This is a genomic window from Heterorhizobium halophytocola, assembly GCF_017873095.1.
In the GTDB taxonomy this organism is placed as follows: Bacteria; Pseudomonadota; Alphaproteobacteria; order Rhizobiales; family Rhizobiaceae; genus Allorhizobium; species Allorhizobium halophytocola.
Genome location: NZ_JAGGJU010000010.1, coordinates 165,858 through 263,504 on the forward strand (window position 1 = coordinate 165,858; position 97,647 = coordinate 263,504).

The 97,647-nt window shown below is 61.8% G+C and carries 86 protein-coding genes (1 of these 86 cut by a window edge); 27 read left to right on the top strand and 59 right to left on the bottom strand.

Annotation, left to right across the window (positions count from 1 at the left end):
• Nucleotides 1–1,894, top strand: partial view of a translocation/assembly module TamB domain-containing protein gene (locus J2Z17_RS18145; RefSeq protein WP_209947053.1) — the final stretch only. 2,279 nt of this gene lie to the left of the window's left edge; only the last 1,894 of its 4,173 coding nucleotides appear in the window; its start codon lies off the left edge, out of view; it ends in the stop codon at nucleotides 1,892–1,894.
• A gap of 9 nt (nucleotides 1,895–1,903) precedes the next feature.
• On the opposite strand, the gene J2Z17_RS18150 is transcribed toward J2Z17_RS18145, so the two are convergent.
• The gene (locus tag J2Z17_RS18150) at nucleotides 1,904–2,338 is read right to left on the bottom strand and encodes an Lrp/AsnC family transcriptional regulator (RefSeq protein WP_209947142.1); all 435 of its coding nucleotides are present in this window, start codon (nucleotides 2,336–2,338) and stop codon (nucleotides 1,904–1,906) included.
• 109 nt (nucleotides 2,339–2,447) lie between these two features.
• Here J2Z17_RS18150 and rocF point away from each other — a divergent pair, with 109 nt between their 5' ends.
• The 4 genes from rocF to J2Z17_RS18170 are packed head-to-tail and all read left to right on the top strand — an operon-like array spanning nucleotide 2,448 to nucleotide 5,375.
• Nucleotides 2,448–3,383, top strand: coding sequence for an arginase (gene rocF / locus J2Z17_RS18155; protein WP_209947054.1), 936 nt, complete (start codon nucleotides 2,448–2,450; stop codon nucleotides 3,381–3,383).
• A gap of 20 nt (nucleotides 3,384–3,403) precedes the next feature.
• Nucleotides 3,404–4,603 carry an ornithine--oxo-acid transaminase gene (rocD, locus tag J2Z17_RS18160; RefSeq protein ID WP_209947055.1) on the top strand — a complete coding sequence of 400 codons (1,200 nt, stop codon included), beginning with the start codon at nucleotides 3,404–3,406 and terminating at the stop codon, nucleotides 4,601–4,603.
• A gap of 35 nt (nucleotides 4,604–4,638) precedes the next feature.
• On the top strand, nucleotides 4,639–4,896 hold the full coding sequence (locus J2Z17_RS18165; protein WP_209947056.1) for a hypothetical protein: 258 nt from the start codon (nucleotides 4,639–4,641) through the stop codon (nucleotides 4,894–4,896).
• Nucleotides 4,896–5,375, top strand: coding sequence for a chemotaxis protein CheW (locus J2Z17_RS18170; RefSeq protein WP_209947057.1), 480 nt, complete (start codon nucleotides 4,896–4,898; stop codon nucleotides 5,373–5,375). Before J2Z17_RS18165 ends, J2Z17_RS18170 begins: the two co-directional genes overlap by 1 nt.
• A gap of 142 nt (nucleotides 5,376–5,517) precedes the next feature.
• Here the strand turns inward: J2Z17_RS18170 and J2Z17_RS25260 are convergent, their stop codons facing one another.
• From J2Z17_RS25260 to J2Z17_RS18230, 12 genes are all read right to left on the bottom strand, one after another.
• Nucleotides 5,518–7,185, bottom strand: coding sequence for an OFA family MFS transporter (locus tag J2Z17_RS25260; RefSeq protein WP_377300136.1), 1,668 nt, complete (start codon nucleotides 7,183–7,185; stop codon nucleotides 5,518–5,520).
• A 242-nt stretch (nucleotides 7,186–7,427) separates the two neighbouring features.
• Complete coding sequence (locus J2Z17_RS18180; protein WP_209947058.1) at nucleotides 7,428–7,757, bottom strand: formate dehydrogenase subunit delta; 330 nt, start codon at nucleotides 7,755–7,757, stop codon at nucleotides 7,428–7,430.
• Nucleotides 7,747–8,571 (bottom strand): formate dehydrogenase accessory sulfurtransferase FdhD, encoded by an 825-nt coding sequence (gene fdhD / locus J2Z17_RS18185; protein WP_377300135.1) that lies wholly within the window; start codon nucleotides 8,569–8,571, stop codon nucleotides 7,747–7,749. The genes J2Z17_RS18180 and fdhD overlap by 11 nt, the downstream gene beginning before the upstream one ends.
• 59 nt (nucleotides 8,572–8,630) lie before the next feature.
• Nucleotides 8,631–11,513: a formate dehydrogenase subunit alpha gene (gene fdhF, locus J2Z17_RS18190; RefSeq protein WP_209947059.1), complete on the bottom strand. Its 2,883-nt coding sequence runs from the start codon at nucleotides 11,511–11,513 to the stop codon at nucleotides 8,631–8,633.
• Nucleotides 11,514–11,518: 5 nt separating this feature from the next.
• On the bottom strand, nucleotides 11,519–13,075 hold the full coding sequence (locus J2Z17_RS18195; RefSeq protein ID WP_209947060.1) for a formate dehydrogenase beta subunit: 1,557 nt from the start codon (nucleotides 13,073–13,075) through the stop codon (nucleotides 11,519–11,521).
• Entirely contained in the window at nucleotides 13,072–13,551 is a 480-nt protein-coding gene (locus J2Z17_RS18200; RefSeq protein WP_209947061.1) for a formate dehydrogenase subunit gamma, read from the bottom strand. The genes J2Z17_RS18195 and J2Z17_RS18200 overlap by 4 nt, the downstream gene beginning before the upstream one ends.
• 187 nt (nucleotides 13,552–13,738) lie before the next feature.
• Nucleotides 13,739–14,635: a LysR family transcriptional regulator gene (locus J2Z17_RS18205; protein WP_209947062.1), complete on the bottom strand. Its 897-nt coding sequence runs from the start codon at nucleotides 14,633–14,635 to the stop codon at nucleotides 13,739–13,741.
• Between the two features lie 158 nt (nucleotides 14,636–14,793).
• Complete coding sequence (locus tag J2Z17_RS18210) at nucleotides 14,794–15,165, bottom strand: ArsR/SmtB family transcription factor (protein ID WP_209947063.1); 372 nt, start codon at nucleotides 15,163–15,165, stop codon at nucleotides 14,794–14,796.
• A 139-nt stretch (nucleotides 15,166–15,304) separates the two neighbouring features.
• Nucleotides 15,305–16,246, bottom strand: a complete 942-nt coding sequence (locus tag J2Z17_RS18215) for an L-lactate dehydrogenase (RefSeq protein WP_209947064.1) — start codon at nucleotides 16,244–16,246, stop codon at nucleotides 15,305–15,307.
• A 42-nt stretch (nucleotides 16,247–16,288) separates the two neighbouring features.
• Nucleotides 16,289–17,413, bottom strand: coding sequence for a mandelate racemase/muconate lactonizing enzyme family protein (locus tag J2Z17_RS18220; RefSeq protein WP_209947065.1), 1,125 nt, complete (start codon nucleotides 17,411–17,413; stop codon nucleotides 16,289–16,291).
• Nucleotides 17,414–17,424: 11 nt separating this feature from the next.
• Complete coding sequence (locus J2Z17_RS18225; RefSeq protein WP_209947066.1) at nucleotides 17,425–18,924, bottom strand: aldehyde dehydrogenase family protein; 1,500 nt, start codon at nucleotides 18,922–18,924, stop codon at nucleotides 17,425–17,427.
• A gap of 4 nt (nucleotides 18,925–18,928) precedes the next feature.
• Nucleotides 18,929–20,071 carry an iron-containing alcohol dehydrogenase gene (locus tag J2Z17_RS18230; protein ID WP_209947067.1) on the bottom strand — a complete coding sequence of 381 codons (1,143 nt, stop codon included), beginning with the start codon at nucleotides 20,069–20,071 and terminating at the stop codon, nucleotides 18,929–18,931.
• 112 nt (nucleotides 20,072–20,183) lie between these two features.
• Here J2Z17_RS18230 and J2Z17_RS18235 point away from each other — a divergent pair, with 112 nt between their 5' ends.
• Nucleotides 20,184–21,089, top strand: coding sequence for a LysR substrate-binding domain-containing protein (locus tag J2Z17_RS18235; protein ID WP_209947068.1), 906 nt, complete (start codon nucleotides 20,184–20,186; stop codon nucleotides 21,087–21,089).
• 62 nt (nucleotides 21,090–21,151) lie between these two features.
• Here J2Z17_RS18235 and J2Z17_RS18240 read toward each other — a convergent pair whose 3' ends face one another.
• The 8 genes from J2Z17_RS18240 to J2Z17_RS18275 form a co-directional block, all read right to left on the bottom strand.
• A complete protein-coding gene (locus J2Z17_RS18240) occupies nucleotides 21,152–21,559 on the bottom strand; it encodes a F0F1 ATP synthase subunit epsilon (RefSeq protein ID WP_209947069.1) in 408 nt (135 codons plus the stop codon).
• A 67-nt stretch (nucleotides 21,560–21,626) separates the two neighbouring features.
• Nucleotides 21,627–23,096: a F0F1 ATP synthase subunit beta gene (gene atpD / locus J2Z17_RS18245; RefSeq protein ID WP_209947070.1), complete on the bottom strand. Its 1,470-nt coding sequence runs from the start codon at nucleotides 23,094–23,096 to the stop codon at nucleotides 21,627–21,629.
• A gap of 21 nt (nucleotides 23,097–23,117) precedes the next feature.
• Nucleotides 23,118–24,002, bottom strand: coding sequence for a F0F1 ATP synthase subunit gamma (locus J2Z17_RS18250; RefSeq protein ID WP_209947071.1), 885 nt, complete (start codon nucleotides 24,000–24,002; stop codon nucleotides 23,118–23,120).
• A 29-nt stretch (nucleotides 24,003–24,031) separates the two neighbouring features.
• Entirely contained in the window at nucleotides 24,032–25,561 is a 1,530-nt protein-coding gene (atpA, locus tag J2Z17_RS18255; protein ID WP_209947072.1) for a F0F1 ATP synthase subunit alpha, read from the bottom strand.
• On the bottom strand, nucleotides 25,561–26,127 hold the full coding sequence (locus J2Z17_RS18260) for a F0F1 ATP synthase subunit delta (protein WP_209947073.1): 567 nt from the start codon (nucleotides 26,125–26,127) through the stop codon (nucleotides 25,561–25,563). The genes atpA and J2Z17_RS18260 overlap by 1 nt, the downstream gene beginning before the upstream one ends.
• 256 nt (nucleotides 26,128–26,383) lie before the next feature.
• Entirely contained in the window at nucleotides 26,384–26,767 is a 384-nt protein-coding gene (locus J2Z17_RS18265; protein WP_209947074.1) for an AGROH133_08824 family phage infection protein, read from the bottom strand.
• Between the two features lie 102 nt (nucleotides 26,768–26,869).
• Nucleotides 26,870–29,086 (bottom strand): primosomal protein N', encoded by a 2,217-nt coding sequence (locus tag J2Z17_RS18270; protein WP_209947075.1) that lies wholly within the window; start codon nucleotides 29,084–29,086, stop codon nucleotides 26,870–26,872.
• Between the two features lie 100 nt (nucleotides 29,087–29,186).
• Nucleotides 29,187–30,116 carry a GNAT family N-acetyltransferase gene (locus J2Z17_RS18275; RefSeq protein WP_209947076.1) on the bottom strand — a complete coding sequence of 310 codons (930 nt, stop codon included), beginning with the start codon at nucleotides 30,114–30,116 and terminating at the stop codon, nucleotides 29,187–29,189.
• A 146-nt stretch (nucleotides 30,117–30,262) separates the two neighbouring features.
• On the opposite strand from J2Z17_RS18275, the gene J2Z17_RS18280 reads away from it, so the two are divergent.
• Both J2Z17_RS18280 and J2Z17_RS18285 read left to right on the top strand, forming a co-directional pair.
• The gene (locus tag J2Z17_RS18280; protein ID WP_209947077.1) at nucleotides 30,263–31,198 is read left to right on the top strand and encodes a tyrosine recombinase XerC; all 936 of its coding nucleotides are present in this window, start codon (nucleotides 30,263–30,265) and stop codon (nucleotides 31,196–31,198) included.
• Between the two features lie 71 nt (nucleotides 31,199–31,269).
• On the top strand, nucleotides 31,270–32,352 hold the full coding sequence (locus J2Z17_RS18285; RefSeq protein WP_209947078.1) for a TraB/GumN family protein: 1,083 nt from the start codon (nucleotides 31,270–31,272) through the stop codon (nucleotides 32,350–32,352).
• A 17-nt stretch (nucleotides 32,353–32,369) separates the two neighbouring features.
• On the opposite strand, the gene J2Z17_RS18290 is transcribed toward J2Z17_RS18285, so the two are convergent.
• The 15 genes from J2Z17_RS18290 to sdhC all read right to left on the bottom strand — a co-directional run bounded on the left by J2Z17_RS18290 (nucleotide 32,370) and on the right by sdhC (nucleotide 48,701).
• Nucleotides 32,370–32,858 carry a cytochrome b gene (locus J2Z17_RS18290; RefSeq protein ID WP_209947079.1) on the bottom strand — a complete coding sequence of 163 codons (489 nt, stop codon included), beginning with the start codon at nucleotides 32,856–32,858 and terminating at the stop codon, nucleotides 32,370–32,372.
• A gap of 117 nt (nucleotides 32,859–32,975) precedes the next feature.
• The gene (lpdA, locus tag J2Z17_RS18295; RefSeq protein WP_209947080.1) at nucleotides 32,976–34,382 is read right to left on the bottom strand and encodes a dihydrolipoyl dehydrogenase; all 1,407 of its coding nucleotides are present in this window, start codon (nucleotides 34,380–34,382) and stop codon (nucleotides 32,976–32,978) included.
• A 26-nt stretch (nucleotides 34,383–34,408) separates the two neighbouring features.
• The gene (locus J2Z17_RS18300) at nucleotides 34,409–35,161 is read right to left on the bottom strand and encodes an SDR family oxidoreductase (RefSeq protein ID WP_209947081.1); all 753 of its coding nucleotides are present in this window, start codon (nucleotides 35,159–35,161) and stop codon (nucleotides 34,409–34,411) included.
• 30 nt (nucleotides 35,162–35,191) lie between these two features.
• Nucleotides 35,192–35,605 (bottom strand): MAPEG family protein, encoded by a 414-nt coding sequence (locus J2Z17_RS18305; protein ID WP_209947082.1) that lies wholly within the window; start codon nucleotides 35,603–35,605, stop codon nucleotides 35,192–35,194.
• An 11-nt stretch (nucleotides 35,606–35,616) separates the two neighbouring features.
• Nucleotides 35,617–36,837, bottom strand: a complete 1,221-nt coding sequence (gene odhB, locus J2Z17_RS18310; RefSeq protein WP_209947083.1) for a 2-oxoglutarate dehydrogenase complex dihydrolipoyllysine-residue succinyltransferase — start codon at nucleotides 36,835–36,837, stop codon at nucleotides 35,617–35,619.
• A gap of 51 nt (nucleotides 36,838–36,888) precedes the next feature.
• The gene (locus tag J2Z17_RS18315; RefSeq protein WP_209947084.1) at nucleotides 36,889–39,873 is read right to left on the bottom strand and encodes a 2-oxoglutarate dehydrogenase E1 component; all 2,985 of its coding nucleotides are present in this window, start codon (nucleotides 39,871–39,873) and stop codon (nucleotides 36,889–36,891) included.
• Nucleotides 39,874–40,032: 159 nt separating this feature from the next.
• Complete coding sequence (sucD, locus tag J2Z17_RS18320) at nucleotides 40,033–40,935, bottom strand: succinate--CoA ligase subunit alpha (RefSeq protein WP_209947085.1); 903 nt, start codon at nucleotides 40,933–40,935, stop codon at nucleotides 40,033–40,035.
• A gap of 17 nt (nucleotides 40,936–40,952) precedes the next feature.
• Nucleotides 40,953–42,146, bottom strand: a complete 1,194-nt coding sequence (gene sucC, locus J2Z17_RS18325; RefSeq protein ID WP_209947086.1) for an ADP-forming succinate--CoA ligase subunit beta — start codon at nucleotides 42,144–42,146, stop codon at nucleotides 40,953–40,955.
• Nucleotides 42,147–42,180: 34 nt separating this feature from the next.
• Entirely contained in the window at nucleotides 42,181–43,143 is a 963-nt protein-coding gene (gene mdh / locus J2Z17_RS18330) for a malate dehydrogenase (RefSeq protein WP_209947087.1), read from the bottom strand.
• A gap of 184 nt (nucleotides 43,144–43,327) precedes the next feature.
• Nucleotides 43,328–44,491 (bottom strand): cell division protein ZapE, encoded by a 1,164-nt coding sequence (gene zapE, locus J2Z17_RS18335; RefSeq protein WP_209947088.1) that lies wholly within the window; start codon nucleotides 44,489–44,491, stop codon nucleotides 43,328–43,330.
• Nucleotides 44,492–44,538: 47 nt separating this feature from the next.
• Nucleotides 44,539–45,063: a protease inhibitor Inh/omp19 family protein gene (locus J2Z17_RS18340; RefSeq protein WP_209947089.1), complete on the bottom strand. Its 525-nt coding sequence runs from the start codon at nucleotides 45,061–45,063 to the stop codon at nucleotides 44,539–44,541.
• A 206-nt stretch (nucleotides 45,064–45,269) separates the two neighbouring features.
• Complete coding sequence (locus J2Z17_RS18345; RefSeq protein ID WP_209947090.1) at nucleotides 45,270–46,049, bottom strand: succinate dehydrogenase iron-sulfur subunit; 780 nt, start codon at nucleotides 46,047–46,049, stop codon at nucleotides 45,270–45,272.
• An 18-nt stretch (nucleotides 46,050–46,067) separates the two neighbouring features.
• Nucleotides 46,068–47,909, bottom strand: coding sequence for a succinate dehydrogenase flavoprotein subunit (gene sdhA / locus J2Z17_RS18350; RefSeq protein WP_209947091.1), 1,842 nt, complete (start codon nucleotides 47,907–47,909; stop codon nucleotides 46,068–46,070).
• A gap of 5 nt (nucleotides 47,910–47,914) precedes the next feature.
• Entirely contained in the window at nucleotides 47,915–48,295 is a 381-nt protein-coding gene (gene sdhD / locus J2Z17_RS18355) for a succinate dehydrogenase, hydrophobic membrane anchor protein (RefSeq protein ID WP_209947092.1), read from the bottom strand.
• Nucleotides 48,296–48,308: 13 nt separating this feature from the next.
• Nucleotides 48,309–48,701, bottom strand: a complete 393-nt coding sequence (gene sdhC, locus J2Z17_RS18360; RefSeq protein ID WP_209947144.1) for a succinate dehydrogenase, cytochrome b556 subunit — start codon at nucleotides 48,699–48,701, stop codon at nucleotides 48,309–48,311.
• Between the two features lie 288 nt (nucleotides 48,702–48,989).
• Here sdhC and J2Z17_RS18365 point away from each other — a divergent pair, with 288 nt between their 5' ends.
• Nucleotides 48,990–49,457 (top strand): hypothetical protein, encoded by a 468-nt coding sequence (locus J2Z17_RS18365; RefSeq protein WP_209947093.1) that lies wholly within the window; start codon nucleotides 48,990–48,992, stop codon nucleotides 49,455–49,457.
• Nucleotides 49,458–49,479: 22 nt separating this feature from the next.
• Here the strand turns inward: J2Z17_RS18365 and J2Z17_RS18370 are convergent, their stop codons facing one another.
• The 5 genes from J2Z17_RS18370 to tsaD are packed head-to-tail and all read right to left on the bottom strand — an operon-like array spanning nucleotide 49,480 to nucleotide 52,977.
• Nucleotides 49,480–50,127, bottom strand: coding sequence for a class I SAM-dependent methyltransferase (locus J2Z17_RS18370; protein ID WP_342454428.1), 648 nt, complete (start codon nucleotides 50,125–50,127; stop codon nucleotides 49,480–49,482).
• Nucleotides 50,128–50,138: 11 nt separating this feature from the next.
• Complete coding sequence (locus tag J2Z17_RS18375; protein WP_209947094.1) at nucleotides 50,139–50,567, bottom strand: EVE domain-containing protein; 429 nt, start codon at nucleotides 50,565–50,567, stop codon at nucleotides 50,139–50,141.
• 8 nt (nucleotides 50,568–50,575) lie between these two features.
• Nucleotides 50,576–50,869 carry a YciI-like protein gene (locus tag J2Z17_RS18380; protein ID WP_209947095.1) on the bottom strand — a complete coding sequence of 98 codons (294 nt, stop codon included), beginning with the start codon at nucleotides 50,867–50,869 and terminating at the stop codon, nucleotides 50,576–50,578.
• Between the two features lie 24 nt (nucleotides 50,870–50,893).
• Nucleotides 50,894–51,883: an NAD(P)H-dependent glycerol-3-phosphate dehydrogenase gene (locus J2Z17_RS18385; RefSeq protein ID WP_209947096.1), complete on the bottom strand. Its 990-nt coding sequence runs from the start codon at nucleotides 51,881–51,883 to the stop codon at nucleotides 50,894–50,896.
• Nucleotides 51,880–52,977 carry a tRNA (adenosine(37)-N6)-threonylcarbamoyltransferase complex transferase subunit TsaD gene (tsaD, locus tag J2Z17_RS18390; protein WP_209947097.1) on the bottom strand — a complete coding sequence of 366 codons (1,098 nt, stop codon included), beginning with the start codon at nucleotides 52,975–52,977 and terminating at the stop codon, nucleotides 51,880–51,882. The genes J2Z17_RS18385 and tsaD overlap by 4 nt, the downstream gene beginning before the upstream one ends.
• A 73-nt stretch (nucleotides 52,978–53,050) precedes the next feature.
• Between tsaD and hemC the strand changes: the two genes are divergently transcribed.
• The 5 genes from hemC to J2Z17_RS18415 all read left to right on the top strand — a co-directional run bounded on the left by hemC (nucleotide 53,051) and on the right by J2Z17_RS18415 (nucleotide 58,354).
• The gene (gene hemC, locus J2Z17_RS18395) at nucleotides 53,051–53,980 is read left to right on the top strand and encodes a hydroxymethylbilane synthase (RefSeq protein ID WP_209947098.1); all 930 of its coding nucleotides are present in this window, start codon (nucleotides 53,051–53,053) and stop codon (nucleotides 53,978–53,980) included.
• 2 nt (nucleotides 53,981–53,982) lie between these two features.
• The gene (locus tag J2Z17_RS18400; protein WP_209947099.1) at nucleotides 53,983–54,720 is read left to right on the top strand and encodes a uroporphyrinogen-III synthase; all 738 of its coding nucleotides are present in this window, start codon (nucleotides 53,983–53,985) and stop codon (nucleotides 54,718–54,720) included.
• Nucleotides 54,721–54,826: 106 nt separating this feature from the next.
• Complete coding sequence (locus J2Z17_RS18405) at nucleotides 54,827–56,131, top strand: COG4223 family protein (protein ID WP_209947100.1); 1,305 nt, start codon at nucleotides 54,827–54,829, stop codon at nucleotides 56,129–56,131.
• 12 nt (nucleotides 56,132–56,143) lie between these two features.
• Nucleotides 56,144–57,853, top strand: a complete 1,710-nt coding sequence (locus J2Z17_RS18410) for a heme biosynthesis protein HemY (RefSeq protein WP_209947101.1) — start codon at nucleotides 56,144–56,146, stop codon at nucleotides 57,851–57,853.
• Nucleotides 57,854–57,868: 15 nt separating this feature from the next.
• Entirely contained in the window at nucleotides 57,869–58,354 is a 486-nt protein-coding gene (locus tag J2Z17_RS18415; protein ID WP_209947102.1) for a tellurite resistance TerB family protein, read from the top strand.
• 43 nt (nucleotides 58,355–58,397) lie between these two features.
• Here the strand turns inward: J2Z17_RS18415 and J2Z17_RS18420 are convergent, their stop codons facing one another.
• Nucleotides 58,398–59,633 carry an MFS transporter gene (locus tag J2Z17_RS18420; protein ID WP_209947103.1) on the bottom strand — a complete coding sequence of 412 codons (1,236 nt, stop codon included), beginning with the start codon at nucleotides 59,631–59,633 and terminating at the stop codon, nucleotides 58,398–58,400.
• Nucleotides 59,634–59,745: 112 nt separating this feature from the next.
• Here J2Z17_RS18420 and J2Z17_RS18425 point away from each other — a divergent pair, with 112 nt between their 5' ends.
• Complete coding sequence (locus tag J2Z17_RS18425) at nucleotides 59,746–60,066, top strand: YggT family protein (RefSeq protein WP_377300149.1); 321 nt, start codon at nucleotides 59,746–59,748, stop codon at nucleotides 60,064–60,066.
• The gene (locus J2Z17_RS18430; protein WP_209947105.1) at nucleotides 60,063–60,377 is read left to right on the top strand and encodes a DUF167 domain-containing protein; all 315 of its coding nucleotides are present in this window, start codon (nucleotides 60,063–60,065) and stop codon (nucleotides 60,375–60,377) included. The genes J2Z17_RS18425 and J2Z17_RS18430 overlap by 4 nt, the downstream gene beginning before the upstream one ends.
• 3 nt (nucleotides 60,378–60,380) lie before the next feature.
• On the opposite strand, the gene ppa is transcribed toward J2Z17_RS18430, so the two are convergent.
• Nucleotides 60,381–60,914: an inorganic diphosphatase gene (gene ppa / locus J2Z17_RS18435; protein ID WP_209947106.1), complete on the bottom strand. Its 534-nt coding sequence runs from the start codon at nucleotides 60,912–60,914 to the stop codon at nucleotides 60,381–60,383.
• Between the two features lie 161 nt (nucleotides 60,915–61,075).
• Here ppa and J2Z17_RS18440 point away from each other — a divergent pair, with 161 nt between their 5' ends.
• Nucleotides 61,076–61,714, top strand: coding sequence for a hypothetical protein (locus J2Z17_RS18440; protein WP_245224199.1), 639 nt, complete (start codon nucleotides 61,076–61,078; stop codon nucleotides 61,712–61,714).
• A 106-nt stretch (nucleotides 61,715–61,820) separates the two neighbouring features.
• Here J2Z17_RS18440 and J2Z17_RS18445 read toward each other — a convergent pair whose 3' ends face one another.
• The 5 genes from J2Z17_RS18445 to J2Z17_RS18465 all read right to left on the bottom strand — a co-directional run bounded on the left by J2Z17_RS18445 (nucleotide 61,821) and on the right by J2Z17_RS18465 (nucleotide 69,705).
• Entirely contained in the window at nucleotides 61,821–62,327 is a 507-nt protein-coding gene (locus J2Z17_RS18445; RefSeq protein ID WP_209947107.1) for a GNAT family N-acetyltransferase, read from the bottom strand.
• 201 nt (nucleotides 62,328–62,528) lie between these two features.
• Nucleotides 62,529–64,361, bottom strand: coding sequence for a translational GTPase TypA (gene typA / locus J2Z17_RS18450; protein ID WP_209947108.1), 1,833 nt, complete (start codon nucleotides 64,359–64,361; stop codon nucleotides 62,529–62,531).
• A gap of 181 nt (nucleotides 64,362–64,542) precedes the next feature.
• Entirely contained in the window at nucleotides 64,543–66,123 is a 1,581-nt protein-coding gene (locus J2Z17_RS18455; protein WP_209947109.1) for an alkaline phosphatase D family protein, read from the bottom strand.
• A 116-nt stretch (nucleotides 66,124–66,239) separates the two neighbouring features.
• The gene (locus tag J2Z17_RS18460; RefSeq protein ID WP_245224200.1) at nucleotides 66,240–68,300 is read right to left on the bottom strand and encodes a M3 family metallopeptidase; all 2,061 of its coding nucleotides are present in this window, start codon (nucleotides 68,298–68,300) and stop codon (nucleotides 66,240–66,242) included.
• A gap of 184 nt (nucleotides 68,301–68,484) precedes the next feature.
• Nucleotides 68,485–69,705 (bottom strand): argininosuccinate synthase, encoded by a 1,221-nt coding sequence (locus tag J2Z17_RS18465; protein WP_209947110.1) that lies wholly within the window; start codon nucleotides 69,703–69,705, stop codon nucleotides 68,485–68,487.
• Between the two features lie 213 nt (nucleotides 69,706–69,918).
• Between J2Z17_RS18465 and J2Z17_RS18470 the strand changes: the two genes are divergently transcribed.
• Entirely contained in the window at nucleotides 69,919–70,779 is an 861-nt protein-coding gene (locus J2Z17_RS18470; RefSeq protein WP_209947111.1) for an SDR family NAD(P)-dependent oxidoreductase, read from the top strand.
• 67 nt (nucleotides 70,780–70,846) lie between these two features.
• Nucleotides 70,847–71,488 carry a LysE family translocator gene (locus J2Z17_RS18475; protein ID WP_209947112.1) on the top strand — a complete coding sequence of 214 codons (642 nt, stop codon included), beginning with the start codon at nucleotides 70,847–70,849 and terminating at the stop codon, nucleotides 71,486–71,488.
• A gap of 33 nt (nucleotides 71,489–71,521) precedes the next feature.
• Here the strand turns inward: J2Z17_RS18475 and rlmN are convergent, their stop codons facing one another.
• The 4 genes from rlmN to J2Z17_RS18495 all read right to left on the bottom strand — a co-directional run bounded on the left by rlmN (nucleotide 71,522) and on the right by J2Z17_RS18495 (nucleotide 74,501).
• Nucleotides 71,522–72,706 (bottom strand): dual-specificity RNA methyltransferase RlmN, encoded by a 1,185-nt coding sequence (rlmN, locus tag J2Z17_RS18480; RefSeq protein WP_245224201.1) that lies wholly within the window; start codon nucleotides 72,704–72,706, stop codon nucleotides 71,522–71,524.
• A 286-nt stretch (nucleotides 72,707–72,992) separates the two neighbouring features.
• On the bottom strand, nucleotides 72,993–73,496 hold the full coding sequence (locus J2Z17_RS18485; protein WP_209947113.1) for an invasion associated locus B family protein: 504 nt from the start codon (nucleotides 73,494–73,496) through the stop codon (nucleotides 72,993–72,995).
• Between the two features lie 275 nt (nucleotides 73,497–73,771).
• Nucleotides 73,772–74,146 (bottom strand): YkvA family protein, encoded by a 375-nt coding sequence (locus J2Z17_RS18490; protein WP_209947114.1) that lies wholly within the window; start codon nucleotides 74,144–74,146, stop codon nucleotides 73,772–73,774.
• 52 nt (nucleotides 74,147–74,198) lie between these two features.
• Nucleotides 74,199–74,501: a 4a-hydroxytetrahydrobiopterin dehydratase gene (locus J2Z17_RS18495; protein ID WP_209947115.1), complete on the bottom strand. Its 303-nt coding sequence runs from the start codon at nucleotides 74,499–74,501 to the stop codon at nucleotides 74,199–74,201.
• Nucleotides 74,502–74,531: 30 nt separating this feature from the next.
• On the opposite strand from J2Z17_RS18495, the gene J2Z17_RS18500 reads away from it, so the two are divergent.
• Nucleotides 74,532–75,011, top strand: coding sequence for a low molecular weight protein-tyrosine-phosphatase (locus J2Z17_RS18500; RefSeq protein ID WP_209947116.1), 480 nt, complete (start codon nucleotides 74,532–74,534; stop codon nucleotides 75,009–75,011).
• Here the strand turns inward: J2Z17_RS18500 and thpR are convergent.
• Both thpR and J2Z17_RS18510 read right to left on the bottom strand, forming a co-directional pair.
• Entirely contained in the window at nucleotides 74,945–75,538 is a 594-nt protein-coding gene (gene thpR / locus J2Z17_RS18505; protein ID WP_209947117.1) for an RNA 2',3'-cyclic phosphodiesterase, read from the bottom strand. The two genes, J2Z17_RS18500 and thpR, sit on opposite strands and share 67 nt — an antisense overlap.
• 66 nt (nucleotides 75,539–75,604) lie before the next feature.
• The gene (locus J2Z17_RS18510; protein WP_209947118.1) at nucleotides 75,605–76,258 is read right to left on the bottom strand and encodes an arylesterase; all 654 of its coding nucleotides are present in this window, start codon (nucleotides 76,256–76,258) and stop codon (nucleotides 75,605–75,607) included.
• A 74-nt stretch (nucleotides 76,259–76,332) separates the two neighbouring features.
• On the opposite strand from J2Z17_RS18510, the gene J2Z17_RS18515 reads away from it, so the two are divergent.
• The 3 genes from J2Z17_RS18515 (at nucleotide 76,333) to J2Z17_RS18525 (ending at nucleotide 80,486) form a co-directional block, all read left to right on the top strand.
• Complete coding sequence (locus J2Z17_RS18515) at nucleotides 76,333–77,046, top strand: ABC transporter ATP-binding protein (RefSeq protein WP_209947119.1); 714 nt, start codon at nucleotides 76,333–76,335, stop codon at nucleotides 77,044–77,046.
• Nucleotides 77,043–79,595 carry an ABC transporter permease gene (locus tag J2Z17_RS18520; protein ID WP_209947120.1) on the top strand — a complete coding sequence of 851 codons (2,553 nt, stop codon included), beginning with the start codon at nucleotides 77,043–77,045 and terminating at the stop codon, nucleotides 79,593–79,595. The genes J2Z17_RS18515 and J2Z17_RS18520 overlap by 4 nt, the downstream gene beginning before the upstream one ends.
• 156 nt (nucleotides 79,596–79,751) lie before the next feature.
• On the top strand, nucleotides 79,752–80,486 hold the full coding sequence (locus tag J2Z17_RS18525; RefSeq protein ID WP_209947121.1) for a Bax inhibitor-1/YccA family protein: 735 nt from the start codon (nucleotides 79,752–79,754) through the stop codon (nucleotides 80,484–80,486).
• 115 nt (nucleotides 80,487–80,601) lie between these two features.
• On the opposite strand, the gene J2Z17_RS18530 is transcribed toward J2Z17_RS18525, so the two are convergent.
• Entirely contained in the window at nucleotides 80,602–81,771 is a 1,170-nt protein-coding gene (locus J2Z17_RS18530; protein ID WP_209947122.1) for a polysaccharide biosynthesis/export family protein, read from the bottom strand.
• Between the two features lie 141 nt (nucleotides 81,772–81,912).
• On the bottom strand, nucleotides 81,913–83,199 hold the full coding sequence (locus tag J2Z17_RS18535; RefSeq protein WP_209947123.1) for a capsule biosynthesis protein: 1,287 nt from the start codon (nucleotides 83,197–83,199) through the stop codon (nucleotides 81,913–81,915).
• Between the two features lie 169 nt (nucleotides 83,200–83,368).
• On the opposite strand from J2Z17_RS18535, the gene J2Z17_RS18540 reads away from it, so the two are divergent.
• Nucleotides 83,369–84,598 (top strand): capsular polysaccharide export protein, LipB/KpsS family, encoded by a 1,230-nt coding sequence (locus J2Z17_RS18540; RefSeq protein WP_342454429.1) that lies wholly within the window; start codon nucleotides 83,369–83,371, stop codon nucleotides 84,596–84,598.
• On the opposite strand, the gene J2Z17_RS18545 is transcribed toward J2Z17_RS18540, so the two are convergent.
• The 3 genes from J2Z17_RS18545 to J2Z17_RS18555 all read right to left on the bottom strand — a co-directional run bounded on the left by J2Z17_RS18545 (nucleotide 84,556) and on the right by J2Z17_RS18555 (nucleotide 94,423).
• The gene (locus tag J2Z17_RS18545; RefSeq protein ID WP_209947125.1) at nucleotides 84,556–85,413 is read right to left on the bottom strand and encodes an SDR family NAD(P)-dependent oxidoreductase; all 858 of its coding nucleotides are present in this window, start codon (nucleotides 85,411–85,413) and stop codon (nucleotides 84,556–84,558) included. The two genes, J2Z17_RS18540 and J2Z17_RS18545, sit on opposite strands and share 43 nt — an antisense overlap.
• Nucleotides 85,414–85,522: 109 nt before the next feature.
• On the bottom strand, nucleotides 85,523–86,908 hold the full coding sequence (locus J2Z17_RS18550) for an aminotransferase class I/II-fold pyridoxal phosphate-dependent enzyme (RefSeq protein ID WP_209947126.1): 1,386 nt from the start codon (nucleotides 86,906–86,908) through the stop codon (nucleotides 85,523–85,525).
• Between the two features lie 42 nt (nucleotides 86,909–86,950).
• The gene (locus J2Z17_RS18555; protein ID WP_209947127.1) at nucleotides 86,951–94,423 is read right to left on the bottom strand and encodes a type I polyketide synthase; all 7,473 of its coding nucleotides are present in this window, start codon (nucleotides 94,421–94,423) and stop codon (nucleotides 86,951–86,953) included.
• Nucleotides 94,424–94,727: 304 nt separating this feature from the next.
• On the opposite strand from J2Z17_RS18555, the gene J2Z17_RS18560 reads away from it, so the two are divergent.
• Genes J2Z17_RS18560 through J2Z17_RS18570 form a run of 3 tightly spaced genes read left to right on the top strand, consistent with a single transcriptional unit; the run spans nucleotide 94,728 to nucleotide 97,422 of the window.
• Nucleotides 94,728–95,495: an ABC transporter permease gene (locus J2Z17_RS18560; protein WP_209947128.1), complete on the top strand. Its 768-nt coding sequence runs from the start codon at nucleotides 94,728–94,730 to the stop codon at nucleotides 95,493–95,495.
• The gene (locus tag J2Z17_RS18565) at nucleotides 95,492–96,151 is read left to right on the top strand and encodes an ABC transporter ATP-binding protein (protein WP_209947129.1); all 660 of its coding nucleotides are present in this window, start codon (nucleotides 95,492–95,494) and stop codon (nucleotides 96,149–96,151) included. Before J2Z17_RS18560 ends, J2Z17_RS18565 begins: the two co-directional genes overlap by 4 nt.
• A complete protein-coding gene (locus J2Z17_RS18570; RefSeq protein WP_209947130.1) occupies nucleotides 96,151–97,422 on the top strand; it encodes a KpsE/RkpR family capsule polysaccharide export protein in 1,272 nt (423 codons plus the stop codon). The genes J2Z17_RS18565 and J2Z17_RS18570 overlap by 1 nt, the downstream gene beginning before the upstream one ends.
• Nucleotides 97,423–97,647 lie beyond the last annotated feature (225 nt).

Sequence of the window (97,647 nt, forward strand, 5' to 3'; positions counted from 1 at the left end):
CAGCAATGTGGTGTCGAACCCGAAAGTCGATTTCGCCCGGGACGGCAAGGCGACGACCTTCGATGCGACCGCGAATTACGACAACGCGCCGGTGAAGGCGACCGGCAAGGTGGTCGAATCCGGCAGCGCCATCGATGTCGTCATCGATCAGTTGAAGGCGTCTCCGAAGGGCATTCCCCTGGAGCTCGCCGCACCATCGACCGTCAAGATCGTCAATGGCAGTGCCTCCGTCGACGATCTCAGGATAAAAGCCGGCAGCGGCACGATCACGCTCAACGGCGATGCCGGCAGCAAACTCGACATGGACGCCCGGATCGACAAGCTTCCGGCCGGGCTTGCCAATACGGTCGTTCCCAATCTGGGCGCCGGCGGCTCGATTTCCGGCACGGTGTCTGCCAACGGGACGGCCAGCAATCCGAGCGTCGACTACAAGATGAGCTGGTCGGGCGCGGCGATCGCCCAGGCGCAGGCTGCTGGCCTGCCGCCGCTGACGGTGGAGGCCTCCGGACGCTTTGCCGACAGCAAGCTGACCGTCAACACCTCACTTTCCGGGGTAGCGGGCCTTTCGGCCAGCGGTGGCGGTTCGGTGACGATCTCGGGCGACAAGGCGCTTTCCTACAAGCTGAGTGGCCAGATCCCGCTGTCGCTCTTTGCCGGCCAGCTCGCCGCCAACGGTCTGATCCTCGAAGGCGCCGCCGATATCGATGCCAGCGTCAGCGGCAGCGCCTCGGCACCGGCGATCAACGGACGCGCCGTCGTCACCAAGGGCCGGCTGACCGATGTCCGTCACAACGTCACGATCGAGGACCTCACCACAACGCTCAGCATCGAAGGCGATCAGGCCCGCATCACCGGGTTGAAGGGCAGGCTTTCCGGCGGCGGCCTGGTATCCGGCGAAGGCACGATCAATCTCAAGGGTCCCGGCCTGCCGAGCGATATCGAGCTCAATCTCGACAAGGCGCAGTATTCCGATGGTGAGATGTTCACCACGTCGGCGACCGGCATGCTGGCGCTCAACGGCCCGCTGACCGCGGGCCCCAAGCTGTCCGGCAAGATCACACTGGGCGAAACCTCGGTTACCGTGCCGGAGAGCCTCCCGCGCTCCCTTCGTGACCTCGACATCACGCACCGCAATGCGCCCGCCGATGTCCGCCGCCAGACGGCGGCGATCCAGAAGAAGGAATCGAACGGCACCTCTTCGGATATAGGGCTCGATCTTGCCGTTTCGGCTCCCAACCGCATTTTCGTGCGCGGCCGCGGCATCGATGCCGAACTCGGCGGCGCGCTGAAAATCAGCGGCGGCGTCAGCAACCCGGTTGTCTCCGGCGCCTTCACGCTGAACCGCGGTCGCCTGTCGATCCTGACCAAGAGGCTGACTTTCACCAAGGGTACCATTACCTTTGGCGGCAATCTCATTCCGCTCCTGAACTTCGAGGCGACGACGACCTCGGGGGGCACCGCGATCACCATCACGATCTCCGGCCTTGCCAATGACCCGCAGGTCAGCTTCAGTTCGTCGCCGGCCTTGCCCCAGGACGAAATTCTCGCCCAGCTGATCTTCGGCCAGTCGATGTCGAAGCTGTCGCCGCTGCAAATCGCCCAGCTTGCCGATGCCGTCAGCCAGCTGGCCGGCGGCCGCTCCTCGTCGCTTCTGGAAAACCTGCGCTCCGGGCTTGGCATCGACAATCTGGACGTCACCACCGATGCCGAGGGCAATGCCGCCGTCAGTGCCGGCAAATATCTGAACGACCGGACCTATCTCGAACTGCAGAGTGGCGAAGATGGCGGCAAGGCCGTGATCAATCTCGACATCGGCAAGGGCCTGAAGCTGAAGGGCGAGGCCGGCGGCAACGGGTCGAGCGGCGGCGGCATCTTCTACGAAAAGGAATACTGAAGGACCGCCTCAGGCCAGCTTGACGGTCCGCAGAAGAATGTTCGACTCCGTCGTGTTGATCCCCTCGATCATCCGGATCTGCCTCAGGATCTCGTCGAACGCGGCGAGATCCGCCGTTTCGAGTTCGGCAATGAAATCCCATTGTCCGTTGGTGCTGTGCAGCGCACGCACCTGCGGGATGCCACGCAGGCGTAGGGCCACCTTGTCGGCGACCTTGCCGACAACCTCGATCAGGACGATCGCCCGCACGCCGCTTGTCGCAAGATCCGCAGCGGTGGTGATGGTGAAGCCGCCAATCGTGCCATTTTTGACCATGCGTTGAATGCGCGCGGCAATCGTCGCGCGCGACGCTCCGGTCGAGGCTGCAAGAGAGGCCACCGGTGTTCGTGCGTTTTGCCTTAGGGCAACGAGGAGATCGCGATCCAGATCGTCAAGCTTCGACATTCTGTTAAATACCCATGACATTATGCGTAGAATTTCCGACTTTTCGCCACTAATCCGGCTTTCTGTCAACGTTCATCTCAAACATTCTACCGACACAGGAGATCCATAAATGACGCAATCGCCCGCCAGCATCACCCTTATCGGCGTACCTTTCGAAGGCGGCGCCGGCCGCGGCGGCTGCGCCATGGGTCCTGCGGCATTAAGGTTGTCAGGCATCGCCGAAACCCTGGCCGATCTCGGCCACACGGTTGTCGATCAGGGGGATCTGGTTCTGGACGCCGCCTCCGAATTCGAGAGCACCGCGGCCGCGAAGGAACTGCCTCGCGTGGCAGGCATGACCCGGGTGCTTTCCGAGGCCACCTACGCGGCAGCGGCAAAGGGCACCCTGCCGGTGATGCTGGGCGGTGACCACAGCCTTTCCATGGGCAGCGTCTCGGGCATGGCACGCTATGCCGCCTCCGTTAAGCGCCCTCTCTTCGTCCTGTGGCTCGATGCCCATGCCGACTTCAACACGCCGACCTCGTCGCCGTCCGGCAACATGCACGGCATGCCGGTCGCCTTTTTCTGCGGCCTGGACGGTTTCCCGCAGATATTGCCGGCCGAGCGCGATCTGGTCATGCCGAAAAACGTCTTCCAGATCGGCATCCGCTCCGTCGATACCAATGAGCGCGACCTGATCGGCAAGCATGGTGTGCAGGTCTTCGACATGCGCGCGATCGACGAGAACGGCATTGCCGCCATCGTCCGGCAGGTGCTTCGCGCCGTGGTCGAAAGCGACGGATTGCTGCATGTCAGCCTCGACGTCGACTTCCTCGATCCCGAGGTGGCGCCGGGTGTCGGCACGACGGTGCCGGGCGGTGCGACGTTCCGCGAGGCGCATCTGATCATGGAAATGCTGCATGACAGCGGTGTCGTCGCCTCCCTCGACATCGTTGAACTCAATCCGTTTCTGGACGATCGCGGCAAAAGCGCCCGCGTCATGACCGAACTGACGGCAAGCCTGTTCGGCCGCCGTATCCTTGACCGCCAGACCCAGCCCGCCTGACCCCGACAAAGGAGAACACGATGAGCAATGCCGAGCAATTGATGGATGCGGAACGACGCCTCGGGGCTTCGAACTACAAACCGCTCGACGTCGTGCTCACACGCGGGGAAGGCGTGCATGTTTGGGACACCGACGGCAACCGCTACCTGGACTGTCTGTCTGCCTATTCCGCCGTCAACCAGGGCCATTGCCATCCGAAGATCCGCGAGGCCATGATCGAGCAGTCCGGTAAGCTCACCTTGACCTCCCGGGCATTCCGCAACGACCAGCTCGCACCGTTCTACGAGGAACTGGCGGCATTGACCGGCGCGCACAAGATCCTGCCGATGAATTCCGGTGCCGAAGCCGTCGAGACGGCGATCAAGGCGGTGCGAAAATGGGGATACGAGGTCAAGGGCGTCGCGCATGACAAGGCGGAGATCATCGTCTGTAGCGACAACTTCCATGGTCGCACCCTGTCCGTGGTCTCCTTTTCGACCGATCCCGATGCGCGCAACGATTTCGGCCCGTTCACGCCGGGCTTTCGCATCGTTCCCTTCGGTGACGCAGAGGCCTTCGAAGCGGCGATCAACGCGAACACGGTGGCCGCACTCATCGAGCCGATCCAGGGGGAAGCCGGCGTCGTCATTCCGCCAGCCGGTTATCTCAAGCGCGTGCGCGCGCTCTGCACCGAGCGGCAGGTGACCCTGATCCTCGACGAGATCCAGACCGGCCTCGGCCGCACCGGCAAACTTCTGGCGGAAGAACATGAGGGGGTCGAGGCGGACGTGACCCTGATCGGGAAAGCGCTGTCGGGCGGCTTCTATCCCGTTTCCGCCGTGCTCTCCAATTCCGAGGTGCTCGGCGTGTTGAAGCCCGGCCAGCACGGCTCGACCTTCGGCGGCAATCCGCTGGCCTGCGCCGTTGCCCGTGCCGCCCTCCGGGTGCTGGTCGAGGAAGACATGATCGGCAATGCGGAGCGCATGGGCGCCTATTTCCTCGAGGGCCTCGGCCAGTTGCGTTCCAACGCCATCCGCGAGGTGCGTGGACGCGGGCTGATGCTCGCCATCGAGCTCGATCCCGAGGCCGGCGGCGCCCGGCCCTATTGCCTTGCATTGAAGGAACACGGCGTGTTGGCAAAGGATACCCACGACCATACGATCCGGCTTGCCCCTCCGCTCGTCATCAACCGGGAACAGGTAGACTTCGCCCTCGAGCAATTGCGAAAGGTCCTCGGCTGATACTCGCCAGATGTGCCATCAAGGCCATCGCCCAGATGCACCAGCAGCATGCGGCCACGGTTGAAGAAACCAATGCCGCGCGCTGCAACCTCGATCACCGGATCGACGATTTGCGCAAGTTGCTCAATCAATTTAGGTTTGAGAAACATTCTTCTGCCAAAGTCAGGCAAGTCCGACCAGATGTGCGCCCAGTAAACAAGGCAGTCGCATCTCCGGCTCGCAATATTATGGCGAAGGCTGCTCGCGTCTTTGGCGGGGGAGCTGCCCGAGCGGAACACTGGGAAGAATTCTAATGGCTACCACCATAGGCTCGACAAATTTCGGCGGCGACACACTCGAAATTATCGCGTTTCGTCTTCATGATCAGGAATTCTGCGTGAAGACGACGACCATTCGCGAAATTCGCGGCTGGGCTCCGTCCACCCCGATCCCGCATTCGCCCGCCGACGTCATCGGCGTGATGAACCTGCGCGGCTCGGTCATCCCGATCATTGACCTCGCCTACAAGCTCGGCATGAAGAGCACCGTTGCCAACGAGCGCTCCGCCATCGTCGTGGCCGAGGTGCATAACATGGTCATCGGCATGCTGGTCGACCGCGTCTCGGACATCCTGACGATCCCGTCGAGCCAGGTTCAGCCGGTGCCGGAAGTGTCCGCATCCTTCGACAAGACCTTCTCGGAAGGCATCATCGCCACGGAAAACGGCATGATCTGTTTCCTGAACCTCTCCAAGATGTTCAAGGGTTCGGACCTGGAAGAACTCGCCGCCTGATCCACGGCGTTGGACCGGACAGTCAGGCCGCCGCCCGCAAGGGACGGCGGCTTTTGTCTGTCTGAGCACCTGCAACAGCACAGGAAAAAGGGCGGCCCATGAGCCGCCCTTTCCCTACCTCACAAAAGCCTTGAGGCCTCGATCAGCTTTCGGCCTTCGGCACGGCGCCCGCCATGCCGATAGGCTCGGCCTTCACATCGCCCTCGTCGCGCGCATCCATGTAGTGCTTTTCGGCGACCGGACGCACCAGAGCATTGGCAATCAGGCCAATGACCAGCAGACCAGCCATGGCATACATGGTGGTGTTGTAGAGGCTGGATGTCGGGTCGACGGTGCCCGCCGGCGCGATTTCCATCAGGCGTGCGATGGTCACCGTCTTGGCCGCTACCAGCTGGTCGAGCTGGTCGAGACCGGCACCGAACTTCTGCTGGAAGGCCGCCGGATCGATCTTCGACGCGAGTGCGCGGATTGATCCTGTTACCGAGGCATCACGCAGCTGCGTGATCGCCAGAGGCCCAAGAACGCCAGCCGTGCTCCAGGCCGTCAGCAGACGACCATGGATGCCACCGACATATTTGGTGCCGAAGATGTCGGCGAGATAGGCCGGGATCGTCGCGAAACCGCCGCCATACATCGTGAAGATGATCATGGTGGCTGCATAGAACAGCACCAGCCACATCACCGCCGGGTTGACGCTCACCTGCGCCGCGGCATAGGGCACGGAGAGATAGAGCGCGATCCCGAGAATGAAGAACACGAAATAGGTGTTCTTGCGGCCGATATAGTCCGACATAGACGCCCAGAAGAATCGGCCCCCCATGTTGAACACCGAGATCATGAAGACGTAGGTGGCGGCAAATGCTCCGTCGACGACACCTGGAAGCGTCGTGCCGAAGATTTCCGTCATCATCGTCTTTGCCACCGACAGCACGCCGATGCCGGCCGTGACGTTGAAGCAGAGCACGATCCACAGCAGGTAGAACTGCGGCGTCTTCAGCGACTCGTTGATATCGACATGGCGCCGTGTGATCATGCGCTTGGCCGCATCGTTGGCGGTTGGCGGTGTCCAGCCGGCCGGCAGCCAGCCTTCACGCGGAACGCGGTAGGAGAAGGCGGCAATCAGCATCACGACGAAATAGGCGATGCCGAGGGTGAAGAAGGTCATCGCCGCGCCGGTGTTACCGGTGCCGGCGACGTAGACGCCTTCCTGCAGCGGGATCGGTGCTGCCGCCAGCTGCTTGGCATTGGCAACGACGACTTCCACCATCTGGCCATTGACCTCGGCCATGCGGCGGCCGCCCTCGGTGACCAGGTTGATCGCCCCTTCGGCGCCCAGATATTGCGGGGCCTGGTAGTAGAGACCGAGCAGCCATTCCTTGATCGGCGTGGCGACCATGGCACCGCCGCCGAAGCCCATGATGGCAAGACCGGTCGCCATGCCGCGACGGTCCGGGAACCAGCGGATCAGGGTCGACACCGGCGATACATAGCCAAGGCCGAGACCACAGCCGCCGAGCACGCCGTAGCCCAGATAGAGAAGCCAGAGCTGGTGGCTGACAATGCCGAAGCCACCGACGAGGAAGCCGCCGCCCCAGAGAAATGCGGCCGTGACGCCCACCATGCGCGGGCCAACCTCTTCCAGCCACTTGCCGGCGAAAGCCGCGGCAAGGCCGAGGAAGACGATGGCAACGGAAAAGATCCAGACGACGGACGGCAGGGCCCAGTCACTGGACGAAGCCGCGACAACGCCGAATTCCTTGGTTAGCGGCGGATTGAAAATACTCCATGCATAGACGGAGCCGATGCACAAATGAATTGCGATGGAAGCTGGTGGAACCTTCCACCGGTTAAATCCCTCTTCCGCAACAATGTGTTCTTTCTTAAGTCGGTCGAACATAATACATCAGCCCTCCATAGCTGAAACACCGTACCCATACGTAAGAGATACCCCAGTATAGTGGGCGTCCCCCCTCCCCAGCCGCTTCGATCCCCCGGCAGGCGAGGCTGAAACCGGTCGCAATCCATGCGGGATCGATTGCGGCCGGAATTCTGTCATTCCGGAATGCTCGGTTCCGAGAGAGATTCGCCGGCAGCCGTTCCCTTGCCCGGCGACGCCGCGGCCGAGGCATCGTAACCGACGCCGACGCCGTCTTTTTCCTTGGGTCGCCGGATCAGCGGCGCAGCCTCCATCACCAGCGGAAGAAAGCCTTCGCCCCCGGCATCGACATGCTCGAAGAACTGCCGGCGCATGCGTGGCTCCCAGAACTTGTTGATATGGGTCGCCACCCCCTCCACCCGGACATCCGCCGGCTGCGACAGGAAAAAGGTCGCGATCTGGTTGGCCATGCGGATCAGTTTTTCGAGTGTCTGGTCATGCGACATCGGCAGAAGCTCCCGAAGTTATGCGCTGCGCTTGTGTGAAAATCTCAAAATCACTGCCGCGGGCAATGCCGACAAGCGTTATGCCGGCCCGCTCGGCAGTCTCGATGGCCAGCGCCGTGGGGGCGGAAATGGCCATCAGGATAGCGCTACCAAGCGCCGCCGTCTTCTGCACCATCTCGACGGAAAGACGGCTGGTCACAAGCACGGCCCCCTCTGAACCGGTACGCCCGGAGCCAAGTACCGCGCCGCAGAGCTTGTCGAGCGCATTGTGGCGACCGACATCCTCGCGGATGGCAAGAAGTCCTTCGTGCGGCACATAGAACCCGGCGCCGTGAACCGCCCGCGTCTGCCGGTTGAGCACCTGCGCGTCGCCCAGCATCTGCATGGCAGCGGCGATGTCCCTCTCGGAAAGCCGGATGCCGTCGCCGACCGAGGAAACATCCCGCATCGCCTGATCGATCGACTCGATGCCGCAAAGGCCGCAGCCGACCGGCCCGGCCATGCGGCGGCGGCGGGCCGTCAGCGCTTCGGCAGTGTCGTCTTTCAGGCTGATCTGGATGTCGATCCCGGGACCGGCCTCGATCGGCTCGATCGCCAGGATATCATCGGCGGTGACGATAATGCCTTCGGCCAGCGAGAAGCCGATGGCAAAATCCTCCAGATCGGCGGGCGTCGCCATCATCACGGCGTGGGTGCTGCCTCCGTAGGAAAAGGCGACCGGCACCTCTTCGGGCACGGCACGCGTCGCCGTCACCGGCGAGGCATTGTGTCGCCCGATCGTCTCCACGGAGCGAAACGTCTTCGCACGCAGCACTACCTTTACCCCCCACTCTTCGTCCTCAATAGAGATATTCCCTCGAGGCGAAACGCTCCTTACTCCGCCGCTTCCAGCTTGCCGGCGATCCGGCGCGACTGGCGCGACAACTCCTCGTAATCCTGCTGCCAGTCCGTCGGTCCATTCGACGGAGAAATCTGGACGGCGGTGACCTTGTATTCCGGACAATTGGTCGCCCAGTCCGAAAAATCGGTCGTGATGACATTGGCCTGCGTATCCGGGTGGTGGAAGGTCGTATAGACGACCCCCGGTGCCACACGGTCGGTGATCAGCGCCCGCAGCGTCGTTTCGCCCGAACGGCTGGCAAGCTTGATCCAGTCGCCATCCTTGATGCCGCGCTGCTCGGCGTCATGCGGATGCAGTTCCAGACGGTCTTCCTCATGCCATGCGGAGTTGGCGGTACGCCGCGTCTGCGCGCCCACATTGTACTGTGAGAGGATACGGCCGGTTGTCAACAGAAGCGGGAAGCGCGGACCCGTTCTCTCGTCGGTTGCAACATATTCGGTCCGGATGAACTTGCCCTTGCCGCGCACGAAGCCGTCGGCATGCATGATCGGCGAGCCTTCCGGATGGGCCTCGTTGCAAGGCCATTGCACCGAACCCATGCGATCGAGATAGGCATAGGTGACGCCGGCAAAGCTCGGCGTCGTGGCCGCGATCTCGGCCATGATTTCCGACGGGTGGCTATAGTTCCAGTCGATGCCCATGGCCTGGGCAATCAGCTGCGTCACTTCCCAGTCGGCATAGCCGTTTTTCGGCGTCATCACCTTGCGCACACGGTTTATGCGTCGCTCGGCATTGGTGAAGGTCCCGTCCTTTTCCAGGAAGGTCGAGCCCGGCAGGAAGACATGGGCGTAATTGGCCGTCTCGTTGAGGAACAGGTCGTGCACGACGACGCATTCCATGGCGGCAAGACCGGCCGACACATGCTTGGTATCCGGGTCGGACTGCAGGATATCTTCACCCTGGATGTAGATGCCGCGGAAAGTACCGTCGACGGCTGCATCCAGCATGTTGGGGATGCGCAGGCCCGGTTCGTTGTCGAGGGTCACGCCCCAGAGCTTCTCGAAGGTCTCGCGCGTCGCGTCGTCGGAGATATGGCGATAGCCGGGAAGCTCGTGCGGGAAGGATCCCATGTCGCAGGACCCCTGGACATTGTTCTGGCCACGCAGCGGATTCACGCCAACGCCGGGACGGCCGATATTGCCCGTCGCCATCGCCAGATTGGCGATCGCCATGACTGTCGTCGAGCCCTGGCTGTGTTCGGTGACGCCGAGACCGTAGTAGATCGCACCATTGCCGCCGGTGGCATAGAGCCTGGCAGCACCGCGCACGAGATCGGCGGGAACGCCGGTGAACTTTTCGGTTTCCTCGGGGCTATGCTGCGGCTCGGAAACGAAGGCGGCCCAGTCCTCGAACTCGGACCAATCGCAGCGCTCGCGGATGAAGGTCTCGTCCGCGAGGCCCTCGGTGACGATCACATGCGCCAGCGCGGTCAGCACGGCGACATTGGTGCCAGGCTGCAGCGGCAGGTGGAAGGCGGCTTCCACATGCGGGGTCCTGACGAGGTCGATGCGACGCGGGTCGATGACGATCAGCTTGGCGCCCTTGCGCAAGCGCTTCTTCAGACGCGAGCCGAAGACCGGATGACCGTCGGTCGGGTTGGCGCCGATGACGAGCACGACATCGGAATGTTCGACCGAATCGAAATCCTGCGTGCCGGCGGAGGTGCCGAAAGCCTGGCCGAGGCCGTAGCCGGTCGGGGAGTGGCAGACGCGGGCGCAGGTATCGACATTGTTGTTGCCGAAACCTGCACGGACCAGCTTCTGCACGAGAAAGGTTTCTTCATTGGTGCAGCGCGAGGATGTGATGCCACCAATCGATTCCCGGCCGAACTGATACTGGATGCGGCGGAATTCCGATGCGACGTAATTGAGTGCCTCTTCCCAGGACACTTCGCGCCAGGGATCGGAGATCTTTTCGCGGATCATCGGGTTGAGGATGCGATCCTTGTGGCTGGCATAGCCATAGGCAAAGCGGCCCTTGACGCAGGAATGACCACGATTGGCCTTGCCGTCCTTCCACGGCACCATGCGCACCAGTTCCTCGCCGCGCATTTCCGCCTTGAACGAGCAACCGACGCCGCAATAGGCGCAGGTGGTGACTTCCGAATGTTCCGGCTGGCCGATCTCGATCACCGACTTCTCCGTCAGCGTCGCGGTCGGACAGGCCTGCACGCAGGCGCCGCAGGAGACGCATTCCGACGACATGAAGGCCTCGTGTGCACCGGGCGAAACGCGGCTGTCGAAGCCGCGGCCCTCGATCGTCAGCGCGAACGTGCCCTGCACCTCCTCGCAGGCCCGCACGCAGCGCGAGCAGACGATGCATTTCGACGGATCATAGGTGAAATAGGGGTTGCTCTCGTCCTTCGGCATCCAGAGCGCATTGACCTCGCCAACGCCGTCCCGCGCCTTGACGTGGTTCTCGCCCTCATAGCCGTAGCGCACGTCGCGAAGCCCGACGGCACCGGCCATGTCCTGCAGCTCGCAATCACCATTGGCGGCACAGGTCAGACAGTCCAGCGGGTGGTCGGAGATATAGAGCTCCATCACCCCCTTGCGGATATTCTTCAGCCGGTCCGTCTGCGTGTGCACGACGAGCCCGGGGGCAACCGGCGTGGTGCAGGAGGCCGGGGTGCCATTGCGTCCCTCGACCTCCACCAGACAGAGCCGGCAGGAACCGAAGGCATCCACCATGTCGGTGGCGCAGAGTTTCGGCACCTGGATGCCGGCCTGCATCGAGGCACGCATGATCGAGGTGCCTTCGGGCACGGTGATTTCGCGACCGTCGATGGTCAGCGTCACGGTCTTCTCGGACGTGGATGCCGGCGTGCCGTAGTCGATTTCAGGGACGAGGGACATGGTTTTTACTCCGCCGCTTCGATGAGGGGGGTGGGCGCGAAATCCTCTGGGAAATGAGTGATCGCACTCATGACCGGATAAGGAGTGAAGCCGCCAAGAGCACAGAGCGAGCCGAACTTCATCGTGTTGCAAAGGTCGGTGAGCAGCGCCAGGTTCTTTTCCGGCTCGATGCCCCTTGCCAGCTTGTCGACGGTCTCGACGCCGCGGGTCGAGCCGATGCGGCAGGGCGTACACTTGCCGCAGCTTTCGATGGCGCAGAATTCCATCGCGAAACGCGCCTGCTGCACCATGTCGACGGTGTCGTCGAACACCACGATGCCGGCATGGCCGATCAGGCCGTCCTTGGAGGCAAAGGCTTCGTAATCGAAGATCGTGTCGAACAGCGAGACCGGGAAATAGGCCCCGAGCGGACCGCCGACCTGCACCGCCTTGACCGGTCGGCCGCTGGCAGTTCCGCCGCCGATCTCGTAGACGATCTGACCGAGCGTCAGGCCGAAAGCCGCCTCGTAAAGGCCGCCATGCTTGACGTTACCGGCAATCTGGATCGGAATAGTGCCGTGCGAACGGCCGACGCCATAGTTCTTGTAGAAGGCAGCGCCCCGGTCAAGGATGACCGGCACGGAGGCAAGCGACATGACATTGTTGACCACGGTCGGCTTACCGAACAGGCCCTCCAGTGCCGGCAGCGGCGGCTTGGCGCGCACGATGCCGCGCTTACCTTCCAGGCTGTTCAGCAGCGATGTTTCCTCGCCGCAGACATAGGCGCCGGCCCCCATGCGCACTTCCATGTCGAATGCGTGGTTCGAGCCGAGTACCGATGCCCCGAGAATGCCTTCGCTGCGGGCGATTTCAATCGCCCTTTCCATCATTCGCACGGCATGCGGATATTCCGACCGGGTATAGACATAGCCCTTGGTCGCGCCGGTCGCGATGCCGGCGATCGCCATGCCCTCGATCAACACGAAGGGATCGCCTTCCATGATCATCCGATCGGCGAAGGTCCCACTGTCGCCCTCGTCGGCATTGCAGACGATATATTTCTGATCGGCCTTGGCGCCGAGCACCGTGTTCCACTTGATGCCGGTCGGAAAGCCCGCGCCGCCGCGACCGCGAAGGCCGCTGTCGGTGACTTCCTTGACGATCTCGGCCGGCGTCATGGCGATCGCCTTCTCAAGCCCGGTCAGGCCCTTGTAGTGGCGATAGTCGGCAATCGAGAGCGGATCGGTGATGCCGCAGCGCGAGAAGGTGAGCCGCGTCTGGTTGGCGAGATAGGGCATGTCATGGGTTTCGCCATGCCCGAGCGGATGATGGCCGCCCTCAAGAAAACCGCCGTCGAAGAGGCTGGAAACATCCGAGGGCTTCACCGGACCGTAGGCAACGCGGCCGCTAGGCGTGCGAACCTCGACCAGCGGCTCGAGCCACAGCATGCCGCGCGAACCATTGCGCACGATCTCGACCTCGAGCCCGCGGGCGGTCGCCTCGCGCTCGATCGCGGCCACGACCTTGTCGGCGCCGACCGCAAGCGCTGCGGCATCGCAGGGAACGAAAACGGTGGTGCTCATCGGCGTGCCTCCGCAACGAGTTCGGGAAGACAGTCTTCGTCGAGACGGCCGTGCAGTTCGCCGTCGAGCATGGCGGCCGGCGCGGAGGCGCAGAGCCCGAGACAGTAGACCGGCTCCAGCGTCACGGCGCCATCGGCCGTCGTTTCATGAAACCCGATGCCGAGCAGCGTCTTGAGCTTTTCGGCGATCTGAGGCCCGCCCATCGACTGGCAGGCCTCGGCGCGACAGAGCTTCAGGACATGGCGACCGGCCGGCCGCGCACGAAAATCATGGTAGAAGCTGACCACGCCATGCACCTCGGCACGCGAAAGATTGAGCGCCGCGGCGATGACCGGCTTGGTTTCCTCGGGGACGTAGCCGAACTCCTCCTGGATCGCATGCAGGATCGGCAGAAGGGGGCCTTCGAGATGACGAAGGTCTTCGATGATGGCAAGCGTCCGCCCGGAGACATCTCCAGCGGTCATTCTGATGTTCATGTCTTCCTCCCGGGCCGGCCACAAACGATAGAAGTTTTCAATGACGGATGCGTTGTGACGGACGAAGAAATTGCGAATGGGCGCGGTCCACCAAGAGATTCGTCAGTTTTCCCCGCCAATGCCTTGAAAAAGAACGCGTTCAACCTAAAAGATCAATAAGCTTTTTTCGTCACGCGATAGCACATTTCTATTGAAACGCTTGATCCTCCGCCAGCCTGCGCACTTCCAGCAGGAGCGCGGTGACCAATGGCGTGTAAGGTTCGCGGTGCGTCACGACCATGCCGACGCGATGGGTGGCCGTCGGATCATCGATCGGGATGGTCCGGATATCATCGGATGTGCCGAAGGCATCCGCCATGCGCCTCGGCATGACGGATGCCCAGCGCCCGGTGCGAATATGAGAGAACAGCACGATCATCGAATTGGATTCCAGCGTCGGCTCCGGTGAAACGCCGGCCTGCGCCATGTGATGATTGATGATCCGGCGGTTCTGCATGTCCGCGGTCAGGAGACACAGGCTAAGTTCGGCGACCTCCGACCAGGTGACGCTTTCCCGGTCCGCCAGGGGCGAGCCGGCCACCGTGACCAGGTGATAATGCTCGGAATAGAGGGGCACACTCGTCACGCGGCCCAGGGGCTCGTCATCGAGATAGGTGATGCCGGCGTCGATCTCGAAATTTTCGAGATGCCCGAGCACCTGGAGCGAGGTGTTGGAACCGATCGAAAACGTGACATCCGGGTGCTTCTCCCGAAACGGCGCGGTGATCCGCGGCACCATGGAAAGGGCAGTCGGTATGACCCCGAGCCTTATGTGGCCGGCAAGCCCGCGCCGGACCGCCCGCATCTCCTCCCGCATCGACCGCGCATCACCGACGATACGCCGCGACCATTCGAGCACGCGCTGGCCTTCCGGCGTCAGCCCCTGGAAGCGCGAACCGCGCTGCACCAGCATGACGCCCAGTTGATCCTCCAGCTGCCGGATGGCGGCCGACAGCGTCGGCTGCGTGACGCCGCACTGCTCGGCCGCGCGACCGAAATGACGTTCGCGCGCCAAGGCCATGAACAGTTCGAGCTTGTCGATCATTGGTGCCTCCGTCCCCAAGCCCTAGCATTCCCGAAGCCGCAGGCAAACCTACCCGGCGAAGCATCTGCATCGCCGTCCGCCGGTGGATTTGGGGAGTGTCTCGGTCTATCGGACGCCATCGTCTCGACAGACGCCTGCCTTAAACCGAAATGGAACGCTTAGACCAACGGTGAGGCCTGCTCGTCCACGCCCGTCGCCGCATCGCCGCAATAGAGGCGATAGAGCAGCGAAACGACTTCGACGGCATTGGGATTGGCAATGCTGTAGTAGATCTGGCGGCCATCGCGGCGGGTCTGCACCAGCTGTTCCAGCCGAAGCCGCGCAAGCTGCTGCGAGACGACTGCCTGTTGCAGGCCGAGCATCGTCTCGATCTCGCCGACGGTCTTTTCGCCTTGGCTCAGGATACACAGGATCAGAAGGCGCGTTTCATGCGACAGTGCTTTCAACAGCTCGCTGGCCGCGCGGGCGCGATCCATAAAGCTGTCCAACTGGTCAGATGAGCTGAGCGCCTCGATATCTGTGGATTTCATCGCCGCTTTCTTTGCCGGGCGAAAGGGCCCAGGCCACAGGAGAAGACCGAAGAATAGGAATTTTCGTATAATCTACTTGAAGGGCTTTGTCCAACCTGACGGACAGATGTCCCGCAGCGCCATCACGGCCGCCGGGTTCCTAGCGCTTGTCGAAGACCAGACCTGCGCCGCGTTCCTTCAGGGTTCGGGCGCTCCTCGCCAGTGCATCAAGCTCGTCCGCATCCAGAGTGGGCATCAGGCTCGCGACGATACCGCGTCGCCCGACAATCCGGGGCAGCGAGAGTGCGACCTGGCCGACGCCCTGAACCTCCTCCATCAGCATGGAGACCGAAAGGATATCCCGCTGGTCGTTTAAAATGGCGCGAACGATGCGGGCCAGACCCGCGCCGATCCCGTAATAGGTTGCGCCCTTGCCCTGGATGATGCGGTAGGCGGCATTGCGCACGCCGTCGTCGATCGCCGCGCGGATCTCGGCCGTGATCGGCCGGCCCATCTGCTCGGCGAAATCCGTCACGGGCGACGAACCTGCTTGTGCGTTCGACCAGGCCAGCACCTCGCTGTCCCCGTGCTCGCCCAGCACATAGGCATGAACGGACTGGGGCGCGATATCGAGGTGCCGGCTGATGAGACTGCGAAACCGCGCCGAATCGAGGATGGTGCCCGAACCGATGACGCGTTCGGGCGGCAGGCCGGACAACCTGGTCGCGACCTCCGTCATGATATCGACGGGATTGGTGGCGACCAGCAGGATGGTGTCGGGAACGACGGCGAGCACGTCGTCGATGACGGCGCGGAACACCGCCACATTGCGCTCCAGCAATTCAAGCCGGCTTTCGCCCGGCTTTTGCCCGACGCCGGCAGCAAGGATCACCACCGCGGCATCACGCAGCGCCTGATAGGGACCGGCGCGGACGACGGTTGCCGAGACGAACGGCACGGCATGCGAAATGTCCTCTGCCTGCGCCGCGGCCAGGTCCGCGTTCCTGTCGCAGAACACGATCTCACTTGCCGCCCCTTGCATGGCGAGTGCATAGCCTGCGGCACTCCCGACCATGCCTGCACCGACGATACCAACCTTCATGGACGCACCTCCTGTCCCACTGCGGAGCCGTCCAGCGTTATGTCATCCGATGCGGGTGGCCTTCAACCTTTCCTCGTCAAGGCTGATTCCGAGACCGGGCTGTCCGCCGAGCACCAGCCAGCCCTTCTGATGGGCGAGCGCACTGGTCATCGGGTAATCGCGCCGCTCACTGCTCCATTCCGGATTGTCATAGGGATATTCGAGCCAGGGTGCCTCGCCGACGCCGGCCGTCAGATGGGCATTGGCGAGCACGCCGATGCCGTTGGTCCAGCTGTGCGGGGTAAAGCCGACCCCGGCCTCACGCGCCTGGTACACCAGACGCCGGCAGCCGGTAATGCCACCCACCAGCGCCACGTCGGGCTGGATGATATCGAGCGCGCGGTCCTCGATGATGTCGCGGAAGGCGTCGATTTCTCGGGTCATCTCGCCACCGGCTATCCGGACGGATGTCGCGGCTCTCAAATCACGCATGCCCTTGCGGTCGGCGCGATGCAGTGGCTCTTCCATCCAGTAGGCGCCAAGGCGCTCCAGCTCTTTGGCGACCGCCAGCGCATCCTTGAATGTCCATGCCATCGACGTATCCCAGGGCATGCGCCAACCCTGGTTGCAATCGACCATCAGTTCGAGCCGGTCTCCGACACGGCTGCGCACGGTCTCCAGCGCCTTCACGTCAGCCCGCCAACCGTCCCGGCCGCCGGCCGAAGACGAGAACCGGACCTTCATCGCCGGGAAGCCTTCGTCGATATAGCGCTCCGCCTGATCGGCCAGTGCTTCGGGTTCGCGCAGCACACCGGAGGAGGCATAGAGCCGCACACGATCGGAACGGCCGCCGAGCATGCGCCAGACCGGTTCCTCGGTGATCTTTCCGGCAAGATCCCAAAGCGCCAGATCCAGCGGCCAGCAGCGGCCATAGTGAAAACCGATATGGCTTATGACTTCGTAGTGCCGCTCCAGATGGCGCGGATCCTCGCCGATGAACAGGTCTTCATGGCCCTCGAAGCCCTTCATCAGGTCGCCGGAGCCGATGCCTTCGCGGCCCTCGTCGTCGCGCACCCGAACAATCGTCGCATCGAAATTTCGCCGCGCCCGGCCATCCCAGCTCGCCTTGAACGGTGGATCGAGCGGAAGACGGTGATGGGTGATCTCGATCGCTGTAATCTTGCTCATAGTCTCTTTCCTCAGCCGAACTGCTGCCAGATCGTCTTGTAATCGCAATATTTGTCGATCGCGTGGACCGAGCGGTCGCGCCCGGAACCGGACTGCTTGAAGCCGCCGAAGGGGGTCGCGAAATTTGCCATGTCATAGGTGTTGACCCAGACGGTGCCGGCATGGATGCCTTCCGACATGCGGTGTGCCCGCTCCATGTCGCGGGTGAAGACGGCGCCGGCCAGACCGTAAACGGTGTCATTGGCGATCGAAAGGGCCTCATCCTCGCTGTCGAACGGAATGGCGACCAACACGGGACCGAATATCTCGTTGCGGGCGATCGGCATGTCGTTCGTCACATCGGCGATGACACCCGGCGAGATGTAGTATCCGCCAGTTTCCGACAGCGTTCGCTCGGCGCCGAACACCCGGCGACCTCCAGAGCCCACGCCGTCATCGATCATGCCGAGGACCTTTTGCATATGGCTTTCCTCGATCAGCGCACCGATCTGGGCCGCGGGCTCCAGCGGATGGGCAAGCGCGATCTCGCGGCGCGTCACCGCTTCGATCTTGTCCAGCAGCGCGTCCTGCACGGAGCGCTGAACGATCAGGCGGGTCGAGGCATGGCAGGTTTCGCCGGCATTGTAGAAGCACCCCCAGGCGGCCGCCGAGGCCGCCGCATCGAGATCGGCATCCTCGAACACCACAATCGGCGACTTGCCGCCAAGCTCGAGCGCGACGCGCTTGATGTTCGACTGGGCCGCATAGCCCATGATCAGCTTGCCGACCTCGGTCGATCCGGTGAATGCGATCATGTCGACATCCATGTGCAGGGCAAGCGGCTTGCCGGTCTCCTCGCCGTAGCCGGTCACGACGTTCAGCACGCCGGCCGGCAGTCCCGCCTCATGCGCAAGGGCAGCCAGTCTCAGCGCCGAAAGCGAAGACTGCTCGGCCGGCTTCAGCACGACGGAATTGCCGGCCGCGATCGCCGGCCCGAGCTTCCAGGCATCGATGATCAGCGGATAATTCCACGGCGTGATGGCTCCGATGACGCCGAGCGGCACCTTGCGCACCAGGGCCCGCGCCTTCGGCCCCGTCGGCGCGATCTCGTCATAGAGTTTATCGATCATCTCAGCGTAATACTGGATGCCGTCGGCGCAGAGGCGGACATCGACATTCAGCGACGCCAGGATCGGCTTTCCGACATCGAGCGTCTCCAGCAGCGCCAGTTCCTCGGCGTGCTCGCGCACCAGGGCGGCCCAACGCAGCATGATCGCCTTTCGCTCTGCCGGCTCCATGTGACGCCACACCCCACTGTCAAAGGCGCGGCGCGCGGCCTTCACGGCCTTGTCGATATCGACACTGGTGCCGCGCGCGATCGCTGCCCCTTCCTGTCCGTCCATCGGTCGGGGGCGGGAAAAAGTCGCGCCATTCCCGGATGGCTGATAGGCACCGTCGATGAACAGCCGCCCCTCCGGCTGAAGCTGCGCAAGCGACCGCTCCCAATAGGCGCGTGTGGTCTGGGCTGTCATAGTCTCACTCCTTCGGCAGGGCCATGATACGGTCTGCAAGGGCTTCGAGGTCGGCGTCGGTGAGCTCGCATGCCGTCGCGCGGCGCATGGGTTGATTTTCAGGCGCCTTCATCTCGGCTGCGAGATCCTCGGCGGCGAATTGGCTAAAGACGGGCGGCAAGGCACGGCGGATACCGCATCGATCCATCAACTGTGCGACGAAATCCGGCAGTTCGGCTGTGCTGCGCAATCCGCAGACGCTGGCGGCCGCCTCGAGCGCCGGCGTCGGCTCCTCGCAAAGCCAGGCGATCGTCGCCTCGAAGCCGAGTGCCGTTGCCAGACCGTGATGAACCGGCCCGAGCCCGGCCAGCGCATGGCTGACATTGTGGGCAATCGCCGTTCCGCAATTATCGATGGCGATACCGGCAAGACAGGAGCCGACCAGCATGGCTTCCCGGGCGACGAGATCGTCGGGTGCGGACACCGCCCGCTCCAGATTGGCCGCGATCAACCGCATCGCCTGGTGGCCATAGACCTGCGCACCGGCATGGGTATTGCGGTTGGTCGAGGCCTCGAAGGCATGGATAAACGCATCTAGCCCGCACCATGCCGTCAGATGGGCCGGCAGGGAGACTGTGAGTTCCGCATCGAGGATTACCGCATCGGCCTTGGTTTCCGGCCCCCAGATCCAGAGCTTCTTGCCGGTCGGACCAGAGAAGATGTTTGTCGCCGAGGTCTCCGAACCGGTTCCGGCCGTCGTCGGCACCATAATCTTCAGGAGCGGCGCTGTCGGCAGGGGATGCGCGGCCAAGGCATAGTGCATCGGATCTTTACCGGAGACTGCCGTGCAGGCAGTGATCTTGGCGATGTCGAGTGCCGATCCGCCACCGATGCCGATCACGGCCCTTGCCCCTTCGGCAGCCGCCTGCGCCGCGCGCAGATGGGCGATCTTCGGTTCGCCGGCAAAATCGCTGAACAGCCGCGCCTCGATGCCGCGCTTGGCAAGCGCTGCGCGCACCAGGTCACCGATGCCATTGCCGTCGAGGAAGGTGTCGATGACGAGCAGCAGCGGTCCCGCGCCTGCCTTGGCAGCGACAACGTCGGCAAGCTTGGCGAGTGTGCCGGACCCCACGTGAATCTCGGGTATGGATGAGAGGCAATAGCTCAAGGTCTGCTCCATCGGCTGCGCGTTGATGCCCCATCCTCCACGACAATGCCAGCTATTCAAATATAGTGATTTCTAGGCTAGTTTGATGATCTGAGATCATGGAGAAGGCGATTTGCTCGACAAGATACCGCTGGAAGCGTTCCGCGTTTTCGATGCCGCCGCGCGGTTCATGAATTTCTCCAGGGCAGGGCGCGAACTTAATATCACCCAGGCAGCCGTATCCCGCCGCATCAAACTGCTCGAAGAGCATCTGGGCCGGGCGCTGTTTACCCGGCGCGGGCGCAATCTGGCGCTGACTGCCGACGGTGAAAAACTGTTCCAGCGGATAAGGGCCATGCTCGAATATCTGGAGGAGAGCATCGAGCCGTTTCTCAGCAAGACGTCGCCGACCGTCTCGATCGCCGCCAGCGGATCGATCTCCCACCTGTGGCTCGGGCACCGGCTGAAGAATTTCGCCAAACAGTCGCCGGAACTGACGATTCGGCTGATGACGACCGACAGTCCACTGGAACTGGCCGCGGAGACGAACGACCTCGTCATTCTCTACTCCACCGGCGAACATCCGCGGTGGCACCTGACCCTTCTCCTGCCGGAGGAATTGATCCCGGTCGCCTCCCCTGCCTATCTCGAGCAGCGCGGCCTCGACCCGCAGACGCTGACCGGAAATGACATCGCCGGCCTCGACCTGATCGACTACGAGCGTTTCAATGCGCACTGGATCTCCTATCGCCAGTGGTTTTCGCGTCTGGCGTCACCGCCGACCCGCAAGCCGGCGCGGCCGCGCCTGTCGTTCTCGACCTATGCCATGGCAATCGCCGCCGCCGTCGATGGCGACGGCGTGGCACTGGGCAGCGTCGCGATGCTTGCCGCCCAGATAGAGCGGGGCGAACTCGTCCCGCTCGGCAAGGAGACGGTGCAGTCCGGCTATGGCTATTATCTCGGCCTGCCCCGCTACAGAACGGTCGAGCCCCATGCCTTGCGGCTGCACCAGCATCTTCTGTCCGAGACGCCGGCATAGGCCAAACGCAAAAAAGCGGCCCCGCAGGACCGCTTTTTCAAATACGCGACATTGTCGACCAATCAGGCCGGCAGAATGGTGTGGTTGAGATGCGTCAACTGGTCGATGAAGCGCTCGATCTGCGTACGATCCTCATCCGATTCAGCATGCTCGAGATCGGCCCGGGCCTGCTCGATCCGCTTGACCAGCGTATCGCGATTGACGTCGCTCATGGCAACGGCCGACTCGGCCAGGATCGTGCAGCCGCTTGGCAGGATGTCCGCAAAGCCACCGAAGACCACATATTGGTGACGCTCACCGCCTGCGGTCTTCACCCGCACCACGCCTGGCATGATCGTGGTCATGGTCGGCGCATGCTTGGCCATCACGGTCATCTCGCCTTCCGTACCCGGAATGACCACTTCGCTGACCTCTTCGGAAAGCAGCAGGCGTTCGGGCGAAACGAGTTCGAAATTGAAGTTTTCGGCCATGGCTCTTCACTTTTTCAAAGGGAAGGAAAGGCGCACGCGTATCGGTCGCGCGCGCCCTATCCGTTTATCAGGCAGCTTCTGCAGTCAGCTTCTTGGCCTTGGCAACCGCTTCTTCCATCGTGCCGACCATGTAGAAGGCGGCTTCCGGCAGATCGTCGTACTCGCCTTCGACCAGACCCTTGAAGCCCTTGATCGTGTCTTCCAGTGCCACGAGCTTGCCCGGTGCGCCGGTGAAGACTTCGGCCACGAAGAACGGCTGCGACAGGAAGCGCTCGATCTTGCGGGCGCGGGCGACCGTGACCTTGTCGTCTTCCGACAGTTCGTCCATGCCGAGAATGGCGATGATATCCTGAAGCGACTTGTAACGCTGCAGGGTCGACTGCACCTTGCGGGCGATTTCGTAGTGCTCTTCGCCGACGATCATCGGGTCGAGCATGCGCGACGTGGAGTCGAGCGGGTCAACGGCCGGATAGATGCCCTTTTCGGCGATCGAACGCGACAGAACCGTCGTTGCATCCAGGTGGGCGAACGAGGTGGCGGGCGCCGGGTCGGTCAAGTCGTCGGCCGGAACGTAGATGGCCTGCACGGAGGTGATCGAACCCTTGGTAGTGGTCGTGATGCGCTCCTGCATCTGGCCCATGTCGGTTGCCAGCGTCGGCTGATAGCCCACGGCCGACGGAATACGACCGAGCAGAGCCGACACTTCCGAACCCGCCTGGGTGAAGCGGAAGATGTTGTCGACGAAGAACAGAACGTCCTGGCCCTTGTCGCGGAAGTCTTCGGCGATCGTCAGACCGGTGAGGGCGACGCGGGCACGGGCGCCCGGAGGCTCGTTCATCTGACCGTAGACGAGGGCCGCCTTGGAGCCTTCGCCGCCACCGAGCTTGTTCACGCCCGATTCGATCATTTCGTGGTAAAGGTCGTTGCCTTCACGGGTACGCTCACCAACGCCGGCGAACACGGAGTAACCGCCATGCGCCTTGGCGACGTTGTTGATCAGTTCCATGATGAGAACGGTCTTGCCAACGCCGGCGCCGCCGAACAGGCCGATCTTGCCGCCCTTGGCGTAAGGCGCCAGAAGGTCGACGACCTTGATGCCGGTGACCAGGATCTCGCCTTCGGTCGACTGCTCGACATAGGACGGCGCATCCTGGTGGATGGCGCGCAGCACGTCCGTGTTCAGCGGACCGGCTTCGTCGACCGGCTCGCCGATGACGTTCATGATACGGCCCAGAGTCTGCTCGCCGACGGGAACCGAGATCGGCGCACCGGTATCGGTAACCGGCTGGCCGCGAACCAGACCTTCGGTCGCGTCCATGGCGATCGTGCGGACCTGGTTTTCGCCGAGGTGCTGAGCAACTTCGAGCACAAGGCGATTGCCGTTGTTGTCGGTTTCCAGCGCGTTCAGGATCGGGGGAAGTTCGCCTTCAAAGGCCACGTCCACGACGGCACCGATGACCTGCGTCACCTTGCCGGCTGCGCCGGTTGCCGTTGCGGCATTTGCCGCCTTGGTTTTGGGGGTAGCTGCCCTAGCCATCTATCATACCCTCTTTCTTGCTCAGAGCGCCTCGGCGCCCGAAATGATTTCGATCAGTTCCTTGGTGATCTGCGCCTGACGCTGGCGGTTATAGCTCAGCGTCAGCTTGTTAATCATATCACCGGCATTGCGGGTCGCGTTGTCCATGGCGCTCATCTTGGCACCCATTTCGCCCGCGACATTTTCCAGCAGTGCCCGGAAAATCTGAACCGAGATGTTGCGCGGGATGAGATCCGCCAGGATCGACGCCGCATCAGGTTCGTATTCGTAGATCGCAGTTGAACCGCTCTGCTCGACAGCCGCACTGTTGCCAGCCGTTGCCGGGATCAGTTGCATGCCGGTCGGCACCTGGCTGATGACCGACTTGAACTCGGCATAGAACAGCGTGCAGACGTCGAACTCGCCCTTGTCGAACATGGCGATGACCTTGCGACCGATGTTGTCGGCCACCTCGAAGGTCACCTTCTTGACATCGCGAAGCTCGACGCGTTCGACGATCAGCGGGGCGAATTCGCGACGAAGGGCATCATAGCCCTTCTTGCCGACGCAGAAAATCTTGACGGTCTTGCCCGCCGCCAGAAGCTTGCGGGCATGTTCGCGTGCAGCCTTGGCGATCGAGGCGTTGAAACCACCGCACAGACCACGTTCCGCCGTGCAGACAACGAGCAGATGCACGTTGTCCTTGCCGGTGCCCGTCATCAGGCGCGGAGCACTGTCGTCGCTGCCGACCGCCTCAGCGATATTGGCAAGAACGGCGCCCATGCGCTGCGAATAGGGTCTGGCAGCCTCGGCGGCCTCCTGGGCACGACGCAGCTTCGCCGCGGCGACCATCTGCATCGCCTTGGTGATCTTCTGCGTCGCCTTGACGGAGGCGATCCGGTTTTTCAGATCCTTGAGTGAAGGCATCCGTTTTCCGTCCCTTCTACAACCTGGCTTTAGGCGAACGACTTCGCGTAGGTGTCGACTGCCGTCTTCAGCTTGCTCTTGACATCGTCGGTGAGCGCCTTCTCGGTGCGGATGGCATCGAGAACGTCCTTGCCGTCATTGCGCAGGTAGGAGAGCAGGCCCTGCTCGAACTTGCCGACCTGGGCAACCGTGATCTTGTCGAGATAGCCGTTGACGCCGGCATAGATCACCGCAACCTGCTCTTCGGTCTTGAGCGGCGAGAACTGCGGCTGCTTCAGAAGCTCGGTCAGACGCGCACCACGGTTCAGCAGGCGCTGGGTCGAGGCATCGAGGTCGGAACCGAACTGGGCGAAGGCGGCCATTTCGCGGTACTGGGCAAGCTCGCCCTTGATCGAACCGGCAACCTGCTTCATCGCCTTTACCTGTGCGGCCGAGCCGACGCGGGAGACCGACAGACCGACATTCACGGCCGGACGGACGCCCTGGTAGAACAGGTCGGTTTCAAGGAAGATCTGGCCGTCGGTGATCGAGATCACATTGGTCGGAATGAAGGCCGAGACGTCGTTACCCTGGGTTTCGATGACCGGCAGAGCCGTCAGCGAACCTGCGCCACGCTCGTCGGAGAGCTTTGCGGCGCGCTCGAGGAGACGCGAATGCAGGTAGAAGACGTCGCCCGGATAGGCTTCGCGGCCCGGCGGGCGGCGCAGCAGCAGGGACATCTGGCGATAGGCAACGGCCTGCTTGGACAGATCGTCATAGCCGATGAGGGCGTGCTGGCCATTGTCGCGGAAATATTCGCCCATGGCGCAACCGGCGAACGGAGCCAGATACTGCATCGGCGCCGGGTCGGATGCGGTTGCCGCGATCACGATCGAATACTGCAACGCGCCACGCTCTTCGAGAACCTTGACGAACTGGGCAACCGTCGAACGCTTCTGACCGATGGCAACATACACGCAGTAGAGCTTGTCGTTGTCCGGACCGTTGTCGTGGATCGGCTTCTGGTTGAGGAAGGTGTCGAGCAGGATCGCGGTCTTGCCGGTCTGACGGTCACCGATGACCAGCTCGCGCTGGCCGCGGCCAACCGGGATCAGGGCATCGATGGCCTTGAGGCCGGTCGACATCGGCTCGTGAACCGATTTGCGCGGAATGATGCCGGGCGCCTTGACGTCGACGCGCGAACGCTGCTTGGCATTGATCGGGCCCTTGCCGTCGATCGGGTTGCCGAGAGCGTCGACCACGCGGCCGAGCAGTTCCGGACCGACCGGAACGTCAACGATAGCGCCAGTCCGCTTGACGGTGTCGCCTTCCTTGATGTTGCGGTCCGAACCGAACAGAACGACGCCGACATTGTCGGATTCGAGGTTCAGCGCCATGCCGCGGATACCGCCCGGAAACTCGACCATTTCACCAGCCTGGACATTGTCGAGACCGTAAATGCGAGCAATACCGTCGCCGACCGAAAGAACCTGGCCGACTTCGGAAACTTCAGCTTCCTTGCCGAAATTCTTGATTTGATCTTTGAGAATTGCGGAAATTTCCGCGGCGCGGATATCCATCAGCCAACCTCTTTCAGTGAAAGCTTAAGAGTAGAGAGTTTCGTGCGAAGGGACGTATCGATCTGGCGCGAGCCAACCTTGACGATCAGTCCGCCCAGAATGGTCGGGTCGACTGTCACGTTGAGCGTCACGTCCTTGCCGATGACGGCCTTCAGTGCGTCCTTGAGTTCCTTGTCCTGCGCCGCGCTCAATGCATGCGCAGTCGTCACGTCGGCCGTGACCTCGCCGCGATGGCTCGCCGCCATCTGCCGAAAGGCGCTGACGATGCCCGGCACGGCGAAAAGCCGGCGATTGGACGCGACAACCTTGAGGAAGTTTCCGACGAGACCGCCAAGCGCGGCCTTCTCGGTCAATGCGGAAATGGCAGACAGCTGCTCTGCCGCCGAAAACACCGGGCTTTCGATCAGGCGCTTGAGGTCGGCACTGTCGTCGATCATAGCCTGGAAGCGGCTGAGGTCCGACGCCACCGCGTCGATTGCATTCTCCTCGAGCGAAAGCTCGAACAACGAGGATGCATAACGCTCAGCGACACCGGAAATGGGCTGGGTTGTGTCTGCCACGTGCAACGATTTCCCTGAGTTATCCCCAAGGCCACGTCAGCCCAAAAACGGCCATCGTATCGCCTTGAAATTGTTCATCTTCCCCCAGATACACGAGTTATCCACGCCCGTGTAATCCGTCCTTTGCGGACCGTCTAGCATAGGACGTACGGACTCGCAACACGCCGAACGTCGTATAAAGCTTAACATTAGCCGTTTCGGTGGAAATTCGAGCCTGATGGCGACCGAAACGCAGACCTACCCCTCCTGAAGGCTGTCGAATTCACACCAGCTGGAAGACATAGGCCAGCATCATTGCCGCCAGCGCAAGCTCCACCACCAGCATGGCGAGATTGATCACCGAGCCGGCGCGATCCGACAGGATGGAGAGAAAACGGCCGAAGGCCGCAAGCACATAGGCACCGCCAAGGGTCATGTAGATCGTTGGCTGCGCCAGCATGATTGCAGCAATGCCGCTGCCTGCGAAAAAGCCGCCGATACTCCGGAACAGGCCATAGCCGTCGCGGCAGCCTTCGATAGGCATCAGATTATAAATCCGGGCCGCATATCCGGGCACGAACATCAGCAGCAAGCCGATTGCGATCGTGACGCACCCTGCCACGAACGCCATCTGCTCACCGAACTCGGTTGGAAAATAGAATTCCATGATGTTCCTCTGAATTGCATGATCCCGACGCCATAGCATGCGCATCAAAAAAGGGAAGGACCATGACGCCGCGACGGAGGAAGGCCTTCTCCTGGCGTCGGCTCAGAGGAAGCTCTGCGGATCGATGTCGACCTGTACATGCAGGGATCGCCGTTCCTTCGGCCCCCGTTCCAGCATCGCCTTCAGGAAGGATTGAAGATCGGACTGGCGTGGTCCGTGCACCAGCAGCCGGAAGCGATAGCGCCCGCGGATCAGCGCCAGCGGCGCTTCGGCCGGTCCCAGCACCGAGATCGAGCCACCGACGGGGGCAGCCTGGCGCAGTTGGCGCGCATGGCCTTCCGCATCGATCCGGTTATCGGCCGAGACGATGATCGAGGCCAGACGACCGAATGGCGGCAACTGGCCGCGCTCGCGCTCGCCGATCTCGCGGTCGTAAAAGGCCTCGGCGTCGCCGAGTACAAGGGCCTGCATGACGGGATGCTGCGGCTGGAAGGTCTGCAGCAGGCCGTGGCTCTTGCGACCGGTGCGGCCGGCGCGACCCGTGACCTGCGACAGCAATTGGTAGGTTCGCTCGGCGGCGCGCGGATCCCCGTTGGCAAGGCCGATATCCGCATCGATGATCCCGACCAGCGTCATCAGCGGGAAATTATGGCCCTTGGCGACAAGCTGCGTGCCGATGACGATGTCGGCCTCCCCCTTGGCGACCGCTTCGAATTCGAGCCGCAGCCGCTTGACCCCGCCGATGTCGGAGGACAGCACCAGCGTGCGCGCATCGGGAAAATGCCTCTCCACCTCTTCGGCGATCCGCTCGACTCCTGGCCCGCAGGCAACCAGGTGATCGAAGGTCCCGCATTCCGGACAGGCCTCCGGCGTCCGTTCGGCATAGCCGCATTGATGGCACTGGATCTGCCCGCGAAACCGGTGCTCGACCAGCCAGCTGGAGCATTGCGGGCACTGGAATCGATGGCCGCAGACCCGGCAAAGCGTCAGCGGCGCATAGCCGCGCCGGTTGAGGAAGAGCAGCGACTGCTCCTTCTTTTCCAAGGTCTTGCCGACGGCGCGCAGCAGGATCGGCGACAGGAACCCGCCCCGTTCCGGCGCGTGGCGCCGCATGTCGACCAGATGCAGGTCCGGCAAGGCCGCATCGGCAAAGCGGGTCGGAAGATGAATGCGCGAATAACGGCCCTGCTGGCTGTTGACCTGGCTTTCCACCGAGGGCGTCGCCGACACGAGAATGACCGGAAAGCCGGCGATCCGGGCGCGTACGACCGCCATGTCGCGCGCATTGTAGAAGACCCGGTCTTCCTGCTTGTAGGCCGGATCGTGCTCCTCATCGACGATGATGAGGCCGAGATCCTCGAAGGGCAGGAACAGCGCCGAGCGCGCGCCGGCGACCACCCGAACATCGCCGGTGGCCGTCTGGCGCCAGACCTTTTCGCGGGTCTTGGTTGCCAGTTCCGAATGCCATTCGGCAGGCTTGGAACCGAAGCGATCCTGGAAGCGCTCGAGAAAATCGGCCGTCAGCGCGATTTCCGGCAGCAGGATCAGCACCTGCTTGCCGCGTCGCAAGGTCTCGGCAATCGCCTCGAAATAGACCTCCGTCTTGCCGGATCCCGTCACCCCGTCGATCAGGGTCACAGAGAACCTGTCGTCTATCGCGGTCTCGATGATGGTGTCGGCCGCCTCCTGCTGCTCGCCGGCAAGCCGCGAGGCGATGTAATCCGGGTCCGGTGCCGCAACCAGCGGCGGAGGCGGCAGGAACACCGTCTCGAACACCCCCTGCTTCGACAGGCCGTCCACCACGCTCAGCGATACGCCCGCCGCGTGGGCAAGGCCGCTTCGCGTCCAGCTCAGCCCGTCCTGGGAGAGGTCCAGCACCTTCTTGCGCGACGCCGTGAGCTTTTCCGGGGTCTGACCGGAAAACCTGAGCCCCTCGATCATCGGCTCGGGGTCGAAGGCAGCGGGCGCCCTCAGTGCCATACGTGCCACCAGGCCCGGTGGCGACAGCGTATAGGCCGCGACCCAGTCCAGAAACATGCGCATCTCCCGGGATAGCGGCGGGCAGTCGAAAACCTTCTCCAGCGGCCGCAGCTTCTTTTCGTCGACGGGATTTCCGCCCTGATCGTCCCAGACGACGCCCACAACCTTGCGCGACCCGAGGGGGATCTGCACGATCGAGCCGGGCTCGACGGCCATGCCGTCCGGTACCCTGTAGGAATAGGCGACCGGCGCCGGCATCGGCACCAGAACGGGTACGACGCGCGCCGGTTCGGGCGCTTCGATCAGATTGGCAAACAGGGAGGTCGAATCGTCTTTCATCACGCAGCAATCTGCCCCGCCGCGGGCCCAAAGGAAACCTCGGGTACCGATCGGAACGTGGAAGGCGCGATTGCCGACGCGCTCCAACTTCGGATAACGGCTATGCGGTCAAATGTGAGGAATGATCGCCCGGGATGCCGAACCTTGCGTCCGGGTCCCTGGCAAGACCATGCACGGTGTGGTGTTCCAGCGCCTGGGTCACGGCATTGAGATCGCCGTCGAGTTCCTCGGGCGAGATCATGTTGCCGACAGTGATGTCGAACCGGCCCTTCCGCTTGTTGAGCAGTTCGTGGAACACGGTCATGTCGCGCAATTCGTCGGCCAGCCGTGCAAACCAGTAGAACAGCCCGGAATTGCGCGCCGTCATGTGGATCGGCAAGACAGGCAGATTGTATTTGCGTGCCATGCCGACGGCCGAGCTTTTCCACGGGCGTTCATTCAGGCCGCCATCGGCCCAGTAGGCGATGCGCCCGGACGGAAACAGAACCGTCACCTTTTGCTCCTCGATCGAGCGATTGGTGATCTTCAGCGTTTCGCGGGCCTTGAGTTTGCTCTTGTGCTCCTCGCGCCATTCCACCGGGATCACCACCTCGACCAGTCGCGGATTGACCCGGATGGCATCGCGATTGGCGAAGAACATCATGTCCGGGCGGCAATCCTTCAGAAGGTCGTAGACGGCAACACCGTCGGCGATGCCGGTCGGGTGGTTGCTGACCAGCAGAAACGCGCCCGTCTCGGGAATGCGCTGCCTGTTCTTCACCTGCACATCGAGCGTCAGCGCTTTGCTCAGATAGTCGAACACGTCGAGTCCGCCGACATTGGCGACGTCGTCGGCAAACTGGATCGCCTTGTCATAGCGCAGGATCGTGTAGAGAAACGGCCGCAACAGCGGCCACAGCGGGTGCTTCATGATGCGACCGCCGCGCTCGGCGATCAAGGTGTCGACGATGTGACCTGGCTGCCCGTGGGAAACGAGCGCCAGGGTATCTGCCAACTGACCAAACGTCGTCATGGAATCACGTCGCGCCATGTACACTCCAGTTGGTAAGCGTTTCAACTTTGTATCGCAATTCAATATGATCACAGCATGACAGGGCGCCATGCGCATTTAGCTATTCTCTAACCAATCGGCGGCACACTGCCTCCACCTGATGGCATTGTAAAGGCGCAGAGATCTTGAACGGGTTGCTGACAATTGCGGCGGACGATCTGCGTCTGGAACGGGAAGTCTGGTTGCGCGGACTTGCCGGAGAACGCCGACTTGCCGACCACACGATCGATGCTTATGAGCGCGACACGCGTCAATTTCTGTCCTTTCTGACGATGCATATAGGTAAGCCTGCGGCCATCGTCGATATCCGCGAACTGCGTCCAGCCGATCTTCGTGCATTTCTGGCCTCCCGCCGCCGCGATGGCTCGGGCGCACGGTCGCTGGCCCGGCATATGGCCGGCATCCGCTCCTTCCTGCGCTTCCTGGAAAAGAGGGGGTTGGTCAACGCTGCCGGCGCCAATGCAATCCGCTCGCCGCGCCAACCGAAATCCCTGCCGAAACCGCTGTCCGACCATCAGGCTGTCGATCTTGTGAAAGCGCAGACGCAGTTGCAGGACGAACCCTGGCTGGCGGCGCGCGATGCCGCCGTCCTGACACTGCTCTACGGCTGCGGTCTGCGCATTTCCGAAGCGCTGGCCCTGACGACGAACGACCTGCCGGCCGGTGCGACCAGCCTGCGGATCGAGGGCAAGGGCCGCAAGACGCGGATCGTGCCCCTGCTGCCACTGGTGCACGGCGCCGTTGCAGATTACCTGAAGCTCTGCCCCTATCATCTGGAGGCCGACAAGCCGCTGTTTCGCGGCGCCAAGGGCGGGCCGCTGCAACCGGCGATCATCCAGCGCGGCATGCAGAAATTGCGCAGTGCGCTCGGCCTGCCGGATACCGCAACGCCGCATGCGCTTCGGCACTCCTTTGCAACCCATCTGCTGGCCGGCGGCGGTGATCTTCGTTCCATCCAGGAACTTCTGGGACATGCCAGCCTGTCGACGACGCAGATCTATACCGGTGTCGACTCCGCGCGCCTCCTGCAGGTCTACCGCAATGCGCATCCGAGGGCGTAAGCCTCAGGCAGTGTCAAGGGTCCAGGCTGGGACAGTCAGCCTGGAGATCGAATGGAACGGATGAGATCGCAATGAAATCCATGCTTTTGAACCGCTTCAAGCCCGGACGTCTCTCCCTTGTCGACCTCGGCCTCTTGTCGTTAGCCGCGCTCAACTGGATCGCGCTGCTGTCGCTCACAATCGTGCTGGCGACAGTCTCGTTGGCAAAGGCTGCCGAAGGCGGCTGCAAGGGCCATAGTCTGCTGCCCGATCTGGCGCGCACGCAGCCGGAACGCTATGCCCGCATGCTCGAAGAGGCGGCCAAGGTGCCGAACGGCAGGGGCCGTCTGTGGAAAATCGAAAAGCCGGGCACTGCACCGTCCTATCTTTTCGGAACCATGCACGTGACCGATCCGCGCGTGCTGGCCATGCCGCAGGCCGCACGGGACGCGATTGCTGCAGCACGTACGGTCGTGATCGAATCCGACGAGGTTCTCAACGAACGCCGGGCCAGCGCCTCTATTGCAGAACGTCCCGACCTGATGACCTTTACCGATGGTTCCTCGCTCACCGATCGCCTGAGCCCGGAGCAGCGGATCAACCTTGAAGCAGGGCTGCAGGCCCGCGGCATCAAGCTTGCGACGATCGCACAATTCCAGCCCTGGATCGTCTCCAGCTTCATCGCCATGCCCGCCTGCGAACAGATGCGCAAGGCGTCGGGCGCCGACTTCCTCGACAAGGCTATAGCGCAAAAGGCACTTGCCAACGGCAAGCAGGTCACGGGCCTGGAAACGCTTGTCGAGCAGCTGACGGCGCTCAGCGAACTTCCGGTGGAATTCCACGTCCAGTCGCTGTTGCAGACGCTCGCGATCGGCGACCGGATGAACGACATCATGGAGACGATGACGGCGCTCTATCTTTCCGGCGATATCGGCATGACTGCGCCGATGCTGAAGGCCGTAGCGCCGGCCGCTTCCGACGGGGATCAGGGTTACGCCGGTTTCGAGCAGCGCATGATCACCGACCGCAATCATGTCATGGCCGACCGCAGCGAACCCATTTTGAACGAGGGGGCAGCCTTTATCGCCGTCGGCGCCCTGCACCTGCCGGGCCCAGAAGGCGTAATCGCATTGCTGCGAGCGAAGGGCTTTTCCGTCACTCGCATCAAAGGTTGAGTGGGCGCGTTCAGGCCCTACGCCATCCGCCGGATCAGGTTGGTGCGCCAGAAGAACTGGTGCACCAGGACGCCAGCCACATGCACACCGATCAGGGCCCAGAGCACGACCTTCATCGGCCCGCTGTGCAGGTCGCCCATGGTTTCATTGCCGAAATAGTATTTCGCAACGCCTAGCGCCGGCATCAGGAAGAAGGCGACATAGAGTGCGGCGTGCGCGATCTTGGCACCAATCTGGGCGATCGCGGGCTCTTCGGCCGGCTCTGCCGGCACACCATGGGTGAAGCGCAAGGCAAGCCGGATGATGGCGAGCACGGCCACCGCGATCCCGAGATAGGCATGGACGTTGGCCCAGAACAGATCGCCTGCATCCGGCTGGTTGCCCTTTTCGATGGCATGGATCGTGTGCTCCATCCCGTCGGCAAACAGCAGGTTGTAGAAGATGAATGCCGCCATCACCCAATGAAGGAGTTTCTGCGAGAGACTGAAGGAGGTTGCCGAAGCCATAGCCGTGTCCTGATTCCATTGCCGCCAGCTAAATTACAAGGCGGACAGTAAAAGGCCGCCCCTTGCAGCGCAAGGAGCGACCCCCATCAAAAACCAAGCTTAGCCGGCCAAGCTGACTTACATATGAATGGGCTTGGCAAAGGTGGCGAGCGCCGCTTCCTTGACGGCTTCCGACATGGTCGGGTGCGCGTGGCAGGTGCGGCCGAGATCTTCCGAAGAGCCGCCGAACTCCATCAGCACCGCCGCCTCGTGGATCATCTCGCCGGCACCGAAGCCGACGATATGGGCGCCGAGCACCTTGTCGGTTTCCTTGTCGGCCAGGAACTTGACGAAGCCTTCGGTCACCAGCATCGCGCGGGCACGGCCATTGGCGGTGAACGGGAACTTGCCGACCTTGTAGGCAACGCCCGCAGCCTTCAGCTCTTCCTCGGTCTTGCCGACGGAAGCGACTTCCGGCTGGGTGTAGACCACGCCGGGAATGACGTCGTAGTTCACGTGGCCGTGCTGACCGGCGAGGATCTCGGCGAGTGCAACGCCCTCGTCCTCGGCCTTGTGCGCCAGCATCGGCCCCTTGACCACGTCACCGATGGCATAGATGCCGTCGACATTGGTCTTGAAGTGGCCATCGATCTCGACGCGTCCGCGGTTGTCGAGCGCCACACCGGCTTCCTCCAGACCGAGACCTGCGGTGAACGGCTTGCGGCCGGTGGCAACCAGGACGACGTCGGCTTCCAGCGTCTGCGCCTCGCCACCCTTGACCGGTTCGAAGGTGACCTTGGCGCCCTTGTCGGTCTTCTCGACGGCAGTGACCTTGGCTTCGGTCTTGATGTCCATGCCCTGCTTGGCCATCATCTTCTGGAACTGCTTGGACACTTCGCCGTCCATCGTGCCGAGCAGCTTGTCGAGGAATTCGACGACGGTAACCTTGGCGCCGAGGCGCGACCAGACCGAACCGAGTTCCATGCCGATGACGCCGCCGCCGACCACGATCATGTGTTCCGGCACCTTTTCCAGCGCGATGCCGCCGGTGGAGGAGACGATCACCTTCTCGTCGATCTCGACATTGACGCCCGGAATGCCGGCGACATCGGAGCCGGTGGCAATCACGATGTTCTTGGCTTCCAGTTCCTGGGCCTTGCCGTCGTCACCGGTGACCGACACCTTGCCGGCGGAGACGATCTTGCCGGTGCCCTGGAAGGCATCGATCTTGTTCTTCTTGAACAGGAAGGCGACGCCGTCGACGTTGGCCTTCACGGTGTTGTCCTTGTGGCCCATCATCTTGGCAAGATCGAGCGTCGGCTTGCCGACCTGAACGCCGAGTTCCTCGACACCGTGCGAGACATGCGCAAACATTTCGGATGCATGCAGCAGCGCCTTGGACGGGATGCAGCCGACATTGAGGCATGTGCCGCCATAGGTCGCGCGCTTTTCGATGACGGCGACCTTCATGCCGAGCTGAGCCGCCTTGATGGCGCAGACATAGCCGCCGGGGCCGGTGCCGATTACGATGAGATCATAGGCCATGATAATTTCCTTTTTCCTGTTCGGCGTTAGCGACCGCCGCTGGCATTGAGTATGGAGCCGGTGACGTAGGACGCACGCTCCGAGAGAAGATAGAGAATGCAGTCTGCAATTTCGTCCGGCGTACCCGGCCGGCCCATCGGGATGGCGGAGGCGAGTTCGTGAGCGCGGTCGGGCAGGCCACCCGACGCATGAATGTCGGTATCCGTTATGCCGGGCCGGACCGCATTGACCCGGATGCCCTCCTGCGCGACTTCGCGCGCTAGGCCGAGGGTAAACGTATCGATAGCGGCCTTCGAGGCGGCATAGTCCACATATTGTCCGGCGCTGCCGTGGATGGCGGCGATGGAGGAGACGTTGACGATGGCACCACCCTTGCCGCCGTGGCGTGTCGACATGCGCCGCACCGCTTCCGACGCGCAGCGGATCTTGCCGATCACGTTGATGGCGAACATCCGGTCCAGCCGCTCGCGGCTGAATTCGTCGACGCGTGCGGTATAGTCGACGACGCCGGCATTGTTCACAAGGCCGTCCAAGCGCCCATATCGGCTATCGACAGCGTCGAAAATCGCGGCGATGCCAGCTTCGTTCGACGTGTCACCCCTGACTGCCGAGGCCTCGCCGCCGGCAGAGGTTATCGCCGAAACGACGTCCTCGGCGGCTGCCTCGTTAGACAGATAATTGACGAGAACGCGCCAGCCCTGCTGCGCCGCCTTGCGGGCGACGGACGCGCCGATCCCGCGGCTGCCACCGGTTATAAGAAGGACAGGGTGATCGCTCATCGGCTATATACTTGATCCCCATGCATCGGCTCAAAAGGCCAGGGTTGCGAACATCATCGCCAGACCGGCCAGCGATCCGAGCCAGACGAGCGAACGGATATAGGGAATTCCGGCGAGATAGAGCGGGATATAGACAATGCGGCAGACGAACCACACCCACGCCCCGGTCAGGCCAAGGCCGCCATCGCTTCCCGCAATCGCCAGGCCCAACGCCAGACCGACAAAGGCGGCGTAGGTCTCGAGAAAGTTTCTGAGCGCCCGGTCGGCACGACCGGCAAGCTTGCCGGTCGGCTTCTTGTCGCCGTCACGCGGCCCCGCATTCCATTCGGGGCCGAACTCCTGCGTCACCGTCAGGCCCTGAAGCCCGATATGGATCAGCAGAAGAAGTGCGCTCCAAGCGACAAGCACCAGGAATGGGGAGCCTGCCATGACAGCCGTCTCCATCAGAGATCCCCTTACAGGTCGAGAACGAGACGTTCCGGATCTTCAAGGCTTTCCTTGACGCGAACCAGGAAGGTCACGGCTTCCTTGCCGTCGACGATCCGGTGGTCGTAGGACAGTGCCAGATACATCATCGGACGGATGACGACCTGACCGCCGATGGCCATCGGACGCTCCTGGATCTTGTGCATGCCGAGGATACCCGACTGCGGCGCGTTGAGGATCGGCGAGGACATCAGCGAGCCGTAGACGCCACCATTGGTGATGGTGAAGGTGCCGCCCTGCATGTCGGCCATCGACAGGGCGCCGTCGCGGGCTGCCTTGGCCAGACGTCCGAGTTCCTTTTCGACATCTGCAATCGAACGCTCGTCGGCATCGCGGATGACCGGGACGACGAGGCCCTTGTCGGTGCCGACAGCCATGCCGACATGACAATAGTTCTTGTAGATCAGGTCCGTGCCGTCGATCTCGGCGTTGATCGAGGGAATTTCCTTCAGCGCGTGGGTCACGGCCTTGGTGAAGAAGCCCATGAAGCCGAGCTTCACGCCGTGCTTCTTCTCGAAGATGTCCTTGTACTTCTTGCGCAGTTCCATCACTGCCGTCATGTCCACCTCGTTATAGGTGGTCAGCATGGCGGCCGTATTCTGGGCATCCTTCAGACGCTTGGCGATCGTCTGGCGCAGGCGGGTCATCTTGACGCGCTCTTCGCGGGACGCATCATCGGTCGAAGACGGCGCGCGGGCGGCGGCCGGAGCCGTTGCCGGAGCTGCGGTGCCCTTGGCCATGGCGGCGATCACGTCGCCCTTCAGCACCTGGCCGCGCTTGCCGGAACCATCGACCTGGTCGGCGGACACATTGTTGTCCGCCATCATCTTGGACGCCGCCGGGGCGGCCGGCATGGCGGAACCCGACTGGGTGGCCGGTGCGGCGGGCGCGGCGGCCGGCGCTGCAGCCTGCGGCTTGGCCGGCTCTGCCTTGGCGGGCGCTGCGCCGGCAGCGCCTTCGGCGATCTGGCCGAGCAGTGCATCCAGGCCGACCGTCTCGCCGTCTTGCGCGACGATTTCGGTCAGGACGCCCGAGGCAGGGGCCGGCACTTCGACGGTGACCTTGTCGGTCTCAAGCTCGACCAGCGGCTCATCGGCCTTGATCGTGTCGCCGACCTTCTTCAGCCAGGTGCCGACGGTGGCTTCGCTTACGGATTCGCCCAGGGTGGGGACGCGGATTTCAGTGGCCATGATGTCAGTTCCGTTTGATGGATGTTCTGTCGATTGCAGGACTGGGAGGCATCAGCCCCCCAGAGCGTCCTCAAGGAAGGCTTCCAGCTGGGCGAGATGCTTCGACATCAGACCCGTGGCCGGCGATGCCGCGGCCGGACGACCGGTGTAGCGCACCCGCTGGTACTTGGCATCGATATGGGCGAGTACCCATTCCAGATACGGATCGATGAACGACCACGCACCCATGTTCTTGGGCTCTTCCTGGCACCAGACCATCTCCGCATTGCGGAAGCGGGAAAGCTCGTTGATCAGCGCCTTGGCCGGGAACGGATAGAGCTGCTCGACGCGCAGAAGGTAGATGTCGTCGATACCGCGCTTTTCGCGTTCTTCGAGAAGGTCATAATAGACCTTGCCCGAGCACATGACGACGCGGCGGATCTTGGAATCCTTCTGCAGCTTGATCGGGCCGTCCTTGATCATCTCGGCATCGTCCCACAGGAGACGGTGGAAGGACGTGTCGCCGGCCATTTCCGACAGGCTCGACTGGGCCTTCTTGTGCCGCAGCAAAGACTTAGGCGTCATCAGGATCAGCGGCTTGCGGAAATCGCGGCGCATCTGGCGGCGCAGGATATGGAAGTAGTTCGCCGGCGTCGTGACGTTGGCAACCTGCATGTTGTCTTCGGCGCACATCTGCAGCCAGCGCTCGAGGCGGGCCGAAGAATGCTCCGGCCCCTGCCCTTCATAGCCATGCGGCAGAAGGCAGACGAGACCGGACATGCGCAGCCACTTGCGTTCGCCAGACGAGATGAACTGGTCAAACACCACCTGCGCACCGTTGGCGAAGTCGCCGAACTGGGCTTCCCAGAGGGTCAGCGCGTTCGGGCGGGCCAGCGAATAGCCGTATTCGAAGCCGAGCACGGCTTCTTCCGACAGCATCGAGTTGATGACTTCGTAGCGTGCCTGGTTCGGGGCCAGATTGGCAAGCGGGATGAAGCGCTCTTCGGTTTCCTGGTCGTAGAGCACCGAATGGCGCTGCGAGAACGTACCGCGTTCGCAATCCTGACCGGACAGACGAACCTTGTGGCCTTCGACGACCAGCGAGCCGAAGGCCAGTGCCTCGCCCATGGCCCAGTCGATCCCCTCGCCTGTCTCGATCATCTGGGCGCGGTTGTCCATGAAGCGCTTGATCGTGCGGTGCGCCTGGAAGCCTTCCGGAATGGTCGACAGCTTGCGGCCGATCTCCTTCAGCGACTTCATCGGCATGCCGGTTTTGCCGCGGCGCTGCTCGTCGGCGTTGTCGGCGACGCGAAGCCCCGACCATGCACCGTCGAGCCAGTCGGCCTTGTTCGGCTTGTAGGATTGGCCGGCCTCGAACTCCTGCTCGAGCTTGGCGCGCCAGTCTGCCTTCATCTTCTCGAATTCGCCGTCGCTGATCAGGCCCTCGCCGATCAGACGGGCGGCATAGATCTCGGTCACGGACTTGTGCTGGCGAATGACCTTGTACATTTTCGGCTGGGTGAACGCAGGCTCGTCGCCCTCGTTATGGCCGAAGCGACGGTAGCAGAACATGTCGATGACGACAGGCTTGTGGAACTTCATGCGGAATTCGGTGGCAACCTTGGCCGCATAGACCACGGCTTCGGGATCGTCACCGTTCACATGGAAGATCGGCGCTTCGATCATCTTGGCCACATCCGACGGATAAGGCGAGGAACGCGAGAAGCCCGGATTGGTGGTGAAGCCGATCTGGTTGTTGATGATCACATGCATCGTGCCAGCAACGCGGTGACCGCGCAGACCCGACAGGCCGAGAATTTCGGCAACCACGCCCTGGCCGGCAAAGGCGGCATCGCCGTGCAGCAGCAGCGGCATGACCTTTGAGCGTTCCTTCAGCGGAATGACGTCGCCGTCCCAGACCTTAGCCAACTGGTCCTGCTTTGCGCGGGCCTTGCCCATCACGACAGGGTTGACGATTTCCAGATGCGACGGGTTGGCCGTCAGCGACAGGTGAACCTTGTTGCCGTCGAATTCGCGGTCCGAAGAGGCACCCAGATGGTACTTCACGTCGCCGGAGCCCTCGACTTCGTCGGGCTTGAACGAACCGCCCTTGAACTCGTGGAACACCGCGCGGTGCGGCTTGTGCATCACGTTGGTCAGAACATTCAAACGACCGCGGTGGGCCATGCCGAGCACGACCTGCTCAAGACCGTCCTGTCCGCCGCGCTTGATGATCTGCTCGAGTGCCGGGATCAGCGATTCACCACCGTCGAGGCCGAAACGCTTGGTGCCCTTGTACTTGACGTCGATGAACTGCTCGAAACCCTCGGACTCGATCAGCTTCTGCAGGATCGCCTTCTTGCCTTCGGCGGTAAAGTCGACGCCCTTGTCGGGGCCTTCGATCCGCTCCTGGATCCAGGACTTCTCTTCAGGATTGGAAATGTGCATGAACTCGAAGCCGAGCGTCGAGCAATAGGTGCGCTGCAGGATCTCCAGCATTTCCGGGATCGTGGCATATTCCAGACCCAGAACATTGTCGATGAAGATCTTGCGACCGTAATCGGCTTCCGTGAAGCCATAGGCCGAGGGCGACAATTCGTTATAGTCTTCCACGGGAGCTGCAAGACCGAGCGGATCGAGCTTGGCATGCAGGTGGCCACGCATGCGATAGGCGCGGATCATCATGATGGCGCGCACCGAATCGCGGGTCGCCTGAAGAACCTCGGTTTCCGACACCGGCGCGCCGGCGGCGGCTGCCTTGGACTTGACCTTGGTCTCGACGACCTTCTCTATCAGTCCCCAATTGCCGTCAAGGGCCGCGATGAGCTCGCCCTGCGCCGGGATCGGCCAGTTCGAACGCTGCCAGGAGGGCCCCGCGGCGGACTTCTTCACGTCGGCCGGATTGTCGGCCAGCGCCTTGAAGAAGGACTGCCATTCGGACGATACCGAATTCGGATCGTCTTCGTAGCGCGCGTAAAGCTGCTCGATATAGGCTGCGTTCGATCCGTCGAGGAAGGACGTGATCAGAAACTGCTCGTTGGCTTCTTGCCTACCCATGATGATATGCGAACCTTTAAGTTCGCCTCCCGACTTGAGAAAATTGACCGGCTACCGGTCCGTCGCGCGGCCCCCCGCATATCTGCGGGATGCCTTGAATAGATGCCCCAGGCAAAGAGATTGTTAACGATATGCTCTGCCTGGAGCCTTTATATGGGGTCAGCCCTTGAGGACTTCGACCAGCGTCGTGCCGAGACGTGCCGGAGACGGCGATACCTTGATACCGGCTGCTTCCATGGCCGCGATCTTGGATTCCGCGTCACCCTTGCCGCCGGACACGACAGCACCGGCATGGCCCATGGTGCGACCCTTCGGAGCGGTGCGGCCCGCGATGAAGCCGGCCATCGGCTTTTTGCGGCCCTTCTTGGCTTCGTCGATGAGGAACTGCGCTGCATCCTCTTCGGCCGAACCGCCGATTTCACCGATCATGATGATCGAGGTCGTGGCTTCGTCGGCCAGGAACATTTCCAGCACGTCGATGAACTCGGTGCCCTTGACCGGGTCGCCGCCGATGCCGACAGCCGTCGTCTGGCCGAGGCCTTCGTTCGACGTCTGGAACACGGCTTCATAGGTGAGCGTGCCCGAACGGGATACGATGCCGACCGAACCCTTGCGGAAGATCGAGCCCGGCATGATGCCGATCTTGCATTCTTCCGGCGTCAGGATGCCCGGGCAGTTCGGGCCGAGCAGGCGCGACTTGGACTTGTCCAGCTTGGCCTTGACGCGAACCATGTCCATCACCGGGATACCTTCGGTAATGCAGGTGATGAACGGGATCTCGGCGTCGATCGCCTCGATGATCGCGTCAGCGGCACCTGCCGGCGGGACGTAGATGACGGACGCGTCGGCGCCGGTCTTGTCCTTGGCTTCGGCAACGCTGGCGAAGATCGGCAGGCTTTCGCCCTTCGAACCGGTCCAGGTTTCGCCGCCCTTCTTCGGGTGGATACCACCGACCATCTGCGTGCCGTAATAGGCGAGCGCCTGTTCGGTGTGGAAGGTACCGGTCTTGCCGGTCAGACCCTGCACGAGGACCTTGGTGTCTTTGTTTACGAGAATCGACATTCTTTCAGGTCCTCAAATTAGCCGTTGATCGCCGCGACGATTTTCTTTGCCGCGTCGTCGAGGTCGTCGGCAGCCGTGATCGCCAGACCCGATTCGTTCAGGATCTTCTTGCCGAGTTCGACATTGGTGCCTTCGAGACGCACGACCAGCGGAACCTTCAGACCGACTTCCTGAACGGCTGCGACAACGCCTTCGGCGATGACGTCGCACTTCATGATGCCGCCGAAGATGTTGACGAGGATGCCCTCGACCTTCGGGTCAGCGGTGATGATCTTGAAGGCAGCCGCCACCTTCTCCTTGCCGGCGCCACCGCCGACGTCGCAGAAGTTTGCCGGCTCCTTGCCGTAAAGCTTGATGATGTCCATCGTCGCCATGGCGAGACCGGCACCATTGACCATGCAGCCGATATTGCCGTCGAGCGCCACGTAAGCGAGATCCCACTTGGAAGCCTCGATTTCCTTGGCGTCTTCCTCGGTCTCGTCGCGCAGTGCCTTGACATCGTCATGGCGGAACATCGCGTTGCCGTCGAAGGAGACCTTGGCGTCGAGAACGCGCAGGTGGTCGTTCTTCATGACGATCAGCGGATTGATCTCGAGGAGCGCCATGTCCTTCTCGCTGAAGGCCTTGTAAAGGGTCGGGAACAGCGACTTGGCGTCTTCAGCCGCAGCGCCGGACAGTTCGAGCGCCTTGGAGATGGCGGCCACGTTCTCGGCGGTGACACCGGCTTCCGGATCGATGGCGATGGTGTGGATCTTCTCCGGCGTGTCGTGGGCGACAGCCTCGATGTCCATGCCGCCTTCCGTCGAGACGACGAAGGCCACCTGACCGACCGAACGGTCGACCAGCAGCGAGCAATAGAGTTCGCGCTCGATGTCGGCACCATCTTCGATGTAGAGCCGGTTGACCTGCTTGCCGGCGTCGCCGGTCTGCGCGGTCACGAGCGTGTTGCCGAACATTTCCTTGGCATGGCTCTTGGCTTCGTCGATCGAGAAGGCGAGGCGAACGCCGCCCTTGGCATCTGGACCAAGTTCCTTGAACTTGCCCTTGCCGCGGCCGCCGGCGTGGATCTGGCTCTTGACCACGTAAAGCGGGCCGGGAAGCTGCTTTGCGGCAGCTTCGGCTTCTTCCGCGGAAAAGATGGCCACGCCTTCAGCCACCGGTGCGCCGTAGCTCTTCAGCAGAGCCTTGGCCTGGTATTCATGAATGTTCATTGTCTAAGTCCCTGATTTGGGGGCCGTCAGGCAGTTATTTGAGAGCCGGAGCGATGTTGATGCAGGCCTCGCAGAGACCGGCAACGGCGCCGACGGACTTCTGGAAGGCTTCTTCTTCAGCCTTGTTGAATTCGACTTCGATGATGCGTTCGACACCGCCGGCACCGATCACGGTGGGCACGCCGACATACATGTCCTTGACGCCGTACTGGCCGGTCAGGTGCGCGGCGCAGGGCAGAACGCGCTTCTTGTCCTTGAGATAGGATTCGGCCATGACGATTGCGGCCGATGCCGGCGCATAGAAGGCAGAACCGGTCTTCAGCAGGCCGACGATCTCGGCGCCGCCGTCACGGGTGCGCTGGATGATTTCTTCCAGCCGCTCCTTCGTGCACCAGCCCATCTTGACCAGGTCGGTGAGCGGGATACCGCCAACAGTCGAATAGCGGGCGAGCGGCACCATGCTGTCGCCGTGGCCACCCAGAACGAAGGCGGTGACGTCTTCGACCGAAACGTCGAATTCTTCAGCCAGGAAGAGGCGGAAACGGGCGGAATCGAGGACACCGGCCATGCCGACGACCATGTTCTTCGGCAGGCCGGAGAACTTCTGCAGCGCCCAGACCATGGCGTCGAGCGGGTTGGTGATGCAGATGACGAAGGCGTTCGGGGCATATTTCTTGATGCCGGCGCCGACCTGTTCCATCACCTTGAGGTTGATGCCGAGAAGATCGTCGCGGCTCATGCCGGGCTTGCGGGCGACGCCCGCCGTGACGATGCAGACGTCGGCGCCTTCGATGGCCGCGTAGTCGCTGGCACCGGTCAGCTTGGCGTCGAAGCCTTCGACCGTCGACGACTGGGCAATGTCGAGGCCCTTACCCTGCGGAACGCCATCGGCGATGTCGAACAGGACGATGTCGCCGAGTTCCTTGAGGCCGGCCAGATGGGCCAGCGTGCCGCCGATCATTCCAGAGCCGATAAGTGCGATCTTTTTGCGCGCCATTGAAGTGCTTCCTCTTAGATCTAAAAAACCAAGGCGGACACGGGGGCTTGAAGCCGACTGTTCGCGTGGCAATCGAATAGACCCAATGGGGAAAAATGGCAATAAATAATTATGTTTCGTTATTTTTCAAACGGTTAAACTATAAATATCTTACGTAAACGTAAGCTATTTTGCCGTCTTGCCGTCATCTTTCAGCAACTTCCGGCAATTTGCCGTCGAGATAGTCGGCACTTCGCATCTCGAACAGACGGGAGACCGTGCGGTCGAACTCGAAGCCCTCGACGCCGCGTTTCGCCGTCAGCAATTGCTCCGGTTCGGCGACAGCCGAAGCGAACAGCTGCACGCCCTTGTCATAGAGCGCGTCGATAAGCGTGATGAAGCGCTTGGTCTCGTTGCGCCTGTCGGGGCCGAGATGCGGAATGCCCTCGACGAACAACCGATCGAAGCGCTCGGCAATAGCAAGATAGTCGGACGCCCCGAGCGGCGTTTCGCAGAGCTGGGCAAAGGTGAACCAGGCCATGCGGCCGACGGAACGCCGGACCTCGATCACCCGGCCCGGCCGCTGGATCTCGACGGGTTTCTCCGGCCTGCCCGCGGCCAGCGCACGCCAGGCCGCCTGCAGCCCGAGTTCGGCGGCATTGTCGAGCGGCGAAAGATAGACCGGGCGCTGATCCAGCTTTTCGAGGCGGTAGTCTGTCGGCGAATCGAGGGACACCACCGCGACATGCTTCTTGAGAATGGCGATGAAGGGCAGGAACAGCCCGCGATTGAGGCCCTCGTGATAGAGATTGTCCGGCACCACATTCGAGGTCGCCACCAGCGTGCAGCCGAGCGAGAACAGTTCGGTGAACAATCGGCCGAGGATCATCGCGTCGGCGATGTCCGTCACGGTGAATTCGTCAAAGCAGAGCAACCGCGACTCGGCAAAGATCGCGGCGGCAACCGGCGGGACAGGATCGGCCTGCTTGGTCTCGCCGCGCTTCAGCTTCTGGCGGTGATCATGAATACGGGCATGCACATCGGCCATGAATTCATGGAAATGCGCACGGCGCTTTTTCTCGATCGGGGCGAGCTTGAAGAACATGTCCATCAGCATGGTCTTGCCGCGGCCGACGCTGCCGTGGATGTAAAGCCCGGGAATGGCCGGATCGGGCTTGCGGCGCGCGGCAAACAGCCAGCCGAGCGCACTCGACTTGGTGGCCGCCCGCTGCGACTTCAGCTCCTTGAGAACACGGTCGAGCCTGGCGGCCACATCACTCTGCGCCTTGTCGGGCTGAAGCGCACCAGCGCGGGCCAGAGCGTCGAGTTCGTCACCGACGCACTGGCCATAATCGGGAATGGGCTGCATTCTTGGCTCCGGATTGAGGTATCCGAGAGCCGGCAGAGCAGAAGCGCTTACCGGCTGAGGCTGATCGGTTGACCGTTGTTGGTGGTACCGTCGAAACGGGCATCAGCCGTCTTGTAGAGGCGCCCGATCACCGTACCGTTGCGATCCTTCAGCACGACCTGCTTGTTGGCGACTTCCCACGATCCCATGGTCGTCAGCACGCCCACGCAATTGCGTGTGCCACCGCGCGAGCCGGAGCCGAGATTGGTAAGCGTCAGGAACATGTCACAGCTGGCGCCGCCATTGCTGACCTTCCAGCTGCCGACCATCTGTTCCTTGGTGACATCCATCGCCGCGGAAGGCTGCGCGGAGGCCATGTCCGTCGGCGCGCCGTTTTGCGGCGCCTGCGGGAACTGCCCGTCAGTCGCGCCACCGGGCGGCGGCAACTGGCCGGATTCCACCGACGGCACCGGCTGCGCCTGCAGCGGCGGGAGGGTGGAGCTGGAAGGGCTCATGCCGGTGTACGACGTCCGCTGGCACCCAGCCAATGCGAGGACGAGAACAAGGCCGGTGGCCGCATACTTGAAATTCATTGTCACACTCCCGGTTGGCACCTGGCCGGTCTCTCACAGACAAAGGCGGCAGAATTATCGCTATGAGCGCCGACAATACAAGCCCTTGTGGCAATTGGGCCCTGGCTGCGAGGCTTCAAGGTCCAGGGAGACCGAAATCATCCATACTGGTGACCGTCTCATGGTAAATCGCCGGCCACCTTGCGGTGACCGGCGCAAGGCACTCGTCAGATGCGACGCTCGACCATCATCTTCTTGATTTCCGCAATGGCCTTGGCGGGGTTCAGGCCCTTCGGACAGGTTTGCGCGCAGTTCATGATCGTATGGCAGCGATAGAGCCGGAACGGATCTTCCAGATCGTCGAGACGCTCGCCCGTGGCCTCATCGCGGCTGTCGATCAGCCAGCGATAGGCCTGCAGCAGGACGGCCGGCCCCAGATAGCGGTCGCCGTTCCACCAATAGCTCGGACAGGAGGCCGAGCAGCAGGCGCACAGGATACACTCGTAAAGCCCGTCGAGCTTCTGCCGGTCTTCGTGGCTCTGCTTCCATTCCTTGGCCGGCGGCGGTGAAACCGTCTTCAACCACGGTTCGATCGAGCGGTGCTGGGCATAGAAATTGCTCAGGTCCGGAATGAGATCCTTCACCACCGGCATATGCGGCAGCGGGTAGATCTTCACCGTACCGTTGATGTCGTCCATGCCCTTGGTGCAGGCCAGCGTATTCGTGCCATCGATGTTCATCGCGCACGAGCCGCAGATGCCTTCGCGGCACGACCGACGGAAGGTCAGCGTCGGGTCGATATTGTTCTTGATGTAGATCAGCGCATCGAGAACCATCGGCCCGCAATCGTCGACATCGATGTAAAACGTATCGATGCTCGGATTGTTGGTGTCATCCGGGCTCCAGCGATAGACGCGGTATTCACGAACGTTCTTCGCGCCGTCGGGCTTCGGCCAGGTCTTGCCTTCGGTGACCTGCGAATTCTTCGGAAGTGCGAGTTCAACCATCTGTCAGTCCTCTTCCGATTAATACACCCGAGCCTTGGGCTCGATCTTCTTGGGGTCCATGCCTTCGGCGATCAGCTCGGTGTGCACCGGACGGTAATCGAGTTTCACGTCACCGGCCTCGTTCACCCAGGCCAGCGTGTGCTTGCGCCAGTTGACATCGTCACGACCGGCAAACGCGCCATCGGTATAGTCTTCACGCGCATGCGAGCCACGGCTTTCCTTGCGGGCCTCGGCGCCATAGACCGTGGTGATCGCATTGGCCATGAGGTTGTGCAGTTCGAGCGTCTCGACAAGATCGGAGTTCCAGATGAGCGAGCGATCGGTGACCTTCACATCCGGCAGTTCCTTCCAGATTTCGCTGATGCGGCGGCAGCCGCTCTCCAGCGATTCCTGGGTGCGGAATACGGCGGCATCGTCCTGCATGGCGCGCTGCATCTTGTCGCGCAGCACCGCGGTCGGGGTCGAGCCGCTGGCGTGACGGATGCTGTCGAAGCGTTCCATGATCTTGTCGCAGGCCGCAAGATTGAGCGCCGGGATCGGCGCCTCGCGGTCGATCACTTCGCCAGCGCGGATCGCGGCGGCGCGGCCGAACACCACCAGGTCGATCAGCGAGTTGGAGCCGAGACGGTTGGCGCCGTGCACCGAGGCGCAGCCGGCTTCGCCCACAGCCATCAGGCCGGGCTGGATCCGCTCCGGGTTCTCGGCATCGGCGTTCAGCACCTCGCCCCAGAAATTGGTCGGGATGCCGCCCATGTTGTAGTGGACGGTCGGCAGGACCGGGATCGGCTCGCGGGTCACGTCGACACCGGCGAAGATCTTGGCGCTCTCGGAAATCCCCGGCAGGCGTTCGTGCAGAACCGCCGGATCCAGGTGATCGAGATGCAGGAAGATGTGGTCCTTGTTCTTGCCGACGCCGCGGCCTTCACGGATTTCCATGGTCATGCAGCGCGAAACAACGTCACGCGATGCCAGATCCTTGGCCGACGGGGCATAGCGCTCCATGAAGCGCTCGCCTTCGGAGTTGACGAGATACCCGCCTTCGCCGCGCGCACCTTCGGTAATCAGACAGCCGGCGCCGTAGATGCCGGTCGGGTGGAACTGGACGAATTCCATGTCCTGCAGTGGCAGGCCGGCGCGTGCGACCATGCCGCCACCGTCGCCGGTGCAGGTATGGGCCGACGTTGCCGAGAAATAGGCGCGGCCGTAACCGCCGGTCGCCAGCACCACCATCTTGGCGGAGAAGCGATGGATCGTTCCGTCATCCAGGTTCCAGGCAACAACGCCGGTGCAACGGCCGTCGTCCGACATGATCAGGTCGAGGGCGAAATACTCGATGAAGAATTCCGCATTATGCTTCAGCGACTGTCCATAGAGCGTGTGCAGGATGGCGTGGCCGGTGCGGTCGGCGGCAGCGCAGGTGCGCTGCACCGGCGGGCCTTCGCCGTAGTTCTGCATGTGGCCGCCGAACGGCCGCTGGTAGATCTTGCCTTCCTCGTTGCGCGAGAAGGGCACGCCGTAGTGCTCGAGCTCATAGACGGCCTTGGGCGCTTCCATGGCGAGATACTGCATGGCGTCGACGTCGCCGAGCCAGTCGGATCCCTTGACGGTGTCGTAGAGATGCCACTGCCAGCTGTCGGGGGTCATGTTCTGCAGCGAGGCTGCGATGCCGCCCTGGGCTGCGACGGTATGCGAGCGCGTCGGAAATACCTTGGTGATGCAGGCCGTCTTGAAACCCTGCTCGGCCATGCCGAGCGTGGCACGCAGGCCGGCGCCGCCGGCACCGACGACCACGACATCATAGGAGTGGTCGACATAGGTGTAGACCTTGCCGTTGGCGTCTGGAGAACTGTTCGTTGCCATATTGATTATCCTACGAATGCGATCTTCAAGATGGCGAAAAGACAGAGCGCGCCGATCAGAATGGAGAAGAACGTGTTGAGCATGAGGAAGACGATCTTCGGACCTTCCGCGTGAACGTAGTCCTCGATGATCACCTGCATGCCGAGCTTCATGTGAATGATGCCCGAGATCATCATCAGTCCCATCAGCACCGCGACGAGCGGATTGGCCAGGTCAGACACGACCTCGGCATAGGGCGCGCCGACATGAGAGAGGATGAAAATGATGAAGAAGATGAAGAGCGGAACATTGGCAACGGCGGTGACCCGCTGGCGCCAGAAGTGATCCGTACCTTCCTTGGCCGAACCGAGGCCGCGAACCTTGCCGAGTGGCGTGCGCATATCCATGAGAAGCCCCTTCCTACCAGACGATATGGGCGATGATCCAAAGCACGATCGTCACCGCGACGGAGATGGCGACGGTTGCCTTGGCCAGCATGGTGGAGAACGACTTCTCGAAGCCGTAGCCCAAGTCCCACATGAAGTGACGGAAGCCACCGACCATGTGGTGCACCAGCGCCCACGTATATCCAAAAAGAACGAGCTGACCGATAATGCTGCCATAAATCCAGCTTACATAATCGAAAGCGCTCGATCCGCTGGCGGCAGCAATCAACCACAGCGCCACGAGAAGCGTGCCGAAATACAGCGCTCCGCCGGTGATGCGGTGGACGATGGACATCGCCATGGTCGGGATCAGCTTGTAGATTTGAAGATGCGGCGACAAGGGCCGGTTTTGTGTCACGTTCGCCATCATTACCTCGCGGCGTTCCTATGCGGTCCGAGAATCGGACATCTCGCGGTCAATGCACGGGAGGTTTGAGTGCATTGCATCAATCGGACCTTTAATCGCCCGTTCGGTGAACCACAAGTGTCTTATCCCTCATGACTTTATTTTAATCGATTATGGCAGCGTCGTCGGATCGGCAGATCCGGCGCGACAAGAACTGCCGCAAGACGGGAAAGTCGGGGTGACTTTTGCCGACATCTAGCCCTATATTGATTAATGATTTGTTAACCAGAATAGAGCTGGAGGCGTCGCATGGTATCGCGTATCGCAACAATGGTTGCCTGTCTGGCAGCCTTCACCGCCGCAACATATTCCACCGCAAATGCCGCGGACGGGGGCGGCCATAGGCTGTCGCAGACAACAAAGCATGTCTATGGAAGCGGCCATGGCGACTACCGCGGCCATCAGAACCGCCACGGCTGGCGCTTTGCCCGCAATGACGGCAGGCATCGATTCGGCAGGGGCCATGGCGGCTCTTCCGGCACCACGGCGATCAGCAACGGCAATGTCATTCATATTCCCGGCATCGGCACCTATGCCGGTTCGATCGACGTGGTCGGTTCGCCACGATCCGGGCTGATGTTCACCACCGCCATTCCGGCCGGGGATCCTGTCGTCAGCTATCGCGAACCGAAGATGAAGATCATCGACGTGAAGGCCCAGCCCAAGGATTACGGCTGCTCGATGGAAGCGGGCGTCTGCGTCATTCGCGGTCTTTGAGCGCAACGGCCATTGCCCGCGTTCAGCCGACAAACCGCCAGACCGTGGTCTTCTTGACCTCGCTGTCTTCCAGAATGCGCGTGACCGGTACCGCATAGGTGGCGACAGCGTCGAGCCGGTCGCGCGGGCAATAGCTGCGACCGGGATCGCCGACGAGCACCAAGGTGCCTTGCCTTGCCAGCGTCCCGAACCAGGGCACGAGGCGGTCGGCGAAATCCTTGTCATAGAAGACGTCGCCGGCGAGGACGACGTCCCAACCGTCCTGCCGGCCGATCATATCCTCGACCGATACCGCGATTGACGTTTCATTGCCGGCCGCATTGAGAGCGATCGCGGTCTGCGTCCAGGGATCGATGTCGGCCGCGGTCACATGCCTGGCGCCAGCCTTGGCCGCGGCAATCGCCACGAGACCCGAACCGCTGGCAAAATCGAGCACGCGTTTGCCACGCATCGTCTCCGGGTGATCGAGCAGATAGCGGGCAAGCCCCTGCCCGCCGGCCCAGGCAAAGGCCCAGAATGGCGGCGGCAGGCCGATCGCTTCGAGTTCGTCCTCGGTCTTCAGCCAGAGATCATGCACTTCGCTTGCAAGCCGCAGACGGATTTCCGGCACATGCGGCGGCCTCAGCCAGTCGGTATTGTCGAGAATGAAACGCTCGGGCTCGGTCTTCACCGCAACAGGGCCTATTTCGGCGGATTGTCGAGGCCGCCCATGCGGCAGACTTCCAGATATTCCTCTTCCGTCACCGGCTGCACCGAGAGACGCATGGAGGTGACCAGCGCCATTTCACTGAGCGCCGGATTGGCCTTGACGTCCTTCAGCGTTACCGGTTTCGGCATATCCTCGACGGCACGGATGTCGACGCATTCCCAGCGCGCATCGTCCGTCGTGCTGTCGGGATGGGCAAGTTCGCAGACCTCGCAGATGCCGACCACCTCGAGCCCTTCGTTCGAATGGTAGAAGAAGCCTTTGTCGCCGATCTTCATGGCGCGCATGTTGTTGCGTGCCAGATAATTGCGCACCCCGTCCCATTCCTCGCCCGTCTTGCCCTTTCCCTTCAGCATCTCCCAGGAGAACTTGAAGGGCTCCGACTTGAACAACCAATACGCCATGCTCAGCCTCAAGCCTCCGGATTGTTGAAGATCCAGTTATAGGGCTTCACCTCGACCTTTTCGAACAGGCCAGCCTTGGCATAGGGATCGGCAGCGGAAATCTCCCGTGCCGCCTCGATCGTCTCGGCCGAGACGATCACCAGGCTGCCGCACGGCTTGCCATCCTCGTCGAGAAAGGGTCCTGCCATTTTCAGCGTGCCCGCGGCATTCAGCCCGTTCAGCCATTCGACATGCGGTGGACGTGTTTCCATCCGCACATTCAGGTGGCCGGGTTTGTCGGTGCAAAGGAAAGCGAAAAACATGATTTGGAACTCCTCAAGCGAATTTCATTCGGTGGTAATCGGGCGGCGCATCAGCTGATCGATGGCCGAGCGGATGTCGAGGCGTCCATCGATGATGGCGGCGACCGCCTCGGTGATCGGCATGTCGATCGAAAGCCCCTCGGCCAGCCGTGCGGCGACGGCGGCGGTAAAGGCACCTTCGACGAGCGCGCCGGAGGACGGATCGGTGACGCCCTGCCGCCCGAGCGCAATGCCGAAACGCAGATTGCGCGATTGATGGCTGGTCGCCGTCAACACGAGATCGCCGAGGCCGGAGAGGCCACGCACCGCGCTGGCCGTGCCGCCACGCGCCTCGACGAATCGCGACAGTTCGGCAAGACCGCGCGCAATCAACGCCGCCCGGGCGGATTCGCCAAGCCCCATGCCTTCTACGATACCGCAGGCGATGGCCAGGACATTCTTCAGCGCCCCGCCCAGTTGGACGCCGATGCGATCATCGGAGGCATAGAGGCGAAATGTCGGGCCGGAAAGGGTACGCGCCAGCTTTTCGGCCTCGACAAGATCGCCGGCGGCAAGAACCATGGCAGTCGGCAGCCCCTTGGCAATATCGGCGGCAAAGCCCGGTCCCGACAGGACAGCAATCGGATGCTGCGGCAGGGCTTCGCCCAGCACTTCGGTCAGCAGATGCGAGGTTGCGCGATCAATGCCCTTGGCACAGGTGACGACACGCGCATCCGCCTTCAGATAGGGCCCATAGGTGATGGCGGCATCGGCATGCGCCTGCGATGGCATGGCGAAGAGGACGATATCGGCCTTTGCCAGCACCTCGGGCTCGTGCGAAAAATTCAAAGCATCGGGCAAGGGTATGCCCGGCAATGCTGCGTCATGGAACCGGTCCGTTCGAAGGTCTGCCATCAGCGCCGGATCGCGGCCGAGCAGGGTCACGGTCGCGCGGCCCTCCAGCGCGGTGACGGCGGCAAGCGCCGTGCCGAATGCGCCGGCACCGATAACAACGATCTGAGGACCTCCCGTCATGCCTTTGCTCCGCGCTTGCCATAGGCGAGCAAAGCCGGCGCCGCGTCATCGAGCGGCCAGCGCGAACGTGGCGCAAACGCGAAATCGTCTGCCGGAAGGTCGAGCGCCATGCGCTCCAGCCCCGCCCATGCGATCATGACCGCATTGTCGGTACAAAGCCGATGCGGTGGCGCGACGAAGCGGAAGCCATGCTTGCCACAGAGGTCAGTCAGCACCCGGCGCAGTTCCTGATTGGCCGCCACGCCGCCGGCCACGACCAGGGCGGGGACACCATGGGTTTCGGGAAACTCCGATTTGAATCGCTGCAATCCGCGGCCGATACGATCTTCCAGGGTGCGGCCGATCGCCCGTTGAAAAGATGCGCAGATGTCTGAAATATCCTGATCGGACACCGGTGCGACGCCTTCGGCTGCCTGCCGCACGGCGGTCTTGAGCCCGGAAAACGAGAAGTCGAGACGTGCCTCTCCGACGAGCGGGCGGGGAAAGTCGAACCGGCGTTCGTCGCCGCCCCTCGCCGCGCTCTCCACGGCCGGTCCGCCGGGATAAGGCAGGCCCAAGAGCTTTGCCGTCTTGTCGAAGGCCTCGCCGAGTGCGTCGTCGATCGTCGTGCCCCAGCGCTCATAGTCGCCGATGCCACGCACCAGAACCAGCTGGGTATGGCCGCCCGAGACAAGCAGCATCAGGTAGGGAAAGGTCAGCTTGTCGGTCAGCCGCGCCGTCAGTGCGTGCCCTTCGAGGTGGTTGATCGCATAGAGCGGCTTGCCGGTGGTGCGGGCAATCGCCTTGCCGGTCATCAGGCCGACAAGCAGGCCGCCGATCAGTCCCGGCCCTGCGGTTGCCGCCACTGCGTCGATATCGCGCAGCCGCACACCGGAGCGTTCCAGCGCCTCTGCGATCAGCGTATCCAGGGCGTCCACATGGGCACGGGCCGCGATCTCGGGCACCACGCCACCATAGGCGGAATGCTCGTCCATCTGGCTCAGGACGACGTCTGCGAGGATATCGCCGGTGCCATCCTCGCGCCGGGAAACGACCGCCGCCGCGGTTTCGTCGCAGCTCGTTTCGATGCCGAGGACGAGGGAAGAAGAAGCCATTTATGCCGTTCGTTGATTGCGATGAAAAACAAAGAGCGTTACGAGGTCTGTCGGTAACAACGGATTTGAGTGGATGCAAACAAAACCTTTCCGCATCGGGACCCGCAGCAGCCCGTTGGCGCTGGCCCAGGCCCAGGAGGCCCGTGACCGGCTGATGGCGGCGCATGGATTGCCGGCGGAAATGTTCGAGATTGTACCGCTGTCGACCAAGGGCGACCGCGTGCAGGACCGGGCGCTCGCCGAGATCGGCGGCAAGGGACTGTTCACCGAGGAACTTGAAGCCCAGCTCCTGTCCGGCGGGCTCGACATCGCCGTTCATTCGTCAAAGGACATGCCGACCGCCTTGCCCGAGGGCCTCTATATCTCGGCCTATCTGCCGCGCGAGGATATGCGCGATGCCTTTATCGGAAGGACGGCGCCGAAGCTGATCGAACTGCCGCATGGCGCCGTCGTCGGTTCCGCCTCGCTGCGCCGCCAGGCCTTGATCCGCAGGCTGCGCCCGGACCTGAAGGTGATCACCTATCGGGGTGCCGTGGAAACGCGGCTGCGCAAGCTCGATGAGGGCCAGGTCGATGCGACTTTGCTTGCCTTTGCCGGTTTGCGCCGGCTCGGCATGCCGGGAGTGCCGACCGAACTTCTCGACCCTTCCGAATTTCCCCCTGCCCCCGCGCAGGGTGCGATCTGCATCGAGAGCCGTATCGACGATGCCCGCATCGACACCCTGCTCGAGCCGATCAACGATCGGCAGACCTTCGATGCGGTGAGCTGCGAACGCGGCTTTCTCGCCACCCTCGACGGCTCCTGCCGCACGCCGATTGCCGGCTATGCCATCTGCGATGGCGACATGCTCCGCTTTTCCGGCATGATCCTGACCCCGGATGGCAGCCGTTTTCACACGATCGAACATGAAGGCCGCTGCACCGACGCCAAGGCCATCGGCGAGCAGGCCGGCGCGCAGATCCGGGCTGCGGCCGGAGCGGAATTCTTCGAAAGCTGGACCTGATCATGCGGGTTCTCGTCACGCGGGCCGAACCGAATGCGACGAGAACGGCGATGAAGCTGCGCGAGATGGGTCACGAACCGGTGGTCCTGCCTCTGTCGCAGGCCATTCGCGCAGCCGGCACGGCGGCATCTGCTTTGCAGAACACCTCGGGACCGATTGCCGTGACCAGCGCCGAGGCATTGCGTGTCCTTTGCGAAATTGCGCCCGCCGACAGGTCCTGGATGAGCCGTGTGCTTTACGCGGTGGGACCGGCAACCGCCAAGGCCGCGACGGAGCTCGGTTTCCACACGGTCTTCACCGGCGAAGGCAATGCCGCGTCTTTGGCCGAGCGGATCGTCGCCGACGTCTCCGCCAGAAACCGTCAGGCCGCCCCAAGCCACCTTCTTTATCTCGCCGGCACCCCCCGCACGGAAGGGTTTGAAGCGGTGATCGCGAAGGCCGGCATTCCGGTGGAGATCTGCGAGTGCTATCGGATGACGGCAGTCGTTCCGGACCTCGCCACCCAGCAACTTTCGCTGATCACGCAAAGCCCGCAGGCGGTGCTCTGTTATTCCTCCGAGAGTGTGCGACGATTGCTTCAACTCCCTCTGCTTTGCGAGCGGCAGGAGGCGCTCGCCCAGGCGCTGTTCTGCTGCATGAGCGACACCGTCGCCTCCACCCTGCCGCCACGTTTTCGCAGCCATGCGCGCATTGCGTCGACGACGTCGGAGACCGAACTGCTGACACTTTTATCGGGCTAGGGCCGTCCTTCGATCAAACTTCGGGAACCAAAATCGATTCTGCCCCTTTCCATTGCGGGCGTCCCTTACTAGTTTCAATCAGCACTGCACGAAATGAGAGGTTGTCATGGCTTCCGGAAAACCGCCGCGCCGTCCCAAGGCGTCCACCGACCCGGTCACCATCGATCTGGAGGCCGAACAGAACGGCCCGGACAAGCCGGACGAAGGTGTGAAACCCGAGGACCTGACGGCAGACGAAAACCTGCCTATTTCACCCGACGGAGACCCTGTGGAGGCGCCGCCGGAAAAGCAGTCGGAGCCGGCCAGCAGTCCGGCCGGACTGCCGTTCGAAGATCGCCTGCCGCATGACGAGGGGACGAAACCGGAAGACCTGACCGCCGATGAGGCGTTCACGCCCGTGCCCGACCAAACGCCGGATACGCCGGTGCCACCGATCGCGAGTGCTGAAAAAGGACCCGGCGCTGCTCCCCTGATTGCCTCCGGCATCGTCGGCGGCATTGTCGCACTGCTGCTGGCGGGCGGCATGCAATATGCGGGCTATCTGCCCAGCGCTTCATCGAACGACCAGTCCACCTCCACATCGGACTTGACTGCCGACCAGAATGCAAAGATTTCCAGCCTCGAAGCCAAGGTTGCCGCGCTCAGCCAGACCGCCGGTAACAACGGCGGTGACAGCGCGCTCGCGGCGCGGGTCGAAACGCTCGAAGGTACCGTCGGGCAGCTCGGTGCAGCTGGTTCCGGCGACCAGCAACAGGCAATCGACGATCTCAAGACCCAGATCGCGAGCCTCAGCACGACATTGAACGAGGCTCAGGCGGCGATCGCCACCAACAAGCAGACTCTCGACAGCACCGGCACCCGTCTTGAAACGGCAGAGCAGCAATTGCAGGCGCCGAGCAAGGACATGGAGATGGCGCGAACCATCGCCGTCAACTCGCTGAAAGCCGCCGTCGACCGGGGCGGCCCCTATCTGAGCGAACTGGAAACGCTGAAAAGCATTGCCCCCGATGACGCAGCCATCGCCGGTCTCAATGACCATGCCAAGACAGGCGTACCGTCGCGGGCAGAGCTTGTTCGCCAGTTTCCCAAGGTCGCAGACAGCATTCTCTCCGCGATAGACCAGCCCGCCGATGGCGACAGTCTCGGCGGCCGTCTGATGTCCAGCGCAATGTCGCTCATCAAGGTGCGTTCCGTCGGAAATGTCGAGGGCGAAGGCGCAGACGCCATCGTCGCGCGCATCGAGGACAAGCTGCACAATGGCGATATGAAAGGGGCCGAACTCGAATGGGAAACGCTGCCGGATGCCGGCAAGCAGGCTTCCCAGGCCTTCGCCGACAAACTGAAAGCCCGCATCGACGTCGAAGCCAAGATCGACGACGCCATGAAATCGGCCATCGGTGCCAACGGCTAAGGAGCGGAAACATTGATCCGTCTGCTGATATTCTTTCTGATCGTTCTGGCCCTGGGTTTCGGCTTTGCCTGGCTGGCGGACAGACCGGGTGAACTCTCGCTCATCTGGGAAGGCCAGCTGATCGAAATGAGCCTGGTGGTCGCCGCGACGATCGTGGTCGCCATCGTGGCGGCGGTGATGATCGTCTGGTGGCTGATCCGCACCGTCTGGACCTCGCCGCACTCCATGCGCCGCTTTTTCCGCGCCCGCAAAAGAGACCGCGGCTACCAGGCGCTCTCGACCGGCCTAATCGCCGCCGGTGCCGGCAATGCGGCGCTGGCCAAGCGCATGAGCTCGCGCGCTCGCGGGTTGCTGCGCGCCGACCAGGAACCGCTGATCCTGATGCTGGAGGCGCAGGCAGCGCTGATCGAGGGACGACAGGACGATGCCCGCCGCATGTATGAGCGGATGGCAGACGATCCGGAAACGCGCGAACTCGGTCTTCGCGGTCTCTATATCGAGGCCAGCCGCCTCGGGGCCAACGAGGCGGCACGCCAATATGCCGAACGCGCGGTCGAACATGCCCCTTATCTCCCCTGGGCAGCACAGGCGACGCTCGAACACAAGAGCCGCGCCGGCGACTGGGACGAGGCGATCCGTCTGTTAGACCAGCAACGGCTGGCGCATGTCATGGACAAGGCGGAGGCCGAGCGGCTGAAGGCCGTGCTGCTGACCGCCAAGGCGCAGCAATCGCTCGATGGCGATCCGGCGCTCGCGCGCGACACGGCCGTCCGCGCGCTGAAGCATGCAAAGGACTTTGTGCCCGCGGCCCTGATCGCGGCGCAGGCCTATCGCCGGGAAGAGAATGTCCGCAAGGCAAGCTCCGTGCTGGAACAGGCCTGGAAGCGCTTCCCGCATCCGCATGTTGCTGAGCTCTACGTGCGCCTGCGCAATGGCGATAGCGGTGCCGACCGCCTGAAGCGCGCCGAAAAGCTCGAGGCGATGAAACCCAACAATCCCGACTCGCTCTATATCGTTGCCGAAGCCGCGCTCGCTGCACGGGACTTCGACAAGGCACGCAACAAGGCCGAAGCGCTGGTGCGTATCGCGCCCAGCGAGCGGGTCTTCCTGCTGCTGGCTGACCTTGAGGAAGCCGATAGTGGCGATCAGGGCCGGATCCGCCACTGGATGGCCAATGCGCTGCGCGCGCCGCGCAATGCCGCATGGGTCGCCGACGGTTATGTATCGGACGCTTGGCTGCCGATGTCGCCTGTCAGCGGCCGGCTGGATGCGTTCGAATGGAAGATGCCCTTCGACCAGCTTGCCGGCCCGACGGAAGATGCCGCAAATGCCGGCGAGAATGCACTGGCAAGCCTTCCTCCGCTCGCAGCGGCAGCACCGGAGCCGGCCCCCGAGCCGACACGCGAGCCGGACCCCAGGCCTGCCGTAGCGCAACCGGCGTCTGCCACGCCACCGGTGATGAAGGAGGTCGAGGTCACGCCCGTAGCGAGTGTCCCGGAACAGCCCCCTGAGCCGGAGGTCAAGGAACCCCCGAGGCCGGAACCGGAAATCATGCCCCCTCCCCCGAAGCCTCCGGTCGAGCCTGCCGTTCCTGCCGACAAGACGGTGAAGGTCGAACCGAAGGATGAATCGGAGCCGCTGTTCGGGCGGCGTCCCGATGACCCCGGCGTGCGCGATCCCAATGCGCCAAGCGGCGACAAGGCCAGGGTCCAACTTTTCTGAACCGGAGGTCTCCGCTTGTTCGAACGTCTACAGAGTTTTTTCCAGGATCTGGTCGGCCCTGAAAAGCCGTCGCGATTCACACGCAACGACCCGCGGGTCGCGGTCGCTGCGCTTTGCATGCAGGTGATGGAGGCGGATGGCGTCGTTCGCCAGTCTGAAAAAGACAAGCTGCGGGCGGCCCTGATGCGCAGTTATGACCTCAGCGACCGGGAGCTGTCCGAGCTTCTGGCGGCGGGCCAGGAGGCGGAGAGCGAAGCGGTCGATTACTATCGCTTCACCACCGAGCTCAAGCGCCATCTCGACGAGGATCAGCGCGCGCAGCTGATCGGCATTCTCTGGGATATCGTGCTGGCCGATGGAGAGCGCAGTGAAATCGAAGACCACGTGGTCTGGCGGATCGCCGATCTGCTCGGCGTCTCCAACCGCGAAATGGTGCTCTCCAGACAGGATGCCATGGCGCGGGCCGAGGGCCTGACGGAAGCGACGGACGGGCAGTCGTAGCCCGTCGCTCCGGCTACTCATTTTCACGCCGAACGGCCGCAGCCTAGACCTCCGGCGCGTCCAGGCTGTCGACCTTGCGTAGTTTCGGGAAGGTCGCGGCCCACAGGCCCGCAACGATCAGCGTTCCGACACCGCCTATGACGACGGCCGGCACCGGTCCGATCAGCGAAGCGACGGTGCCCGCGCGGAATTCGCCGAGTTCGTTCGACGCTCCAACGAAGACCATGTTGACCGCGCTGACCCGCCCGCGCACTTCGTCCGGCGTCCAGAGCGCGATCAGCGTCTCGCGCACATAGACGGACGCCATGTCGGCAGCGCCCATCAGGAAAAGCGCTGCGATGGAAACCCATGCCACATCGGAAAACCCGAACACGATCGTCGCGGCGCCGAAAATCGCAACGCCGATGAACATGAACAGCCCCGCATGGTGGCGAACGGGAAAGCTTGCCAGATAGATGGCGACCAGGATCGCACCGACGCCCGGCGCGGCACGCAGAAGACCGAGCCCCCAGGGCCCGAGCGTCAGAATGTCACGGGCAAAGATCGGCATCAGCGCGACGGCGCCGCCGAGCAGGACCGCAAACATATCGAGCGAGATCGCGCCGAAGACGATTTTCTCGCCCCAGATGAAGCGGAAACCGGCGAGGATAGCATCCCAGCCTACTGCCTTGGCCGGCGTGCGCTGGGCAGGCTTGGGAATGAGGAAGACCAGGGCTGCGGCGACGACGCAGAACACGAATGCCACGAGATAGCCGAGGCCGGCGCTGACACCGTAGAGCAGACCGCCAGCCACGGGACCGACGATGGAGGCGATCTGCCAGGACGACGAGTTCCAGGCGACAGCATTGGCAAGATCGTGTTGCGGCACGAGGTTGGGTGCCAGAGACTGCATTGCCGGCGCCATGAAGGCGCGCTCGAGACCGATCACGATCAGAATGGCGAAGACGAGCACCGGTGCGAAGGCATCGAGAACGGTAAGTGCGAGCAGCGCACCGGCGCAGGCCGCACTGACCACCATGCAGATGGCAACGATCACCCGCCGATTATAGCGGTCCGCCACCGACCCGGTCACCAGCATCAGAAGCAGGGAGGGCAGGAACTGCACCAGGCCGATCAGCCCGAGATAAAGCGCGCTGCCGGTCACGTCGTACATCTGCCAGCCGACAGACACGCTGATCACCTGGGTGGCAAAAGACACCAGAAGTCGAGCAAAGAAAAAGCGGGCATAGGAGCTGTGGCGAAATGCAGCGAACCGATCGGCCGAGGCGGGAGTGGACATCAAAGAGCTTTCAAAGGCACACGACATGTGCTGCCGCCGGCGGCGACGCCGTTAAACATGATTCATTCCCCGGTCGATCGCGCCACTTGCCCCTTTAGTCCCCAATGTCTACATCACTGTCAACACGGAAACGGAGATCGATATGCTAGCGTTGTTTCGGACGATTGATTTGGCCCTTCAGCTTTACACCTGGATCCTGATCGCAAGCGCGATCTTTTCCTGGCTCTATGCATTCAACGTCATCAATTCGGGCAATCGCTTCGTCTACTCGCTCGGCCAATTCTTCTTCAACGTGACGGAACCGGTTCTGCGCCCGATTCGGCGTGTCCTTCCCGACCTCGGCGGCATCGATATCTCGCCGATCATCGTGCTTCTGATCATCTTCTTCATTCGCCAGCTGCTCTGGACCACGATCGTCCCCGCCGTCCTTTGATCCGGCCTTACACGGCCGGCGATGATCATCTGCGGCTGTCGGTTCGCCTGACGCCGGGTGGCGGGGCGGACCGGATCGATGGCACGGAGGTGAACGCCGCCGGCGAAACCCATCTCAAGGTGCGCGTCGCCGCGGCGCCCGAAAAGGGCAAGGCGAACAAGGCGCTGATCGCGCTTCTCGCCAAATCGCTGAAAACAGCAAAATCCGGTATCAGCCTGATCTCCGGCGATACCTCCAGACAGAAAATCCTCCGGATCGACGGCGATCCGGAGGATTTGATCAAAAGGCTGGAGCCGTTCTTCAAGCAGTAGATGTTACTTGGCGTTCTTTTCGCGTTCGATGGAGGCCAGGATCATCTGCTTGGCGACGTCCACGTCCTGCCAGTCGCCGATCTTCACCCACTTGCCGGGCTCCAGATCCTTGTAATGCTCGAAGAAGTGCTGGATCTGCTTCAGGGTAATTTCCGGCAGATCGGTATAGTTGTTGATCTTGTCATAGCGGCGCGTCAGCTTCGGCACCGGCACGGCCAGGATCTTCTCGTCCTTGCCGCCGTCGTCTTCCATCATCATCACGCCGATCGGGCGGACATTGATGACACAACCCGGCACCAGCGGGCGCGTGTTGCAGATCAGGACATCCAGCGGATCGCCATCTTCGCAAAGCGTATGCGGAACGAAGCCGTAATTGCCCGGATAGGTCATCGGCGTATAGAGGAAACGATCGACGACGAGCGTCCCGGCATCCTTGTCCATCTCATACTTGATGGGATGACCACCGACCGGAACTTCGACGATGACGTTGATGTCTTCCGGCGGGTTCTTGCCGATGGCGATTGCATCAATGCGCATTTCATTCCTCATGAATGGATTATGATTTACCGGTCTCGATAATGGGAATCCCTTCGCGATGCAACAAGCCATTGAGAGGGGGTCCGCATTCGTACCTGCGCAGATACTTTGCAAAGCCCGATTGTGACAGCTAGACTGCAATCGATCAGAAGGAGAGGGATATGGCGGGATTGGCGATCCGACGCACGGTGCTGTCGATGGCGCTGGCTTTGATCTTTGCCTTGCTCGTCCTGCGCCCTGGAGCAGCGCAGGCCAATGAGAGCACCTTCACCGAACTGACCCTCAGCCAGTGCACGGTCATCACCGAGAAGGAACTCGGGGCCATTTTCGAATGTCCGGGATATCGGAACTATCCCGTCTATGTCACGGACGGCGATCTGCGCCAGAGTGCGCTTTTCGGTCTAGCACGCCTGGACCTCGTTCAGGGCGGATTCGAGTCCTTCAGCCAGTTCAACTATGTCGGCAGCGAGGTCGAGTGGCGGCTCGACAGGGAGGGCAGGCCTCTGGCCGCTATTCTGCGCTGGATGATCGAGAACGAGCCGGGCGATGACACCTCCGCTTCTCTCGGGCAGGTGCTGGTCATCTCCAAGGTCGCGCAGGAGCAGGACGGCACCGGGTGTGTCATCGGCTATGTCGATGCCCTGCAGAACGATCAGGGCAACATGCTCGCGCGGCAGGTCGCCGACGAGGCTGCCACCGATTTCGCCTGCGGCGTGACGCAAGCATCCTGGCACGGCGAAAAAGGTCTCGCGTCCGGCGACCCGATCCACAGCCCGCCGACGAATTTGTCCGGGAATTAGAGCACGTCTCCCGAAAGGGGCCGCGGTTTCGGGAAGAGGATCCGTGCATGAGCAAGGCCCTCAAACCCCGAAGCGAGGCTGGAAGATCGCGATGTGCCGTAGCGGTCTATTTGAAGATGAAGCCGAGCTTCTTCAGGCGTACGTGATCGAAGTCCTCGATGCCCTCGACCGCATCGACCCCGCCGTTGGAGCGAAAGAAGCGCGTGGCATTTTCGCTGTCTTCCAGGCACCAGACGACCATGCCGTTGCATTTCAGCGATTTGAGCAGGCGCCGTGCCTCGCCGAACAGCATATGGCCGAGACCGATGCCCTGGTATTCGGGGCGCATGTAGAGTTCATAGACTTCGCCTTCGACCGGCAGGGCATTGGCCCTGTTCAGCCCGACCGTGGCATAGCCGGCAATGGTCCCTGCAACATCGGCCACCAGAACGGTTGCCGGTCCGCGAATGGCCTTGCTCCACCATCCCCGGCCACGCCGCTCGATCATTGCGGTCAGAGCCCGATGCGGGATCAATCCGGCATAGGCATTCTGCCAGGCAAGCCTGTGCGTTTCGGATATGGCCAATGCATCCTGACTGTCGGCAGGCCGCACATCGATCGACAACGTTTTCATAACGCTACTCTGGTCCCGCTGCGGGGGTGAAGCCATAACGAAAAGAAAACGCGCCGGCTCCGCCCACAGACTTTTCATCTGGACGACGAGACGAATCTTAGCCGTTTTTGCCGATGCGGCAAGTCGAAGGGCAGAGGTTGCACATGAAATGCAAAGAGCCCCACAAGGGGGCTCCAGCAAATTCCAGCAATGGACCGAGTATCAGCCCTGAGCGGCGCGCGACTTTTCAAAGCGCTTGCGGTCGTTCGCATCCAGATAGAGCTTGCGCAGACGGATCGACTTCGGCGTGACTTCCATCAGTTCGTCGTCCTGGATCCAGGAGAGCGCACGGTCGAGAGTCATGCGGATCGGCGGGGTCAGCTTGACCGCTTCGTCCTTGCCGGCCGAACGGATGTTGGTCAGCTGCTTGCCCTTCAACACGTTGACCTCGAGGTCGTTGTCTCGGGAATGGATGCCGATGATCATGCCCGCATAGACCTTTTCGCCCGGCTCGATGATCATCGGACCGCGGTCTTCCAGGTTGAACATGGCGTAGGCCACCGCTTCACCGGAAGCGTTCGACAGCAGCACGCCGTTCGAACGGCCGGCGATCGTGCCCTTGAAGGGCTGATAGTCGTGGAACAGGCGGTTCATGATCGCCGTGCCGCGGGTGTCGGTCAGAAGTTCCGACTGGTAGCCGATCAGGCCGCGGGTCGGCGCATGGAACACCAGTCGCACGCGATTGCCGCCCGACGGACGAAGCTCGAGCATCTCGGCCTTGCGCTCCGACATCTTCTGGACGACGACACCGGAATGCTCGTCATCGACGTCGATGACGACTTCCTCGATCGGCTCCATCAGCTGGCCGGTCGCCTCGTCCTTGTGCATGACGACGCGGGGACGCGACACGGCGAGCTCGAAGCCTTCGCGGCGCATGGTCTCGATGAGGACGGCGAGCTGCAGTTCGCCACGACCGGATACGTAGAACGAATCCTTGCCTTCGGCTTCCTCGATCTTCAGAGCGACATTGCCTTCGGCCTCCTTGAACAGGCGGTCGCGGATGACGCGGCTGGTGACCTTGTCGCCTTCGGTGCCGGCAAGCGGGCTATCGTTGACGATGAAGGACATGGTGACGGTCGGCGGGTCGATCGGCTGAGCGGTCAGCGCCTGGGTGACGGACGGATCGCAGAAGGTGTCGGCAACGGTGCCCTTCGACAGGCCGGCAATGGCAACGATGTCGCCTGCATGGGCCTCGTCGATCGACGTGCGCTCGATGCCGCGGAATGCGAGGATCTTGGAGATACGGCCGGTTTCGATGACCTTGCCGTCCTGGCCGAGAACCTTCACGGCCTGGTTCGGCTTGATCGAACCGGAGTGGATGCGGCCGGTGATGATACGGCCGAGGAAGGGGTCGGCTTCGAGCAGCGTACCGATCATGCGGAATGCGCCGTCCTCGTCGCCGACGCTCGGCGCCGGGACATGCTTCAGCACCAGGTCGAGCAGCGGGCCGAGACCCTCATCCTTCGGACCTTCCGGATTGACGTTCATCCAGCCATCGCGGCCCGAACCGTAGAGGATCGGAAAATCGAGCTGTTCGTCGGAGGCGTCGAGATTGGCAAAGAGGTCGAAGACTTCGTTGATCACTTCTTCATGACGGCCATCGGGACGGTCGATTTTGTTGATCGCGACGATCGGGCGAAGACCGACCTTCAGCGCCTTGCCGACGACGAACTTGGTCTGCGGCATCGGGCCTTCGGACGAGTCGACCAGAACGATCGCGCCGTCCACCATCGACAGGATGCGCTCGACTTCGCCGCCAAAGTCGGCGTGGCCGGGGGTATCGACGATGTTGACGCGATGTCCCTTCCACTCGACCGAGGTCGCCTTGGCGAGAATGGTAATGCCGCGTTCCTTTTCCAGATCGTTGGAATCCATGACGCGTTCATTAACGCGCTGGTTTTCGCGGAAGGAACCCGACTGTTTCAGGAGCTCGTCAACCAGTGTGGTCTTGCCATGGTCAACGTGCGCAATAATCGCGATATTGCGAAGGTTCATGTCTGATTTCTCTGATGGCTGGGGCGCAACTTGGGAGTACGGCGCCTGTTACTTTGCCGCCCCCATAGCTTTTTTTTCGCGACTGCGAAAGGGGTAAAGCGTTTTCGACCCGATCCCCATGCAATATGGATAACGGTGAGAGGGGTGGAAAAGCCGCAGCCTTCTCCACCCCGACCCTTGATCAGGCGCTGTGCACGGGATCCAGCGCGACCTTGTAGAGTTCGTTGTCGTCACGGTCCATCAGGCGAACGGTCAACTGCTCCGTCTGGCCATCCACGTCAACGATTCCAAAGAACTGGAAGCCTTCCGAGGGCGGCAGGTTCTGCCCCTGCTCGGCGCTTGGCGCCTTGATGAACTTCAGTTCCGGCCCGAATGTCTGGTCCAGATCGTTCGGCCCGAAGGTCCCGGCATGCAGCGGCCCGGAGACGAATTCCCAGAAAGGCTCGAAATCCTGGAACTTGGCCTTTTCCGGGTTGTAGTAATGGGCAGCCGTGTAATGCACATCCGCCGTCAGCCAGACGGTATTGACGATTCCAGCCGTCTTGATGAACCGCAGCAGGTCGGCGATCTCCAGTTCGCGGCCTTTCGGCGAACCATTGTCACCCTGGGCAACGGCTTCCGTCCCCTTGGCATTCTTGTAGTCGTCCCAGACGATGAGGCTGAGCGGCATGTCGGCCGCAATCACCTTCCAGACGGCCTTGGAATTGGCAAGCTCGCGCTTCAGCCAGGCAACCTGCTGCTCGCCGAGGATCCGCGACTGCGCCGTCTGCTCGGTCTCCATCCCGTCATGGTTGGGACCGCGATAGCTGCGCATGTCGAGGAAGAAGACATCGACGAGCGGACCATGCGCGATCTTGCGATAGACGCGGCCCGGTTCGGCCGGCGTGTAGCGGATCGGGGTCATCTCCTGGAAAGCCTGGGCGGCGCGTGCCGAGAGCACGGCGATCGACTTCTCGCTGTAGCGATCGTCGGCCGTCAGATCCTTGCCCGAAGACCAGTTGTTCAACACTTCGTGGTCGTCCCACTGGTAGAATGTCGGACAGATCGCCGACAACTCGCGGACATTCCTGTCGAGCATGTTGTACTTCCACTGACCGCGATATTCCTCGAGCGTCTCGGCCACTTTGCGCTTCTCGTCGACCAGAACGATGTTCTTCCATTTCTTGCCGTCCTTCAGATCGACCTCTTCGGTGATCGGACCGTCGGCATAGATGGTGTCGCCGGAATGCAGGAAGAAGTCCGGTTCATGCTTGGCCATGGTGGCATAGGTCTTCATGCCGACCTCGTCGATGCCCCAGCCCTGCCCGACCGTGTCCCCCGACCAGACGAACCGGATCGACCGCTTCGAGGTCGGCGCAGTGCGGAACCGGCCGGTGATCGGCTCCGAGACCTCGTTGATATTGGAAAGATCGGCAGCCTTGAACCGGTAGAAGATCTCCTGATCCGCCGGCAGGTCGGTGAGCAGACGCTTGACGGTGAAATCGCTGCTGGACAGCGCGTTGAGCGGCGCAAGGCGCACCGGGTTGGCGAAACTTTCGGTGGTCGAATACTCCATCATGATGCGCGACGGGCGATCGACGCGGCCCCAGATCATGCCGGAGGACGCATCGACATCGCCGGACTGGACGCCATGGGTAAAGACCGGCCCCTGCGCGGCGCGGGCATAATACGGCAGCGGCAGACCGGAGGCCGCGACCAGGCTGGTCGCACCGGAAGACAGCAGAAATGATCGACGCGACAGCGCCTTGAGCTTGAGTGACATGAACCTCTCCTCGTTCGATATGGCGGATGGGTATCCGCCGCCACACCGAAGCAGAGGCTCATGTCATCAGCGCAATCGTCTGATGACAGACAGATTAAGCTTGTGTGACGGCCCGCTCAGGCCGCCAGTCCACGCTTCTTCAGCATGGCATCCTCGTTCGGCAGGCGACCGCGGAAAGCCACATAGGCGTCTTCGGGATCGACCGATCCGCCGGCCGAATAGATGTTGTCCTTCAGCTTGCGGGCGACGTCCGCATTGAAGGGATCGTCGGTTTCCTCGAAAGCCGAGAAGGCGTCGGCGTCGAGCACTTCCGACCACATGTAGGAATAATAACCCGCAGAATAGCCGTCGCCTGCAAAGACGTGCTGGAAGTGCGGCGTCGCGTGTCGCATGACGATCGACTGCGGCAGGCCGAGTTCGGCCAGCAGATCGGCCTGCAGCGCCATGGGGTCATCCACGACATTGCGCGTGTGAAATGCCATGTCGACCAAGGCCGAGGAGGTGAATTCGATGGTCGCGAAACCGGCATTGAACGTCTGGGCTGCCAGCACCTTGTCGAGCAGCGCCTTGGGGATCGGCTCACCGGTCTTGTAGTGGACGGCATACTGCTTCAGGATTTCCGGCACCGTAAGCCAGTGCTCGTAAAGCTGCGATGGCAGTTCGACGAAGTCGCGCGACACGCCCGTTCCGGCAACGGACGGATAGGTGACATTGGACAGCATGCCGTGCAGCGCGTGGCCGAATTCGTGAAACAGTGTGCGTGCATCATCCAGAGACAGCAGCGCCGGCTTGCCTGCTTCCGGCTTGGCGAAGTTGCAGACATTGTAGACGAACGGAATTTCACCCTCGGCGCCGTTCTTCAGTTTCAGCTTGTGCTGCGACTGGAAGGAACTCATCCAGGCGCCTGAACGCTTCGACGCGCGGGCAAAATAGTCACCGAGGAATACCGCGACCAGTGTGCCGGCGGCATCGCGAATTTCCCAGGCACGGACATCGGGGTGATATCCGGTCACGCCCGCGAGCGGCGTCGCCTTGATACCGAAAAGGCGTCCGGCCACGTCGAAGCAAGCCTCGATGATCTTTTCGAGCTGCAGGTATGGCTTCAGCTCGGCTTCGGAGAAGTCAAAAGTCTGGGTGCGCATCTTCTCGGCATAATAGCGCCAGTCCCAGGGCATGACCGGATGGTTTCGACCCTCCGCAGCAACCAGACCGGCAAGCGCATTCTCTTCCCGGCGGGCCTGCACGAGCGCCTTCTGCCAGACCTTGGTCAAAAGGCCGTTCACCGCTTCAGGCGTTTTCGCCATGGTGTCGTCGAGCTTCAGCGCCGCGTAATTGTCATAGCCGAGCAGACCGGCCTTCTCGTTTCGCAAAGCCAGGGTCTGCTTGACGATCTCGCGATTGTCGGTGTCACCGCCGTTCTCGCCGCGGGCCACCCACGCCCTGAACGCCTGTTCGCGCAGATCCCGGCGCTCCGAAAAGGTCAGGAATGGCTCGATGATCGACCGGGACAGCGTGACGGCATAAGGCTCGCCCATGCCGCGCTCCCTGGCGGCACTCGCCATGGCATCGCGCACGAAGTCGGGCAGTCCCGCCAGATCACCGTCCTCCGACAAGCCCAGAGACCATGATTTCTCGTCGGCCAGAACATTCTGGCCGAAGCTGGCGCCCAGTCCGGCCAGCGTCTCGTTGATCTTTGCCAGCCGTTCCTGTTCGGCACGCTCGAGCTTGGCACCCGATTTGACGAAACCCTTCCAATGGCGCTTCAGCACCCGCTGCTGCTCGACCGTCAGACCCAGCGTATCCCTGGCCTCCCAGAGGGCGTCGATCCGGCCAAACAGCGTCATGTTCATCCCGATTTTCGAGTAATGCCTGGACAGCTTCGGCGCCATTTCGCGCTCCAGAGACTGGATCACCGGGTTGGTATTGGCGCCGGCAAGCGTCCAGAACAGCGAGGATACCCGCGACAGCCCGTCGCCGGCGATTTCCAGTGCCTCGATGGTGTTTTCGAAAGTCGCCGCCTCTGGGTTGTTGGCGATCTCCTCGATCTCGGCATCGTGCTCTGCCAGCATCGCATCGAAGGCGGGCGCAAAATCGCTGTCCTTGATCGCGTCGAAGCGCGGAAGCCCGTCCGAACCGTTCCATTCGATGAGAGCCGGATTGATGTGTGCTTGCGCCATGATGCCATCCTGAAATGCGGCCGAAAGGCCTTTTGAAATCATCTGGTCGGAAGATAGTGGGACCGGACTCATCCGGCAATGGCGGCGCGGCCGGGCAAATGCCTTGACGCGGCCTTGAGCACACGAAAAAAGCCGCCGCCCCTTGTCAGGACGACGGCCTCCAATACGGGTTGCAGAGCTGCAATCAGCCGAGATTGCGCTTGCCGAGGGTGCGCAGTCGTAGCGCGTTCAGCTTGATGAAGCCGGCTGCATCCTTCTGGTCATAGGCGCCCTGGTCGTCCTCGAAGGTGACCAGCTTGTCGGAATAGAGCGACTTGTCGCTTTCCCGGCCGATGACCATGACATTGCCCTTGTAGAGCTTCAGCGTCACTTCGCCCTCGACATGTCTCTGGCTGAGATCGATGGCTGCCTGCAGCATCTCGCGCTCCGGCGAGAACCAGAAGCCGTAATAGATGAGCTCCGCATAGCGCGGCATCAGCTCGTCCTTGAGATGGGCCGCACCGCGGTCGAGCGTGATGCTCTCGATCGCACGGTGAGCCGCCAGCAGGATCGTGCCGCCGGGGGTCTCGTAGACGCCGCGGCTCTTCATGCCGACAAAGCGGTTTTCAACGAGGTCGAGGCGGCCGATGCCGTTGTCGCGGCCGTAATCGTTGAGCTTGGCGAGAAGCGTTGCCGGCGAAAGGCGCTCGCCGTTGATCGAGACGGCATCGCCCTTTTCGAAGCCGATCTTGATCACGGTCGCCTTGTCGGGCGCGGCCTCCGGCGAGATCGTGCGCATATGCACGTATTCGGGGGCTTCCTGGCTCGGATCTTCCAGAACCTTGCCCTCGGACGAGGAGTGCAGCAGGTTTGCATCGACCGAGAACGGCGCCTCGCCCTTCTTGTCCTTGGCGACCGGGATCTGGTTCTGCTCGGCAAATTCCAGAAGGTCCGTGCGGCTCTTGAAGGTCCAGTCGCGCCAGGGGGCGATGATCTTGATGTCCGGATTCAACGCATAGGCCGAGAGCTCGAAGCGGACCTGGTCATTGCCCTTGCCGGTGGCGCCATGGGCGATCGCATCGGCACCGGTCTTCCTGGCGATCTCGATCAGGTGCTTGGAGATCAGCGGGCGGGCGATCGAGGTGCCGAGCAGGTATACGCCCTCATAGACGGCATTGGCACGGAACATCGGGAAGACGAAGTCGCGGACGAATTCCTCCCGGACATCCTCGATGAAGATCTCCTTGATCCCCAGCATCTCGGCCTTCTTGCGGGCCGGCTCGAGTTCCTCGCCCTGGCCGAGATCGGCCGTGAAGGTCACGACTTCAGCGCCGAGTTCGGTCTGCAGCCATTTCAGGATGATCGAGGTGTCGAGGCCGCCGGAATAGGCAAGCACGACTTTCTTGACGTCTTTGATGGGGGCCATTGTCATGTCCGTTCGCGTCGATTTTCGGGCCGTTAGACCCGCTGGATAGGTGAATGGCGCGCACTTTTAGCCAGTTTGCCGCAGCACGCAAGGCCACAGGCCGAATTGTGCGGGGGCCTTGCGCAGCCCGGCTCGATTGCCCTGCCATATGGCCGTTTGACGGTGACCGTCGGGCTCCCTATCTGTTGCGGGGACGCTGCAGAGGAGACAGCCATGAGCCGAGCGCAAGAGATCTTTCATCCGGGCAAGCTTGCCGTCATCACCGGCGGTGCATCCGGCATCGGCTATGCCGCGGCCGAAGCCTGCGCCGATGCCGGCATGAATGTCGTGATCGCCGATCTGGCCGGGGAGCGTTTGGACAATGCGGCCGTCTCGCTCGGCACCAAGGCAGCGGCCGGTGCCAGGGTGGTGACGATCGCCACCGATGTCGGGGACCCTGCCTCGATCGAGAACCTGAAGCAGCGCGTCAAGGCCGAGTTCGGTCCGGTCCATTTCCTGATGAACAATGCCGGCATCCAGCCGGGCAGCAGCCTGTTCGGACCGACGGAAAACTGGGACCAGGTGCTGGCGGTCAACCTGCTCGGGATCATCAACGGCTCGCGCCTGTTCGGTCCCGACATGATCGCCCATGGCGAACCGGCCATGATCGTCAACACCGGCTCCAAGCAGGGCATCACCACGCCGCCGGGCGATCCCGCCTACAATGTCGCCAAGGCCGGCGTCAAAGCCTTGACCGAGGCTCTGGAGCACGAACTGCGCAACACGCCGGATTGCAAGGTTTCCGCCCACCTGCTGATCCCGGGTTTCGTCTTTACCGGACTGACGGCGGGCGACCGCAAGGAAAAGCCGGATGCCGCCTGGACACCGCAGCAGACGGTTGCCTTCATGATGGCGAGCCTCAGGGAGGGCGACTTCTACATTCTCTGCCCCGACAATGATGTCGACAGACGGACCGACGAACTGCGCATGCAGTGGGCGATCGGCGATATCGTCGAAAACCGCCCGCCGCTGTCACGCTGGCACCCCGACTACAAGGACAAGTTTGCTGCCTATCTGAAGCACGACGGAGGCTGATTGGCAGGGCGCTGCAAACGCGTTAGAGAGGATTTTCGCAAACCCTCTCGAGCCCGGACCGCCCGCCATGGATTTCCTGCCGAACCTGCCGACACTTGCCGCCTTCACGCTTGCCATCCTGCTTCTGGCGATCACCCCCGGGCCGGACATGACGCTCTGGATCAGCCGCTCGCTGCGCGACGGCCGCGCTACCGGCATGATGGCGCTGGCCGGCACGCAGCTCGGCATCACCGTTCACACGCTGCTCGTGGCCTTCGGCATCTCGGCGCTGATCGTGGCCTCGCCGACAGCCTTCTTCATCCTGAAGACCGGTGGTGCCGCCTATCTGTTGTGGCTCGCCTACCAAGCGGTGCGCTACGGCTCGAAGTTCACCGTCAAGGCCGGGGGCGACCGCCGCACCGCACCACTCGGCGCCTTCCTCAACGGCTGCTGGGTCAACCTGCTCAACCCGAAGGTCATCATCTTCTTCATGACCTTTTTGCCGCAATTCGTCAGCGCATCCGACCCGCATGTGACGGGTAAGCTGATCTTTCTCGGATTCTGGTCGTTGATCGTGGCCCTGCCGATCGGCATCGGCATCGTCATCGGGGCCGACGGCATGTCGGCCTGGCTGCAGACCAACCGCAAGGTGCTGCGCGCCATCGACTATACCTTTGCCGGCGTCTTCTCGCTCTTCGCGGTCAAGATCTTCTTCACCCACGCCAAATAAGGCAGGCGTGATCGCGTCAGGCCGCGGCGAGGATCAGTCCTCGCCGTGATTGGCAATCATCATGGCCTCGAAGGCCATGCGCTCGGTCTTGCGCATGCGTTCCGATTCCGACTTCAGCTGACCGCAGGCGGCGAGGATGTCGCGGCCCCGCGGAGTGCGGATCGGCGAGGCATAGCCGGCCTGGTTGATGAAATCGGCAAACTTCTCGATCTGCGACCATTCCGAACACTGGTAATTGGTGCCGGGCCAGGGATTGAACGGGATCAGGTTGATCTTCGCCGGCACGCCCTTCAGCAGTTGCACCAGACGCTTCGCATCGTCGATGCTGTCGTTCACGTCCTTCAGCATCACATATTCGAAGGTGATGCGGCGGGCGTTGGAAAGGCCGGGATAGTTCCGGCAGGCATCCATCAGATCCTTGAGCGGATATTTCTTGTTGATCGGCACCAGCATGTCGCGCAGGTCGTCGCGCACGGCATGCAGCGAGATCGCCAGCATGCAGCCGATCTCGTCGCCGGTGCGGAAGATCTCCGGAACGACGCCGGAGGTCGACAGCGTGATCCGGCGCTTGGACAGCGACAGGCCATCGCCGTCGGATGCGATCAGCAATGCCTGCTTGACGTTGTCGAAATTGTAGAGCGGTTCCCCCATGCCCATCATCACGACGTTGGAGACCTTGCGGCCTTCTGCCGGCATCATCGTGCCGACCGGTGCGTCGCGATCCGGGAAATCGCCGAGCCGGTCGCGCGCCAGCAGAAGCTGCGCCAGGATCTCTTCCGCCGTCAGGTTGCGCACCAGGCGCTGGGTCCCGGTGTGACAGAAGGAACAGGTGAGCGTGCACCCCACCTGGCTCGAAATACAAAGGGTGCCGCGGCCCTCTTCGGGAATATAGACGGTCTCGATCTCCACCGGGCGCCCTGCGCCACGTGGTGGAAAGCGCAGCAACCATTTGCGCGTCCCGTCATTGGACACCTGCTCATCGACCACTTCCGGCCGGGCAATCGTGAAATGCCGCATCAGCATCTCGCGCATGTCCTTGGCGACATTCGTCATGTCGTTGAAATCAGACACGCCGCGCACATAGATCCAGTTCCAGATCTGGCTGACCCGCATCTTGATCTGCTTTTCGGCAACGCCCTTTTCGCGCAAAGCCTCGCCCAGTTGCACCCGATCGAGCCCGATCAGCGACGGCAGGTCACGCGCGGGTTCGACGCCCATCGGCGAAAATCCCTGATCCCTTGTCGCGATAGCCATATCCGCTGCCACCATGGCGTCCACCTTTCCAACAACACCCCGTGCCCGAGCCGGTTTGCAGCGGGCAGAAACGTGTTTGCAAATTTCTGATGTCATCCTGCCTGCCAGCCGGTCGGCAACCGGCGGCGGGATCTTTCATTCGCGCCTTTACCACTAAAAACGGCCGCCGTCACGCCCCGGCGGCCCAAACGTCAAAAGGCACCGGCCGGAACGCGTCCGGCCAGTGCCTCGGAATCGTCAGTCGCAGAGCTTACTTGCAGCTCTCGATCTTCTTCAGGGCCGCCGAAATGCCGGACAGCGAATAAGTGTAGCTTGTCGCCGTGCCGCGCGCCGATGTCGCCTTGACGGTCATCGCATGCCCGCCCTTCATGGCGGCTACCAGCGCCGGTTCCTCGGCCGCATTCTCGACCCAGGCTGCCTTGTCCTTGGTGAACATCACATAGTTCTTGCCATCGACATCGACATTGACCTTGGAGCCTTCCTTGAGGGAGTAACCCATCATGGCCTGCGGCTCGTAGGAGATGTTCTGGCCGGGACGCTGCGACACGATGAAGAAAATGTCGCCATGATCGACGCTGCTGGGCTGCTTGCTCGTCGGCACCGCAAGGACATAGCACACCGTGCCGCCCTTCGACTTGTAGGAATAAGCGCCCCAAGCCTGGAACTGTTCGATACGGGTGGGCGTCTGCGCCGTAGCGACGGTGACGCTTGCCAGAACGACTGCGAGTGCGGTGAATATACGTCTTACAAACATGTTTTCCCTGCCGGTTGCTTCCGTGTCTCCGGGTTCAGATGGTCGGACATTTCGTCATCATAACCAGCTTCAGCTTAGCTTAAGTTTGGTTACCAAACCGTCAACCTAGAACACGAAGAATGTGTGGCGGCCCAAGATTCGGGCGCTGCCCTGCTTTGTCGAGCCTGGAACGTCTCACCGAGGAGATCCGGTTCGATTGAGGCGAAAACATGCAAACAGAAGGATTAGGGCAAGAGTTTGACCCGCTGGCCGATAGGCGATCCCGCATGCCGCGATCACGAATCATTGTCACTCAACGCCTGATCGGCTGCGTCATAATGGCTCGCTTTCATGTGCCCCCGGACCAGTGTGATCGCCGTTGTCAGGACGGCGAGGTCATCCCCAAAGCCGATGAACGCGAGCATGTCGGGCACGGCGTCGAACGGCAGCACGAAATAGCCAAGCGCTGCCAGCAGAATGCCGCGCACCCGGGTCGGCGTTGTCGGGTCCATCGCGCAATAATAGGCGGCGACCACATCCCGGCCGAAGGGCAATTGGCGCATGGCGCGCTTCAGCGTCTTCCAGAACTTGGTCCTGACCTGGGTCTCCTGGCGGGATTGCGTGCCGTCATCCCCAGGCAGCAGGATTTCTCCGATCTTCACATCGTCCATATCGCTGTCTCCGCAACATTATTGATCCGATATGGGACAAAACTGCGGGCTTTCAATGTCGGCGTTCTGCCGCCTTGTCCATCGCCGCGGCAAGCTTGAAGTCCAGTTCCGTCACCCCCCTGGCACTATGGGTGGTGAGCCTGACCTCGACGCGTGCGTAGACATTCGACCATTCCGGATGATGATCCAGTTTTTCCGCCATCAGGGCGCACTCCGTCATGAAGGCGAAGGCAACGCGGAAATCGGCAAACTTGAAATTGCGCGCGATCGCCGTCCCATCCGGTTCGAGGCACCAATCGGGAAAGTCTGCCAGGGCTTTTTGAATTGCCTCTGGGTCCATCGCTTCGTATGGCAAGCCAACCACTCCTCTCGATCAGGTGCAGCAATGACGACGCGTCCCATCCTCTTCGTCTGCTTGGGCAATATCTGCCGGTCGCCACTGGCGGAAGGCATATTCAAATCGCTCGCCGATGGAGCCGGCCTTGGTGAACAACTGCCATCCGATTCGGTCGGCCTCGGCCGCTGGCATGTCGGACATCCGCCGGATCCCCGATCGATTGCAACCGCAGCCCGCCATGGCCTCGATATCGCCGACTTCCGGGCCCGGCAGCTGGAACCGTCGGATTTCGACCGCTTCTCCCTGATCCTGGCAATGGATCATGACAATCTTGCCGGCATCCGCGCCCGTGCACCAGCCCGAACCGGAGCGGAGATCCATTCCTTCATGGCATTCGCCACGGGCCGGGCGCTCGACGTTCCCGATCCCTATTACGGCCCGGATCAGGACTTCGAAGCGGTCTACAAGATGCTCTTCTCGGCCTGCCAGTCACTGCTCGAAAAACTGTCGGAACCGACGCGCTCGTAAAGCGGAAAGGCTTCTTCGGTGAGGTAAGGGCCGCCGCCGACGGATTCCCGCGACGACAAGAGGACGAAGCGGGGCACGGTGAACGAGGCGGTGTGGAAGTTTCCGCGTCCCGCAAGATAGTGGACCACGTCATCGACCCGGCTGCCCTTCGTCCGCGCCAGCGTGACGTGCGGCGAGAATTTCCGGGGATCGGCGGCAAGGCCGAGGCGCTGGCAGATCCGCTCGATTTCGCCCTGCAGGGCAAACATTTCCGGCGCCGGCGTCACACCTGCCCAGACCGAATGCGGCTTCTTCGACCCGAAGGAACCGACCCCGTTCAACGCGATTTCGAATTCGGGCCGGTCGACGCGATCCAGCCGGTAGACGATTTCGTCTGCGGTACGGCCGTCGACATCCCCGATAAAACGTAGGGTGATGTGATAGTTCTCCACATCGATCCAGCGGGCCCCGGGAAGACCACCTCTCAGCAAGGAGAGGCTTAAGGCCGCATGACGCGGAATTTCGAGAGCGACAAAAAGTCTCGGCATGCGAGCCTCCCCGAATCTCAGAACGACACCTACAGCGAATCACGCAAAGCCATTTGCTGCAAGGACTTAATTCGACTCCTTGGAAATCGTACCCAGGAACTTATCCAGGGAAGGCAGCATACGCTCGACCATGACGGCGACCCCCTTGGCGTTCGGATGCATCCCGTCGGAGAGTTGCAGCGCGGCATGGGTGACCACGCCGTCGAGGACGAACGGATAAAGCGGCAGGTCGTGGGACTTGGCCAGCCGCGGATAGATCTCGTTGAAGCGCTTTTCGTAGTCGGCCCCCATGTTCGGCGGTGCTAGCATGCCGACCAGATAGATGGCGATCCTGCGTTCCTTGAGCCGCGTGATCATCGCCTCCAGGTTTTTCTCGGTCTGTTCAGGCGAAAGACCGCGCAAGGCATCGTTGGCGCCAAGCTCGAGGATCACGCCGTCCGTCCCGTCCGGCACCGACCAGTCGAGCCGTGCCAGCCCATCGGCCGTGGTATCGCCGGAGACGCCGGCATTGGCGATCTCGATATCCTGCCCCGCGTCGCGCAGCTTCGCCTGCAGCTGCTGCGGCAGCCCCTCATCCGGAGCCAGCTGATAACCCGCCATCAGGCTGTCGCCGAAACCGACGAGCTTCACCGTCGCGGCTGCAGCGCCGCTTGCCGGCAAGGTTGCACCGAGTAAAACAGCGCAAACGCAGATTTGACCGAGCACTGCTTTAAAAATCATTGGTCTATCCCTAGATTTGTGTGAACCGAGGCGTCGCCCCCTTGCGGCATGGCTTACATATAGGACGACCACGCGTGAGAAAAACCGTCATCGAACTTCGCAGGGCAGACCTGACCCTTGGAAGCGCCGCAGCAGCCGTTCACGTGCTGAAAGGCATCGATCTCAAGGTGGATGCCGGAGAAGCGGTCGGTATCGTCGGCCCCTCAGGATCGGGGAAATCGACATTACTGATGGTCCTTGCCGGGCTGGAAAGGCTCGACAGCGGCGAAATCTTCGTCAATGGCGAGGCACTCCATACCCTGAAGGAAGATGCACTGGCCGATTTCCGCGGCCGCAATATCGGTATCGTCTTTCAATCCTTCCATCTGATCGGCAACATGACGGCGCTGGAAAACGTCGCCTTGCCGCTCGAGCTTGCCAACCGTCACGATGCCTTCGCCGTCGCGCGCGCTGAACTCGAGGCCGTCGGGCTGGGTCAGCGCCTGCACCATTATCCCGGCCAATTGTCCGGCGGAGAGCAGCAACGCGTGGCCATCGCCCGCGCGCTGGCGCCCAATCCGACGGTGCTGATCGCCGACGAGCCAACCGGCAATCTCGATGGCGAGACCGGGCGGCAGGTGGCCGATCTTCTGTTTGCCATGCAGGCCAAGCGGCAGACGACGCTGATTCTCGTGACCCATGATCCGGCGCTGGCAGCCCGCTGCAGCCGGCAGATCAAGGTGCGATCTGGCATGCTGGACGGCAGCGAAGAGCGACCGCCACGTCAGGCGGAAGTGATGCCGGCATGAGACAAGCCATAGGGCTCTTCCCTGTTGCCTGGCGCATCGCTCTGCGGGAAATGCGCGGCGGGCTGCGCGGCTTCTACATCTTCATGGCCTGCATTGCCCTTGGCACCGGCGCTATCGCCGCGGTCAACTCCGTCTCGTCTGACATTACACAGTCGATCTCGGCGCAGGGCCGGAACCTGTTGGCCGGCGATCTGCGTTTCGAATTGAACAACCGCGAAGCGAACACCGACGAACGGGCCTTTCTCGCCGGTTTGGGAGAAATATCCGAAACCATCAATCTGCGCTCGATGGCACGACTGCCGGACGGCTCGGACCAGTCGCTCGTCGAGATCAAGGCCGTCGATGGCAAATACCCCCTCTACGGCAAGGTGGAGACCCAGCCCGATCCCGCGGCTGCAGCCGACTGGCGTAGCGACACGGGCTCCTCCCCCTATCCCGCGCTTGTCGCACCTTTGCTTCTGGATCGGCTCGGGCTGAAGCCCGGTTCCGAACTGCTTGTGGGTGACGCGCGCTTCAGAATTGCCGCTGCCCTCGACAAGGAACCGGACGCCCTTTCCGAAGGCTTCGGCTTTGCGCCACGGCTGATGACCACGATCGAAGGCCTGAAGGCAACCGGCCTACTGAAAACCGGCAGCCTTGTCGAACATGCCTACCGCATCAAGCTCAACCCCGGCGCACCATCGCTTCAGGCGATCCAGGACCAGGCGAAGACCAAATTTCCGGCAGCCGGCTGGTCGATCCGCACCAGCAACCGCGCCGCGCCTGCCCTGACCGAAAATGTCGAGCGTTTCTCGCAGTTCCTGACCCTTGTCGGGTTAACCGCGCTGATCGTTGGCGGTGTCGGCGTTGCCAACGCCGTCAGCGCCTTTCTCGATTCCAAGCGCACCGTCATCGCGACATTGAAATGCATCGGCGCCCCGTCGACCGCCGTCATCATGGTCTACTGCATCCAGATCATGCTGATCGCCGCGATCGGCATCGCTCTCGGCCTGCTGCTCGGCATTGTCGCACCGATCATCGCGGCGCGCTATCTGTCGGAATTCCTGCCCCTCTCGACGGGGGCCGGCTTTCATCCGGCGGCACTGGTGCTTGCAGCCCTTTTCGGCCTGCTGACCACTGCTGCATTTTCAGCCCTGCCGCTCGGTCGCGCCCGCGAGATTCCAGCCACCGCGCTGTTGCGCGAAGGCGGCTTCGAAAGACGGCGCCTGCCATCCTGGCCCTATCTGGCAGCCATGGCGACCGCCCTTGTCGTGCTGGCGGCCCTCGCCATCTGGACATCGCAGGATCGTTACCTGGCGCTCCTGTTCATGGTCGCCATGGCCGGCGTATTCCTGGTTCTGCGCCTGGTTGCCGCAATCATCACGCTAGCCGCGCGCCACAGCCCGACAGTGCACTTTCCTGCCCTCAGACTGGCCATAAGTAACATCCATCGCCCGGGCGCACTCACCACCTCGGTCGTCCTGTCACTGGGGCTTGGGCTCTCACTCCTGGTTTCGCTGGCCCTTATCGATGGCAATCTGCGCCAGCAACTGTCCTCAAACCTGCCGGAAAAGGCGCCCAATTTCTTCTTCATCGATATCCAGGGCTCCGAGATAGACGGCTTCCGGCAGCTGCTGAAGGCGCAGGCGCCGAAGGCGAGCCTGGAGGCCGTGCCCATGCTGCGCGGCCGGATCCTCGCATTCAACGACAAGGATGTCGCCAAGATGGAAGTGCCGTCCGAAGGGCGATGGGTGCTGCGCGGCGACCGTGGGATTACCTATGCCGACCGCTTGCCGCAAGACACCAGCCTGACCGCCGGCGAATGGTGGGATTCCGCCTACAAGGGCGAGCCGCTCGTCTCCTTTTCCGACCGGGAGGCGAAGGCGCTCGGCCTGAAAATCGGCGACAGCGTGACCGTCAATGTGCTCGGCCGCAACATCACGGCGCGCATCGCAAACTTCCGCAAGGTCGACTGGGAAAGCCTGTCGATCAATTTTGTCATGGTCTTCTCGCCGAACACCTTTGCCGGCGCACCGCATGCTTGGTTGGCGACCCTTTCCAATCCCGATGCGACAGCCAAGGACGACGCCACGCTGCTCAGGACCGTTACCAACCGTTTTCCAACGATCACCAGCGTCCGCGTCAAGGACGCGCTGGATACGATCAACCATCTCGTCGACCAGCTGGCATTTGCGTTGCGGGCCGCAGCATCCGTGGCACTCGTCGCCTCGGTACTGGTGCTGTCGGGCGCTCTGGCCGCCGGCAATCGTGGCCGTACCCATGATGCCGTGATCATCAAGACGCTCGGTGCGACCCGCCGAACGCTGATGCGCGCCTTCACCTTCGAATATGTGCTGCTCGGACTGGCCACGGCAATCTTCGCACTTCTGGCCGGCGGCGGGGCTGCCTGGTATGTCCTACAGCACATCATGAAGTTGCCGTCGGATTTCCTGCCCGGCGTCGCAGTGGCCACCGTTGTCATCTCGATCGTCACCACCGTGACCATCGGCCTTGTCGGCACATGGCGCGTACTGGGCCAGAGCGCAGCCCCGGTCTTGCGCGAGCTTTAACCAAGTCCAGCCCTCCTCGCGTTTTTTTGACCAAATCACTCTTGTTCATAGCCCATGCTCCCCTCATATTGGGGACAGGCATGCTGAAGCTTCGCAGCGGCGCCTGGGATCGTTCCCGACACCGTCACACTATTCGAAGCTTGATGAGAGGATAAAATGTCTGATTTTGGCAACTACCCGAACCGAATGGCAGGCCGTGGCGCCGCCGCTTCGACGGCTGTTGACGAAGGCCTGCGCGCCTATATGCTCAAGGTCTACAATCTGATGGCTCTCGGGCTGGCGATCACCGGTGTTGCCGCGTTCGCAACGTTCCAGATGGCCGTTTCCAGCCCGGCATTCGCACAGGCAATCTACAACTCGCCCCTGCGCTGGGTGGTGATCCTTGCGCCGGTCGCCATGGTCTTTTTCCTGAGCTTCCGCATTCACAAGATGTCTGTTTCCGCAGCGCAGACGACCTTCTGGGTTTACGCCGCGCTGATGGGCCTGTCGCTCTCTTCGATCTTCCTGGTCTATACCGGACAGAGCATCGTACAGACCTTCTTCATTACCGCCGCCTCCTTCGGTGCCCTGTCGCTCTACGGCTACACCACCAAGCGCAGCCTGTCGGCCATGGGCTCGTTCCTGGTCATGGGCCTGTTTGGCCTGATCATTGCCTCGATCGTCAACATGTTCCTTGCCTCGAGCGCCCTGGCATTCGCCATTTCGGCAATCGGCGTCCTGGTCTTTGCAGGCCTCACGGCCTACGACACGCAGCGCATCAAGGAATCCTACTACGAAGCCGACGACGCAGCCACCACCGGTCGCAAAGCGATCATCGGTGCTCTCCAGCTCTATCTGGACTTCGTCAACCTGTTCCTGTTCATGCTGCGCTTCCTCGGAAACCGCAACTGACGAATCTTCGCAAGAGGTTCACACCATTGGAAAAGGCCCCGCATCTGACCGGATGCGGGGCCTTTTTATATTCCGTTCCATGCAGTTGCAGCCTGGCGATGTCTACAAGCCAGACTCAGTTGTCGAATGTGTCGACCCCTTGGTGGGCCACGGACATTGTCCTCGACAACAGATTGACGAATTTGAGATAGTCGATCGATGGATGACGGGATGAGTAGATAACGTCGCGGCTCTTGACCGGGAAGGTCTGCCCCACAATCAGACTGTCGGCGACCGACATGTCGAAGCGATAGACGATCGGGTAACGGCCGTCCTTGTCCGAGGTCATGCCGCGCGCAATGAGTTCGTCAAAGTGCTGCGCGCCGAGCAGGTCGGAAACGATCTCCGGCTCCTCATAGCGAAACACGAAATAGCCCTTTGCATCGGTCTGCGTATCGTCGCCACCGCCGACAAGCGCCACCGCTTCCAGCAGGTTGAGGTTCCTTGCGCCGAAGGGAACGCGACCGCTTTTGCCGAACGCACCAAGCGCCGTGAACGTCCTTGGATCTTTGGAAACGAAGATCTGGTCCTTCGGCTCGACATAGATATTCTCGGACGGATTGTCGATCAGGTTCTGCAAGAGGGCGGTCCCCGTCTTGCGTCCGCGCACCAGCGTCACGTAGGATTCGTAGGGCTCGGAGGCAGGTCCACCTGCCTTGGCGATCACCTCGGTGATTTTCTCGGCGGTCAGATCCAGCGGAACCAGAGAGGGCTTGTGAACGGTACCGGAAACGGCAACCGTGCGCGACGGAGAGCCTTCCGTGCTGATAATGACATCCGGTTCCACGGCCTTGTTGGCAAGGGAATGCAGCACGGCTTGACGGGACTGTTCCAGTGTCCGCCCGGCAAATATGACCTCGCCGACATAGGGCAGCGCCGCCTTGCCGTCGGGCTGGACGATGACGGTGATCGACGTGTTCTTCGAATCTGCAGTCGAGAACAGGCCATCCGGGCCTGCCTCGAAAATGGTGATCTTCAGCTGGTCGCCGACGCCGATGACCGGTGCGCGCGCAGCACCACCCATTCCGAAACGTCGCTGCAACATTCCGCTTGAGAAGTCAGCGATCGTCCGCGCGGCACGGCTGTCGACATCAACGACGTCGAACACCACGGCATTGTCACGATTGAGTTGGGTGAGAGACTTTCCGGCCTGTCCATTGATGTCGGACGCTCGCGGTCCTGCTGCCGGCAAGGCCTCGCATCCAGCCAGACCGGCACAAATCATTACAACCACGATGCGCTTCAAGTCTCGTCTCCCGCCACGTCCGCCAATTCAAGTCCCGCCGCTGCATTATCACGGCGACAGGCAATTGTGCCATAACACAATGGAATAAAACCTCATGCCTAACAATTAGAGAACACGAACCGTGTCCCGTCTGCATCGCCTTCAGTGTTTTCCCACCGGCTTCGCCTTTTCCCAGCCAAGCCGCGGCGGCGGATCAACGAAGGCTCCCGGCTCGTTGACGAGCCCGTTGCGGACACGACGAACGATTTCCGAGACGGCAGCGATCTTGCCTTGCGCGTCATAGAAGTTCCCCTTTACCTGGATGGTCGCCGCCATCGCCCGCACCAATTGATTGACCAGCGGCTGATCGACAGGGCTCGGACTTGTCCAGAATTCGTCCAGACTTCCCTGGTGTGTGAGCCCCGGCACATCGTATATCGCGCCGCCGAGGACGATCGTCGGCTTCAGAGCCCTCAGGCTGTGAACGCCGACCGTTGAGTTCACGACGACCACACCCGTCGAATGCTTCAGGATGGCATTGAGGTTGCCCTGCTCGAAAAACTTCACCCGCTCCGCCACGCCATGCCTTTCGGCGATTGTCCGAACCCTCTTGCCCCAGCGCTCCAGGCCATTATCCAGGGGATGCTGCTTGATCAACAAATGGGTGTCAGGGCTTGCATGCAAAGCGAAAGACGCAATCACCTCCTCCAGCATATCTGCGAGGTGGCGATAGCGAGAGTTGGCTCGTATCTGGTAGTCGCTCTGGATTTGCAAGGCGACGAGGAAAAACGGCGAAAGCCCGTCGGCAAGGTCCTCGCTCTGGAGCTTGGCCGGCGATGAAAAGGCCCGAACCACCCATGGCAGGTAGTCGACAAGCGCAGAGTAATATTTGTCGTCCTTGTAAAACGGAAAGAAGGGCCGGCCGAAATAGGCGAAGAGGTTATAGACGACTTCGTTGAAAGCCTCCTGGCCGAAAGTATGCTGGTAGCGAACCTCCAGGTCGACCGGCGGCGCGGTCTTGGCAATCTGCGCAATTTTTGCGGGGTCACTCGGAAAATGGGAAAACCGTCCCATGCCGTCGCGTTCCAGCGTGAGCCAGTCGGGCCGCAGATAGCCGTGTTCCACCGCGTGACACCGGACACCAAGCCTCCCCCCGATCTCGGCCGCGACCCGGTGATAGGGAAGCTGGTCGGCGTAATAGAGAATGTCGGTGATTTTCTTTTGCCGGATCAGCGCTTCCAGGAAGGCCGGCCATTGCCTGAACGTCCGACGATATTGGATGGCTCCGGCCTTGCGCCAGTAGAGCTGGTCTCCCAGAGAAAAATTGACGCGATGCGTCGCCACGCCCTGGCGCTCGAACTCGTCTGCCAGTTCACGCCAGAAGATCGATGGCGGACCTTGCAGGAAGAGAACTGCGGACTCGGATGTGCTCCGGGTGTGATCAGACATCGAAAAGGATAACTCTAAAGGGCATATGGTGTCCGCTACCAGTCGTATTTGCCTCGCAAGGCTTTGCGACTATAAGGACACTCATCTCGAAAACAAGTTTCGACCCGCCATCATGCGACGTTTGTCCCTACTCCTTCTGCAAGGACCGGCCTCTCCCTTTTTGAAGGAGGTGGCGAAGCGTGTCGAAAACGGCGGCGGCCAAGTCTACAAAATCAATGTCAGTATCGGCGATGCCGTCTTCTGGTCGCCGCGGGGCGCCGACTGGTTCAAGGGCAAGGACACCGATTGGCCCACCTTTCTAAGAGGCTATATCCGGCAAAATGCCATCACCGACATCCTGATGCTGGGAGACGGCCGCCCGAGACATGCCGCTGCCGTGGACATCGCCAGAGAACTCGGCGTGAAGGCCCATATCTTCGAGCATGGCTATCTGCGGCCCGACTGGCTGACGATCGAACCCTTCGGCATGTCGAGTGAATCGCTGTTCCCCGATCAGCCAAGCGAGATCCGCGCTTTGGCAGCGCGGGCCGTCCCTCCGCCGCCGCATGCGCCGTTCCGCTACAGCTTCCTGACCTATGCCCTTTTTGATCTCGCCTATCACCTGCCCAATGTCTTCCTCGGCTGGCTCGTGCATCCACACTACACGACGCATGGCGCGGTACACCCACTCGTCGAATATGCCGGATGGCTTGGCAAGGCCTTCAGCCGTTCGCGCCGGCGTCGCGTGGCAGCGGAACGCGCGGCGCGTTACCTGTCGGATGGCAGTGCGTATTATCTCTTTCCGCTACAGCTTCCAGGCGATTATCAGATCCTTCGCCATGCACCGATCGGCGATCATTTCAAGATCGTCGAGGCCGTCATTCGCTCCTTCGCCCGATCTGCTCCGGGCAGAACACGGCTCCTTTTCAAGATACATCCGATCGACAACGGCCTGTCGGACTGGGAAAGGTGCATCCGGGATGTCGCCAGCACCTGCGGGATCGGCGCGCGCGTCGATGTCATTGACGGCGGTGATCTCGACAGTCTTGTCGGAGCATGCGCGGGCGTCGTCACGATCAATTCGACGGTGGGTCTGACCGCCATCCTCGCCGGCTGCCCGGTCATCGCTCTTGGAGCCGCGATCTATGATATACCCGGCCTGACGGCGCAGACCGATCTTGCGACATTCTGGAACACGCCGGTAAAGCCGGACAGCGATCTCGCGGCCGCATTCCGGCAGGCATTGACCGCTACGGTGCAGGTCCCCGGCGGCTTTATCGGACAGCAAGCGATGGCAACAGGCGCAAAGGGCATTGTGGAGCGCATGACCGGCGACGACAGCTGGACGGATGAGGACGCGCGGCAGCGGCGCCGGACCTACCGATATGAATCGGAATTGCTGGCGTTGCTGGATGTTTGAAACCCGGGGCGCGGTTCGGGTTGGGCACCCCGCGCGAACCACCAGTAGAGAATGGGCCTCACCAATGACCCAAAGCGGGCAAGCAAGGTGAGGCTCGCGCCGAAATGGATCTCGCGCCGCCGCCGATCAAGGCCGGCGACGATCCTCCCAGCGACGGCCTCTACCGGCCAGGGCGCCACGGTCCCCATCACCCGCGCCGCAGCCGCACTGCGCAACGGCAGTTCGGCGGCCAGTTGCGGCGTGTCGGTATCCGGCGGATAGCAGATCGCCAGATCGATGCCGAAAGGCTCGATCTCCGTGCGCAGGGCTTCGGCAAAGCCCACAAGACCGGCCTTGGAGGCGCAGTAGGCGCTATATCCATCAATACCGATAAGGGCCGCCCCGGAAGAAATGACGAGGATCGTCCCGGCTCCTCTGGCCTTCATCGGCTGGAGCACGCAACGGATAGCATTGGCCGTACCGACCAGATTGACCTCGATCTGCTCGGCAAATGCCTCCTCCCCCATCTGATCGAAGGCAGAGGGGATAACGAGGCCTGCAGAATTGATCAGAAGGTTGCACTCACCGAACCGGGCCACAGCCGAAGCGACGGCATTGCGCATTTCGGCGGAGTCTTCGACATGGGCCACAGCAGCGAACAGCCGCTCGGCGCAGTCCCCTGAGATTGCCGACAGCGTCACCACCGCCCGATCAAGACGTTCGAGCGAGCGCGCAATGAGGGTGACCTTCGCGCCACGCTCAAGATAGGCGCCTGCCAGTGCAAGCCCGATACCGCTGGAACCGCCGGTGATGATGACATGATCATAGGTCTTCATCGCCTGACACTCGCCTCACGCAAATTCAACAAAAGATGCAGTCCCGTTCTGCCCGAAGGAGCGCAGAATGACCACCGCTACAGTCTGGCCAGCGTCGGCCTTGCGGCCGCTAGCCCTGCGCGAGACGGGCAACCACCTGCATCATCTCTTGCGAGTTGAGCCCGAAATTGCGCTCCTTAAGGTCCGCGAGGATCTCGGCCGTCAAGTCTACGGCCCGGTTGATCTGTTCTTCCGTGTGCGTGCTCGTGATGAAGAAGCGCAAACGCGCCAGTCCCTCGGGCACCGCCGGATGAATGATCGGCAGAACGTTGACGCCCGCCTCGAAGAGATCGTTGGACAGTTTTACCGCCCGAAGCGAGTCGGCCACGATCACCGGCACGACGGAATACCCGTCGCTGAGGCCGATATCGAGGCCACGCAACCGTGCGCGATTTAGAAACATCTGGCTGTTGCGCCGAAGGGCATGAACCCGGTCCGGTTCCGCCTTGAGGATCTCCAGGCTGGCAATCGCCGCACCTGCGAGCGTCGGCGCCAATCCGACACTGTAGACGAAGCCGCCGGCCTGCGCCTTCAGCAACGTGATCAGCGCTTCGCTTCCGGCAATGTAGCCGCCGCAACTGGAGGTCGTCTTGGACAGCGTTCCCATCCAGATATCGACATCGCCCGATGCAACGCCGAAATGCTCGAAGATACCGCGGCCCGTCGCGCCGAGAACGCCGAGCGAGTGGGCTTCGTCCATCATCAGCCAGAAATCGTATTGCCGCTTCAGTTTCAGCAGACCCGGAAGATCGGCAATATCGCCATCCATCGAATAGATGCCTTCGGCAATCACGAGGATACGGTTGTAGTCGGCCGACAGGGTCTCCAGCAGGCGCGCCAGGTCCGCCATGTCGTTGTGCTTGAAGAAGCGACGGGATGCGCCGGAGAGCATGATGCCCGACAGCGCGCTATTGTGAATGAATTCGTCATGGATGACGAGATCGCGCGGCCCCATGAGGCAACCAATGGTGCCGACATTGGTCAGGTAACCGCTGACGAAACAGACGGCTGCCTCGGCCTGATAGTTTTCCGCAAGGGCCGTTTCCAGCTCGGCATGGATGGTCCGCTCACCAGCGACCAGCCGGCTTGCCGAAGCCGAAACGCCGAATTGCGTCAAAGCAGCGCCCGCACGCTCGAGCACCTTGGGATGCTTGTTGAGCCCGAGATAGTCGTAGGAAGCGAAGTTGTCGTATTCGCGACCGCCGATCAGCGCCGTCGCCCCACTCGCGGCTTCATGGGCCCGGTAGAACGGATTGGCCATGTTGAGCTGTTCGCCCGCAAGCTGCTGCAGCTTGACCTGCTTGTATTCATTGAGCTCGCTGAACCGCGGCTGCCGCCGGACGGGCTGCCGAACGACAGCGCCTGGATCGGACCGCCGCCCCTGGCGCTCCTGCTCCACTGTCTTGTGCAGGTTTTTCATCCTGTTGAGGAGGTCCTGGCGGGATTTGTCCTTCATGTACTCTCTCCGAGGTGAGCTCCGTGGGCGTCTGCGGGGACCTTAATTGCCTCCGGTGTGACGACGGCTCAGTTCATCCATGATCCGGGCGTCTGCGGTATCCTCCTTTTCCGCATCATCCGCACCACTGCGTGCACTGACCTTCTCATAAAGACGGCGCGTGACGTCTCCCACCGTCGCGCTATCCGATAAACTGCTGAGGGGCATGTCGAAACCGGTATTTTGCTCGAAGTTCATGCCCAGTTCCACAGCCATGAGACTGTCCAACCCAATCTCCTTTAGTACGCTATCCTTATTCACGCTCTCTGGCGAGACCCTCAAGATCGACGCAATCTCGTTGGCAATCACCTTGAACAGCGCGTCCTGCGCTTCCGCGGGCGATTTGCCCTCGATCATTTGCACCAAATCGACGTTTCCACCCTCCGCACTGGAAGGGTTTTGAGCGACCTTTCGCGCAACAATCTCGAAGAGCGGCTCATTGACCACCGGCAGGTTGTGCGCCAGCGCCCAATCAAACTCGGATATCAATACGACTGCAGCGTCAATTGTTCCCGGTTCGGCCATGATGTATTGCTCGACGAGGTCAAGCGCGTCACGGGCTGGAAGCGCCGTCTTGCCAAGACGGCGGTCCAGCAATTGCCCCACATCGGCGTTGCGTACGAGATAGCCGGCGTCGGCGATCGCTCCGAAGCCGATGGCGAGTCCCGGAAGGCCGGCCTGCCGGCGGACGCGCATCAGTCCCTCCATGTAGCCGTTTGCGGCCACGTAATTGGACTGCCCCGGATTGCCGACCATTGTCGTCACCGACGAGAAGGCGATGAAATGATCGAGCGGATCGGCACGGGTCAGGCGGTCGAGGACCGCAAGCCCCCTGGCCTTCACATCGATGACCGGCTTGTTGCGGTCGCGAGTAAGGTTGCTGATAAGCGCGTCATCCAGCACCATCGCCGCATGCAGGACGGTCTTCAAAGGCGCAACCGCGCGCAATGCCGACAACAGCGCCTCGACGGATTGCACATCCGTCACGTCGCAAGCATGAATGCCGACTTCGACACCGCTTCTGCGCCAGCGATCAATCGCAGCGTTCGTCGCCTCATCGGCTAGGCCCCGGCGGGAACATAGCGCGATGTGGCGAGCGCCGTTCTCGACCAGCCAGTCGGCGGCGGCCAGACCAAATCCACCGATGCCGCCAACCACCAGATGCATGCCCTGGGGATCGACATGGAAACCGCGGCGGGCACCTTGCGTCACATGATCTCGGCCGGCGAGCGGCGGCAAGACGACGATCTTGCCGATGTGGCCGGCATTCTGCATCAACCGGAAGGCGTCCCCGATCTCGTCGTAGTCGAACGGACGGTAGGGCAAGGGCGAGAAGATGCCCGCCTCGAACAGGCCACCGATTTCGGAGAGCAGACGACGGGCAAGGTCAGGCTGCAGCACGAGCAACTGGTCTGCATCGATGCCAAAATAGCTGATGTTGCGGCGGAAAGGGCGCAATCCGATTTTGCTGTCTGCGTAATAGTCGCGCTTGCCGAGTTCGAGAAAACGGCCGAAGGGCTTAACCAGCGACAGGCTTTGCTCCATCGCTTCGCCGAAAAGCGAATTCAGCACGAGGTCGACGCCCTCGCCACCCGTTACATCCCGAACGTCCGCCACGAAGGACAGCGAGCGGGAATCGAAGACGTGATCGGCGCCCAGCATTTCGGCAAAGCGCCGTTTCTCAGGAGTGCCGGCCGTTGCGATGATCGTCGCGCCGACATGCTTTGCAACCTGAATGGCGGCAAGCCCCACACCGCCGGCGGCACCGTGGATCAGCACGGTGTCTCCGCTGCGCATCCGTCCCAGTTCGACGAGCGCGTAGTAGGCCGTCAGGAACACGACCGGGATGGATGCCGCAGCGACCAGGTCGACGCCGTCGGGAAGTTTCGCCACGCCATTGCGATTCACGACGACATGGGTCGAAAAGGCAGAAGCCGCGATGGCCATCACCCGGTCTCCGACAACCAAGTCGTCGACACCGGAACCGACCGCAACGATCTCGCCGGAAAATTCCATACCGATCGAGGCGCCGGCAAAGCCATCTTCCAGAGCCTCTTCCGGCAGCAGGCCCATGGCCCACATCACATCACGGAAATTGAGGCCCGTAGCGGCGACCTTGACGAGAATTTCGCCATGCCGCAGCGGGGGCGGCGCACAACTTTCCCAGCGGATAGACGACACCTGGGAGGGTACCTGCTGGCGGATGGTCGCGGCCTCGAACCGATCGGTCATGCGCGCCAGCGGCGCTATCGCACCGGGCACGGCCCGCACTTCGAGAAGTTCGTCGCTGCCACCGACGACCCATTCCCGGTTGGTGCCCGGCATTTCCAGCGCCTTGCGCGCCCATGAGAGCATAGCTTCGATCCCGGAATTCGCGGCACCGGGATCGATACAGTTCAAATCGAGGATCTCGAACTCGTTTCTGAGAACACGCAGATAGGTCCAAAGACCCGTATTCAAGGGACTTGCCGCGCTCGTGGTGAATCCTTCGGTGGAGGGCGCTCCGCCGGGCGCGCTGACAACGACCCGCAATCCAACTTTGTCGAAAATCGTCTCGCGAAGATCGGCGATCGACAGAGCAAGCGCATTCAGGCCCATGACCCGATCGAGAAGAAGTGCCGGAGTATCTGCCGCCGCCTGCGGCGCGCCAGCAATGTAGACAACGGCCTGCAGCGCACCGGCACCGTCCTCGAGCGCGGCGGTGATTGCCGCGCGATCGTGCTCCAGATCACCTTCCAGGGCCACAAGCGAGACAAGGTTGAAACCGGTGGTGGAGGCGACCTCTCCAAGCCGCGCCACATCCAGCGAACCGTCATGCAGCACCAATGCGCTGATCGACTGCGTGTGTTCAGAAGCTGTCGCCGTGGTAACGGCCGGCGCACGAATTGCCTCGACCGTGACAAGCGTCCCGCTATCGACGTCGAGCGCCCGGGAGCGGACCTCTCCAAAGCCGCGTTCTTCGAAGATCTTGCCCCAGGCATCCGCTGCCTGCAGTCCACTGACGCCATCGACGACACCGAAAACGAAATCGTTGAATACCGACGGTGAACTGAACACGCCGACGAAACGATCACAGGCCGAAAGCGCATCACCAAGGCCAGCCTCGGTGCGCAAAAGGGCGCCGAAATCGTCGGAGGCCGTCGCGATGAGATGCATGCCGGACACGGCGGCAAGTTGCTCTGGCGAGATCACCCGGACATGGGCATCGTTTTCAAACTGGACCTCGAGATTGCGCCGCGCTCCGCCATCGGGCTCGCAAACGATCAGCCCGCCACCGGCACGCGCGACAATGCCTGCAAGCGTGCGGCTGAGATGCGCCGACACACTGCCCAGTTCCAGCACGTTGAAACCATGCCCGGAACGAGCCCGAGAGAATGTCCTTACGGCCTCGACAAGAAGCGCGGTGCGCTGCTTGGCGATCGGCGAATGCACCGCATGGTGCGCCAAGGTCGCCTCGCTCGCAAAGGCGGAGTACTTGCGCTCTTCGCGACCCTTGTCCGCCTCGTCACCGGTTTCGGCAATACGCTGCAGAACCTCGCGGTGGCAGTCGTTGATCAAGACGATCTCCACGCCACGCTCGGGGCAATGCGAATAGAGATCGCGGAGCAGGTCTGCTACCGGTGGCAGCGCCTCGTCTTCGACCAGTGTCCAGACACTGTCGTCGTGATGCGCCAGGCCGGCATCGACCAGCAATTGCAGGCAATTGCTCAGATAGCGCCGAAATCCAAGATCGACCGGCAGATCGGAGGCGGTAACAGACGAGCGTCCGCCTGCAAGCGCCCGGAAAAAATCCTGAATCGCACTGAAAACCGCAGCCTGGAACAGGTAGGTATCGTTTCCAAGTCCGCTTTCCGGCAGCTCCTTGAAGGCCGGCTCCGAAGGGCCAGACAAGGCCTTTGCCGGGAAATTGAAAGCGCGCGGCGCAGCGACCGCCTCATAGTGGAACGAGAGACTGTCAAGCGCCTTGTGCTGCTTGAGATACGTGCGCCTGAAACGGCTGTCTGCCAGGACGGCAATCCGCACGCCCTGCTCGTCCAGCAGATGGAAGTTGGCCTTGATCGAGGTTGCGCTCAGCCGTTCGATTTCGATGACCGCCCGGCGGACCGGAACATGGAGCCGTTCGATCCGGATCTCGCCGAAGCGGACAGGAATATAGGGCGCGCCGTTATGGGTCCCGCTGAAGCGATCAAAAAGCGCAACCAGACCATGGAAGACGGCATCAACAGACAGCGGATTGAGATGGTAGGTCAGCAGCGGGTGCCCCGCATCTGCCGGGGCCTTGAGGTCCACCGCAATCAACCTGTCGCCGTAAAGCGTGGCATGATCCAGCAACTGAAACCGCGGCCCGTAGTCCAGTCCGAAATTACCGGCCGTCCGGTAAGCGCTTGGTGCATCCACATGGCCGGTGGATTTGCCGAGCACCGGCAATGGCCGGGCCCCGACCTCGATCTCCGTCAGTTCGCGCACCCGCGCGACAACATGGATCGCCCATTCGTCATGGCTCAGCCGCTCCCGCGACCGGATCTGCAGGTCCCCCGTCTCCGGCGAGACGATTGTCGATATCTCGAGGATGCGCGCCGTCGACAATTCCAACGGCCGAATAATCTCAAGATTGGTTATCTCGACCTTCTCGGTGCCGAAGAATTGCCGTGCGGCTTCCACGGCGATTTCGATGAAACCGGCTCCGGGAAGGATCGAGCGGTTATCTACGACATGCTCGGCAAGATCGGGGAAGAGATGCGCATCGATATGATTCTTCCAGGTCGTCCCGTTCGGATCCGTGCGCCATCCCAGAAGCGTATAACTGTCGGGTTGATTGCGGCCATAGATGTCGATGGCATCCGAGGTCGGCTCCGGATGCAGAACCACACGATCGAATGGCAGGCGCGGCAAGGAGACGGCAGCGTTTCGCGAACCGAAGACCTTTTTGGCATCGACGGCAGCGCCAAAGGCGATTGCGCGCGACATGGCTCGGGTTACCGGGTCGATATCGCCACCGACGGCCTCCCGGGTGAGCGTCGAGACGACGCTGACGGCTGCCGACTGCTGCTGGGCAATGTCGTTGACATACCCTGTCAGGATCGGACGCGGCGACATCTCGAGAAAGACATTGCAGCCGAGCGTGAGGGCTTCTTCGACCGCCTGCTGGAATTTCACGGGCTGGCGGACATTGCGCCACCAATAGTCCGGATTGAGCGATTCTCCCGTCAGCGTCGTCCCACTGACGGTCGAGATAAAGGCATAGTCGGAGGGTCGCGGTGCGATGGCCGGCATATCACCGATGAACGCATCCCTTGCCCTGTCGATCAGCGGATGATGGAAGGGATAATTGATATCGAGCGGCTGGACGACGACCTTTTTCTGCCGCGCCCTCTCCCGGAATTCCTGGATCTGTTCGACAGGCCCGGAGATCGTCACCGAGTTCGGCGCATTGATCGCGGCCACCTCTAGCTCGGCCAAACCAAGTTCACGAATAAGCGCCTGCGCCGCCTGGTCTCCGAGCTTGACGGCAGCCATCGTGCCTTCGCCGGCAAGTACGTCCTGATGCAAGGACCGCTTGGCGATGACGGTGACTGCGTCCTCCAGGCTGAGCGCGCCGCAAGCATAGGCAGCCGCGACCTCGCCGACGGAATGGCCAAGGCTTGCAGTCACTTTCAGCCCATCCGCCACCATGGCGTCTGCAAGCGCTGCCTGTATGGCAAACAGCAGCGGCTGGGCAAGTTTGGTATCGGCCAGACGCGTGCTGAGATCCTCGGCCTCGAGCGCCTCCATGAGATCGACATCGGAATACCGCGAAAAGAGCGTCGCGATCTCCTGATAGCGCTCGCGGAACGGTCGATTATAGCGCAAGGCATCGAGCCCCATGCCCACCCACTGGGCACCATTGCCGGAAAACACCAGCGCGACCTTCGGTTCGCGCGACAGCGCTTCCCCGATTTCAGCCCCGTGCACCTCGCCGCCAGACAACCAGCCATCGATGGCGGTGAGAACCTCGTCCGAGCCGCCTTTCACGACGAAGCGATGACGCAGCAGAGTTCGGTTGGTGGCCGCTGCTGCGATAACTGCCGAGCGTTGCATTGCATCCGCGGCCTGCAGCCGATCGCGATAGGCTTCAAGCAAGCCGCGCAAATTGTCAGCGGTGTGCGCACTGGCGACGAAATACGGCTCCTCGACCACCGGCGCATCCGAGGTCCCAACGGGCCCTGTCGGATCAGAAATGACGATATGGGCATTGGCCCCGCCAAAACCGAAGGAGTTGATGCCGGCCAACCGTGCCGTGCCGGTGCGCTTGAGAGCAACGCCCTCACTCGCCACGCGCACATTGAGGCCCTCGAAATCGATCGTATCGTTCGGCGTATCGAAATGAAGCGACGCCGGCAGATAGTCGTGCTCGAGGGCGAGCATGGCTTTCAATACACCCAAGAGGCCGGATGCCGGCTCCGCATGGCCGATATTCGTCTTGATCGACCCGATCGGGATCGGATGCCGGCGATTGAGGCCGACGATCTGGCCGACCGACCAAATCTCGGCCGGGTCGCCGACCTTGGTGCCCGTTCCATGCCCTTCGACAAACGCGAGTTGTTCGACGTCGAGTCCATTGCCGACATAGATGGAGCGCAGGAGATCGGCCTGGACCTCCCTGGACGGCAGCGAAATGCCGTTGGTGCGCCCAGCCGCATTGGTGCCGGTTGCAACAATCGTCGCGTGGCTTCTGTCACCTTCCGCCGCGGCCTTGTCGCTGCGCCTCAGCACCAGCACCACGGCCCCTTCCGCCCTCACATAGCCGATGCCGTCATCGTCATAGGCCCGACAGAGCCCATCCTTGGAAAGCATCCGCGCCTGCGAAAAACCGACGAAAGGCAGGGGATGAACCAGTATGTTGACGCCCGCGACGATCGCCGTGTCGACGTCCCCGGCATTCAGCGCCTTGACGGCCGCATCCAGCGCCACAAGCGACGACGAACAGGCGGTGTCGATCGTCATACTGGGGCCGTTGAGGCCGAAAATATGAGAAATCCTGTTCGAGACGATCGAAAGGGTGTTGCCGGTCATGAAGTGCGGGCCGGGACCGGCTGGATCCTCGACCGACAGATTGCCGTTGTCGATGCTCGATGCACCGACATAAACCGCTACGTTTTCGCCGTGCAGGCTATGGGCGGGGATATTGGCATCTTCGAGCGCCCGCCACGTGAGCTCCAGCAGCAGCCTTTGCTGCGGGTCCATGAACAAGGCTTCGCGCTTCGAGATGCCGAACAGGCCGGGATCAAAGCTCTCGAGTTCGTCGATGACACCGGCGGCATAGCTATAATATTTGCCCGGGACGCCCATTTCCGGATGCCAATAGCGCGCAAGGTCCCATCGATGGCCTGGTATGCGCGTGACCATGCATCGACGCGCCAGCATGAGCTCGAACAATTCCTCGGGTGAATTTGCTCCCGGAGCGGCGCACGCACGCCCAATGATTTCTACGCCCATTTACCCAATCATATTTCGTTGAGGCGTGGCGCCCGCAAAATCGCAGGTAACACTGATCAACAGTTGCCATCCATTCCTAGTCACTTAACCAAGCACGCGGAAGGGGTCAATTCGATTCAACCTCGGCGATGCGTGACGTTGCTTTCAGCCACAGTGGCGTATCGCCGGCCTCCAGCCGAATGACCATAACCCTACCTTTCACGCGGAGGCTCGACTTTTTCTTCCAAACACGCCATTCAAACGCTAAAAGGGTCGATATGATCGATCGAGATTTTGACGCAGGCCGCTTACAGGATACGCCGGGATGTATCTGAAGACTCACGTGCGCGTCGTCGCCGCTTTGCTGATCCGCGAGATGTCCACCCGGTTTGGTAGCCGTCCGGGTGGCTATATCTGGGCACTGGTGGATCCGGCGGCACACATCATATTGCTCACCGTGATATTTCAGGCCATCGCAAGACAGCCGGCCCTGGGAACAAGCTTTCCGCTGTTTTATGCGACCGGATATGTCGGCTTTTCATTCTACCAGTCGGTTGTAGGCTATGTCAGCGCCGCGCTGAATTCCAACAAGGCCCTTTTGAGCTATCCCAATGTGGCGCCCTTCGACACGATCGTGGCGCGTTACATTTTGCAGATGGGAACAACGGCATTCGTGGCGATAATCGTGATCGGAGCGATTTCCACATCGCTCTACCATCCGCTCAACCTCGACTGGCTGCCGATCATGGAAGCGGCCATAGCCGGCTCCCTGCTCGCCTTGGGGACAGCTCTCAGCAACACCGTGCTGTTTCGCAGCTGGCCGCTTTATGAAAGCATATACGGGATTATAACGCGGCCGCTGATGCTGATATCCGGCGTATTCTTTCTGCCCGATTCAATTCCGCAGCCGTTTCGCGACATCGTGCTTTTAAATCCGATTGCACACGTCATTGTCCTTTTCCGATCGGGCTTCTATCCGGAATATCGCGCAACGGCCTATAGCCCGGAATATCTGTACACGTTCGTCACGGGTAGCCTGCTGCTGGGGATGACGCTGTTTGCATCCTCCTCAAAGCTCTTGAGGAACGAATGATCAGGCTCGAAAAAGCGACCAAGATCATGACCCACAAGGGGACGCGCAAGACGATCCTCGACAACGTCTCGGTTGTTCTCAAGCGTGGCAAGAGCATCGGCGTGCTCGGGCGGAATGGCGCTGGAAAGTCGACACTGCTTCAGTTGCTCGCAGGCACATTGAGCCTCGACGGCGGTCGGATAGTCAGGAGCGGCAAGATATCCTGGCCTCTCGGCTTCCGGGGAAGCTTTCAAGGAAATCTCACGGGCGAGCAAAATGTGCGTTTCGTGGCCCGCATCTATGGCGTGGATACCGCCGAACTGATCGAATATGTCGAGGAGTTTGCGGAACTCGGCGATTTCTTTCGCGTTCCGATCAGCACATATTCCTCCGGCATGAAGGCCAGGCTGGCATTCGGGGTGAGCATGGGGATTCACTTCGACTATTATCTCGTCGACGAGATCACGGCTGTGGGTGACGCAAACTTCAAGCAGAAATGCCAGAAGATTTTCGAAACGAGACTTGCGGATTCGGATGTGATAATGGTTTCCCATAGCACCAAGACCATCCAGGATTACTGCGATAGTGGCATCGTGCTGGAAAAAGGAAGAGTATCCTTTTTCGAGAATATTGATGATGCCATCGAACAGCACGACAAAAATATGAGGCACAGCTAATGGTCGAGAGTGACAAGACGGCGGCCAAGAAGCCGAAACCGGCCGAACAGAATGCGAAGCCTCACCCGCATCCCAATGTGCGCGTCCTGGAAGGCCTGCTCGAAAAGCATAAGCCGCAGGTAAGAAAAAAGCCGAAGAAGCGCTTCCAGCTTCGTCACTGGATCATCGCATCGGGATTTGTCGCGCTTGTCGCCGTGCCCACCGTGGCAAGCAGCCTCTATATGACATTTATCGCGGCAGACCAGTATCAGAGCGTCAGTTCGTTTTCGGTGCGCAGCATCGAATCGTCGGCAATGACATCCGACATCATGGGCATGTTCACGCAGTCTGCCAGCGGAGGTACGGTCGCCGACTCCTACATCCTTGCCGACTATCTCCTGAGTGAGGAGATGGCCAAAGCGGTCGACGCGAAATTCAATCTGGACAAGATCTACGCTCCACGCGGCCTCGACTATTTCTTCGGACTGAGCAGCGGACAGCCGATCGAGCTCAAGACCGATTACTGGCAGAGCATGGTCAGCGTCAATTTTGACCACTCGACCGGCATCATCCAGCTTCAGGTGAGAGCCTTCGATCCGGTGATCGCGCAGGAAGTTGCGACCTTCGTGATGAAGAAGTCGGAAGAACTGATCAACAAGCTTTCCGACACGTCACGGGACGAGAGCCTGAAGCTTGCAAATTCGGAACTGGCAATTGCCGAAAAGAGGCTTTCGGACGCGCGGAACGCGCTGCGCAGTTTCCGCGACACCTCGCAGGAACTCGACCCGTTGCAGGGCGCAAAACTGGCGGCCGAACTGATTGCCGGGATGGAAAAGGAACTGGTCAAGCTGAACGCCGATCTTGCAACGGCACGCCAGCAGATGGGCGAAGACACACCGCGCGTCAGGGTGATGAAAACCCAGATCAGCAGTCTCGAAAAGCAGATCGCTCAGGAACGCCAGCGTTTCGGTGCAGGATCTTCGGATAACGCCTCCACTGGACCCGATGGCCTCGACGAGGCGGTACCGGGCAAGATCCAGGCCTATGAAGGCCTTGAGACTGAACGCGAATTTGCGGAAAAATTCTATACCACGTCGCTTGCCGCGCTCGAAAAAGCCCGGGTTTCCGCGGCGAGCAAGCAGCGCTATCTCGCTGCCTTCATCCAGCCGACGCTGTCGGAGATATCGCAATATCCCAGCCGTCTTCTGGATGTGATCCTGGTGTTCTTCGGCGGACTTTTTGCCTGGGCGATGCTGACGCTGGGTTATTACAACATTCGTGACCGGGCCTGAAAACCCGGACGCCGCAATCAAGAACTTCAGATCCTCAAAGACAAATGCGCCAAGCAAAAAAGCGTCCGCTTTCGCGGACGCTTCAGACTGCTGACAAACCCCGTCATTTTTTGGCGGGGTTTTGTTTGTACGGTATTTGGGGCCGGTGGATCGGCTCTGGATGAGGCCGCGAGGTCTGCTGCTGCCTCACGCTGGCGCCGGTTGAGCGGCCTTGGCGAGGGCCAT

What these genes read in the sequence shown, in the direction of transcription:
- sdhC (WP_209947144.1), bottom strand. Translation starts at nt 48,701, where the DNA reads ATGGCGAACGTGACACAAAACCGGCCCTTGTCGCCGCATCTTCAAATC.
- J2Z17_RS18420 (WP_209947103.1), bottom strand. Translation starts at nt 59,633, where the DNA reads ATGTCCACTCCCGCCTCGGCCGATCGGTTCGCTGCATTTCGCCACAGC.
- J2Z17_RS18510 (WP_209947118.1), bottom strand. Translation starts at nt 76,258, where the DNA reads ATGATTTTTAAAGCAGTGCTCGGTCAAATCTGCGTTTGCGCTGTTTTA.
- J2Z17_RS18345 (WP_209947090.1), bottom strand. Translation starts at nt 46,049, where the DNA reads ATGGTTGAACTCGCACTTCCGAAGAATTCGCAGGTCACCGAAGGCAAG.
- J2Z17_RS18250 (WP_209947071.1), bottom strand. Translation starts at nt 24,002, where the DNA reads ATGCCTTCACTCAAGGATCTGAAAAACCGGATCGCCTCCGTCAAGGCG.
- J2Z17_RS18405 (WP_209947100.1), top strand. Translation starts at nt 54,827, where the DNA reads ATGGCTTCCGGAAAACCGCCGCGCCGTCCCAAGGCGTCCACCGACCCG.
- fdhF (WP_209947059.1), bottom strand. Translation starts at nt 11,513, where the DNA reads ATGTCCCTCGTCCCTGAAATCGACTACGGCACGCCGGCATCCACGTCC.
- rocF (WP_209947054.1), top strand. Translation starts at nt 2,448, where the DNA reads ATGACGCAATCGCCCGCCAGCATCACCCTTATCGGCGTACCTTTCGAA.
- mdh (WP_209947087.1), bottom strand. Translation starts at nt 43,143, where the DNA reads ATGGCGCGCAAAAAGATCGCACTTATCGGCTCTGGAATGATCGGCGGC.
- J2Z17_RS18215 (WP_209947064.1), bottom strand. Translation starts at nt 16,246, where the DNA reads ATGAAGGTTGGTATCGTCGGTGCAGGCATGGTCGGGAGTGCCGCAGGC.
- rocD (WP_209947055.1), top strand. Translation starts at nt 3,404, where the DNA reads ATGAGCAATGCCGAGCAATTGATGGATGCGGAACGACGCCTCGGGGCT.
- ppa (WP_209947106.1), bottom strand. Translation starts at nt 60,914, where the DNA reads ATGCGCATTGATGCAATCGCCATCGGCAAGAACCCGCCGGAAGACATC.
- J2Z17_RS18475 (WP_209947112.1), top strand. Translation starts at nt 70,847, where the DNA reads ATGGATTTCCTGCCGAACCTGCCGACACTTGCCGCCTTCACGCTTGCC.
- J2Z17_RS18535 (WP_209947123.1), bottom strand. Translation starts at nt 83,199, where the DNA reads ATGTCTGATCACACCCGGAGCACATCCGAGTCCGCAGTTCTCTTCCTG.
- J2Z17_RS18210 (WP_209947063.1), bottom strand. Translation starts at nt 15,165, where the DNA reads ATGAAATCCACAGATATCGAGGCGCTCAGCTCATCTGACCAGTTGGAC.
- J2Z17_RS18205 (WP_209947062.1), bottom strand. Translation starts at nt 14,635, where the DNA reads ATGATCGACAAGCTCGAACTGTTCATGGCCTTGGCGCGCGAACGTCAT.
- J2Z17_RS18375 (WP_209947094.1), bottom strand. Translation starts at nt 50,567, where the DNA reads ATGGCGTATTGGTTGTTCAAGTCGGAGCCCTTCAAGTTCTCCTGGGAG.
- atpA (WP_209947072.1), bottom strand. Translation starts at nt 25,561, where the DNA reads ATGGATATCCGCGCCGCGGAAATTTCCGCAATTCTCAAAGATCAAATC.
- J2Z17_RS18170 (WP_209947057.1), top strand. Translation starts at nt 4,896, where the DNA reads ATGGCTACCACCATAGGCTCGACAAATTTCGGCGGCGACACACTCGAA.
- sdhA (WP_209947091.1), bottom strand. Translation starts at nt 47,909, where the DNA reads ATGGCAACGAACAGTTCTCCAGACGCCAACGGCAAGGTCTACACCTAT.
- J2Z17_RS18520 (WP_209947120.1), top strand. Translation starts at nt 77,043, where the DNA reads ATGAGACAAGCCATAGGGCTCTTCCCTGTTGCCTGGCGCATCGCTCTG.
- J2Z17_RS18550 (WP_209947126.1), bottom strand. Translation starts at nt 86,908, where the DNA reads ATGAAGGACAAATCCCGCCAGGACCTCCTCAACAGGATGAAAAACCTG.
- J2Z17_RS18460 (WP_245224200.1), bottom strand. Translation starts at nt 68,300, where the DNA reads ATGGCGCAAGCACACATCAATCCGGCTCTCATCGAATGGAACGGTTCG.
- J2Z17_RS18445 (WP_209947107.1), bottom strand. Translation starts at nt 62,327, where the DNA reads ATGAAAACGTTGTCGATCGATGTGCGGCCTGCCGACAGTCAGGATGCA.
- J2Z17_RS18500 (WP_209947116.1), top strand. Translation starts at nt 74,532, where the DNA reads ATGACGACGCGTCCCATCCTCTTCGTCTGCTTGGGCAATATCTGCCGG.
- J2Z17_RS18340 (WP_209947089.1), bottom strand. Translation starts at nt 45,063, where the DNA reads ATGAATTTCAAGTATGCGGCCACCGGCCTTGTTCTCGTCCTCGCATTG.
- J2Z17_RS18290 (WP_209947079.1), bottom strand. Translation starts at nt 32,858, where the DNA reads ATGGCTTCGGCAACCTCCTTCAGTCTCTCGCAGAAACTCCTTCATTGG.
- J2Z17_RS18275 (WP_209947076.1), bottom strand. Translation starts at nt 30,116, where the DNA reads ATGGCGCGACGTGATTCCATGACGACGTTTGGTCAGTTGGCAGATACC.
- J2Z17_RS18300 (WP_209947081.1), bottom strand. Translation starts at nt 35,161, where the DNA reads ATGAGCGATCACCCTGTCCTTCTTATAACCGGTGGCAGCCGCGGGATC.
- sdhD (WP_209947092.1), bottom strand. Translation starts at nt 48,295, where the DNA reads ATGGATATGCGCACGCCACTCGGCAAGGTTCGCGGCCTCGGTTCGGCC.
- J2Z17_RS18440 (WP_245224199.1), top strand. Translation starts at nt 61,076, where the DNA reads ATGGCGGGATTGGCGATCCGACGCACGGTGCTGTCGATGGCGCTGGCT.
- J2Z17_RS18240 (WP_209947069.1), bottom strand. Translation starts at nt 21,559, where the DNA reads ATGGCCGAAAACTTCAATTTCGAACTCGTTTCGCCCGAACGCCTGCTG.
- typA (WP_209947108.1), bottom strand. Translation starts at nt 64,361, where the DNA reads ATGAACCTTCGCAATATCGCGATTATTGCGCACGTTGACCATGGCAAG.
- J2Z17_RS18465 (WP_209947110.1), bottom strand. Translation starts at nt 69,705, where the DNA reads ATGGCCCCCATCAAAGACGTCAAGAAAGTCGTGCTTGCCTATTCCGGC.
- J2Z17_RS18485 (WP_209947113.1), bottom strand. Translation starts at nt 73,496, where the DNA reads ATGTTTGTAAGACGTATATTCACCGCACTCGCAGTCGTTCTGGCAAGC.
- sucD (WP_209947085.1), bottom strand. Translation starts at nt 40,935, where the DNA reads ATGTCGATTCTCGTAAACAAAGACACCAAGGTCCTCGTGCAGGGTCTG.
- J2Z17_RS18365 (WP_209947093.1), top strand. Translation starts at nt 48,990, where the DNA reads ATGGTATCGCGTATCGCAACAATGGTTGCCTGTCTGGCAGCCTTCACC.
- odhB (WP_209947083.1), bottom strand. Translation starts at nt 36,837, where the DNA reads ATGGCCACTGAAATCCGCGTCCCCACCCTGGGCGAATCCGTAAGCGAA.
- J2Z17_RS18220 (WP_209947065.1), bottom strand. Translation starts at nt 17,413, where the DNA reads ATGAGCAAGATTACAGCGATCGAGATCACCCATCACCGTCTTCCGCTC.
- zapE (WP_209947088.1), bottom strand. Translation starts at nt 44,491, where the DNA reads ATGCAGCCCATTCCCGATTATGGCCAGTGCGTCGGTGACGAACTCGAC.
- J2Z17_RS18270 (WP_209947075.1), bottom strand. Translation starts at nt 29,086, where the DNA reads ATGAAAGACGATTCGACCTCCCTGTTTGCCAATCTGATCGAAGCGCCC.
- J2Z17_RS18555 (WP_209947127.1), bottom strand. Translation starts at nt 94,423, where the DNA reads ATGGGCGTAGAAATCATTGGGCGTGCGTGCGCCGCTCCGGGAGCAAAT.
- J2Z17_RS18400 (WP_209947099.1), top strand. Translation starts at nt 53,983, where the DNA reads ATGCGGGTTCTCGTCACGCGGGCCGAACCGAATGCGACGAGAACGGCG.
- J2Z17_RS18490 (WP_209947114.1), bottom strand. Translation starts at nt 74,146, where the DNA reads ATGGACGATGTGAAGATCGGAGAAATCCTGCTGCCTGGGGATGACGGC.
- J2Z17_RS18560 (WP_209947128.1), top strand. Translation starts at nt 94,728, where the DNA reads ATGTATCTGAAGACTCACGTGCGCGTCGTCGCCGCTTTGCTGATCCGC.
- hemC (WP_209947098.1), top strand. Translation starts at nt 53,051, where the DNA reads ATGCAAACAAAACCTTTCCGCATCGGGACCCGCAGCAGCCCGTTGGCG.
- J2Z17_RS18380 (WP_209947095.1), bottom strand. Translation starts at nt 50,869, where the DNA reads ATGTTTTTCGCTTTCCTTTGCACCGACAAACCCGGCCACCTGAATGTG.
- J2Z17_RS18565 (WP_209947129.1), top strand. Translation starts at nt 95,492, where the DNA reads ATGATCAGGCTCGAAAAAGCGACCAAGATCATGACCCACAAGGGGACG.
- atpD (WP_209947070.1), bottom strand. Translation starts at nt 23,096, where the DNA reads ATGGCTAGGGCAGCTACCCCCAAAACCAAGGCGGCAAATGCCGCAACG.
- J2Z17_RS18305 (WP_209947082.1), bottom strand. Translation starts at nt 35,605, where the DNA reads ATGGAGACGGCTGTCATGGCAGGCTCCCCATTCCTGGTGCTTGTCGCT.
- tsaD (WP_209947097.1), bottom strand. Translation starts at nt 52,977, where the DNA reads ATGGCTTCTTCTTCCCTCGTCCTCGGCATCGAAACGAGCTGCGACGAA.
- sucC (WP_209947086.1), bottom strand. Translation starts at nt 42,146, where the DNA reads ATGAACATTCATGAATACCAGGCCAAGGCTCTGCTGAAGAGCTACGGC.
- J2Z17_RS18525 (WP_209947121.1), top strand. Translation starts at nt 79,752, where the DNA reads ATGTCTGATTTTGGCAACTACCCGAACCGAATGGCAGGCCGTGGCGCC.
- J2Z17_RS18200 (WP_209947061.1), bottom strand. Translation starts at nt 13,551, where the DNA reads ATGAACATCAGAATGACCGCTGGAGATGTCTCCGGGCGGACGCTTGCC.
- J2Z17_RS18195 (WP_209947060.1), bottom strand. Translation starts at nt 13,075, where the DNA reads ATGAGCACCACCGTTTTCGTTCCCTGCGATGCCGCAGCGCTTGCGGTC.
- J2Z17_RS18570 (WP_209947130.1), top strand. Translation starts at nt 96,151, where the DNA reads ATGGTCGAGAGTGACAAGACGGCGGCCAAGAAGCCGAAACCGGCCGAA.
- J2Z17_RS18180 (WP_209947058.1), bottom strand. Translation starts at nt 7,757, where the DNA reads ATGTCGCATGACCAGACACTCGAAAAACTGATCCGCATGGCCAACCAG.
- J2Z17_RS18225 (WP_209947066.1), bottom strand. Translation starts at nt 18,924, where the DNA reads ATGACAGCCCAGACCACACGCGCCTATTGGGAGCGGTCGCTTGCGCAG.
- J2Z17_RS18265 (WP_209947074.1), bottom strand. Translation starts at nt 26,767, where the DNA reads ATGGAATTCTATTTTCCAACCGAGTTCGGTGAGCAGATGGCGTTCGTG.
- J2Z17_RS18385 (WP_209947096.1), bottom strand. Translation starts at nt 51,883, where the DNA reads ATGACGGGAGGTCCTCAGATCGTTGTTATCGGTGCCGGCGCATTCGGC.
- J2Z17_RS18315 (WP_209947084.1), bottom strand. Translation starts at nt 39,873, where the DNA reads ATGGGTAGGCAAGAAGCCAACGAGCAGTTTCTGATCACGTCCTTCCTC.
- J2Z17_RS18165 (WP_209947056.1), top strand. Translation starts at nt 4,639, where the DNA reads ATGCACCAGCAGCATGCGGCCACGGTTGAAGAAACCAATGCCGCGCGC.
- J2Z17_RS18150 (WP_209947142.1), bottom strand. Translation starts at nt 2,338, where the DNA reads ATGTCGAAGCTTGACGATCTGGATCGCGATCTCCTCGTTGCCCTAAGG.
- J2Z17_RS18455 (WP_209947109.1), bottom strand. Translation starts at nt 66,123, where the DNA reads ATGTCACTCAAGCTCAAGGCGCTGTCGCGTCGATCATTTCTGCTGTCT.
- rlmN (WP_245224201.1), bottom strand. Translation starts at nt 72,706, where the DNA reads ATGGGCGTCGAACCCGCGCGTGACCTGCCGTCGCTGATCGGGCTCGAT.
- lpdA (WP_209947080.1), bottom strand. Translation starts at nt 34,382, where the DNA reads ATGGCCTATGATCTCATCGTAATCGGCACCGGCCCCGGCGGCTATGTC.
- J2Z17_RS18470 (WP_209947111.1), top strand. Translation starts at nt 69,919, where the DNA reads ATGAGCCGAGCGCAAGAGATCTTTCATCCGGGCAAGCTTGCCGTCATC.
- J2Z17_RS18285 (WP_209947078.1), top strand. Translation starts at nt 31,270, where the DNA reads ATGAAATCCATGCTTTTGAACCGCTTCAAGCCCGGACGTCTCTCCCTT.
- thpR (WP_209947117.1), bottom strand. Translation starts at nt 75,538, where the DNA reads ATGCCGAGACTTTTTGTCGCTCTCGAAATTCCGCGTCATGCGGCCTTA.
- J2Z17_RS18545 (WP_209947125.1), bottom strand. Translation starts at nt 85,413, where the DNA reads ATGAAGACCTATGATCATGTCATCATCACCGGCGGTTCCAGCGGTATC.